The organism is Candidatus Arsenophonus phytopathogenicus (assembly GCF_056113345.1).
The window spans coordinates 461373-576715 of record NZ_JBUIOB010000017.1; the positions used below are offsets into that span (position 1 = coordinate 461373).

General features: G+C 40.1%; 95 protein-coding genes, 2 tRNA genes, 3 rRNA genes and 24 pseudogenes (1 of these 124 only partly in view). 38 read left to right on the forward strand and 86 right to left on the reverse strand.

Annotated elements, in window-relative coordinates; genetic code table 11:
• The first annotated feature begins 104 nt into the window (after positions 1-104).
• From frdA to AC01GB_RS05775, 7 genes and pseudogenes are all read left to right on the forward strand, one after another.
• Positions 105-1851: pseudogene (gene frdA, locus AC01GB_RS05745) on the forward strand (fumarate reductase (quinol) flavoprotein subunit).
• Positions 1844-2575: pseudogene (locus AC01GB_RS05750) on the forward strand (succinate dehydrogenase/fumarate reductase iron-sulfur subunit). The pseudogenes frdA and AC01GB_RS05750 overlap by 8 nt, the downstream one beginning before the upstream one ends.
• A gap of 11 nt (positions 2576-2586) precedes the next feature.
• Positions 2587-2978: pseudogene (gene frdC, locus AC01GB_RS05755) on the forward strand (fumarate reductase subunit FrdC).
• A 13-nt stretch (positions 2979-2991) separates the two neighbouring features.
• Positions 2992-3338 (forward strand): annotated as a pseudogene (gene frdD, locus AC01GB_RS05760) (fumarate reductase subunit FrdD).
• A gap of 509 nt (positions 3339-3847) precedes the next feature.
• Entirely contained in the window at positions 3848-4306 is a 459-nt protein-coding gene (locus AC01GB_RS05765) for an SgcJ/EcaC family oxidoreductase (protein ID WP_474450985.1), read from the forward strand.
• Between the two features lie 507 nt (positions 4307-4813).
• Complete coding sequence (locus AC01GB_RS05770; RefSeq protein ID WP_474450986.1) at positions 4814-5485, forward strand: DUF1007 family protein; 672 nt, start codon at positions 4814-4816, stop codon at positions 5483-5485.
• Positions 5476-6456 carry a nickel/cobalt transporter gene (locus AC01GB_RS05775; protein ID WP_474450987.1) on the forward strand — a complete coding sequence of 327 codons (981 nt, stop codon included), beginning with the start codon at positions 5476-5478 and terminating at the stop codon, positions 6454-6456. Before AC01GB_RS05770 ends, AC01GB_RS05775 begins: the two co-directional genes overlap by 10 nt.
• Here the strand turns inward: AC01GB_RS05775 and AC01GB_RS05780 are convergent.
• Positions 6453-7243, reverse strand: a pseudogene (locus AC01GB_RS05780) (sulfite exporter TauE/SafE family protein). The gene AC01GB_RS05775 and the pseudogene AC01GB_RS05780 overlap by 4 nt on opposite strands.
• A 177-nt stretch (positions 7244-7420) precedes the next feature.
• Positions 7421-8744 (reverse strand): annotated as a pseudogene (gene dcuC / locus AC01GB_RS05785) (anaerobic C4-dicarboxylate transporter DcuC).
• A 536-nt stretch (positions 8745-9280) separates the two neighbouring features.
• Here dcuC and AC01GB_RS05790 point away from each other — a divergent pair.
• Positions 9281-10503 (forward strand): annotated as a pseudogene (locus AC01GB_RS05790) (malate:quinone oxidoreductase).
• Positions 10504-10688: 185 nt separating this feature from the next.
• On the opposite strand, the gene AC01GB_RS05795 reads toward AC01GB_RS05790, so the two are convergent.
• The 6 genes and pseudogenes from AC01GB_RS05795 to AC01GB_RS05820 form a co-directional block, all read right to left on the reverse strand.
• Positions 10689-11033: a fimbrial biogenesis chaperone gene (locus AC01GB_RS05795; RefSeq protein WP_474450989.1), complete on the reverse strand. Its 345-nt coding sequence runs from the start codon at positions 11031-11033 to the stop codon at positions 10689-10691.
• Positions 11034-11040: 7 nt separating this feature from the next.
• Positions 11041-11355 (reverse strand): annotated as a pseudogene (locus AC01GB_RS05800) (fimbria/pilus periplasmic chaperone).
• 64 nt (positions 11356-11419) lie between these two features.
• Positions 11420-12561: pseudogene (locus AC01GB_RS05805) on the reverse strand (fimbrial protein).
• A gap of 24 nt (positions 12562-12585) precedes the next feature.
• Positions 12586-12759, reverse strand: coding sequence for a hypothetical protein (locus AC01GB_RS05810; protein WP_474450990.1), 174 nt, complete (start codon positions 12757-12759; stop codon positions 12586-12588).
• 17 nt (positions 12760-12776) lie between these two features.
• Positions 12777-13214, reverse strand: a complete 438-nt coding sequence (locus AC01GB_RS05815; RefSeq protein ID WP_474452332.1) for a FimD/PapC C-terminal domain-containing protein — start codon at positions 13212-13214, stop codon at positions 12777-12779.
• A 15-nt stretch (positions 13215-13229) separates the two neighbouring features.
• A pseudogene (locus tag AC01GB_RS05820) lies at positions 13230-13689 on the reverse strand (gluconokinase, GntK/IdnK-type); the annotation flags it as partial.
• A 378-nt stretch (positions 13690-14067) separates the two neighbouring features.
• Here AC01GB_RS05820 and zur point away from each other — a divergent pair.
• Positions 14068-14538, forward strand: coding sequence for a zinc uptake transcriptional repressor Zur (zur, locus tag AC01GB_RS05825; RefSeq protein ID WP_474450992.1), 471 nt, complete (start codon positions 14068-14070; stop codon positions 14536-14538).
• A gap of 194 nt (positions 14539-14732) precedes the next feature.
• Here the strand turns inward: zur and lexA are convergent, their stop codons facing one another.
• Entirely contained in the window at positions 14733-15347 is a 615-nt protein-coding gene (gene lexA, locus AC01GB_RS05830; RefSeq protein WP_474450993.1) for a transcriptional repressor LexA, read from the reverse strand.
• 100 nt (positions 15348-15447) lie between these two features.
• Positions 15448-15822, reverse strand: coding sequence for a diacylglycerol kinase (locus tag AC01GB_RS05835; RefSeq protein ID WP_474450995.1), 375 nt, complete (start codon positions 15820-15822; stop codon positions 15448-15450).
• 123 nt (positions 15823-15945) lie between these two features.
• Between AC01GB_RS05835 and plsB the strand changes: the two are divergent.
• Positions 15946-18400, forward strand: a pseudogene (gene plsB / locus AC01GB_RS05840) (glycerol-3-phosphate 1-O-acyltransferase PlsB).
• 96 nt (positions 18401-18496) lie between these two features.
• On the opposite strand, the pseudogene ubiA reads toward plsB, so the two are convergent.
• The 3 genes and pseudogenes from ubiA to pgi form a co-directional block, all read right to left on the reverse strand.
• Positions 18497-19352: pseudogene (gene ubiA, locus AC01GB_RS05845) on the reverse strand (4-hydroxybenzoate octaprenyltransferase).
• Positions 19353-19386: 34 nt separating this feature from the next.
• Entirely contained in the window at positions 19387-19917 is a 531-nt protein-coding gene (gene ubiC / locus AC01GB_RS05850; RefSeq protein ID WP_474450997.1) for a chorismate lyase, read from the reverse strand.
• 212 nt (positions 19918-20129) lie between these two features.
• Entirely contained in the window at positions 20130-21779 is a 1650-nt protein-coding gene (pgi, locus tag AC01GB_RS05855) for a glucose-6-phosphate isomerase (protein ID WP_474450998.1), read from the reverse strand.
• Between the two features lie 267 nt (positions 21780-22046).
• On the opposite strand from pgi, the gene lysC reads away from it, so the two are divergent.
• Positions 22047-23426, forward strand: a complete 1380-nt coding sequence (lysC, locus tag AC01GB_RS05860; protein WP_474452333.1) for a lysine-sensitive aspartokinase 3 — start codon at positions 22047-22049, stop codon at positions 23424-23426.
• Between the two features lie 74 nt (positions 23427-23500).
• Here the strand turns inward: lysC and AC01GB_RS05865 are convergent, their stop codons facing one another.
• The 5 genes from AC01GB_RS05865 to AC01GB_RS05885 form a co-directional block, all read right to left on the reverse strand.
• Positions 23501-24583 (reverse strand): SEL1-like repeat protein, encoded by a 1083-nt coding sequence (locus tag AC01GB_RS05865; protein WP_474450999.1) that lies wholly within the window; start codon positions 24581-24583, stop codon positions 23501-23503.
• A 5-nt stretch (positions 24584-24588) separates the two neighbouring features.
• Entirely contained in the window at positions 24589-24753 is a 165-nt protein-coding gene (locus tag AC01GB_RS05870; RefSeq protein ID WP_474451000.1) for a hypothetical protein, read from the reverse strand.
• A gap of 807 nt (positions 24754-25560) precedes the next feature.
• Positions 25561-25824 (reverse strand): hypothetical protein, encoded by a 264-nt coding sequence (locus AC01GB_RS05875; protein ID WP_474451001.1) that lies wholly within the window; start codon positions 25822-25824, stop codon positions 25561-25563.
• A complete protein-coding gene (locus AC01GB_RS05880; protein WP_474451002.1) occupies positions 25811-25936 on the reverse strand; it encodes a hypothetical protein in 126 nt (41 codons plus the stop codon). The genes AC01GB_RS05875 and AC01GB_RS05880 overlap by 14 nt, the downstream gene beginning before the upstream one ends.
• A 1-nt stretch (position 25937) precedes the next feature.
• Positions 25938-26204, reverse strand: coding sequence for a hypothetical protein (locus AC01GB_RS05885; RefSeq protein WP_474451004.1), 267 nt, complete (start codon positions 26202-26204; stop codon positions 25938-25940).
• Positions 26205-26848: 644 nt separating this feature from the next.
• On the opposite strand from AC01GB_RS05885, the gene AC01GB_RS05890 reads away from it, so the two are divergent.
• Positions 26849-27202 (forward strand): IclR family transcriptional regulator domain-containing protein, encoded by a 354-nt coding sequence (locus AC01GB_RS05890; protein ID WP_474451005.1) that lies wholly within the window; start codon positions 26849-26851, stop codon positions 27200-27202.
• A gap of 69 nt (positions 27203-27271) precedes the next feature.
• On the opposite strand, the gene aceK is transcribed toward AC01GB_RS05890, so the two are convergent.
• From aceK to murI, 9 genes and pseudogenes are all read right to left on the reverse strand, one after another.
• Positions 27272-28996: a bifunctional isocitrate dehydrogenase kinase/phosphatase gene (gene aceK / locus AC01GB_RS05895; protein WP_474451006.1), complete on the reverse strand. Its 1725-nt coding sequence runs from the start codon at positions 28994-28996 to the stop codon at positions 27272-27274.
• A gap of 76 nt (positions 28997-29072) precedes the next feature.
• Positions 29073-30377 (reverse strand): annotated as a pseudogene (gene aceA / locus AC01GB_RS05900) (isocitrate lyase).
• A gap of 54 nt (positions 30378-30431) precedes the next feature.
• A pseudogene (gene aceB, locus AC01GB_RS05905) lies at positions 30432-32030 on the reverse strand (malate synthase A).
• 169 nt (positions 32031-32199) lie between these two features.
• Positions 32200-32315: ribosomal RNA gene (gene rrf, locus AC01GB_RS05910) — 5S ribosomal RNA — on the reverse strand.
• Between the two features lie 110 nt (positions 32316-32425).
• Positions 32426-35329, reverse strand: a 23S ribosomal RNA gene (locus tag AC01GB_RS05915).
• 337 nt (positions 35330-35666) lie between these two features.
• A tRNA-Ala gene (locus tag AC01GB_RS05920) sits at positions 35667-35742 on the reverse strand.
• Positions 35743-35809: 67 nt separating this feature from the next.
• Positions 35810-35886, reverse strand: a tRNA-Ile gene (locus AC01GB_RS05925).
• A gap of 66 nt (positions 35887-35952) precedes the next feature.
• Positions 35953-37496, reverse strand: a 16S ribosomal RNA gene (locus AC01GB_RS05930).
• Together the 16S, 23S and 5S rRNA genes with 2 tRNA genes alongside form the textbook arrangement of a ribosomal RNA operon.
• 440 nt (positions 37497-37936) lie before the next feature.
• A complete protein-coding gene (gene murI, locus AC01GB_RS05935; RefSeq protein ID WP_474451007.1) occupies positions 37937-38776 on the reverse strand; it encodes a glutamate racemase in 840 nt (279 codons plus the stop codon).
• 340 nt (positions 38777-39116) lie between these two features.
• On the opposite strand from murI, the gene trmA reads away from it, so the two are divergent.
• Positions 39117-40220: a tRNA (uridine(54)-C5)-methyltransferase TrmA gene (gene trmA, locus AC01GB_RS05940; RefSeq protein ID WP_474451008.1), complete on the forward strand. Its 1104-nt coding sequence runs from the start codon at positions 39117-39119 to the stop codon at positions 40218-40220.
• 226 nt (positions 40221-40446) lie between these two features.
• On the opposite strand, the gene fabR is transcribed toward trmA, so the two are convergent.
• Positions 40447-41088, reverse strand: a complete 642-nt coding sequence (gene fabR, locus AC01GB_RS05945) for an HTH-type transcriptional repressor FabR (RefSeq protein ID WP_474451010.1) — start codon at positions 41086-41088, stop codon at positions 40447-40449.
• A 211-nt stretch (positions 41089-41299) separates the two neighbouring features.
• On the opposite strand from fabR, the gene sthA reads away from it, so the two are divergent.
• On the forward strand, positions 41300-42697 hold the full coding sequence (sthA, locus tag AC01GB_RS05950; protein WP_474451011.1) for a Si-specific NAD(P)(+) transhydrogenase: 1398 nt from the start codon (positions 41300-41302) through the stop codon (positions 42695-42697).
• Positions 42698-42732: 35 nt separating this feature from the next.
• Here the strand turns inward: sthA and oxyR are convergent, their stop codons facing one another.
• Positions 42733-43635 (reverse strand): DNA-binding transcriptional regulator OxyR, encoded by a 903-nt coding sequence (gene oxyR, locus AC01GB_RS05955; protein ID WP_474451012.1) that lies wholly within the window; start codon positions 43633-43635, stop codon positions 42733-42735.
• Positions 43636-44259: 624 nt separating this feature from the next.
• Between oxyR and argE the strand changes: the two are divergent.
• The 4 genes and pseudogenes from argE to glnG all read left to right on the forward strand — a co-directional run bounded on the left by argE (position 44260) and on the right by glnG (position 49677).
• Positions 44260-45385 (forward strand): annotated as a pseudogene (argE, locus tag AC01GB_RS05960) (acetylornithine deacetylase).
• A gap of 291 nt (positions 45386-45676) precedes the next feature.
• Positions 45677-47086 (forward strand): glutamate--ammonia ligase, encoded by a 1410-nt coding sequence (glnA, locus tag AC01GB_RS05965; protein WP_474451013.1) that lies wholly within the window; start codon positions 45677-45679, stop codon positions 47084-47086.
• A gap of 149 nt (positions 47087-47235) precedes the next feature.
• Positions 47236-48265: pseudogene (gene glnL / locus AC01GB_RS05970) on the forward strand (nitrogen regulation protein NR(II)).
• Positions 48266-48274: 9 nt separating this feature from the next.
• Positions 48275-49677: pseudogene (glnG, locus tag AC01GB_RS05975) on the forward strand (nitrogen regulation protein NR(I)).
• 45 nt (positions 49678-49722) lie between these two features.
• On the opposite strand, the gene hemN reads toward glnG, so the two are convergent.
• The 14 genes and pseudogenes from hemN to greB all read right to left on the reverse strand — a co-directional run bounded on the left by hemN (position 49723) and on the right by greB (position 63234).
• Positions 49723-51096, reverse strand: a complete 1374-nt coding sequence (gene hemN / locus AC01GB_RS05980; protein WP_474451014.1) for an oxygen-independent coproporphyrinogen III oxidase — start codon at positions 51094-51096, stop codon at positions 49723-49725.
• Positions 51097-51366: 270 nt separating this feature from the next.
• Positions 51367-51870, reverse strand: a complete 504-nt coding sequence (gene yihI / locus AC01GB_RS05985; protein ID WP_474451016.1) for a Der GTPase-activating protein YihI — start codon at positions 51868-51870, stop codon at positions 51367-51369.
• A gap of 163 nt (positions 51871-52033) precedes the next feature.
• Positions 52034-53362, reverse strand: a complete 1329-nt coding sequence (locus AC01GB_RS05990) for an NCS2 family permease (RefSeq protein WP_474451017.1) — start codon at positions 53360-53362, stop codon at positions 52034-52036.
• Positions 53363-53626: 264 nt separating this feature from the next.
• Positions 53627-54346, reverse strand: a complete 720-nt coding sequence (locus AC01GB_RS05995) for an amino acid ABC transporter permease (protein ID WP_474451019.1) — start codon at positions 54344-54346, stop codon at positions 53627-53629.
• A gap of 1 nt (position 54347) precedes the next feature.
• Positions 54348-55082, reverse strand: coding sequence for an amino acid ABC transporter permease (locus AC01GB_RS06000; RefSeq protein ID WP_474451021.1), 735 nt, complete (start codon positions 55080-55082; stop codon positions 54348-54350).
• A gap of 62 nt (positions 55083-55144) precedes the next feature.
• Positions 55145-55969 (reverse strand): transporter substrate-binding domain-containing protein, encoded by an 825-nt coding sequence (locus AC01GB_RS06005; RefSeq protein WP_474451023.1) that lies wholly within the window; start codon positions 55967-55969, stop codon positions 55145-55147.
• 165 nt (positions 55970-56134) lie between these two features.
• Positions 56135-56851: pseudogene (phoU, locus tag AC01GB_RS06010) on the reverse strand (phosphate signaling complex protein PhoU).
• 14 nt (positions 56852-56865) lie between these two features.
• Positions 56866-57642, reverse strand: a complete 777-nt coding sequence (pstB, locus tag AC01GB_RS06015) for a phosphate ABC transporter ATP-binding protein PstB (protein ID WP_474451024.1) — start codon at positions 57640-57642, stop codon at positions 56866-56868.
• A gap of 65 nt (positions 57643-57707) precedes the next feature.
• Positions 57708-58220 (reverse strand): annotated as a pseudogene (locus AC01GB_RS06020) (ABC transporter permease subunit); the annotation flags it as partial.
• Position 58221: 1 nt separating this feature from the next.
• Positions 58222-59177: pseudogene (gene pstC / locus AC01GB_RS06025) on the reverse strand (phosphate ABC transporter permease PstC).
• A gap of 96 nt (positions 59178-59273) precedes the next feature.
• Positions 59274-60312: pseudogene (gene pstS / locus AC01GB_RS06030) on the reverse strand (phosphate ABC transporter substrate-binding protein PstS).
• Between the two features lie 265 nt (positions 60313-60577).
• Positions 60578-61903, reverse strand: coding sequence for a two-component system sensor histidine kinase EnvZ (envZ, locus tag AC01GB_RS06035; RefSeq protein ID WP_474451025.1), 1326 nt, complete (start codon positions 61901-61903; stop codon positions 60578-60580).
• Positions 61900-62619, reverse strand: coding sequence for an osmolarity response regulator transcription factor OmpR (gene ompR, locus AC01GB_RS06040; RefSeq protein ID WP_474451027.1), 720 nt, complete (start codon positions 62617-62619; stop codon positions 61900-61902). Before ompR ends, envZ begins: the two co-directional genes overlap by 4 nt.
• A gap of 129 nt (positions 62620-62748) precedes the next feature.
• The gene (greB, locus tag AC01GB_RS06045) at positions 62749-63234 is read right to left on the reverse strand and encodes a transcription elongation factor GreB (RefSeq protein ID WP_032115823.1); all 486 of its coding nucleotides are present in this window, start codon (positions 63232-63234) and stop codon (positions 62749-62751) included.
• A 185-nt stretch (positions 63235-63419) separates the two neighbouring features.
• Here greB and AC01GB_RS06050 point away from each other — a divergent pair, with 185 nt between their 5' ends.
• The 4 genes from AC01GB_RS06050 (at position 63420) to AC01GB_RS06065 (ending at position 68948) form a co-directional block, all read left to right on the forward strand.
• Entirely contained in the window at positions 63420-65699 is a 2280-nt protein-coding gene (locus AC01GB_RS06050) for a Tex family protein (protein ID WP_474451028.1), read from the forward strand.
• 389 nt (positions 65700-66088) lie between these two features.
• Positions 66089-66325: a ferrous iron transporter A gene (feoA, locus tag AC01GB_RS06055; RefSeq protein ID WP_032115822.1), complete on the forward strand. Its 237-nt coding sequence runs from the start codon at positions 66089-66091 to the stop codon at positions 66323-66325.
• A gap of 57 nt (positions 66326-66382) precedes the next feature.
• The gene (gene feoB, locus AC01GB_RS06060; RefSeq protein WP_474451029.1) at positions 66383-68698 is read left to right on the forward strand and encodes a Fe(2+) transporter permease subunit FeoB; all 2316 of its coding nucleotides are present in this window, start codon (positions 66383-66385) and stop codon (positions 68696-68698) included.
• Positions 68699-68708: 10 nt separating this feature from the next.
• Positions 68709-68948, forward strand: coding sequence for a FeoC-like transcriptional regulator (locus AC01GB_RS06065; RefSeq protein WP_129109083.1), 240 nt, complete (start codon positions 68709-68711; stop codon positions 68946-68948).
• Between the two features lie 88 nt (positions 68949-69036).
• Here the strand turns inward: AC01GB_RS06065 and bioH are convergent, their stop codons facing one another.
• Positions 69037-69813: a pimeloyl-ACP methyl ester esterase BioH gene (gene bioH / locus AC01GB_RS06070; RefSeq protein WP_474451030.1), complete on the reverse strand. Its 777-nt coding sequence runs from the start codon at positions 69811-69813 to the stop codon at positions 69037-69039.
• A 39-nt stretch (positions 69814-69852) separates the two neighbouring features.
• Between bioH and AC01GB_RS06075 the strand changes: the two genes are divergently transcribed.
• From AC01GB_RS06075 to glpD, 6 genes are all read left to right on the forward strand, one after another.
• A complete protein-coding gene (locus tag AC01GB_RS06075) occupies positions 69853-70236 on the forward strand; it encodes a hypothetical protein (RefSeq protein WP_474451031.1) in 384 nt (127 codons plus the stop codon).
• 359 nt (positions 70237-70595) lie between these two features.
• Positions 70596-71174, forward strand: a complete 579-nt coding sequence (nfuA, locus tag AC01GB_RS06080) for a Fe-S biogenesis protein NfuA (RefSeq protein ID WP_474451032.1) — start codon at positions 70596-70598, stop codon at positions 71172-71174.
• Positions 71175-71268: 94 nt separating this feature from the next.
• Positions 71269-71595 (forward strand): thiosulfate sulfurtransferase GlpE, encoded by a 327-nt coding sequence (gene glpE / locus AC01GB_RS06085; protein WP_474451033.1) that lies wholly within the window; start codon positions 71269-71271, stop codon positions 71593-71595.
• A gap of 15 nt (positions 71596-71610) precedes the next feature.
• Positions 71611-72465, forward strand: coding sequence for a rhomboid family intramembrane serine protease GlpG (glpG, locus tag AC01GB_RS06090; protein WP_474451034.1), 855 nt, complete (start codon positions 71611-71613; stop codon positions 72463-72465).
• 17 nt (positions 72466-72482) lie between these two features.
• On the forward strand, positions 72483-73241 hold the full coding sequence (locus AC01GB_RS06095; protein ID WP_474451035.1) for a DeoR/GlpR family transcriptional regulator: 759 nt from the start codon (positions 72483-72485) through the stop codon (positions 73239-73241).
• A 260-nt stretch (positions 73242-73501) separates the two neighbouring features.
• Positions 73502-74998, forward strand: coding sequence for a glycerol-3-phosphate dehydrogenase (gene glpD, locus AC01GB_RS06100; RefSeq protein ID WP_474451037.1), 1497 nt, complete (start codon positions 73502-73504; stop codon positions 74996-74998).
• 70 nt (positions 74999-75068) lie between these two features.
• On the opposite strand, the gene pfkA is transcribed toward glpD, so the two are convergent.
• Positions 75069-76046 carry a 6-phosphofructokinase gene (pfkA, locus tag AC01GB_RS06105; protein ID WP_474451039.1) on the reverse strand — a complete coding sequence of 326 codons (978 nt, stop codon included), beginning with the start codon at positions 76044-76046 and terminating at the stop codon, positions 75069-75071.
• 643 nt (positions 76047-76689) lie between these two features.
• Between pfkA and AC01GB_RS06110 the strand changes: the two genes are divergently transcribed.
• Complete coding sequence (locus tag AC01GB_RS06110; RefSeq protein ID WP_474451040.1) at positions 76690-77352, forward strand: acyl-homoserine-lactone synthase; 663 nt, start codon at positions 76690-76692, stop codon at positions 77350-77352.
• On the opposite strand, the gene AC01GB_RS06115 is transcribed toward AC01GB_RS06110, so the two are convergent.
• The 4 genes from AC01GB_RS06115 to AC01GB_RS06130 form a co-directional block, all read right to left on the reverse strand.
• Positions 77323-78060 (reverse strand): helix-turn-helix transcriptional regulator, encoded by a 738-nt coding sequence (locus AC01GB_RS06115; protein ID WP_474451042.1) that lies wholly within the window; start codon positions 78058-78060, stop codon positions 77323-77325. The genes AC01GB_RS06110 and AC01GB_RS06115 overlap by 30 nt on opposite strands.
• Before the next feature lie 820 nt (positions 78061-78880).
• Positions 78881-79273 carry a type II toxin-antitoxin system death-on-curing family toxin gene (locus AC01GB_RS06120; RefSeq protein WP_474451043.1) on the reverse strand — a complete coding sequence of 131 codons (393 nt, stop codon included), beginning with the start codon at positions 79271-79273 and terminating at the stop codon, positions 78881-78883.
• Complete coding sequence (locus tag AC01GB_RS06125; RefSeq protein ID WP_310511028.1) at positions 79270-79491, reverse strand: type II toxin-antitoxin system Phd/YefM family antitoxin; 222 nt, start codon at positions 79489-79491, stop codon at positions 79270-79272. The genes AC01GB_RS06120 and AC01GB_RS06125 overlap by 4 nt, the downstream gene beginning before the upstream one ends.
• A 426-nt stretch (positions 79492-79917) precedes the next feature.
• Positions 79918-80781 (reverse strand): YicC/YloC family endoribonuclease, encoded by an 864-nt coding sequence (locus AC01GB_RS06130; protein ID WP_474451044.1) that lies wholly within the window; start codon positions 80779-80781, stop codon positions 79918-79920.
• 118 nt (positions 80782-80899) lie between these two features.
• Between AC01GB_RS06130 and rph the strand changes: the two genes are divergently transcribed.
• On the forward strand, positions 80900-81616 hold the full coding sequence (gene rph / locus AC01GB_RS06135) for a ribonuclease PH (RefSeq protein WP_310512047.1): 717 nt from the start codon (positions 80900-80902) through the stop codon (positions 81614-81616).
• A 73-nt stretch (positions 81617-81689) separates the two neighbouring features.
• The gene (gene pyrE, locus AC01GB_RS06140; protein WP_474451045.1) at positions 81690-82346 is read left to right on the forward strand and encodes an orotate phosphoribosyltransferase; all 657 of its coding nucleotides are present in this window, start codon (positions 81690-81692) and stop codon (positions 82344-82346) included.
• An 85-nt stretch (positions 82347-82431) separates the two neighbouring features.
• On the opposite strand, the gene slmA is transcribed toward pyrE, so the two are convergent.
• The 3 genes from slmA to coaBC all read right to left on the reverse strand — a co-directional run bounded on the left by slmA (position 82432) and on the right by coaBC (position 84796).
• Positions 82432-83031 carry a nucleoid occlusion factor SlmA gene (gene slmA / locus AC01GB_RS06145; RefSeq protein WP_474451046.1) on the reverse strand — a complete coding sequence of 200 codons (600 nt, stop codon included), beginning with the start codon at positions 83029-83031 and terminating at the stop codon, positions 82432-82434.
• A 114-nt stretch (positions 83032-83145) separates the two neighbouring features.
• A complete protein-coding gene (gene dut, locus AC01GB_RS06150; RefSeq protein WP_032115804.1) occupies positions 83146-83604 on the reverse strand; it encodes a dUTP diphosphatase in 459 nt (152 codons plus the stop codon).
• Positions 83582-84796 carry a bifunctional phosphopantothenoylcysteine decarboxylase/phosphopantothenate--cysteine ligase CoaBC gene (gene coaBC / locus AC01GB_RS06155; RefSeq protein WP_474452334.1) on the reverse strand — a complete coding sequence of 405 codons (1215 nt, stop codon included), beginning with the start codon at positions 84794-84796 and terminating at the stop codon, positions 83582-83584. Before coaBC ends, dut begins: the two co-directional genes overlap by 23 nt.
• A gap of 193 nt (positions 84797-84989) precedes the next feature.
• Here coaBC and radC point away from each other — a divergent pair.
• From radC to rpmG, 3 genes and pseudogenes are all read left to right on the forward strand, one after another.
• A pseudogene (radC, locus tag AC01GB_RS06160) lies at positions 84990-85659 on the forward strand (RadC family protein).
• A 246-nt stretch (positions 85660-85905) separates the two neighbouring features.
• Positions 85906-86142 (forward strand): 50S ribosomal protein L28, encoded by a 237-nt coding sequence (gene rpmB / locus AC01GB_RS06165; RefSeq protein WP_032115801.1) that lies wholly within the window; start codon positions 85906-85908, stop codon positions 86140-86142.
• An 11-nt stretch (positions 86143-86153) separates the two neighbouring features.
• Positions 86154-86321, forward strand: a complete 168-nt coding sequence (rpmG, locus tag AC01GB_RS06170) for a 50S ribosomal protein L33 (protein WP_026821921.1) — start codon at positions 86154-86156, stop codon at positions 86319-86321.
• Between the two features lie 190 nt (positions 86322-86511).
• Here the strand turns inward: rpmG and AC01GB_RS06175 are convergent, their stop codons facing one another.
• Positions 86512-87264 carry a hypothetical protein gene (locus AC01GB_RS06175; RefSeq protein WP_474451048.1) on the reverse strand — a complete coding sequence of 251 codons (753 nt, stop codon included), beginning with the start codon at positions 87262-87264 and terminating at the stop codon, positions 86512-86514.
• 337 nt (positions 87265-87601) lie between these two features.
• Between AC01GB_RS06175 and AC01GB_RS06180 the strand changes: the two genes are divergently transcribed.
• Both AC01GB_RS06180 and AC01GB_RS06185 read left to right on the forward strand, forming a co-directional pair.
• Positions 87602-87802, forward strand: a complete 201-nt coding sequence (locus AC01GB_RS06180) for a hypothetical protein (RefSeq protein WP_474451050.1) — start codon at positions 87602-87604, stop codon at positions 87800-87802.
• Between the two features lie 165 nt (positions 87803-87967).
• Entirely contained in the window at positions 87968-88216 is a 249-nt protein-coding gene (locus AC01GB_RS06185) for a hypothetical protein (RefSeq protein WP_474451052.1), read from the forward strand.
• 181 nt (positions 88217-88397) lie between these two features.
• Here the strand turns inward: AC01GB_RS06185 and AC01GB_RS06190 are convergent, their stop codons facing one another.
• From AC01GB_RS06190 to AC01GB_RS06325, 28 genes are all read right to left on the reverse strand, one after another.
• The gene (locus AC01GB_RS06190; protein WP_474451053.1) at positions 88398-88613 is read right to left on the reverse strand and encodes an ogr/Delta-like zinc finger family protein; all 216 of its coding nucleotides are present in this window, start codon (positions 88611-88613) and stop codon (positions 88398-88400) included.
• 38 nt (positions 88614-88651) lie between these two features.
• Entirely contained in the window at positions 88652-89728 is a 1077-nt protein-coding gene (locus tag AC01GB_RS06195) for a phage late control D family protein (RefSeq protein WP_474451054.1), read from the reverse strand.
• Positions 89728-90159, reverse strand: a complete 432-nt coding sequence (locus AC01GB_RS06200) for a phage tail protein (RefSeq protein ID WP_474451056.1) — start codon at positions 90157-90159, stop codon at positions 89728-89730. The genes AC01GB_RS06195 and AC01GB_RS06200 overlap by 1 nt, the downstream gene beginning before the upstream one ends.
• A 1-nt stretch (position 90160) precedes the next feature.
• Entirely contained in the window at positions 90161-92746 is a 2586-nt protein-coding gene (locus AC01GB_RS06205; protein WP_474451058.1) for a phage tail tape measure protein, read from the reverse strand.
• A complete protein-coding gene (locus AC01GB_RS06210) occupies positions 92739-92900 on the reverse strand; it encodes a GpE family phage tail protein (RefSeq protein WP_474452335.1) in 162 nt (53 codons plus the stop codon). Before AC01GB_RS06210 ends, AC01GB_RS06205 begins: the two co-directional genes overlap by 8 nt.
• Positions 92870-93172 (reverse strand): phage tail assembly protein, encoded by a 303-nt coding sequence (locus AC01GB_RS06215; RefSeq protein WP_474451059.1) that lies wholly within the window; start codon positions 93170-93172, stop codon positions 92870-92872. The genes AC01GB_RS06210 and AC01GB_RS06215 overlap by 31 nt, the downstream gene beginning before the upstream one ends.
• Before the next feature lie 3 nt (positions 93173-93175).
• A complete protein-coding gene (locus AC01GB_RS06220; protein ID WP_474451061.1) occupies positions 93176-93691 on the reverse strand; it encodes a phage major tail tube protein in 516 nt (171 codons plus the stop codon).
• Between the two features lie 2 nt (positions 93692-93693).
• A complete protein-coding gene (locus AC01GB_RS06225; protein ID WP_474451063.1) occupies positions 93694-94866 on the reverse strand; it encodes a phage tail sheath protein in 1173 nt (390 codons plus the stop codon).
• An 89-nt stretch (positions 94867-94955) separates the two neighbouring features.
• On the reverse strand, positions 94956-95576 hold the full coding sequence (locus AC01GB_RS06230; RefSeq protein WP_474451065.1) for a tail fiber assembly protein: 621 nt from the start codon (positions 95574-95576) through the stop codon (positions 94956-94958).
• A complete protein-coding gene (locus tag AC01GB_RS06235) occupies positions 95576-96949 on the reverse strand; it encodes a phage tail-collar fiber domain-containing protein (RefSeq protein WP_474451066.1) in 1374 nt (457 codons plus the stop codon). Before AC01GB_RS06235 ends, AC01GB_RS06230 begins: the two co-directional genes overlap by 1 nt.
• Entirely contained in the window at positions 96946-97557 is a 612-nt protein-coding gene (locus tag AC01GB_RS06240; protein ID WP_474451067.1) for a phage tail protein I, read from the reverse strand. Before AC01GB_RS06240 ends, AC01GB_RS06235 begins: the two co-directional genes overlap by 4 nt.
• The gene (locus AC01GB_RS06245; protein ID WP_474451068.1) at positions 97550-98461 is read right to left on the reverse strand and encodes a baseplate assembly protein; all 912 of its coding nucleotides are present in this window, start codon (positions 98459-98461) and stop codon (positions 97550-97552) included. Before AC01GB_RS06245 ends, AC01GB_RS06240 begins: the two co-directional genes overlap by 8 nt.
• A complete protein-coding gene (locus AC01GB_RS06250) occupies positions 98458-98802 on the reverse strand; it encodes a GPW/gp25 family protein (protein ID WP_474451069.1) in 345 nt (114 codons plus the stop codon). Before AC01GB_RS06250 ends, AC01GB_RS06245 begins: the two co-directional genes overlap by 4 nt.
• Positions 98799-99422 (reverse strand): phage baseplate assembly protein V, encoded by a 624-nt coding sequence (locus AC01GB_RS06255; protein ID WP_474451071.1) that lies wholly within the window; start codon positions 99420-99422, stop codon positions 98799-98801. The genes AC01GB_RS06250 and AC01GB_RS06255 overlap by 4 nt, the downstream gene beginning before the upstream one ends.
• Positions 99423-99520: 98 nt before the next feature.
• Complete coding sequence (locus AC01GB_RS06260) at positions 99521-100135, reverse strand: phage virion morphogenesis protein (protein ID WP_474451072.1); 615 nt, start codon at positions 100133-100135, stop codon at positions 99521-99523.
• Positions 100135-100563 (reverse strand): phage tail protein, encoded by a 429-nt coding sequence (locus AC01GB_RS06265; RefSeq protein ID WP_474451073.1) that lies wholly within the window; start codon positions 100561-100563, stop codon positions 100135-100137. Before AC01GB_RS06265 ends, AC01GB_RS06260 begins: the two co-directional genes overlap by 1 nt.
• On the reverse strand, positions 100538-101053 hold the full coding sequence (locus AC01GB_RS06270; RefSeq protein ID WP_474451074.1) for a DNA-methyltransferase: 516 nt from the start codon (positions 101051-101053) through the stop codon (positions 100538-100540). The genes AC01GB_RS06265 and AC01GB_RS06270 overlap by 26 nt, the downstream gene beginning before the upstream one ends.
• Positions 101046-101543, reverse strand: a complete 498-nt coding sequence (locus AC01GB_RS06275) for a hypothetical protein (protein ID WP_474451076.1) — start codon at positions 101541-101543, stop codon at positions 101046-101048. The genes AC01GB_RS06270 and AC01GB_RS06275 overlap by 8 nt, the downstream gene beginning before the upstream one ends.
• A complete protein-coding gene (locus AC01GB_RS06280; protein ID WP_474451077.1) occupies positions 101528-101977 on the reverse strand; it encodes a lysis protein in 450 nt (149 codons plus the stop codon). The genes AC01GB_RS06275 and AC01GB_RS06280 overlap by 16 nt, the downstream gene beginning before the upstream one ends.
• Positions 101959-102399: a lysozyme gene (locus AC01GB_RS06285; RefSeq protein ID WP_474451078.1), complete on the reverse strand. Its 441-nt coding sequence runs from the start codon at positions 102397-102399 to the stop codon at positions 101959-101961. Before AC01GB_RS06285 ends, AC01GB_RS06280 begins: the two co-directional genes overlap by 19 nt.
• Entirely contained in the window at positions 102365-102742 is a 378-nt protein-coding gene (locus AC01GB_RS06290; protein WP_474450330.1) for a phage holin, lambda family, read from the reverse strand. The genes AC01GB_RS06285 and AC01GB_RS06290 overlap by 35 nt, the downstream gene beginning before the upstream one ends.
• The gene (locus AC01GB_RS06295; protein WP_474450299.1) at positions 102742-103494 is read right to left on the reverse strand and encodes an endonuclease; all 753 of its coding nucleotides are present in this window, start codon (positions 103492-103494) and stop codon (positions 102742-102744) included. The genes AC01GB_RS06290 and AC01GB_RS06295 overlap by 1 nt, the downstream gene beginning before the upstream one ends.
• On the reverse strand, positions 103491-104333 hold the full coding sequence (gene ypfJ, locus AC01GB_RS06300; RefSeq protein ID WP_474451080.1) for a KPN_02809 family neutral zinc metallopeptidase: 843 nt from the start codon (positions 104331-104333) through the stop codon (positions 103491-103493). Before ypfJ ends, AC01GB_RS06295 begins: the two co-directional genes overlap by 4 nt.
• Before the next feature lie 112 nt (positions 104334-104445).
• The gene (locus AC01GB_RS06305) at positions 104446-104652 is read right to left on the reverse strand and encodes a tail protein X (RefSeq protein WP_474451081.1); all 207 of its coding nucleotides are present in this window, start codon (positions 104650-104652) and stop codon (positions 104446-104448) included.
• Entirely contained in the window at positions 104649-105119 is a 471-nt protein-coding gene (locus AC01GB_RS06310; RefSeq protein WP_474451083.1) for a head completion/stabilization protein, read from the reverse strand. Before AC01GB_RS06310 ends, AC01GB_RS06305 begins: the two co-directional genes overlap by 4 nt.
• An 81-nt stretch (positions 105120-105200) precedes the next feature.
• The gene (gene gpM / locus AC01GB_RS06315) at positions 105201-105854 is read right to left on the reverse strand and encodes a phage terminase small subunit (protein ID WP_474451084.1); all 654 of its coding nucleotides are present in this window, start codon (positions 105852-105854) and stop codon (positions 105201-105203) included.
• Positions 105854-106966 carry a phage major capsid protein, P2 family gene (locus AC01GB_RS06320; RefSeq protein WP_474451085.1) on the reverse strand — a complete coding sequence of 371 codons (1113 nt, stop codon included), beginning with the start codon at positions 106964-106966 and terminating at the stop codon, positions 105854-105856. The genes gpM and AC01GB_RS06320 overlap by 1 nt, the downstream gene beginning before the upstream one ends.
• A gap of 10 nt (positions 106967-106976) precedes the next feature.
• Positions 106977-107801, reverse strand: a complete 825-nt coding sequence (locus tag AC01GB_RS06325) for a GPO family capsid scaffolding protein (RefSeq protein WP_474451086.1) — start codon at positions 107799-107801, stop codon at positions 106977-106979.
• A 150-nt stretch (positions 107802-107951) separates the two neighbouring features.
• Between AC01GB_RS06325 and AC01GB_RS06330 the strand changes: the two genes are divergently transcribed.
• The gene (locus tag AC01GB_RS06330; protein WP_474451087.1) at positions 107952-109688 is read left to right on the forward strand and encodes a terminase large subunit domain-containing protein; all 1737 of its coding nucleotides are present in this window, start codon (positions 107952-107954) and stop codon (positions 109686-109688) included.
• Position 109689: 1 nt separating this feature from the next.
• Complete coding sequence (locus tag AC01GB_RS06335; RefSeq protein WP_474451088.1) at positions 109690-110718, forward strand: phage portal protein; 1029 nt, start codon at positions 109690-109692, stop codon at positions 110716-110718.
• On the opposite strand, the gene AC01GB_RS06340 is transcribed toward AC01GB_RS06335, so the two are convergent.
• The 5 genes and pseudogenes from AC01GB_RS06340 to AC01GB_RS06360 all read right to left on the reverse strand — a co-directional run.
• Positions 110715-111641, reverse strand: a complete 927-nt coding sequence (locus tag AC01GB_RS06340) for an Rpn family recombination-promoting nuclease/putative transposase (protein WP_474451089.1) — start codon at positions 111639-111641, stop codon at positions 110715-110717. The two genes, AC01GB_RS06335 and AC01GB_RS06340, sit on opposite strands and share 4 nt — an antisense overlap.
• Before the next feature lie 810 nt (positions 111642-112451).
• Entirely contained in the window at positions 112452-112700 is a 249-nt protein-coding gene (locus AC01GB_RS06345) for a hypothetical protein (protein ID WP_474451090.1), read from the reverse strand.
• Between the two features lie 53 nt (positions 112701-112753).
• Entirely contained in the window at positions 112754-113203 is a 450-nt protein-coding gene (locus AC01GB_RS06350) for an NfeD family protein (protein ID WP_474451092.1), read from the reverse strand.
• A gap of 2 nt (positions 113204-113205) precedes the next feature.
• A pseudogene (locus AC01GB_RS06355) lies at positions 113206-114121 on the reverse strand (SPFH domain-containing protein).
• A gap of 287 nt (positions 114122-114408) precedes the next feature.
• Positions 114409-115343, reverse strand: a pseudogene (locus tag AC01GB_RS06360) (toprim domain-containing protein); it runs 1716 nt beyond the window's last position.

Here is a 115343-nt window from a genome sequence, read left to right on the forward strand (position 1 = left end):
ATAAATTGCTAAATAATAATTTATTGTTAATTATTAATCATAATTAAATAACAATGACATAATAAAATGAAGTTTATTTTCAATTAGTAATGGAGAAGCATAGTTTGCAAACCTTTAATGCTGATTTAGTCATAATAGGAGCTGGTGGAGCTGGTTTGAGGGCAGCAATTGCTGCTGCTGAAGCTAACCCCAATCTAAAAATTGCTTTGGTTTCAAAAGTCTATCCCATGCGCAGTCATACTGTCGCTGCAGAAGGTGGCGCAGCTGCAATTGCTCAATCCCATGATGCCTATGATTATCACTTTAATGATACGGTTTCAGGGGGAGATTGGTTATGTGAACAAGATGTGGTTGAATATTTTGTGAAACATTGTCCAACCGAAATGACACAACTGGAATTATGGGGACAGTGAATGTCCGTCGCTTTGGAGGAATGAAAATCGAGCGAACTTGGTTTGCTGCTGATAAAACAGGCTTCCATATGTTGCATACTCTATTTCAAACCTCTCTCAAATACCCACAAATCCAGCGATTTGATGAACATTTTGTGTTAGACATTCTGGTTGATGAAGGAAGAGTACATGGCCTAGTCGCTATCCATATGATGGAGGACACTCATATTCAAATTAACGCAAAAGCCGTTATTATGGCCACCGGTGGAGCCGGCCGTGTTTACCGTTATAATACTAACGGCGGAATTGTTACCGGTGACGGTATGGGTATTGCATTACGTGATATGGAATTTGTGCAATACCATCCGACTGACTTGCCAGGTTCTGGAATACTTATGACTGAAGGTTGTATAGGTGAAGGCGGGATCCTCATCAACAAAGATGGCTATCGTTATCTACAAGATTATGGCTTAGGGCCTGAAACCCCTCTCGGTAAACCAGAAAATAAATATATGGAATTAGGCCCACGAGACAAAGTTTCTCAAGCTTTTTGGCATGAGTGGCGTGCAGGTCGCACAATAAAATCATCACGCGGTGATGTTGTGCATCTTGACTTACGCCATTTAGGCGCAGAGAAACTACATGAACGCCTACCCTCTATTTGTGAATTAGCCAAAGCTTATGTCGGCGTCGATCCCGTTACTGATCCTATCCCTGTTCGCCCAACCGCACATTATACAATGGGGGGAATTGAAACGGATCAGAAATGTGAAACATCAATTAAAGGTCTGTTTGCTGTGGGCGAATGTTCGTCAGTTGGCTTACATGGCGCAAACCGCCCGAGTTCTAACTCTTTAGCAAAATTAGTCGTTTTTGGGCGATTAGCTGGCATCGAAGCGGCTAAATATGCCACTGAAGTCTCTCCAGCCAATAATAACGCCATTGAATTAAAAGCGCGTGAAGTTGAAACCAATTTAACCAAACTGATCAACCAAAAAGGTAAAGAGAATTGGGCTAATATCCGTGATGAAATGGGGATAGCAATGGAGGAAGGTTGTAGCATCTATCGTACACCTTGAATTAATGCAAAAAACCATGGATAAACTAGCTGAACTTAAGGAACGCTTTAAACATATTGAAATTACAGACCATAGCAGCGTCTTTAATGCTCAACTATACTATCGAATTAGGCTTTAGTATAGATGTAGCGGAATGTATGGCTCATTCTACTTTCTATTGCAAAGAATCGCGTGGTGCTCACCAGCGTCTGGATGAGGGTTGTACTGTTCGTGATGATGTTAATTTTCTAAAACATTCTCTTGCCTATTATAACTCACAAGGCGCCCCAAATATTGCTTATCGCGATGTAAAAATTACCAAATTAGCGCCAGCTAAGCGAGTTTATGGTGGTGAAGCAACAGCACAAAAGCAAGCAAAGAAGGAGCAGGTGAATGGCTAAGATGAAAAAACTGAAAATGGAGATCATGCGCTACAATCCTGAAACTGACGATGTTCCCTATTCTGTTACTTATGAAGTTCCTTATGATGAACAGACCTCTTTACTAGATGCTCTAGGTTATGTTAAAGACCACTTAACACCTGAGCTTTCATACCGTTGGTCTTGTCGTATGGCAATATTTGGCTCTTGCGGTATGATGGTTAACCAGGTGCCTAAATTAGCCTGCAAGATTTTTTACGGGACTATACCGATGGCTTAAAAGTAGAAGCATTGGGCAATTTTCCTATCGAAAGAGATTTAGTGGTAGATATGACCCATTTTATTGAGAATCTTGAAGCTATTAAACCCTATATTATTGGTAATAATCGTAAAGTTAGTGATAGTCCCAATAAACAAACACCTAGTCAAATGGCTAAATATCATCAATTCTCTGGCTGTATTAATTGTGGCCTGTGTTATGCAGCTTGCCCTCATTTGGCCTTAATCCAGAATTTATTGGCCCTGCTGCAATCACACTGGCAGAACGTTATAACCTTGATAGCCGCGATAAAGGCAAAAAGAACGCATGCCATTATTAAATAGCGATAATGGCGTATGGAGCTGTACATTTGTCGGTTACTGCTCTGAAGTATGTCCTAAACATGTCGATCCTGCCGCTGCTATTCAGCAAGGAAAAGCCGCAAGCGCAGAAGATTTTATTATTGCTATGTTGAAACCAAGGTAAGGAAGAGAAAAATGACAACAAAACGTAAGCCTTATGTACGCGAAATGTCATCAAAGTGGTGGCAACAGATTGTATTTTATCGTTTTTATGTTATTCGGGAAGCAACCGCATCCCTCAAATTTGGTTTAGTTTAGCCGTACTTTATGGCCTATTTTCGTTAACAGCAGGGCCTGAAAGCTAGTTTAATTATGTTACCTTTCTGCATAATCCAATCGTTTTATTAATTAATATTTTCACTTTAATAGCAACTTTATTCCATACAAAAACCTGGTTCGAACTGGCGCCTAAAGCTGTTAATATCGTGATAAAAAATAAAAAAATAGCCCAAGAAAGCATTATAAAATTACTTTGGGGTATTACTTTTCTAGCAACAATCATTATCTTAGCTATAGCGCTAATATAATTTAAGGAGAACAATGATGAATCAACCTCCTAAACGTTCTGATGAACCTATTTTTTAGGATTATTTGGTGCTGTTGGTATGTGGAATCCAATTATCTCTCCGGTTATTATTCTTTTGCTAGCAATTTTAATTCCTCTAGGTTTAGCACCAGAAATGTTAAGTTATGAACGCATTCTAACATTTTGCCAAAGCTTTATTGGCCGTATTTTTTTGCTATTAATGATCATTTTACCTATCTGGTGTGGACTGCATCGACTTCATCATGGCATGCATTATCTAAAAATAGCGATTCCAGCCGGTAAATGGATTTTTCATGGTGCGGCTGCCATTATTAGTGTGATTGCTATTATCAAACTCTAATCAAAAGTTAATCTAATAAAAAAGCCAGATAGTTTCAAACCATCTGGCTTTATTGTTTGTGATAAGCATTGGCTAGGTTAATTGATAGACGGCGTAGCAAACGCTCGTTCCAGTTCATCTATATTATTAAACCGTCAGATACGGATTAATAACCGCGAATTCCACCGAGTTAAACTAATAAAGATTGATAACTCAATCGTTGGGTAACTAACAATAAAAACCGCTATTAGTTAAAGTAACCATTGTACTAATCCTATTGATTAACCTAATCTTTAATTGTGCCTTAATCAACATCGGCAAAAAAAATTCCAGTTAACTATATGAAATTAATTTATAAAATGAAATTTTTAAACACCAACATGAAAAAAGTTTCAGTAGAAATTTTAATTTTTTTACCGGTTCTGACTATTACTCAAATAGGTTACTAAACATAGGAAAAATTATTTCCATATGAAATAATAATCATTCTAAAACATCATAAAAAAATAATACTTAATAGCGAGAGATTTATGAGAAAACTGAGTTTTTTAATTATTCCACTAACTTTACTTTCTAGTTATACATTCGCTCTAGAGACAGCTCCCAAATGTGTAAAGGTAGATCAACAACAAATTGCTGGTTTATTTGAGCGCTGGAATGATTCATTAAAAAGTGGCGATGCGAAAAAGGTTTCGGCAAACTATCTCGCTGATGCAGTACTATTACCAACTATATCAAGTCAAGTTCGTTTAACGGATGCTGAACATACCGACTATTTCAAACACTTTCTAGCCAAAAAGCCTGTAGGAAAAATTGATAGTCGAACTATTCGTATTGGTTGTAATAAGGCAATCGATATCGGTACTTATACTTTTACTTTTAAAGATAAATCCACTGTTTCAGCTCGTTATACATTTACCTACGTCTGGGATGGAAAAGAATGGAAAATATCAACTCATCATTCATCTGAAGTACCGGCAAACAATTAAAATTTTTTAAATTAGCTACCTGTTTAAAATAAGCTTCAGCTATACAAAGGTGACTAATTAGGTAGTCTCCAATTTGAATTAAAAATAGCCCTAAACAGGTAAATATAATTTTTCTCTATCACTTCACTTTGTAGATACTAATTTTAGTTTTATAAATACATCCATGTATTGTTAGGCTTCTTCCTTGTTCTTTTATTTTTAACCTATTAATTCAAATGACTTCCAATCGTTTAAAACAATCGATACAAACATTTATGATTTTTAAAAACTATTAATAGATAATAATTGATCGAATAAACCGATTAATTAATCTATTTACAACAAAAATGGAGGGTTTACATAACAATAAATTTATTATCGATGAAATATGAGCCAAGATTGCAAAAAATCTGAGCAAATATAAGTAATAAACCTTTTAACCAATTAAATAGCAAAGTAACATTTAATTATCAAAGAAAATTGATAGCATAGATATGCTATTTTCGGTTAATCAAAATATCCTATTTGATGGCTCAAATGCACCATTACAAATCAATAGCTATAGTGAAAATTTTGCTACAAAATCTATTAATGGCGTTAACATTATGCTATTCAATAACCGTTTTTGCTCATCCCCACAGTTTTATTGATATGCAAAATGAATTACAAATAAAAGATGGTAATCTCATTGCCATGAAAATGACTTGGGTTATGGATGCCATGACATCAGCAGATTTACTCTATGATGCACAACAAGCAAAAGAAAGTGATGAAGTGTGGAAACAATTAAGTGCTGAAGTAATGGCTAATGTTATTAAACAACACTATTTTACCTCCCTATATTATAAAAATAAATTAATAAAATTTTCCTTTTACCCAAAAGACTATCACCTATCGCGCAAAGGGAACCAAGCCGTGCTCTCTTTTACTCTAAAATTAGCTAAGCCAGAAACTCTAACTGGTAAGACATTAACCATAATGACTTATGACCCAAGTTATTATGTTGATATGAACTATAGCAACAAAGCAAAAATTTCATCAACTAATACCTCAACCCAATGCCAAATTCAGCTTATAATACCTAAGCCCAGCGCATCGATAATCGATTATGCCCTTTCTCTTGATAAAGCAGAAACACCGCAAGAAGACCTTAGTCTCGGCCAACAATTTGCGCAAAAGGTAAACATAACATGTCAATAATGCCCAGCAAGCCAGTAATCAATTTACTTAATAAAAAGTACTATCTAGTAATCGGATTATTTAGTTCTTTTTTGGCATATTGGCATTTTGGTTTACAACTAGCGGTAACTTGGCAACGAGAACTTAATCAACATCTTTCTTCTCTCCTGATGCAAGTGGCCAGCTCACCAACTGAAGCAGGATTATTACTCGTTGGCTTTAGCTTTTTTTATGGTTTATTACATGCTTTGGGACCAGGGCATGGCAAAATCATTATTACCACCTATATTGCCACCCACTCTTCAAGACTAAAAAAAAGCCTTACCCTAACGCTATTAGCATCATTATTACAGGGATCTATTGCTATTGTTTTAACATCCATTGTTCTTGGCTTGTTCCAGCTATCTAGCCGACACTTACATCTAAGTCGCTTCTGGTTAGAAAAAATAAGCTATGGCTTAGTCTTTTTTCTTGGCCTGTTACTATGTCTAAAAGCAATCTCCCGACTAAGAAAAATATTTAAACAATCTCGTCAAGCCCCCTTTCTATTTACTAAAATCCATGCGCCTAACCAACATCAACATGCTCATGACTGCAATTGTGGCCACAAACACGTATTGTCTGATGATGAATTACAAGGCAACTGGCGAACTCAACTTGCAGTTATAGCCGCGATGGGAGCACGTCCCTGCTCTGGCGCATTAATTGTTCTACTTTTTTCTTATGTAGTCGGTGTTTATTCTTGGGGGATTATCGCCGCGCTAATGATGGCCTTAGGAACTGCAATAACTATTAGCGGAATTGCTTTACTAGTCCATAGCGCTCGCCATTTAGCTATTCGGTATTCGAAATGGCAAGGGTTTAATGTCAATCCATACTGGAGTTTAGGAATAATGTTAATCGGTGGAATAGTGTTAGTTATTGCCGGATTACTTATGTTTCAGAGTGTTGAAATTCCACAAACGATGGGTTCTTATATTTTTGGTCGCTAAAAATAATGCCATAAGTTTATACTCATCATAGTGGCACTAGATAAAATAAATAACAGGGTTAGATACTGCAAAACACGATCAGATAAACGCAACATTAAATATTTGGCTAACGGAATAGTCATTAATGATCCTATGCATAGGGTAAGCGCAAGAATAATGTGAGTATGTCCATTGCGCATATAAACAATTGCTGATGAACCTGACAAAATACTTGTTATAAAAATCGCGGTGCCAATCGCTTGTTTGATAGATAATTTTAGATAGCGTAGCAATAGTGGTAATACAACACCACCACCTACTCCGGTAGCACCAAGCACTACGCCAGCACTGATAGCCGGCAATAATAATGACCTAATATCAATAGTATTATTTCTTTCAAACTGGTTGATCGAAAATGAAAAAAAATATCCGATAAACAAACAGAAAAAGGGAATAAATAATAGCGACTACAATAAGTATATTAATGCCTAACTCAACTTGCTGTTGATAACTTTGTAATTGGCTAAAATAACTTACCAGATAACTTGTCAATGCTGTGGCTGGTATCATAATAGCAAAACACAACCATGGCACTTTTAATCGGAACATTGCCTAAACGAAAATGTATATAAGAAGATGAGATTTTCATCAACATAGAGAGAAAATTGGCGGTTGCAACAGCAGACAAGGCATCCATACCAAAAAAATAGGTTAAAACCGGTAATACAACAACTCCCCCACCAACGCCCGTTAAACTAATAATTAACCCCAAAATTGCGCCAACTATCAATTCTGCTACCAAAAACATGATTAATTACCTTGCAGAGAGAATTTACATTAGTGATCAAACGGGCCATCAGGAAAGTGATAGTTAATAATAAATATCAATCCTAAACATGAGGTTAAAATATGGCCAACATACGTGTTCATCAAAGCCGGAACATGATTACAGCCATCGTTCCGGATTTGATGTAAAAGGGAAAATTTATATAGGATGAACTGGAACTAAAATTTCAGTCGCAATAATAACAACCAATAGTCCAACTAAAACTGGAATAGACGTACGTTTAACTACCTCAAAAGGCGAAATTTTTGCCATCCCAGACACCGCAACCACCACGCCGGATACAGGTGACATTGTTCGACCAAGATTAGAGGCCTGTAACATAGGGATCACCAAGTAAGTTGGATTAATTCCCATTTGGCTGGCTAAACGTGGGATCAATTCAACAAAAGAGTAAAATGGCGCATTACCGGAACCGGTTGTCATCGCCGCCAACATAGTAATCACCACCAGTACAATCATCATCATTATAGCGCCAGAACCAAAAGATTGTGACAAATTAATCAAAGAGGAAATAAAACCGATAGTACTCAATCCTTGCGCAAATACCCCGGTAGCCACCAGCAGTACAACAACTGATACAAATGCATCAGTCATACCACGATAACAAACATCTAAACCATCAAACACCGTTTTTACTTTAAAACAGCGCACAAATTCAATCAGACTCGTTAAAATAATACAGCCTACAATAATTGTAATAATATGTAATTGAGGTGCCCATATACCATCAAAAATTAAAACTCCAATAATCGGTGTAAAAGGTAAAATAGCATAATAGTCAGGCGCTTTGGTCTTAATTTCATTAACATCAAGCTTTTCTGTTTTTACCTGCTCACGTCTGTAAAGATAGCGCTGCCAAAAAAAGTGGCTAATCGCCATAGCAATAATCGAAATCGGTAAGGTGGTTTTAAAAGCAAAATCGATTAGTGGCATGCCTGATGCTTTCGCTGCTAACACAACATCACCTGATGTAGGAGCCAAAATTATTGCCGCAGGTGAGGCACAGATTGCAGCAGCAGCGCCGCGACTGATGACGACATTCACCATAATCGGAAATAGGGTCGCCATCAATAAGACCACTAGTCCCGCTGCTGAAGACACAGCCAGTGACATTAAGCAAGCAACAATATAGGCTGCAACCATTAATGCATAGGGTGAATTAATCAATTTGTAATGGCTTAGACGCTATTTTGACCACAACATCATTAGCCCCGATATGAGTCATATAAGCAGCAAAACCACATAAGATCATAATCATCATCCCTAAATCACCACCACGGTTCATCAATAGATATTTGATATATTCTAAAATATCGGTGGTTTTCCAACCTGTCACTGGCACATCATTCGGTAATATATTTTTCCCCATAATTGCGCTGATAATAAGCAGCAATATTCCGCCTATCATTAAAACACCGGTGGGCGAATAGCCTTTAATAATATAACGACCTATTCCAATCATAACCACCAATCAAGAGTTCCATCATTTTACTCCTCTACATCTACACCAAGGCCGTCAAAAAATAATAAAAAAAAATTTATTAATTATCATGGATATTCTTTATATTAATAATAAAGTAACTATAAAAAACAATTTACCAATTAAAGTTTGATTAATAACAGTATTAACCCTTTTTTTACCTATTTTTAGAACACAAAAAGTATTTTTTATACCTAATTATAAGTATTTTTTATAAAAAAATAAAACCATTACTAATATTTAACAATTCGAAAAATAATAACTCATAATAAACAACATATTATGTTACTAGGCATCAAATTATTGCGGAGTGAGCAACAGAATACCATAATTAATTCTTATGCTTGATCTGATTTATCGATAATTAAGGTGCATTTTCATATGAAGAGATCATTAAAATATACAGCTGGGGTTATTGGTCTATTAGTAATTATTTATTTAGGCCAACAGCTTCAAACACGATCAAAACTTCAACCAATGAACCTACTGTTAATATTGTGCTTATCGGCGCTGGTATTATGAGTGCGACACTAGCAACATATTTAGCAGAATTGCAACCAGATTGGCAAATCCGCATGTATAAGCGACTAGATAGGATCGCGGGTGACACATCTGATGGCTGGAATAATGCAGGTACCGGTCATTCAGGCTTTATGGAAATGAACTATACACCTGAAAAAAATGGGCAAATTGATATCACTCAAACAATAGAAATTGCCAATCAATTTGAAATTTCCAAACAATTCTGGGCTTACCAACTAAAACACCGGGTTCTCCACCAATCCCAAACTTTTATAAATCCCGTTCCACACATTGCCTTTGTTTGGGGTAAAGATGACATTAATCTCTTAGCAAAACGCTATGCAGCGATGATCAAAAATCCTATGTTTTATGGCATGAAATATTCTACCTCTGCGGAGGAAATTAAATCGTGGGCACCACTTATTATAGAAGGGCGAGATGCAAAACAACCCGTTGCAGCAACACGAATGGATATTGGCGCTGATGTAAACTATGGTGAAATAACCCGTCAGTTAGTTGCCAATCTGCTCAAACATCCAAACTTCAAATTACAGACCAAAGCTGAAGTGAACGCAATTAGTCGTAATGATGATGGCACTTGGAGTGTCGGTTTTAAAAACCTCACAACCGGCGAAGAGAGTCATATAAAAACTCGCTTATCTTTATTGGTGCAGGTGGTGCAACGATTAAATTACTACAATACACAGGGTTAGAAGAAGCAAAACAGTATGCCGGATTTCCTGTGGGTGGTGAATTTCTTGTTACCGATAACCCTGAGGTAGTCAACAGACATACCGCAAAAGTTTATGGAAAACCAGCACTTGGCGCTCCCCCTATGTCAGTTCCCCATATCGATACGCTCTATTTGGGCGGTAAAAAATATGTGCTATTCGGACCTTTTGCGACTTATTCTAATAAATTTCTCAAATATGGTAGTCAACTAGATCTTTTTGCTGCTACCAATGACAGTAATATAATTCCCATCATTGCCATTGGCATCAAACACTTAGATTTAGTGAGATATTTAGTCAGTCAATTAATGTTAAATGATGAAGAACGTTATCAATCTTTGTTAGAATATTACCCAAACGCCAAAAAAGCAGATTGGCAATTAGTAATCGCTGGGCAACGCGTACAAATCATAAAGAATGCCAAATTACATGAAATCATTCCATCCTATGGTCAGCATTTAGAACAAAATCCAACATTACTTAACTAGATCCGCCGATACACCAGTGAAATATTGGGCCTTAATTATATTGTTACGCAACAGGAGCAAACTAATCAACCGATAAAACCCAAACAACAGCCGGCAAACAGCAGATGCTCTTTTGTTAAATAAAAAACTAATAGGCAAAAAAAATTCGGATTTATAGTTTTTAACTATTAATCTAGGCGAGCAAACTAAGGTGTTTGCAGAGTGGTTACTTCTCGCACAGAAAAACCGGCATCATTCAGATATGAAAAGATTATCTGTCCATTGGGCTGAAAAAATGGTTGTTCAAATCGATATATATGCTCTGAAAATGGAGGCGTCATCATATCCATCTGTTGTTTAATCGGAAAACGCTGATACTGACTGTCAAAAACGATTTGAGAAAAGGAAATATGAAAAGGTGATGAATTTTTGCAGATCAAGACCCATTCTTGATCTTTTTGTTGCAGGGTAAAAGTTATTTTATCTGCCAGCTTGGCGGGAAAATCAGCCAATTTTTTCGGGCGATAAAATAATTTTAATTGTGTATTCATTGCCAAGCTAACCTTTAGCATTACCCTGATTTAACGCTTGATGATGTAAATTAGGCGGTATTTCATACAAATTTAACCAAAAAATTGACTCTCTATCATCCGGCAGATGATCACCATTATAAGCAATTCTAATAGCCTGGATTTATTGCGCTGGCAGATGAAAAATTGAAGCAAGCACCACAAAAGGAGTTTCTGCTTGTGGATCTGATTCACCATGATCCACCCAACTCTGCACAATAACCGGGTATTTATTAGTATTCGCTAACAAAACAGAACGTTCTTTATAACCCTGATGGTAAATAATTCGGGTCATATTGGCCATGATCCAGCTTTACCTGGTATCAGCCAGAATAGTGATAAGCATGCTACAACAACTGTTAGTCGCTTCATTGTACTTTTACCAGTACATACGCGGTAGCATGTATTTTTCCTGGTTTAATAACTTGACCTGGTAATTGCTGTAGTAACGCGGTGTATGAGTGTAAGTGATGTGTATAACCAGAAACTGAAGGACCCAGATTTTTAGCATCTCTAAGCACAGGATACCAGCCAACATTTTCTCCACTGGGCCCGATACCAGTAATACCAGGTTGAGCAACAAATACCATCGGTTGTTGAGTAACACTATTACGCAAAGTAATACCAACCCCGGTTGCTAATGTAGCATCAAGTCCATAATTATCTGAAACGAGTGCAATTACACCACCTTGAGCATTAATCAAATGTAACCCTTGCGCAGCGCGATAAGCACCTGGCGAAACTTGAATTCCAATTGCTGTTTGCCCACTTGTCGTACCTGAGTTCACATTATCACTACATTCGATTTGGACAGAAATATCAGCTTCTCTGGTACCACCAGCCAATAATTCTTGGCTAGAAATAGTAAGGAAAAGCACTAATGGTGTCGCATTTTTTGCTACACAAGTGGCATTATTACTCAACATAACAGACTGTCGCAAACCGTAGCCAAAACCATTATCTACCCCCAAAAGCGAAAATTATGGACAGAATCTTCGCCTTCGTTGTCATGTACAATTCCCCGGCCAACAAATTGAATATAAGCATTCGGTTGGGTACATTGGTAATTTGTCCCTGTTGCACTCGCATAACCTAACCCTCTTGTACCTAACCCACTACAATAATTCGAAACCGCATTGCTGGGTGGAATTGTACTGACTCGATAAAGCTCCACTTGCATTGGCGGGATATCTTGTAATCGAATATGTATTTGACCTTTCCCTGGTTGCGTTCCTTCAACCAATAAAAAAGTAGTAAGTGGAACCCTTTTCCAATTACGTTGTACAACAACACCTGCCATGGTTTGTTTTATACCAACGTACGCAAGCCAGGATGCATATACATCAGGCAATCCATCAATAAGACCGGTTTCATGAAATCCACCGACTCTATCATCACCATTTGTTGCCACCAAAAAATAAAGCTGAGGCAGATCGGCCTCGTCACAGATCCATAATACTGAGGAGGCATTAGCTCCACCAAAAGTATAAGCGGTTGGAGGAACAACAATAGAAGCGAGTAACGAACCAACCGACTAAAAATAAGTATCAGTAAGATTGACCCGACCAAAAAGCATCTGAGCGGAACGATTATCCTCAGTTTGATAAACACCCGTTATTTTACAATTTGCGTTCACTGATAACGATATAGTAAAAAGGGGGGCGGTTAATAAACCTGTTCTTAACCAATAAGAAATATATTTCATCATCTTACTCCAGGTGCGGGTTAACGTTGAACACACATAGCTGTTAATTTTGTAATAGGCTGTTTATCTGATGCATGACCCATACGCGAGTAATCTAGATAACAACGTTCGGAAACCGCCTCACCCCATTTTAATAGTAAGATACCGGAATCTTGTTCCGTTCTGACATACATTTGATTATTTTGACCAACCATGCCAATCACATTATTTTCTTGGTCAAAAACTTCAGTACCAATAGGGAGAGCAGCATGACCGGCTAACTGTGCTTTAATCAATAAGGCATAACCTGCACGGGTTTTAAACATGACTTTAACCGCAGCACCGGCGTACGGCGCAACTTGTTTTTCGTTCTCGTTTAATTCAAAATCTTCCGCCATTCCCTGTGGATCAATAATAATTTTATTGTAACGATATGTTGTTATAGATGGGGCCAATGCGTAACCATTATCGTCAATCACTGCTTCTTGAGCATTCAATACAGAGGCACCAGACGCCCCCTTACTAGGTACTTCCAAAGTATCAAACTGCGAGACCAACATATTTGGTTTGAAAAAATGATTTTTACGTTTTTTTAATCGGTCTTCTATTAATTTAAAGTCTCCTTCAAGGTAAAGAAATGACAAATGTTGGTTTCCGTCTCTTAAAATATCTCGATATTTTTTTCAACGCGGAACAAACAATCAAAGAAACCTTATTTGTTCTCTGCATAGCAAAAATAGCATCACTCAATGCCTTAAGCCAAGGCAGTCAATCAGAATCATTCAACGCATGTCCATCCCACATCTTTCTAATATTGGCACTTGGATGCAAAAAATCACCATCTAAAAACGCAGCTCCTATTTTTTGAGCAATCCCACTCGCAACTGCTGATTTACCACTACCTGATACCCCCATAAGTATAAAAACATGGTGTATTTTTTTGCTATCACACATTATTAACTCCTTTAAAAATCAAGCAATATATAAAATGTTACTGATAATTTTCAGTTATAAAAAATAATATAATAGAATTGTGATAAGAATCTCAGTGAAAGAGGGAAGCGTGAGCGCAAGTAAAATTTGTTATCCATTTTATAACCCTTAATTTAAATAACTTATATTAATTCACTAGATAATCAAAATTAATAATCTTAATTTCTACTCAATATTTATTCCATTTTCCAATTAAGTATCAGTTTATCGCAACAGGAAATAAAAAAGCATTATTACAAAATAGTAAAAGATATTATTTATTTTAGAACTATGGTAGATATCAAAAAGTATAAATACGATAATGTCATTATTATAATGATCTTCACCTTAGGATAATTCATGACAAAGCAAGATCAGGAAAAAATACTGTCCCAGGCAAAAAAAATATGCCAAGCGCGTAATGTACGTTTAACACCCCAAAGAGAAGAGGTATTACGCCTTATAGCAGCCCAACCTTGTACTATTAGTGCTTATGATTTGCTTGATTTATTTAGAATTTCTGAACCTCAAGCTAAACCACCGACTATTTATCGTGGCCTGGAATTTCTCTTAGAACAAGGTTTTATACACAAGATAGAATCAACAAATAGCTATGTTATTTGTCATCATTTTGAGGATCCTAAACATACCTCAGTTATGCTAATTTGTGATAATTGCGGTAGTGTTGCCGAAAGTAATGGCCAAGCGGTAGAAACTGCTATTTTAAAATTAGCCAAACAGACTGGTTTCCAGTTGTCCCATACCGTTGTTGAAAACCATGGGTTATGTTTACCCTGCAACAAAATTGAGAAAAAACAGTGTCAAAGCTAAGCATTATTAGGCTGAAATAGTGATATAAAAGCCGGCGGCTCATACAACCGGCCTTTATTAAAAAAGCAATAAAAATTTAAAAATAGTTTACTTAATACCCATCAATCAAAAAATCAAACAAACTAGGAAATAATATTATATTCAATAAATTAAGCTGAATTTACTTAAAAAATTAATTAGAGCTAAAAGTTTAACTAAAATGAGTTACTACTACGAATAATACCAACAGCTAGTCCTTCAATAGTTAGGGTTTGTGTCCGCAAATCCACAATAATTGGCTCAAATTCAGGATTTTCAGCAATTAATTCAACTTTACTACCCACTTGCTTGAAGCGTTTAACCGTCACTTCATCATCAATACGCGCTACAACGATTTGTCCATTATGTACCTGCTGGGTTTTATGTACAGCAAGTAAATCCCCATCGATAATTCCAATATTTTTCATGGACATGCCATTAACACGCAATAAAAAATCAGCACTAGGTCTAAAAATAATAGCATCAATCCGATAATGATTCTCGATATGTTCTTGAGCAAGTAAGGGTTCTCCTGCCGCCACCCGACCAATAAGTGGTAATCCTTCATCCTCATGTTCTTCTTGCAGTAGCCGGATACCGCGAGACGCGCCAGAAACAATTTCTATCACCCCTTTACGCGCCAAAGCCTTTAAGTGTTCTTCTGCTGCATTTGGTGAACGAAAACCTAAACTTGATGCAATTTCAGCGCGTGTCGGCGGCATACCCGTTTGCGAAATGTGTTCACGCACTAAATCATAGACCTGCTGCTGCCTCAACGTTAATTCTTTCATTTCGCCCCCTATTTATTCGCATCCACACATTGTCACTGTAAGTATATACAGGTATATTAAGATTTAAAACCAATAAATGTGTAAAACCCTATTTTTATAACTAGCTCACGAAATAATGATTACCAATTACAACTGACCAAATAAAAATTGCTAAACAAATTGAAATAAAAACCGCCGCCGAGCCGATATCTTTCGCTTTAGCAGAAAGCTCATGCAATTCTGTACCAATTCGATCAACCACTGCTTCAATCGCACTATTTAATAATTCAACAATAGCGATCAATACCATTGAGCTAATAAGTAATAACCGTTCAATCCATTGCACATCAAGTAAAAAAGCCACAATAATGGCAATAACCACCATAATTGCTTCTTGTCTAAAAGCGGCTTCACTCTTCCAGGCTGCTCTTAACCCCTTCAGCGAATAACCAGTTGCTTTAATAATTCGGATTAAGCCGGTTGTTTGATTTGCCATAAAATTTACTCTCTAGGTTTAAATAAATGTGGGATTTAATATAATTATTATCTTTTAAACAGATATTAATTACTATTTCTGATATGCTTTGGTAGGATTCAAATAAGAGGCTATCGCTCATCTATGTCATTTTGGCGTAAAATTTACTATAATCTATTAGATTTACCAATGAAATTGTTGGTAAAAAGTAAGCTCATACCAGCAGATCCAATTAAAGAATTGCGTCTTGATACGACACATCCTTTTCTATATGTATTACCTTATCATTCTAAAACAGATTTATTGACCTTACGGCAACAATGTTGTTCTATTGGCTTACCTGATCCACTCGAGCCGATTGAAATAGACGAAATTAAATTACCTGCCTATGTCTTTATCGATGATGGCCCGCGTGTATTTCGTTATTATTCGCCAGATCCACGTAAAGATTCAGTAAAAACATTTACTGCTTATCTTGATCTTCATTGCCATAATCCCGAGCTAAACATTCAGATGCTACCCGCATCAGTAATGTTCGGTCGAGCGCCTGGTCGAGAAGGCCACTCGCCAGCACCTCCGTTACGTTTACTGAATGGTATCCAAAAATTCTTTGCCGTTATCTGGCTAGGACGTGACAGTTTTGTTCGTTTTTCTCCCACTGTCTCTTTACGCCAAATGGCTGGCGAATATGGTACTGATAAAATTATCGCCAATAAACTTGCCCGAGTAGCTCGAATTCACTATTCACGGCAACGATTAGCTGCGGTTGGCCCCAAACTCCCTGTACGCCAAGATCTATTCAATAAACTGTTAACTTCAAAAGCGATAGAAAAAGCAGTTGAAGATGAAGCTAAAGCAAAAAAAATCTCCCTTGAGAAGGCAAAACATAATGCGATTGCCATGATGGAAGAAATTGCCGCTAATTTTTCCTATGAAGCGATCCGCATTACTGACCGCGTACTTAGTTGGACATGGAATCGACTCTATCAAGGAATTAATGTGCAACACGCCGAGCGTGTACGCCAATTAGCACAAGATGGCCATGAAATTGTCTATATTCCTTCTCATCGTAGTCACATGGATTATCTATTATTATCTTACGTGCTTTATCATCAAGGTTTAGTTCCGCCTCATATCGCCGCAGGTATCAACCTTAATTTTTGGCCGGCAGGGCCAATTTTTCGTCATTTAGGTGCTTTTTTCATTCGTCGCTCTTTCAAAGGCAATAAACTTTACTCGACCATATTTCGTGAATATCTCAGCGAATTATTTGCGCGTGGCTACTCAATTGAATATTTTGTTGAAGGTGGCCGCTCTCGAACAGGCCGACTACTGGAACCAAAGACTGGTACGCTGTCGATGACCCTGCAAGCAATGCTACGAGGTGATTCACGTCCAATTACCATTGTTCCAATCTACATAGGTTATGAACATGTATTAGAAGTTGCGACCTACGCTAAGGAACTAAAAGGGGCAGCAAAAGAGAAAGAAGGGTTTTTCTCAATGTTAAGAGGTCTACGCAAATTGCGTAAACTAGGCCAAGGCTATGTTAACTTTGGTCAACCGATTGCACTAACTCAATATTTAAACAAACATGTTCCCGAGTGGCGTCAATCTATCGATGCTATTGAGCTCCAGCGTCCAACTTGGTTAAATTCAACCGTGACTCGGTTAGCTCATAAAATCATGGTTAGAATTAACAATGCTGCTGCGGCTAATGCAGTCAATTTATGTTCAACTGCTTTGTTAGCTTCGCGCCAACGTGCATTAACCCGTGAACAATTAATTGAACAAATCGAATGTTACCTCCAACTATTAAGAAATGTGCCTTATAGCGATGATAGCACGACACCCAGCAAAACTGCTGAGCAACTATTAGAAGACGCCTTGCAATTGGATAAGTTTGAAGTCGACGAGCATGACAGCATGGGCGATATTGTAGTATTACCTCGAGAAAATGCTGTATTGATGACTTATTATCGAAATAATATTATGCATTTGTTGGTTTTGCCTTCTTTGGTAGCCAATATCGTATTACATAATGAAAGTGTTCAACGCCAGGAAATTGGTGATCAAATTGCACTCATTTATCCATTCTTAAAAGCAGAACTGTTCATGCGATATAGCATAGAAGAATTACCTGAATCTATCGATATTCTGCTGAATGAATTGGCGCGTCAACAACTAATATTATTAACAGTAGAGGGTGTTGTAACTATCAATCCCAGCTCGTATTCGCCCTCTTCAGCTTTTAGCTGCTGGTATTAAAGAAACTCTACAGCGCTATGCGATTACACTTTCGCTACTGAGTACGATACCTAAAATTAGCCGAGGAATATTAGAAAAAGAGAGCCGTATTCTTGCTCAACGACTATCTGTACTACATGGTATCAACGCGCCTGAATTCTTTGATAAGGCGGTTTTCTCCACACTGGTAAATACATTAAAGCAGGAAGGTTATATTAATAGAGAAGAAGATGCGATTATCATCGCCAATGCACAACGGCTTTATCGTATTATCGCTAAATTAATATCTCCTGAAGTGTGCTTAACTATTGAAAGTGTCAAACACGTTACTGAAGAGCCATTACCTAAATAAATCATCTTTATATTAGTATAGTAACGTAAAACGGATTTAGACTGAAATCGACCAACACTATAAAGGATAATCATTCGAGATTATCCTTTTTTATAATTAAAAATAATTTAGTAAGATGCCAATAAATAAAACCAACCCCACATAATTGTTATTCATAAATGCTTTAAAACATAATATTGGTTGTCGATTGGCAATTAGTTTTTGTTGATAGGTAAATAAGCCTAATACCAATATCAAACTAACAAAATAAAACCCACCCAAATCTAGCAGTTGCCCTATATAAAATAACACCAGCACCATAGCTAATTGTAAAATGCCAATAATTAATTTATCAAAATGAGCAAAAATAATTGCGGTTGATTTTAGACCAATTTTTATATCATCATTGCAATCAACCATCGCATACTGGGTATCATAAACAATAGACCAAATAATATTAACCAGAAATAATAACCAACATTCTAAGGGTAAGAACTCACTAACTGCTGCATATGCCATTGGAATTGACCAACCAAACGCAGCACCCAATATAATCTGCGGAAAATGGCTAAATCGTTTGATAAATGGATAAATCCAAGCCAATAACAACCCAATCACCGATAACCAAATTGCCATTTTATTCAAGGTCAACACTAATATAAAAGCGATGACGATCAATGAAAAAAATAGTGTCTTAGCTTCTTTTTCTGTTACATCACCATTTGGCAGGGGACGTTCCTTGGTTCTTGCAACATAACCATCAAATTTTCGAATCCGCAAAATCATTGATAACACAACCAGCTGCACGCATCAAAAAAACACCCGCAGTAAAAACTAATAAAATAAAAAGATCTGGTAACCCCTGGCTTGCTAACCATAATGCCCAATAAGTAGGCCATAGTAATAATAAAATACCTATCGGTTTATCAATTCGCATTAAACGAAAATAGGCGCGCCATTTATTCAATTTCAACGTTGTTTGCCCTGCAAATCTATTTATCTCCCTATTATTTTGTATAGATAGGTGAATCTGGCAAAAAAAGTTCTGTTAATAATAAAGGTTTAGCCGATAATCTTAACAATGAACGCCTTACCCAACAATTATTCTGTATGCCTAGATTAATATAATCACGAGTCAAATTATTTCCACTAAACAGGTATTTTCCCAATGGCACACTGCCTAAATTTGTTAGCTCACTTTCAGGGCCAGTTAATGTCTCTTCCGGAATAACCGTCCGCCCATATAACCATGGACAACCATCACCCAAAAGCACCACTTCACGTAACCAATAACGTTGATTATTAGGCAAAAGTTTAGCTTCTTCGTCCTGACTATCTAACAGAATAAAACCTTCTTGATAAAGTTTTACGGTGACTTGCTGGCAATAACGCGCAAGACGCTGAGTCATTGAACCTAATTCGGTTAACCAATTATATATTGGATTCGGTACGGTAACTTCTTGCGGCGAAAACCAATGAATAGGTTGATTGCAGAAAAGTGACTGATTGATATGGCTTATCTTTACAGTTACGCCCATAGAATACTTCTCTCACTCTATCTTGAAATTTAAAATACAAGATAACATGCTAATAATGAATGGAATGATAGGATCTGCTAATTTATATAAAAAGTTAACTCTGATTGCAAAATTATTATTAATTTTGCAATCTTTATATTAGCAAGAAGTGATCTATCTGGCAGGTTATTTATTGTAATCAAAACCTGCTGTTACAAGCTTTGGTAATAAAATTATTGTCGCCAGCTTTTAAAACAATTAATCAAGCCATTGGTAGAAGTGTCATGGCTGTTAATTTGATCTTCAGTTGCCAGCTCGGGCAGAATGCGACCAGCTAATTGCTTACCAAGTTCGACCCCCCATTGGTCAAAACTAAAAATATTCAATATAGCACCTTGCACAAAAATCTTGTGTTCATACATCGCAATCAAAGCGCCTAGCGTATATGGCGTAATTTGATTAACAAGGATAGAGTTAGTTGGGCGATTACCTTGGAAAACTTTATAAAGTGCCACATTGGCCATTTTAGCCGGATCTTGACCTGCCGCTTTAAATTTTTCGTCCACTTCAAGCCAATTTTTGCCAAATGCTAACGCTTCTGTTTGGGCAAAAAAATTAGACATTAATTTATTATGGTGATCACTTAACGGATTATGACTTATCACTGGTGCAATGAAATCACAAGGGATAAGTTTGGTACCCTGATGGATTAATTGATAAAATGCATGTTGACCATTAGTACCTGGTTCACCCCAAATAATGGGCCCAGTTTGATAATTCACTTTTTCGCCATTACGATCAATATACTTACCATTTGATTCCATGTTGCCTTGTTGAAAATAAGCCGCAAATCGATGTAAATATTGATCATAAGGTAAAATGGCTTCACTCTCAGTAGCAAAAAAATTATTATACCAAATCCCGATTAACGCCAATATCACCGGAATATTATGCTCAAAAGGTGTCTGTGCAAAATGTTGATCCATTGCATGAGCACCATTTAGTAATTGTTCAAAATTATTAAATCCGATGGATAAAACAATCGACAGGCCAATAGCCGACCACAATGAGTAACGACCGCCAACCCAATCCCAGAATTCGAACATATTTTGTGTATCGATGCCAAATTTGGCCACTTGTTGCTCATTGGTTGATAAAGCGACAAAATGTTTGGCGATTTGTGTTTCATCCGCGGCAGTAGCTAAAAACCATTTTCTGGCTGTGTGAGCATTAGTCATTGTCTCCTGGGTGGTAAAAGTTTTAGAGGCAATCAAAAATAACGTTGTTTCAGGTTTAATTTTTTGCAATGTTTCAGCAATATGGCTGCCATCTATATTGGAAACAAAATGCATATTTAAATGGTCTTTGTAAGGCGTGAGTGCTTCGGTTACCATATATGGCCCAAGATCAGAGCCTCCAATACCAATATTAACAACATCTGTGATTGCCTGGCCGGTATAACCTTTCCAATCACCATTAATGACTCGTTCACTGAAACAACGCATTTTGTCTAGCACAGCATTAACTTGTGGCATAATATCAACACCATCAAGCTTTATCGGGCTATTGCTACGATTACGTAAAGCAATATGCAAAACAGCTCTATCTTCTGTTCTATTAATTTTCTCTCCAGAAAACATGCTGTTAATTGCAGCGTTTAGCTTTGTCTCATTTGCTAAATCTAGTAATTTAAGCAAGGTATTTTCAGTTATTCGATTTTTAGAAAAATCAACCAAGATCTGTTCATTAAAAGTGAGTGAAAAATTAGCAAAACGATCAGCATCATTAGCAAAAAGATCACGCAGATGGATATCTTTTACTGATTGATAATGTTGTTCTAATTCGTGCCATGCTGCTGTTAGACTTGGATTAATGTTTTCCATTGAAATACTCTCTATCTTTCTTCAACTCAGATTTACAACTACCAATGATTGGATAGTAACACATTCTCCCCACTAATTTAACTTCTTTTAATGCCTTCCGCTGGTCAATTTAATCGTATCTGTTCAATTGTTCGAATATTGATAAAATTGATAATTTTTTGGTAATTATAAAAATTATTGATTTCGCTAAAAATAAATTGACCTTCAGACAATAACTCGATAATGGTAGATTAATTGTTCGTCTTTCAAATACATGGAGATAGTATTATAAACGCAGTTTCTACCGCCTCCGCAAATAAAAAATTTCATATTACCAAATTTGGTGGCACCAGTGTCGCTAATTTTGATACCATGTATAAAAGCGCGAATATCGTTATTGCTAATAAAAATGTGCGAATTGTTGTGCCCTCAGCTTCATCAAGCATTACCAATCTGCTGATCAAACTTACTGAGACGTGTAATGACAATAGACGTAAGGCGCTATTAAAACAAATTCGTCAGCGCCAATACATGATAATCAATTGTCTAGACAACCCTTTTAGCATTCAACCAATAATTGATCACTTACTGGCAAGACTTACTTCTTTATCCGCAGTCACGACCCAACAACCCCTTACCGCACCACAGATTGATGAAATTGTCAGTTATGGTGAACTGATGCCGAGCTACTTATTTGTCGAAATCCTACGACAACGAGGGGTGATCGCAACCTGGTTTGATGTTCGTAATATTATGCAAACCAATGATAAATTTGGTAAAGCCGAACCCAATCAGCAACAATTAAAGCGACTAGCTAATAAATATCTACTACCTAAACTGCAAGAAAAACTGAATGTAACTCAAGATTTTATTGGTCAGGATGAAGCCGGCCGGACAACAACATTGGGGCGAGGAGGTAGCGATTACACCGCTGCGCTGATTGCTGAAGCGTTATACTTTGACCAGGTTGATATCTGGGCAGATGTTGCCGGTATCTATACGACCGATCCTCGTATTGTTGCTAGTGCCAAATCGATTAGCGCTATCACTTTTAATGAAGCCACAGAAATGGCTGTATTCGGCGCTAAAATCTTACATCCAGCAACATTGTTACCCGCTATTCGAGCAGGCATACCCGTATTTGTTGGCTCAAGCCAAATACCAGAAAAGAGTGGCACCTATATCTGCGCCAGCACCAAGAAATTACCTCAATCTCGAGCGCTGACACTACGGCGAAAACAGACGCTTCTCACTTTGCATAGTCTAAATATGCTTCACGCCCGCGGATTTCTTGCTGAGATATTCACGCTATTATCACAACATCATATTTCTTTTGATCTCATTACTACATCCGAAGTTAGCATCGCTTTAACCTTGGATACAACCGGCTCTACCACTACCAAAGGAAACCTATTAACTGACACTTTAATGACAGAATTAGCCAAATTATGTCGTGTAGATGTTGAGGAGGAGTTAGCACTAGTTGCCATTATTGGTAATAACTTATCGCAAATAGATGGTCTGGGAAGTCACATTTTTAGCGCGCTAGCAACTCATAATATCCGTATGATATGTTACGGAGCCCGTAGTCATAATATTTGTCTACTGGTCTCTGATAAAGAAGCAGAGACGATTATCCAAATACTGCATAAAAATCTTTTTGAATAACCGAAATATCATCACCGCTCAAAATGACTAATGGTAAATGACGCGGTGAGATTTATTTTTACCAATGGAAAATTTTAGTCATATTTTTTTGATAATTTCAAATCTGTCGGTTTCACAACCAAGCTGGTTTGTAATCGTGTAATATTTTCTTTCGCAAGACTATTATTAAGTTTTGCCACAGTTGCAAACCACATAATGGCCCGAAAAATATTTTTCTTTATGCCCTCGCCTGTGGCATATAATACCGCTAAATTATTTTGTGCATCGGTTTCTTGTTTATAAGCCGCAGACAAAAACAGTTCACTAGCTTTTTGTGGATTTTTTTCAGTACCTATGCCATATAAATAAAAAAGTCCCAACTGGTTTTTTGCTTGTTGTATTTTTTGCGCTGCTTTCTGCATTAAGCTAAATGCTTTTTTAGGTTGCTTATTAATACCTTGACCAACCAAATAGAGTTTCACCAGTCGATATTGCGCTTCAGCTTCACCTCTATTTGCCATGATCCGATACAACTCCGCAGCCTTAGTAAGATCTTTTTTTATACCGATGCCTTTTTCATAATAATAAGCAACTTTTATACATGCATCAGCATAGCCAGCATCCGCTAATACCTCATACCACTGCCTGGCTATAATAGCATTCTGCTCAACTCCATAGCCATGTTGATAAAATTCGGCAAGACGATACTGTGCATCAACATGTCCTTGCTCTGCCGCTCGTTTGTACCAATAAAACGCCTGATAGTTATTTTTCTCTAGATATTTACCATCATCATAAATAAATCCCATATTATATTGAGCAATAGCATCACCGTTATATGCTGTGCGCCGATACAATTCAATGGCATAAGCCGGATTTTTCTTAACCCCATAACCTTTCTCATAAATCTGCGCTAAATTATTCAATGCGCCTAAATCACCCAAATCAGCACTTTTCTCATACCACTCTCTTGCTTTCTGATAGTCTTGATTAACACCAAACCCATTCTGGTATAAATATCCCAAAACAAACTGAGCATAAGCGTCCTGCTGCAAAGCGGCTTTTTCATACCAATTTTTCGCTTGTTTATAGTCTTTATCAACCCCTAACCCAACGCTATACATGTAACCCAAACCAGATTGAGCGTAAGGATCACCTTTGTTTGCGCCACGCTGCAACCAGGTTACCGCAGCTTTGTAATCTTTTTAATCACGCCCATATAATAAAAGGCATCGCTATTGCCTTTTACAATCGCTTTTTCAAACCAAAAATTGGCTTTCCCAATGTCTTCTTGTATATCTTTTGAGCCATAAAGATAAGTTATCGCAACATGTATTATGGCATTCATCTCACCTTGAGATACTTTTTTTTAATTGTTGGCTAAACGAATCGTTTTTTTCTTGTTCAACGGATTGCGTATTATTTGCTATATTCATGTCAATTTGTGGCAAGACATCGCTCTTTGCCATTGGAAAATTCAATAATATCAACCAAGTTATAAATAATTTTTTTCATTTAGTCCACTATCCAAATATTAACTTGAACCCAAAACACGAGGAAGAAAACTATATTATAAAACAGAGAATGTTAATAATATTTTTACATTTTTAAAACAATATCATACCCAATACAATTGTATTAAATAAATTTTATTCATCTTCACATCCCTTATTTACTTATATTCACTACCATAGCTAAATTTACTAAATTATTTTACTGATAAAATCAACTAACTCAATAAAAAATTTTTCTTTCCGCTTATTAAAATTGTTTAATTTTTTAATAATTAAGACATTATGCAATCAAATTAGAAATCAATAAGCTGATGGCAATTCATTATCGTTAAAAAATGGCAATAATCATCAAAATATTTTATTTTTATTATACGCTAATATTTGAAATTTTTTCAGTTAAAACACCTAGCCATCTTAGTGACTGTGATTGTATGTTTAAATATTTTTATAATGAAATTTTAATTTTTTTATTAAAAATTAGTTAAATCTTACATGTTATAAAAGTTATTTTTTAAATAGTATTTTTATTAAATTTAATAAAAACAGGAAACCAAATACAGTTATCAAAATATTGAAACTAATTTATTACAACAAAAATATAAAAAACCTCTTTTTAAAGAGGGTGAAAAATAAATTTATGGTCATACATTTTTATTTATAATATGATTGCAATAGTCAGCAAATGCCTTTGGGCTCTCTTTTAAAAGTTCAAATAATTTTTTCTCAATACTATTCTTTTCGTCATCAAATTGTTTCTTTAAACTCTTAGCTATTATTTCCCCTTTAGTATCAATTGATAACGCCAGGGTAATTGGCATCAAATGTGTAGAAACTTCTATAAAATAATCAAAACATTTCATTTTTGCCATAATAAAAGATTGTAGGAACTGCTTATTTTCTGCCAATTTCTCTCACCTCTAAAGAAAAGTTAGCAATATCTAAACGATTTTGATTCTTGTCATCTACACCTTGTAGACTAAACCCGTACGGACCATTATCATCTATAACCAATGCCAAGTCATTCTGCATAAAAGTATTGATCTCTTATTGATATACTACTTTCTCCAGCCAAATATTCAGAAGAATTTGTTAAAGGCACTTTCATTGCATAAAATAACTCATTCATCGGATCACCAAACCAGATAGATACCTTATCCAATATACCGTTAACTAATATATCGATTTTACTAAAACCGAAATGGGAATGCGCACTTGATATATCCGAATAAGGAACCATTTGTATTTTAAAATCATTCCGGTGTGGTTCGACCTGCCAAGCTAGCAAGCCGAATAAATGCTGACAGCTTAGCATAAACTGATTCAGTATTATCAATAGATTGATGATGGAACAAAGTTTGTAAATGTTGTTCTATTTCACCTTTATCGGATGGATCACTCCATTTTTGGCTATAGATAATTTATCAAATTTATTTGCTGTTGTAGGTTGTTCTGCCTTATTTGTCGAATTAACTGTAAAATTAAAAAAACTTTCAATACCATTAATGATACTTATATTCCACATTTAGATTTTCTTAGAAATTTATTTCAATAAATTAAAAGCACATCATATCTTTCTTATTGAGAATAATAACTTATTAAAATACGAATAATACCAGAAAACGATTATCCAATAATCTATTTTACTTTTATTAATTTATAAAATTAAAATGGCTTTAATAATATGATTATATTGTAGAAATAAATACTTCACTTAATAACCAATTAATATCATTAATAAATCCATTTAAAAATCATTAACAGATTAGTATTCAATAATAATTATGCTTGACTAAAAAATAGAAGATTCTAATAGCGATGATACCGTAAAATATTTTTTAACTAACAAAAAAATCAACTCCTCCGATGAGAATTTATTGCTATTTCGTTCATAATAAATAGAAATTTATTCCAATTTTGAGAGCTGATAAGATGAAAAAAACGGCAATAAATAATAAGAAAAACAAAATTAAAGCCGCTAACAATAGCATACTGCACAAGCAAAGTTTACCCGCCTACACACCTCATACACTGACGTCACCTTCAGCCCTAGAAGGAAATTTTAGCGATATCCAGACAAAAGGATTTTCATATGATAATCAGGAAAATGCATTAGGATTACGTTGTATTGGTGCCTGCATTTATGATGAATACCAAGAAGTTTTCGCTGCAATTTCCATCTCAAGCCCTAGTTCTCGTATTACAAATAATCGCATTAACGAATTAGGTAGCACTATTTTACAAGCAGCAAAACAGATCAGTCGTGAATATGGTGCTATTCATTAAAAATTTATTAAATAGCTAGAAATTAATTAGACATGCTATTTATATTATATATGACAACACTTGCTTATATTAAAATGAGCGTTGACAAAACCTTTGCTTTACCGGATAAGCAAAAACATCGGCTATATAGCCCTGACATATTTTTTCTTGTAATGATTGCCAATATTCTGCACTAAACAGATCAGCATGGTACATTTCAAAATATTTCCTAATAGCTGGATCATTACAAAGAAAATGGCGGAACTCTTCTGGAAATACATCATGTTCAGCCACACTATACCAAGGCTCATCAGCCATTTCTTGCTCAGGATAAAGTGGCTCTGGTATTTTTCGAAAATTCATTTCAGTCACATAAAAAATTTCATCATAATCGTAAAAAACTACCCGTTTATGACGAGTGACCCCAAAATTTTTAAATAACATATCACCTGGAAAAATATTTGCTGCCGCTAATTGTTTAATAGCATTACCATAATCTTCAATGATCCATCTTAATTCTTCACTTTTAACTTGATCAGTGTAAATATTTAGTGGGATCATCTTTCTTTCCATGTAGAGATGACGGATCAAAATCTTATCACCTAAATCTTGCAGTTTTGATGGTATTTCACGCCATAATTCTGCCATCAATTCTTCACTAATATGTTTTTTGGCGATGACAAAATTCTCAAACTCCTGCGTATCTGCCATTCTACCAACGCGATCATGTTCCTTAACTATTCGATAACATGCTTGCACCCGCTCTTGCGTAACTTGCTTTGGTGGCAAAAAGCGATCTTTAATCACTTTAAAAACTCGTTCAAAAGAAGGCGAAGTAAAAACTAGCATTACCATGCCTTTGATACCCGGAGCAATAATAAACTGTTCTTGTGAAAAGTTTATAAAAGCCAGGTATTCTCGATAATACTCGGTTTTTCCATGTTTCTGACAGCCAATTGACATATATAATTCGGCAATTGACTTTCCCGGTAAAATATCTCTTAACCAAAAAACCAACGCCGCAGGAAATGGAACGTAGACCATAAAATAGGAACGAGCAAAACCAAATATAATACTGGCATTGTTATAATTAGTTAGGCAAGTATCAACATAAATACCACCTTGCTCATTATTATGGATTGGCAATAAAAATGGATAAACAATTTTCCCAATCATTATTTTACCTACTACCCAAGCTGCTTTATTACGATAAAATAATTCATTTGCTATCTCAAATTTGACGTCAGCTAATTGTTTAGCAGAAAATGTCTTTTTAAGATAACTAACGATATAACTTACATCTCTCGGTAAATCTTCCCAAGCTAGACGGAACGGAATATCCATTAAAATATTTTCTATGGTTTTTTTAAGCCCCATATGAATAGAAAAACAACGAGATAACGGACGCGGGGTATCACAAAAACGATTTACTGGCTGTGAAGTAAAAATAAATAAATTATTAGGAGTAAGATCACAATGTTGAAATAATCGACAATAGACTGAATTAAAAAAACTTTCCGCTATTTCAAAACGCGGGTAATCTTCTAACAGTTTAATATAACGCTGCTTAATTTCTGCTAATAATTGGTTAGTAAACCCAGCTATTAAATTCATCTGCCCAAGTTGTTTAACAACCAGATCGACATGATGATCGTAAAGATTAATTCGCTTTTTCATCGCTTCTTGTACACCGAGCCAATCAGCATCTTCAAAACGTTGCTGAGCACTTGATGTTACTTCCAAAAAACGACCATACTGCGCATCAAAGCCTTGTAAAATTGTCTCGGCAATTAACTCTACTGAATTTAAGGTCATAAATCACGCCCTCATTTCGACAAATTAAGCTTTATTAACATCAAATCCATCAAGCTAAGTAACATAAGCAATATATTTAAAACTGCTGCTCTTCAGTTGAACCGGTTAGTGTCGTGACAGAAGAAGTTCCACCTTGAATAATGGTTGTTACTTTATCAAAATAAACCGTGCCTACTTCCTGCTGATGAGAAGAAAACGAGTAACCCTGCTTAGCAACAGCAAACTCCTTTTCCTGAATTTTCTCAACATAATGCCTCATTCCTTCACCTTTAGCATATGCATAAGCTAAATCAAACATGTTAAACCACATACTATGAATACCAGCTAAGGTTATAAATTGAAATTTATATCCCATTTCAGATAATTTTTTTTGAAAACAGGCTATGGTTTTATCGTCCAGGTTTTTCTTCCAATTGAAAGATGGAGAACAGTTATAAGCCAACAACTTATTCGGATATTTAGCATGTATAGCCTCGGCAAATATTTTAGCCACATCTAAATCGGGGGTTGATGTCTCGCACCAAATCAAGTCAGCATAAGGAGCATAAGCTAAACCTCGACTAATTGCTTGTTCAATACCCGCCTGGGTACGAAACCTTCTTGCGTGCTTTCGTTGATCATAAATTTTTCATCGTAAGGATCGCTGTTTGACGTCAGCAAATCTACCGCTTCAGCATCGGTACGTGCAATCAAAACCGTAGGAACACCACAAACATCAGCTGCCAAACCTGCGACAATTAACTTTTCAATAGCTTCTTGCGTCGGCACCAATACCTTACCACCCATTACCACATTTTTTGGCGGCAGCGAGCTGATCTTCAAAATGCACAGCCGCAGCGCCAGCTTCAATTAATGTTTTCATAAGTTCAAAAGCATTCAATATGCCACCAAAACCGGCCTCCGCATCAGCAATAATTGGCAGAAAGAAATCAATATATTTAGCATCGTCTGGATTTATATTATTTGCCCATTGAATTTGATCGGCTCGACGAAAGCTATTATTAATCCGTTTGACAACTTCAGGAACAGAATCAACAGGATAAAGCGATTGATCTGGATACATACTCGCAGCAGTATTAGCATCAGCTGCCACTTGCCAACCCGATAAATAAACTGCCTCTATACCAGCCTTTGCTCGCTGCAACGCCTGACCACCCGTCAATGCACCTAGCGCATTGACATAATCTTTCTTTGATTTGCCATTAATTAATTGCCAAAACTTTTCAGCACCATTGCGCGCTAATAAATAATCGGAATTTAGTGAACCACGCAATTTGACAACATCTTCAGCACTGTAAGTGCGAATAATTCCTTTCCAACGAGGGGAAGAGCGCCATTCTTCTTCAAGTTGCGTAATTTGTTGTGATCTAGTCGGTGCCATTTTTGTCTCCCTCATACGAGTTAATTAGATATTAAATAGCTAAAATATTTTTTTTCAGTCAAGTTGTTGATAACCCGCCAAGGTCAAAAATTCGATCAACTCATCCTGAGTGGTAATAGAGATCATCAATTCCACAGCTTCGCGAAAACGGCCATGTTGAAAACGAACATCACCTAGTTCCTGCTGAATAGTCTGCAACTCTTCATCCAACATTTCTAAGAACAATTCTTTGGTTACTTTTTGTCCATTAGATAATCTTTTTTGATGACGGATCCACTGCCAAATAGAAGTACTCGAAATTTCTGCTGTTGCCGCATCTTCCATTAATCCATAGATCGGTACGCAACCATTACCAGAAATCCAAGATTCAATATATTGAACCGCAATGCGAATATTCGCTCTCATCCCCTCTTCTGCACGCTCACCATTACAAGGCTGTAATAATTGCTCAGCGGTAATAGCTTCATCATTATCACGCATGACATCTAGTTGATTTTTTCTTCCCCCTAATGTCTCATTAAAAACAGCGGTTGCAATATCTGCTAAAGCAGGGTGAGCAATCCAAGTGCCATCATGGCCATTTTTAACCTCTAATTCTTTATCTGCTTTAACCTTTGCCCATACTGCTTCATTCTGTGTTTGATCTTTAGTCGGAATAAAAGCCGACATTCCGCCCATCGCAAAAGCGCCACGACGATGACAAGTCCTAATTAGTAAAAGGGAATAAGCATTTAAGAAAGGTTGTGTCATTGTTACTACCTGTCGATCCGGTAGCACGCGATCATCATATTCTTTTAGCATTTTAATATAACTAAAAATATAATCCCAACGACCACAATTAAGCCCAACAATATGATGACGCAGATAATAAAGAATTTCGTCCATCTGAAAGACAGCTGGTAGTGTCTCAATAAGTACAGTTGCTTTAATTGTACCAATGGATAATCCGTATCGCTCTTCGGTATAGCTAAATACTTCACTCCACCATTGAGCCTATTTATAAGATTCTAATTTGGGAATATAAAAATAAGAGCCACTCCCTTTTTCCAATAGCTTTTTATAGTTATGAAAGAAATAAAGAGCAAAATCCAATAATGCCCCTGGAATTGCTTTTCCTCGATATAAAATATGTTTTTCAGGTAAATGTAAGCCTCGCACACGGGCCATCAAAACAGCCGGATCAGACTTTAATTGATAAACTTTGCCTTGCTTATTAATAAATGAAATAGTGCCATTAACCGCATCACGTAAATTAATTTGTCCTTCAATCAATTTTTCCCAAGCCGGTGAAAGTGAGTCTTCAAAATCAGCCATAAAGACTTTTACATTAGCATTCAAAGCATTAATAATCATTTTACGTTCTACTGGACCGGTTATTTCAACTCGACGATCAAGTAAATCTGCAGGAATACCTTGTATTTTCCAATCATCCTTCCTAATTGAAATAGTTTCTGGCATAAAATCAGGTAAAATAGCTTGATCAATCTACAACTGTCGCTCAACTCTAGCATTAAGTAAAACATCACAAGGTCCAGCAAACTGCTCAACTAAGGCTGTTAAAAAATCAATTGCGGCTGGTGTCAAAAGTTGCTTTTCTGGTGCGCCAAACCGTTGCAAAAAAGTTAATTCATTGATCACTGTCTGCTGATCCATGGAGCATCTCCTTTAATATAAGGTACACTTGCTAAAGACTATCTCAAAATCAGCAAAAATCAAAAAATTTATAAATAAAATTTTACAATAAATAAACTAAACCGTTTTACGATATAACTAGCCAAACGACAAAAAGCCACCCAAGGGTGGCTTTCTTAACATAATCAAAGTCTGGCAGCTCCCTACTCTCACATGGGGAGACCCCACACTACCATCGGCGCTACGGCATTTCACTTCTGAGTTCGGCATGGGGTCAGGTGGGACCACCGCGCTATTGCCGCCAGACAAATTCTTTTTTATTTATCCCATCTTATTTCGCGCCTTCAGCAAAATCCGACCAGATTCAATCTCAAAACAAGCTAAAATTCTCTCTCTCAAAACACCTTCGGTGTTGTCAGGTTAAGCCTCCCGGGTCATTAGTACTGATTAGCTCAACGTATCGCTACGCTTACACACCCAGCCTATCTACGTCCTCGTCTCGAACACCCCTTATAGGACATTACTGTCAGGGAAGACTCATCTTGAGGCAAGTTTCCCGCTTAGATGCTTTCAGCGGTTATCTCTTCCGCACTTAGCTACCAGGCGATGCCATTGGCATGACAACCTGTACACCAGTGGTGCGTCCACTCCGGTCCTCTCGTACTAGGAGCAGCCCCCCTCAACCTTCCTTCGCCCACGACAGATAGGGACCGAACTGTCTCACGACGTTCTAAACCCAGCTCGCGTACCACTTTAAATGGCGAACAGCCATACCCTTGGGACCTACTTCAGCCCCAGGATGTGATGAGCCGACATCGAGGTGCCAAACACCGCCGTCGATATGAACTCTTGGGCGGTATCAGCCTGTTATCCCCGGAGTACCTTTTATCCGTTGAGCGATGGCCCTTCCATTCAGAACCACCGGATCACTAAGACCTACTTTCGTACCTGCTCGCACCGTCACGCTCGCAGTCAAGCTGGCTTATGCCTTTGCACTAACCTCACGATGTCCGACCGTGATTAGCCAACCTTCGTGCTCCTCCGTTACGCTTTGGGAGGAGACCGCCCCAGTCAAACTACCCACCAGACACTGTCCTCAGCCCGGATTACGGGCCCAAGTTAGAACATCAAACATTAAAGGGTGGTATTTCAACGTTGGCTCCATGCAGACTGGCGTCCACACTTCAAAGCCTCCCACCTATCCTACACATCAAGGCTCAATGTTCAGTGTCAAGCTATAGTAAAGGTTCACGGGGTCTTTCCGTCTTGCCGCGGGTACACTGCATCTTCACAGCGAGTTCAATTTCACTGAGTCTCGGGTGGAGACAGCCTGGCCATCATTACGCCATTCGTGCAGGTCGGAACTTACCCGACAAGGAATTTCGCTACCTTAGGACCGTTATAGTTACGGCCGCCGTTTACTGGGGCTTCGATCAAGAGCTTCGCCTTACGGCTTACCCCATCAATTAACCTTCCAGCACCGGGCAGGCGTCACACCGTATACGTCCACTTTCGTGTTTGCACAGTGCTGTGTTTTTAATAAACAGTTGCAGCCAGCTAGTATCTTCGACTGGCTTCAGCTCCGGATGCAAGACCCTTCACCTAATGCCAGCGTGCCTTCTCCCGAAGTTACGGCACTATTTTGCCTAGTTCCTTCACCCGAGTTCTCTCAAGCGCCTGAGTATTCTCTACCTAACCACCTGTGTCGGTTTGGGGTACGATTAATGATTACCTATCGCTTAGAGGCTTTTCCTGGAAGCTGGGCATCAACTACTTCACCACCTTAGTGGCTCGTCATCACGTCTCAGTGTTATAGCAGTGCGGATTTGCCTGCACTACCCTCCTACTCGCTTAAACCGGGACAACCGTCGCCCGGATAGCCTAGCCTTCTCCGTCCCCCCTTCGCAGTAACCCTTAGTACGGGAATATTAACCCGTTTCCCATCGACTACGCTTTTCAGCCTCGCCTTAGGGGTCGACTTACCCTGCCCCGATTAACGTTGGACAGGAAACCTTGGTCTTTCGGCGAGCGGGTTTCTCACCCGCTTTATCGTTACTTATGTCAGCATTCGCACTTCTGATACCTCCAACAGACCTCTCAGTCCACCTTCTACGGCTTACAGAACGCTCCCCTACCCAACAACACCTAAATGTCGCTGCCGCAGCTTCGGTGCATGGTTTAGCCCCGTTACATCTTCCGCGCAGGCCGACTCGACCAGTGAGCTATTACGCTTTCTTTAAATGATGGCTGCTTCTAAGCCAACATCCTGGCTGTCTAAGCCTTCCCACTTCGTTTCCCACTTAACCATGACTTGGGGACCTTAGCTGGCGGTCTGGGTTGTTTCCCTCTTCACGACGGACGTTAGCACCCGCCGTGTGTCTCCCGTGATAACATTCTTCGGTATTCGTAGTTTGCGTCGGGTTGGTAAGTCGGGATGACCCCCTAGCCGAAACAGTGCTCTACCCCCGAAGATGAATTCACGAGGCGCTACCTAAATAGCTTTCGGGGAGAACCAGCTATCTCCCGGTTTGATTGGCCTTTCACCCCCAGCCACAAGTCATCCGCTAATTTTTCAACATTAGTCGGTTCGGTCCTCCAGTTAGTGTTACCCAACCTTCAACCTGCCCATGGCTAGATCACCGGGTTTCGGGTCTATACCCTGCAACTTAACGCCCAGTTAAGACTCGGTTTCCCTACGGCTCCCCTATGCGGTTAACCTTGCTACAGAATATAAGTCGCTGACCCATTATACAAAAGGTACGCAGTCACACCCTTTCGGGTGCTCCCACTGCTTGTACGTACACGGTTTCAGGTTCTATTTCACTCCCCTCGCCGGGGTTCTTTTCGCCTTTCCCTCACGGTACTAGTTCACTATCGGTCAGTCAGGAGTATTTAGCCTTGGAGGATGGTCCCCCCATATTCAGACAGGATAACACGTGTCCCGCCCTACTCTTCGAGCTCACAACACTTACCGTTTCAGATACGGGGCTATCACCCTTTATTGCCGGCCTTTCCAGACCCTTCTCCTGCAGTAAATATTGATGTTGACTCTGGGCTGCTCCCCGTTCGCTCGCCGCTACTGGGGGAATCTCGGTTGATTTCTTTTCCTCGGGGTACTGAGATGTTTCAGTTCCCCCGGTTCGCCTCGTTTGACTATAAATTCATCAAATGATAGTGCATTAATGCACTGGGTTTCCCCATTCGGACATCGCCGGCTAGTACGCTTCATATCAGCTTACCGACGCTTTTCGCAGATTAGCACGTCCTTCATCGCCTCTGACTGCCTAGGCATCCACCGTGTACGCTTCATTCGCTTAACCTCACAACCCGAAGGTGTCTCTTATCAAATAATACGGAAGCGCCATGGCTGCGCCGTGCGAAATTTTTTGTTGTGCGGTACTCGTCATGCTCACGTACTTATGTACACTGCGCTGACTGCGCACCTACGCCGCAAATTTCACCCTGCTCGCTCATGCCATTCGTCTGCCTATTTGAATAACACTTCAAATTGGAGTTTGAGAGTTCCCCACACTATTTTTTCAATAATGTGTGTTTCAATTTTCAGCTTGTTCCAGATTGTTAAAGAGCATTATTATTCGTAGCATACTGTTGCCAGCCTGCTCTGAATAACTTTTTTTCTATTTTTATCTTGCAATATGGTGGAGCTAAGCGGGATCGAACCGCTGACCTCCTGCGTGCAAAGCAGGCGCTCTCCCAGCTGAGCTACAGCCCCATTAAGATTGTCGTATCATTACACCTTACTGCTAACCTTGCCTTTCAGCCACTTCCATCAGCAATGTTGGTAGGCCTGAGTGGACTTGAACCACCGACCTCACCCTTATCAGGGGTGCGCTCTAACCACCTGAGCTACAGGCCTAATGATACTTTCTGCTCAATCTTCATCAGACAATCTGTGTGAACACTCACATTCCATCTATCTAGGTAAGGAGGTGATCCAACCGCAGGTTCCCCTACGGTTACCTTGTTACGACTTCACCCCAGTCATGAATCACAAAGTGGTAAGCGCCATCCAAAAGGTTAAGCTACCTACTTCTTTTGCAACCCACTCCCATGGTGTGACGGGCGGTGTGTACAAGGCCCGGGAACGTATTCACCGCGACATGCTGATCCGCGATTACTAGCGATTCCGACTTCATGGAGTCGAGTTGCAGACTCCAATCCGGACTTCGACGTACTTTCTGAGTTCCGCTCCCCATCGCTGGCTCGCCTCTCTCTGTATACGCCATTGTAGCACGTGTGTAGCCCTACTCGTAAGGGCCATGATGACTTGACGTCATCCCCACCTTCCTCCGGTTTATCACCGGCAGTCTCCTTTGAGTTCCCGACTCTACTCGCTGGCAACAAAGGATAAGGGTTGCGCTCGTTGCGGGACTTAACCCAACATTTCACAACACGAGCTGACGACAGCCATGCAGCACCTGTCTCAGCGCTCCCGAAGGCACTCCTCTATCTCTAAAGGATTCGCTGGATGTCAAGAGTAGGTAAGGTTCTTCGCGTTGCATCGAATTAAACCACATGCTCCACCGCTTGTGCGGGCCCCCGTCAATTCATTTGAGTTTTAACCTTGCGGCCGTACTCCCCAGGCGGTCGATTTAACGCGTTAGCTCCGGAGGCCACAGTTCATGACCACAACCTCCAAATCGACATCGTTTACAGCGTGGACTACCAGGGTATCTAATCCTGTTTGCTCCCCACGCTTTCGCACATGAGCGTCAGTCTTTGTCCAGGGGGCCGCCTTCGCCACCGGTATTCCTCCACATCTCTACGCATTTCACCGCTACACATGGAATTCTGCCCCCCTCTACAAGACTCTAGCTAACCAGTCTTGAATGCCATTCCCAGGTTAAGCCCGGGGATTTCACATCCAACTTAATTAACCGCCTGCGTGCCCTTTACGCCCAGTAATTCCGATTAACGCTCGCACCCTCCGTATTACCGCGGCTGCTGGCACGGAGTTAGCCGGTGCTTCTTCTGTCGCTAACGTCAATTGCTAAGGTTATTAACCTTAACACCTTCCTCACGACTGAAAGTACTTTACAACCCGAAGGCCTTCTTCATACACGCGGCATGGCTGCATCAGGCTTGCGCCCATTGTGCAATATTCCCCACTGCTGCCTCCCGTAGGAGTCTGGGCCGTGTCTCAGTCCCAGTGTGGCTGATCATCCTCTCAGACCAGCTAGAGATCGTCGCCTAGGTGAGCCCTTACCCCACCTACTAGCTAATCTCATATGGGTTCATCCGAAGGTGTGAGGCCAGAACGGTCCCCCACTTTGCTCCTTAGAGATTATGCGGTATTAGCCACCGTTTCCAGTGGTTATCCCCCCCCTTTGGCCAGATCCCCATACCTTACTCACCCGTCCGCCGCTCGCCGGCAAGGAAGCAAGCTTCCTCCCGCTGCCGCTCGACTTGCATGTGTTAGGCCTGCCACCAGCGTTCAATCTGAGCCATGATCAAACTCTTCAATTAAAAGCTTGATGCTCAAAGAATGTTTTACTGACCGTAACGCGCTTTTGTTCAACTCGCTTTGCCGATATTTGACCACCTTCGCCGCTGCCGACCAAAATAACGTTACTGCATATTAGTTCATATATGAATTAACTGTTTTGTCACTCTTCAAGACTTTAAAACCAAATATTTTTTGATGATGTCTTGCAAGTGCCCACACAGATTGTCTGATTAATTGTTAAAGAGCGTGCGACCTGGGCCGCGAGGTGGCGTGTATTACGCTTTTCACCTGTAAAGTCAAGTAGTTATTTCTACTCTTCTTTACCCTGCGTCAAGAAAATTCAATTCAATTGATTCGTTCTATACTGACTCAGTGGGGGCGCATTATAAGCAGTTTTACGCAGCTGGCAACCGTTATTTAAAAAAATTTGTCTAATTGGTTTATATTTCAACAAATCGGCTTAAATAGAAATTTTTTCTAACCGATTAAAACCTTCATTTATCAGTACAGGAATAAGCTTTTCAGCTTCAACATCCATTTTAGTGCAATAGGCGATATTTTTACTTTTTGTCAAAATCAAATTTTGATGGTTATTGATTAACCAAACCGCTCGTCTGGCAATTGCAGCGCCTGAATCAATGAGTCTGGTTCCGTCAAGCAGCACTTCTTTTAGTTCCGCCGATAATAACGGAAAGTGTGTACAACCGAGCACAATGGTGTCAGGGGGTTCTTTCATTTTTAACCACTGCTTTACAATGCGCACTAACGCTTCTTTTGAGATTACCTGATCATGAAGTTTTTTTTCTGCTAATTCGACTAATTCTGATGAAGCGATCATCTCAACTTTACAATCAACGGCAAATCGATCGATCAGTTCTCTAGTATAGTTTCCACTAACCGTTACCTTAGTTGCTAATAATCCAATAACGCCATTACGTGTTAATTTAGTTGCTGGTTTTATTGCGGGAACAACCCCAATAATTGGAAATTGAAAATGCGTTCTTAAAACAGGCAAACTGACCGTACTTGCCGTATTACAAGCAATAATTGCTATTGCTAGCTCATGTTTTTGTTGAATTTGATCGATGAAGCGAATAATACGTTCAATAATAAATTCTGCACTTTTCTCTCCATAAGGAAAAGCATCATTATCAAAAGCATAAATATAGTGTAAATCTGGCAATAGCTGTCTGACTTCACGATAAACAGATAACCCACCAACACCAGAATCAAAAATTAGAATAGTTGGCCGAGCCGTTTTCGACTGAGCAGAGGTTACTTTTTTTATTTCATTTTTCATTCATTTCATCACAATAATGAACAATATGCTGATAAGAAAATTGTTAGCAAAAATAGTCATGAGTAATTATACAGTAATAATAGATTGAATGAATCCTGTGCTGTTGTAATAATTGTCCGCTTGTTTTAAGACAATATTATAACCTATTTTTATTTTTGCATTACCGTCCAATATCGAAGAACTAAAACTTTACGACTCTTACTATCAATATTCAAAAAAATAGGCTTTAAAAAAACCTTTGTAATTACTATCTATAAATCGTGCACCAAAGCTAGACTTCACTTTCTCTTTCCCTACAATCTCACGATAGAAAATTTTTTATCAAGATGAATCTGAATACATGCTAAATAATTTGTCAATTACCCAATACAACTTGCAGCTAGCTGAAAAAATCAAATATTTAAACAGTATTATGCTGCCTTTTAATGCACCTGAGCCAGAAATTTTTCGTTCTGATCTTTCCCATTATAGAATGCGCGCTGAATTTCGCCTCTGGCATGAAGGACCAGATTTATTTCATATAATGTTTGATCAAACGACTAAACAACGTATAAGAATTGATCAATTACCTAGCGCTAGTAAATTAATTAATCAAATGATGCTTGCTTTAATTCCATTAATTAAAACTAAACCGCTTTTACGGTATAAACTCTTCCAAGTAGATTATTTATCAACATTAAGTAATAAGATTATTGTTTCATTAATTTACCATAAAAAATTGGAGCAAGAATGGATTGAACAAGCTAAACAATTACGTAGCGCTCTAATTAATCAAGGTTTTGATATACAGCTTATTGGACGCGCAGCAAAAACAAAAATTATATTAGAACAGGATCATATTGATGAGGTATTACCTATTGCAGGTAAGTCAATTATCTATCGCCAAATTGAAAATAGTTTTACCCAGCCCAATGCCGGAATAAATATCAAAATGTTAGAATGGGCGATTAATATTACTAAAAACACAAAAGGTGATTTACTGGAGCTTTATTGTGGAAACGGTAATTTTTCTATCGCACTAGCACAAAATTTTAATCGTGTGCTGGCAACCGAGATTGCAAAACCATCAGTAGCAGCAGCTCAATATAATATTGAAGCTAATAAAATTAATAATGTAAAAATTATTCGAATGTCAGCAGAAGATTTTACCCAAGCAATACGAGGTGAGCGTCAGTTTAAACGCCTTGAAGATGTTGATTTAACAAGTTATAAATGTGAGACTATTTTAATCGATCCGCCTCGCTGTGGTTTAGATGAAAAAACGCTTGAATTAGTACAAAAATATCCACGTATTCTTTATATATCCTGTAATCCTAATACACTTTGTCACAATTTAAATACACTCAATAAAACTCATAAAATTGATCGATTAGTGTTATTTGATCAATTTCCTTATACCCACCATATTGAATGCGGTGTTTTACTTGAGAAAAAACATATTTGAATGAGATAAAAACGCCATTAAAAAATATGGCGTTTTATTTTATAAGTCATAACAGCAAAAAATCTATCTAATGATAGCTAATATTATTTTTATTCTAAGAATATATTAAATAATATTGATATAAACAATATTTCTCTAACATTCATAATATTAAAAGTCATTTAAAAAACTAATATAGAAAACACCAATAAATAATTGCAATTTTTGGTTTACTGCAAAAAATTATTTATAATTTAATATTATGTTTTTCCTGTTCACGACGATACCAATAATAGGCTCCGCGAGCGATCATTCTAAGCTGTAAAACTAATCGTTCTTCCAAAAGCTGCCTTTTTTCCTGATCAATATCTAATGCTTCTGCCCCCGCACTAAATACTATAGTAACCATGGCTTCGGCTTCAATTTCAGTAAAATACCGAGGCATATTACTTTCCTGTTGCAAGTAGTCGGCCAATTCAGCAATAAAATGCTGAATTTCTCTGGCAACTGCCGCACGAAATTCAGCCGATGTACCTGAACGTTCACGCAGCAATAATCGAAAGGCATTCGGATTATTACCAATAAATTCCATAAAAGTAGCAACAGATGTTCGAATAATACTGCCACCTTTTGCAATACGCTGTCGTGCTTGACGCATTAATTGACGGAGCATAAGACCGCTTTCATCAACCATAGTCAATCCTAATTCATCAACATCACGAAAATGTCGATAAAAAGAAGTCGGTGCAATACCCGCTTCTCGGGTAACCTCACGTAAGCTGAGACTAGTAAAGCTACGCTCAGCACTCAATTGACTAAAAGCCGCTTCTATCAGAGAACGACGCGTTTTTTCTTTCTGCTTTGCTCTGACTCCTGTAATATTACTCACAGTAATTAATATACCTCTTCGATAATAATGTAACTAGGCTACTATACCAAATTTTAACAGATTTGCAGTGTCCTTAAGTTTAACTAGTATATAAGGAATTTCTGTTATTTATTAAAATGTAAAGCCTGAATCTTATATTTAAGCTTAATTAAAGAAGATAATGTTAATCTGAGTTGTCTATTCGTATTTACATAATAATAGGTTATACCGAATGCCACAGATTCAATTTGATACTATCGTTATTGGTTCCGGCCCCGGGGGAGAAGGTGCAGCAATGGGGTTGGTAAAACAAGGGAAAAAAATCGCAGTCATTGAACGTTATAATAAAATTGGTGGTGGTTGTACCCACTGGGGAACCATTCCTTCTAAAGCGCTTCGGCACGCGGTCAGCCGAATTATCGAATTTAATCAAAATCCATTATACAGCGATAAATCCCGGCTTTTACGCTCTTCTTTCTCCGACATTCTTAAACAAGCCGAGACCGTAATTAATCAACAAACACATATGCGGCAAGGATTTTACGAACGAAATGGTTGCAAAATGTTTGCCGGTGAAGCCTCTTTCATTGACCAACATACTTTAAAAGTTCTTTATAATGATGGTACCTACGATACTCTATATGCTGAAAAAATCATTATCGCAACCGGCTCTCGTCCATACTGTCCTCCCGATGTCGATTTTCAGCATTCACGCATTTACAATAGCGATTCAATTTTAACTCTCAATCATGAACCCCACCATGTTATTATTTATGGTGCAGGGGTAATTGGCTGTGAATATGCTTCAATTTTTAGAGGATTAGGGGTAAAAGTTGATCTTATTAATACCCGTGATCACCTTCTGTCGTTTTTAGACCAAGAAATGTCAGACGCTTTATCATATCATTTTTGGAATAGTGGTGTTGTCATTCGCCATAATGAAGAATATGAAAAAATCGAAGGAACAGATGATGGCGTAATTATTCATCTGAAGTCAGGTAAAAAGGTTAAAGCCGATTGTCTATTATATGCTAATGGCCGTACAGGAAATACCGATAATCTAAATTTAGAAAATATCGCTATTCCTATTGATAATCGAGGTCTGATTAAAGTTGATGCTACCTATCGTATTCATAATAAAAATATCTATGCTGTCGGCGATGTTATTGGCTATCCCAGTTTAGCTTCAGCGGCTTATGACCAAGGTCGTCTCGCTGCCCGCGCGATAACAACGGGCCACAGCGATACCCATTTAATTGAGGATATTCCTACCGGGATCTACACCATTCCAGAAATCAGTTCTGTCGGTAAAACAGAACAACAATTGACTGCCATGAAAATTCCTTATGAAGTCGGGCGTGCTCAATTTAAACATTTAGCCAGAGCACAAATTGCAGGTATGAATGTAGGCAGTTTAAAGATCCTATTTCATCGCGAAACATTAAAAATTCTAGGTATTCACTGCTTCGGTGAGCGTGCAGCAGAAATTATTCATATTGGCCAGGCAATTATGGAGCAAAAAGGTGAAGGTAATACTATTGAATATTTTGTTAATACTACCTTCAATTATCCAACTATGGCAGAAGCATTTCGGGTTGCCGCACTAAATGGATTAAACCGTCTCTTTTAACCCAATAAAGCTCAATATTAGTAGTAAGTAAACAATTAATTTTTACTATAGTATCGATACATTTGTTTACGAATGGCCTCAGCAAACTGCTCATGACAACTTCTAAGCGGTGAGCCAGGACGGTAAATTAAAACAACCGAACGTGAAGGAACAGGGTTAATACAATCAAGATAATAAACACCATCACGTTTTATCTCTTTCGGTACAGATAAATCTGGCAATAGTGTTATACCACTTCCAGCTGCCACCATGTTACGTAATGTCTCCAAACTGGTGGCGCGAAAGTGGGTATCATCTTTTGCCCCGACCTGAAAACAATATCCCATCGCTTGATCACGTAAACAGTGTCCATCTTCCAACATAAGTAATTTCTGTCCAACCAGCTCACGCATTTCAATTTCCTTACGATTGAACCATGGATGCCCTTCATAAATAGCTAATCGCATAGGTTCCTCATACAGAGGAATTTCAATAAAAGCTTCGGTCTCTTTCACTTGCGCTAATATTGCACAATCTAGTTTGCCATTATTTAATTGCGCTAACAGATGGTGTGTTTGTCCTTCATGTAAATACATCTCCAATTTAGGAAATAAACGGTGTAATTCTGGAATGATGTGAGGTAAAAGATAAGGTCCGATAGTAGGAATTAATCCTATGTGTAACGGGCCTGACATGCTTTCACCTTGTAAGGAAGCCATTTCCTGCAATATTTTAACTTCTCGCAATACTGTTCTGGCTTGTTCAACTAATAATAACCCCTGCTGAGTAAACAAAACCTTTCGGCTTGTCCGCTCTAATAACATAACACCTAAATCGTCTTCCAATTTACGAATTTGACCGCTGAGGGTCGGTTGACTAACATGGCAGGCATCTGCAGCACGTCGAAAATGTTTATGCTCAGCTAATGCAACAAGGTACTCCAAATCACGAATATTCATGCCTACTCCTTCCCTAAATAGAAATTTGATAGAATCAACCTATCTATTCATCATAATGGATCCAGTTTTCCTATCAACGAAAAAATTCGGCAAAAAAATTTATCTTCATAATTCATAGACAAAAACGAATAAATTAAACGCTTTCGCGGTGAGTTGTTTAGCGCCAATAACTGATTCTACTAAGCAGCTAATATTTCACAACTAAGTTGCGACCATAAATCAATGCTTCAACATCCTATTCATTGAAATTCAGCTTCACTAAGCATCGATTGAACACATCACCAATAAAGACTTCACTAAACTTTTATGAACAAATTAATGGTCATTGCTGAATTTAAATAGATATATTGAAATAATTATTTTATCAATAATATTATTATGTTAAAGAAAATATTTTTTTAATTCTTAAATAAAATCTTTATATCGAAATATATTAATCGACGATCCTATACGCCATTAATTTTCCTTTATCCTGTACATATCGTTGTTATCAATTAAAAGAAAAAATTAGTATCATCAACCCTCTCATTAATAAATCTTGTACACTGAACTAACATTAATTGTTGTATTTTTATTCAATTAAATGCATGAGTACTGAAATTTTAGTCATTAAGGCTTACAACAGTGAAAAGCAAACTGCCCACACTTATTGAGTTATACCGTCAATTAGTTCCCATACCATCAATTAGTTCTGTCGATGTAAGACGCGATCTAAGTAATGAAACATTAATTAATCTACTGGCAGAATGGCTTACGACACTAGGTGGTAAAATAACCATTCAACCTGTACCAGATAGCCGCCATAAATTCAATTTACTGGCTACTTTTGGCCAAGGAGAGGCTGGATTGCTACTTTGTGGGCAATACCGATACGGTTCCTTTTGATGACGGGCGCTGGACAAAAGATCCCTTCCAATTAACGGAATATAAAGACAAGTTATATGGTTTAGGCACCGCGGATATGAAAGGTTTTTTCGCTTTTATTATTGATACTTTACGCAATGTCGATATTGATCAGTTACAGCATCTCATCTATATTCTGGTAACCTCTGATGAAGAAACCGCCATGGCCGGATCACGTTATTTTGCTGCAACTGCAGAAATTCAGCCTGAATTAGCAATTATTGGTGAACCAACTTCATTGCGACCGATTCGCGCTCATAAGGGTCATATTGCCAATGCCATTCGTATTACCGGTCAATCTGGCCATTCAAGTGATCCGAAACAGGGTATCAATGCGATTGAGTTAATGCATGAAACCATTAGTCAGTTAATTTTGCTTAGAAATAGACTAAAAACCGATTACCACAACAAGGCATTTGATATTCCCTACCCAACAATGAATTTTGGACATATTCATGGGGGTGATGCAGTAAATCGAATTTGTGGGTGTTGTGAATTACATATCGATATTCGTCCACTACCCGGTCTGTCACTAAAAAATTTGGATGAATTGTTACATGCCGCACTTAAACCGATTAAACATCGTTGGCCTGATCGCTTAACTATCGAGGAACTTCATCCGCCTATTCCCGGTTTTGAATGCCCAATAAATCATAACATGGTGAAAATAATTGAAAATTTATTAGATAAAAAAGCTCAAACCGTTAATTACTGCACCGAAGCGCCCTTTATTCAAACGCGATGTCCAACATTAATATTAGGGCCAGGTTCGATAGAGCAGGCTCACCAACCTAATGAATTTATTGAACTTAAATATATAAAACCGACAATTGAATTACTTTCATAAATGATATCCCATTTTTGTTTGAAAAAAATAAACCACTAAATAGGGAATAAAATAAGACCAGCTCTATCTTTTTTTCGACTACTGCACCATAATTGTGCTTTAATAGCATCCAATTTACACAATAATAGTGCAATTTATTATTCAATTTATGATTATTTTTACTAATAAATCATTAAAAAAGCATCTATTATCAGTTATAAAATTTGGCATGATTTTCGCGTAATGAATAATTAACTATAGTAAAACTTTTTGGCGCTATGTTCAAAATAGGATCCAATCAGGAGAATCTTTATGTCTGTTGAGCATGTTTTATCCATGATCAAAGAGCACCATGTTAAATATATTGATCTACGCTTTACCGATACCAGAGGTAAAGAACAACATATCACTATCCCTGCTCACCAAATTAACCAAGATTTCTTTGAAGAAGGTAAAATGTTTGACGGTTCGTCAATTGCCGGTTGGAAAGGAATTAATGAGTCAGATATGATGCTTATGCCTGATCCTGAGACGGCAGTATTAGATCCTTTTTTTAGTGATTCAACCCTAATTATTCGCTGTGATATCCTAGAGCCCCACACTCATCAGGGCTACGAACGAGATCCACGTTCAATTTCTAAACGCGCCGAAAATTTCTTACGTACTAGCGGTATTGCAGATACGATATTATTTGGACCTGAACCTGAATTCTTTGTGTTTGACAATATTCGCTTTGGTAACAATATTTCTGGTGCTTATTATCATATCGATGATGTTGAAGCAGCCTGGAATTCTGGCGCACATTATGAAGATGGTAATAAAGGCCATCGGCCAAGCGTTAAAGGTGGTTATTTTCCTGTCCCTCCCGTTGACTCTTCACAAAATATGCGCTCCGCTATGTGTTCCACCATGGAGAAAATGGGATTAATTGTTGAAGCACACCACCATGAAGTCGCCACCGCAGGCCAAAACGAGGTTGCTACCCGTTTTAATACCATGACTAAAAAGGCCGATGAAACACAAATATACAAATACGTGGTGCACAATATTGCCCATTCTTTTGGTAAAACAGCAACATTTATGCCAAAACCACTAGTGGGTGATAATGGCTCTGGTATGCACTGTCATATGTCACTGGAAAAAAATGGCAGCAACTTGTTTGCCGGTGATAAATATAGCGGGCTATCTGAAATGGCACTTTATTATATTGGCGGTATTATTAAACATGCGCGAGCTTTAAATGCCTTTACTAATCCAACCACCAACTCTTATAAGCGTCTGGTGCCAGGTTTTGAAGCACCTGTAATGTTGGCTTACTCCGCACGTAATCGTTCAGCTTCTATTCGCATTCCAATCGTTGCTAATCCTAGAGCATCGCGTATTGAAGTTCGTTTCCCAGACCCGGCTGCCAATCCGTACTTAGCCTTTGCGGCACAATTGATGGCAGGTCTCGATGGAATTATTAATAAAATTCATCCGGGTAAAGCAATGGACAAAAATTTATATGATTTACCCGCAGAAGAAGCACAAGAGATCCCAACCGTTGCCAGTTCACTGGAAGAAGCACTACAGGCATTGGATGCTGATCGGGAATTTTTGAAACGGAGTGCAGTATTTACTGATAAAACGATCGATGCTTATATCAACTTATTAAAAGATGATGTTCAACGTATTCGGATGGCACCTCACCCATTAGAGTTCGAAATATACTACAGCGTTTGATAAGCCATTCTCCGCTGAGTATTTTTGTTGTGTTGTAATATTTACCTCATCTTTTGATGAGGTTTTTTCTGCATAAAAATTAAACAAAAACTCTTGGTTTATACTCAAATATGTTAATATGCACTAAAAAGGTGCAGGAGTAAGACCAAGTGAAAATTGATAATTTACCAATTGGCGATCATATTTTAGATTGTTTATTGCATAATATTCTATTACTCGATAATGAACTCATCATCCATTACGCTAATCATGCTAGCCGCCAATTTTTTTAGCTAGCCCAAGAAAATTACTAGGTACACCGCTACCAGTACTGTTTGATTATTGTTCGCTTAATATGGATTTAATGCAAAAAAAAATCTAAGCTTTACCGATAATGACGTTACTCTGGTTATTAATAATCACTCTTATATCGTGACTATCAGTGCGCAGCCCATTTCACCATGCTTTATTTTGCTAGAATTTTCGCCAGTCAATCAACATCGCCGTTTAGATCAAGAACAATCATTACAAAGCGCATCGCGTGAGTTAATCCCTACTTTAGCTCATGAGATAAAAAATCCATTAGGTGGTTTACGTGGAGCAGCTCAGCTGTTAGCCAAAAACCTTTCTAATTCTAATCAGTTGGAATATACCCAAGTTATTATTGAGCAAGCCGATCGCTTGCGTAATTTAGTTGATCGTCTACTTGGCCCCCAACATCCTGGCGCAAAAACAAAACAGAATATTCATCAAGTTGTTGAGCGTACTTACCATTTAATATCACTGACACTACCGGAAAATATTAAACTAATAAAAGATTATGATCCCAGTTTACCTGAGTTTCCACACTATCCGGAACAAATTGAACAGGTATTACTCAATTTAAGCCAAAACGCGATACAAGCAATGGAAGAAAACGGCGGAACCTTGACTATACGGACTCGCACCGCATTTCAAGTGACATTACATGGAAAAACGTATCGACTTGCTGCCCGGATCGATATTGAAGATAATGGTCCAGGCATCCCGTCACAGATACAAGATACGCTGTTCTATCCAAGGGTCAGTCATCGTAAAGGTGGCAATGGTTTAGGACTCTCAATTGCACAAAATATTATTGACCAGCATGCTGGCAGGATCGAATTTTCCAATTGGCCTGGCCATACACAATTTTCGATTTATCTTCCTATTAAGAATTAGGTAACTGATATGCAAAAAGGTACGGTGTGGATCGTTGATGATGATAATGCCATTTGTTGGGTTTTAGAACGAGCGTTAAATAATGCCAGCATGGAATGTCGCAGTTTCGAAGATATTCAAAGTGTACTGGCTGCATTAGAGAAAACCTGTCCGGATGTTTTAATCTCTGATATCCATATGCCAGAAAACGATGGATTATCATTACTGACACGACTTAAACAAAGTCATCCTAAATTACCGATTATTATTATGACTGCCCATTCAGATCTCAATACCGCAGTTAATGCCTATCAACAAGGTGCTTTTGATTATTTGCCAAAACCTTTCGATATTGACGAAACGATATCGTTGGTTGAACGCGCACTTAATTATTATCGCAATCAACAACCGAGTAGTGGATCAAATTCTTTTCCGACCGCTCCTGTCACCAAGATTATTGGTGAAGCACCAGCCATGCAAGAAGTTTATCGAATTATCGGTCGCTTATCCCGCTCCTCAATTAGTGTACTTATTAATGGTGAGTCAGGCACTGGTAAAGAGTTAATTGCGGATGCACTTCATCGCCATAGTCCTAAAGCAGCAGAGCCTTTTATTGCGTTAAATATGGCGGCTATCCCTAAAGATCTGATTGAATCTGAGTTATTTGGTCATGAAAAAGGCGCTTTTACTGGCGCCAGTCAGGTCAGGCAAGGACGCTTCTAGCAAGCACATGGTGGTTCACTTTTCCTCGATGAAATTGGTGACATGCCACTTGATATTCAAACTCGCCTTTTACGCGTATTGGCTGAAGGCCAGTTTTATCGGGTTGGTGGTTATACACCGATTAAAGTTGATGTCCGTATTATTGCCGCAACCCACCAATGCCTTGAGCAACTAGTACAAGAAGGAAAATTTAGAGAAGATCTCTTTCATCGCCTCAATGTGATCCGCATTCCGCTTCCACCATTGCGTGAACGGACTGCAGATATTCCACATTTGGCCAGCCATTTTTTACGCCAAACAGCACAAGAACTTGGCGTCGAGAGCAAAATTTTGGCACCACAGACAGAAACTATCTTAATGTCTTTACCTTGGACGGGTAATGTACGCCAGTTAGAAAATGTCTGTCGTTGGCTTACAGTGATGTCTTCCAGCCAAGCGATTTGAAACAAAATCAACAATTTCTCTATTCGCCTAAAAAGAAACCTGCGGCAAATAACGAAATATGGCTTGATCCACTTGCCAATTGGACAAAAGCCGCACTCGAAAATAATAAACAGAATTTACTACAGGAAGTTTTACCGCAGATTGAACATACAATGCTTGAATGCGCTTTAATCCATACCAAAGGCCATAAACAAGAAGCCGCTCGCTTACTCGGCTGGGGGAGAAATACTATTACTCGTAAATTGAAAGAATTTGGTATCGAGTAGTAAAAAAGAGCTGAAGTGTACAGCTAGACTATCCTCTGTAATCAACTAAATCACACGTGAAAATTGACGTTGACGCATTTGGTTGCGCAAATAAATATCAAAACACATACATATATTACGAATTAATAATCGGCCTTTAGGAGTAATTTGTAGCTGTCTTTGACCAACAATCACCAAACCATCTGCTATCATCGGTTGTAATAACTGTAAATCTGCAGAAAAATAATTTTTAAAATCAATCTGATAGCAATCTTCAATTTGACCATAATCTAAATGAAAATTGCAGATCAAAGTTTTGATGACATCACGTCGAATACAGTCATCCTGTGTCAAAGATAAACCTTTCCACAATGCATGTTGATGATTTTCAATGGCCTGATAGTAAGCGCTTAAATCTTTTTGATTTTGTGCATAATGATCGCCTAACATGCTAATTGCTGACACACCAAGTCCGAGTAGATCACAGTTTTGCTGAGTGGTATAGCCCTGAAAATTACGATGTAAAACCCCATTACGTTGTGCAATAGCCAGTTCGTCGTTAGGTTTAGCAAAATGATCCATACCAATAAATTGATAACCATTTTGTGTTAAGCTGAAAATCGTTTGCTGCAAAATAGCCAGTTTTTGTTCCGCTGTCGGTAAATCTTCCGGTTTTATTTTGCGTTGTGCAGCAAAGAGAGCCGGTAAATGGGCATAATTAAACACACTTAAACGATCAGGCGAAAGGGCTAATACTCGCTCTAAAGTAAAAACAAACGTTTCCGCTGTCTGTTTCGGTAAACCATAAATCAAATCGATACTGGTAGAACTAAACCCCGTGTCTCTGGCTCGTTGAATCAAAGCGAAAATAAAATCTTCATCCTGCTGGCGGTTAACTAAATGCTGTACCTGTTTATTAAAATCCTGTACGCCCATACTCAAGCGGTTAAAACCCTCGTAGCGCAAGTGATCAATAACATCCAATTCTATTTCTCGCGGATCAATTTCAATTGATATTTCGGCATCGGTGGCAAAATAAAAATGTGATTTCAACATTGCCAATAGTTGGCTGATCTGGGATTTACTCAAATAGGTTGGTGTCCCACCGCCCCAGTGCATTTGGGTAACAGTACGATTAGTAAATAATTTCGCTTGTTCTATGATCTCTTTTGCTAAAACCAGCAGATAGTTATCTACTTTATGTTTATGACGAGTCACCAACTTATTACAGGCACAGAAATAACACAGCTTATGACAAAACGGAATGTGTACATAAAGAGACAGAGGTCTGTCAGGATAGCGACTGGCAGCAATAGCGAAATCACTATCACTGTAGTGTTGATTAAATTCTAACGCAGTAGGATAAGATGTATATCTGGGCCCAGCATAGTTATATTTTTGAATAAGGGAGAGATCCCAAATAATACCCTGCTCTGACATATTTTTATCCTTCAATAATAACTATCTGCTATCTTATAGCCAGACTCACATTACTGTATTTGTTGCCACTATCTTAACTGATGAGGGATTATCTTAAGATGATGTAAATGGAATAATAATCCAATTAACCAAACTATTTAAGATCAGTAATATTGATAATCAAAGATAATTATTGATAAGTTATTTATGATTAATCAGTAATAAATATTACTATTTTATTAGGCAGTAACACCCATTTTTACTATTAAATAGTTATGAAACAAACAATGCTTACTTCCCTTTCAAAAGCCGCATAATATCATCTGGTTTATCATCATCTTCTTCGTCATCAAGCTCAATACCAACTATTTTCAGCAAAGTATCAATACGATCCAATTTACTATCAACATAAGTCATTTCATCTTTGGCCAATTTTTTACCTTCTTCAAGATCAGTTAATAACGCGGCCAGACGTTCATCATTTTCCAATAATACCAACTCTTCTGCGGGTGATAATATTGATTTTTCTACCTTGTTTATTTTTTTCTTGTTGGTATTTAAGGATTTTTCTTCTTTAGCATCAATGAGTTGAGGGATCGGTTTCTTACTACCAATGCGCGGATCTTTCTCCATTGATGGATAATTGTTATTTTGTGCATTAGATCTTTCTTGATAACGATTACCTGCTATATGGCCACGCTTTTTTTTCTGTTTTTTTCGTTCACGACTGGCTAAATTTAGCGATTCACGATTTTTTTTCATCTTGTTAGCTGCTTTTTTCTTATGCTCCGACATAACGGGTTTTCTCTCATTGCTGATTTTCAATTCTATATTTAACACAAGAATATGATATGTGGAAGACTTATACTAGATACGGTAAAATTAGAATAAATAAAAACTTGGATATAATAATTATCGAAGTAATGTAAATAAATTATTCAGTTATTTATTAATGCTATTACACATCAACCAAAATAATTTTTGCAATAAATAACAGCGAAACAATAACGACTGCCAAACCAATTTCACGCCACCGTCCTGTTCCTATTTTCATGACACAGTAAGCAATAAAACCTAACGCGATACCTTCAGTGATGGAAAAACTAAAAGGCATCATAACCGCTGTGATAAAAGCGGGTACTGACTCGGTTAAATCATTCCACGCAACACGTGTTAGACTCGACGTCATTAAGACACCAACATAGATCAGTGCGCCAGCTGTTGCATAGGCGGGTACCATACTAGCTAGCGGTGAAATAAAAATTGTTAATAAAAATAGCGCGCCAACCACAATTGCGGTTAATCCAGTACGTCCACCTATCGCAACCCCAGAACTACTTTCAATATAGGCAGTTACTGCAGATGTTCCCATTGCGCTGCCTGCGACCGAACTTAAACTATCAACATAAAGCGCCTGTTTCATCTGCGGAAATTTACCTGTCTTATCAGCCAAACCCGCTTTATCGGTAACACCAATTAAGGTTCCTGAAGAATCAAAAAGGTTAATCAGCATGAAAGAGAAAATAATGCCAGACAAAGCAACATCTAGTGAGCCAATCATATCAACATGTCCAATAACCGTCATGATGCTAGGTGGTAGCGCAAAAACACCATTATATTGGACATCACCGATAATCATCCCAATCAGCGTGGTGATCACAATAGAAACAAGCACCGCAGCATGAATATTGCGCGCCGCTAACACGACAATGATAAAAAATCCCAAGATCCCCAATAACACATTCGATTGGGAAAAATTACCAATCGCCACCAAGGTATCTGGATTAGCAACAATAATGCCAGCATTTTTCAATCCCATCATGGCAATAAATAAACCAATACCACTGGTAATACCAACCCGTAAGCTTAAAGGGATATGCGCAATGATCCAGTAGCGAATATGAAAAAGCGTTAAAAGAAATAAACCAACTGCTCCCCAGAAAATTGCTCCCATCGCCACTTGCCAGGAATAGCCCATAGCACCAACAACGACAAAAGCAAAAAAGGCATTTAATCCCATCGCAGGCGCAACAGCAACCGGTAAATTGGCGACTATCCCCATCATAATACTACCTAACGCTGCAACCAGGCAGGTAGTGACAAAAACAGCTTTAATATCCATTCCCGACATTGATATAATTTGCGGGTTAACAAAAACGATATAAACCATTGTCAAAAACGTCGTCAATCCGGCAATGATTTCTGTTCGAACTGTTGTGCCATGTTCATGTAATTTAAACATGCGCTGAAGCAGACTCTGTTGTATGATCGGATCTGTTTTGTTCATATATTTAGCCTAATAAAAAAGTTTTTTCGCTCTATCCTACAATAAAATTAATCCAAGTAGTTAATTATAAAACAGAAAAAGGAAAACAATATCTGACATAATGATGCGAATGAATATTCAACACAGTCATTACGTTGAAATAAGGCTTCGTGGAATCAAAAAGAGAGTGATATAAATACCAACGGATCAACCACCCATGTTACCAATCTTTTACTTACCTCTAGAAGGCACAAGAAAGGATAACGGACATTAGAAACAAACCAACTAATTTGCTTGCTTGCCTGATAATAGAGCCTGTGACGACCGATTTTTTTCTAAACGACGTAAGATTTGATTTGCTATCATATCAAGTGAAAAACACATAATGAAATAGATTAAAGCAACAAATAGAAAAATTTCCATTGGATAAATCATTTCTCGATTATTTATTTGAGTGGCTAAAAATGATAATTCTGCCACTCCCACAATATAAGCCAATGAAGTATCTTTAATTAATGCAATCCACTGATTAATAAAAGAGGGGATCATCATCCGTAACGCTTGCGGCAATATAATATTCCACAATACCGCCCAACGGGTAAAACCTAGCGACATCCCCGCTTGCCATTGCCCTTGACCTATAGCCAAAATACCTGCTTTTACTCCATGCGCTAAATAAGCTGATGTGATCAAAGCTAAAGCACAAATTACGGTCGTCAATTCAGGAATATCCGTACCTAGTAAAACAGGTAATAAAAAGTAACTCCAAAAAATTAACATGATGACAGGTATAGCCCGAAAAAAGCCTAACACAGCTGCCAGTAAATTTGCCCACCAACCATTTAACATCGCCAGTGCAATTCCACCAGCAATACCGAGAAAAATAGAGATACTTCCTGCTAATAAACTTATTAACAGAGTCAGTGCTGCACCTTCTAAAGGGCCATCAGGAAATGTACCAAATAACAGATAGCGCCAATTTTCAGCAATCACTGTAAAATCCATGTTAATATCCCTTTATTAATAGACGCTGCTGGCGCCATTGTCCCCAAGCTTCCATCAAGGCAATAATGGCAATATAAAGAATTGTCGCCACACCAAACGCCGTAAAGGTTTGTAAACTTTGACTTTCAATCTGACGAGCAACATAAGAAAGTTCAGCAACACCAATTGCCATGGTTAGGGAAGAATTTTTTACAATATTCATATACTGCCCCAATAAAGGCGACATCGCGATTTTTAGCGCTTGGGGTAAAACCACATAACGCATGGCTTGCCAGCCAGATAAACCTAATGCTAATGCAGCAAATTTTTGTCCTTGCTTTACACCATAAATACCGGCTCTTAATTCTTCAGCAATAAAAGGCGTAGAGTAGAGAGTTAAGCCAATCAAACCTGCCAAAAATTCAAATGATGGCCATGTGAGCTTAATATCGAGAATAGTCAGCTGATGTGGTGTATTTAGCCATTGCATAACTGATTCTGGTAATATCGTTCCAGCAGCAAAGTACCAAAAAAAAAGCTGTATTAATAATGGCGTATTACGAAATAGTGAAATATAACTAATTGCTAACCAACGCAAAAATACGGTATGGCTATCTCTAGCAGCAACAACAAACCCTAGCAGGGTTGAGGCGACTATGGCACAAAATGAGATCCAAATAGTAATGAGTAAGCCCTGCCAAATCCAATCAAGATATTCAGGGGCTAATAGCTGGGTAGAGAAAAAATGTTCAAACATTTATGCAACCTATCTATGATGAAAGCACTCATTTAGGTATTTTTATTAAAAATAATATTTTTTTATTTTTCTAATGGTGCAAATTTAAAATCACCCCGAAGTAGTGCCGCTTTAGTTTCTGGACCAAACCAACGATTATAAATTATTTCTGCCTGACCATTTTTTTCTAATTTCAATAAAGTATTATTTACCGCTTTAATCAAATTCGTTTCACCTTTAGCTGCTGCTAATGCCTGATATTCACGTGTAAGACTAAAAGGTGAGATCTCATAATCTGCTTTAATTTTTGCCGATAAGTTCCCCAATAAACCAATCAGTTTGGCATCATCTTGCGTAATAGCTTGTACATTGCCATTTCGTAATGCAGCAAAAGCAAGCGGGGTGTCATCGTAAGATATTACTTTAGTATTAGGATAGCGTTCACGTAGAGCAACTTCCTGCACGGTTCCTTTATCTGCACCGATACGCAAAGGAATAATATCATCAGGCGTTTTTAATACCCCAATACGTGAGATAAATTTCTGCCCAGTAGCAAAATCAGGAATTGAAAACTCAACTTGTTTAGCACGTTCGTTGGTGATGGTAAAATTAGCCCCAATCAGATCCACTTTATCTGCTGTCAATAGCGGTATTCGATTCGCTGGATTAGTTGTACGCAATACTAATTTAACACCAAAATCTTTAGCAATCGCTTCTGCAATATCAATATCATAACCCACCAATTTTTTAGTTTTAGCATCAATAAAACCAAAGGGAGGATTACTATCAAAAACAGCAATACGGATCATACCGGCTTTTTTGATACTTTCCAATTTATCTGCTTTTGCCAACCCGGTAACCAAGGCTAATGTGACAAATAATACAGTTGCAACAAGATTGAATTTCATTTCACTATTACCTTTTACTGTCAATTTTTTTGTATATTTATGTTTATTCGAGTCAAATTATCAATTCACAGTTAGAACATGAAATAATATAAAAATCTATGATTATTCCAAAAAGGAATAACCATGAGCTAAAAAATAAACATTCAATAATCGCTGAAAAGCGTGTTAATGACCACCCTTAGTTAGCATTTTTTCTACAAAATTCGCACCTAAATGACGGAAATCTTGCCCTTTTAAATAATATAAAAATAAATTGACAAATGTTTTGGCAACGATCACCTATTCGCTCAATAGAGCGCGCGCAAAACAACGCTGTTAATACACTAGGAATAGTGCGAGGATCTTCCATCATATAAGTCATCAGTTGGCGAACAATACCTTCATACTCTTCATCAACCTTTTTATCTTCCAGATAAACGCCAATTTCCGCATCCAGATCTATACGGGCAAACGCATCCAACACATTATGTAACATTTGAATAGTATGCCCGCCTAAAGCTTCCAGACTAACAAGTAACGATTGATCTTACTCAGAAAACTTTTCCAACGCAACCTCACAAATCTTATCAGCCACATCGCCAATACGTTCAAGCTCAGCAATGGTTTTTGAAATCGCCATAATTAAACGTAAATCACTGGCAGTCGGTTGCCGCTTAGCAATAATGCATACACAAGCCTCATCAATCGCCACTTCCATCATATTGACTTTTTGATCATCCTCTATCACTTTTTTTGCCAAATTCTGATCTCGGTTATGTAAAGCTTCAATGGCATTTTTAAGTTGTTCTTCTACCAACCCATTTTTATTAATTCAGTGCGAATATGCTCCAACTCAGCATTAAACTGGCCAGAAATATGTTTGTTGTAATTTAGATTATCCATGGTAATACCCTATATTAACCGTAGCGGCCAGTAATATAATCCTCAGTCTGTTTCACTGTAGGTGTGGCAAACAAAGTATCTGTATCATTAAATGCAATCAGATCACCTAAATACATAAATGCTGTGTAGTCGGAGCAACGTGCGGCTTGCTGCATATTATGTGTGACCATTACCACGGTATATTCCGATTTCAGTTCACTTATCAACTCTTCAATACGTCCTGTTGAGATAGGGTCAAGTGCTGAACAAGGCTCATCTAATAGTAATATTTCTGGCCGGATCGCGATACCACGAGCAATGCACAACCGTTGCTGCTGACCGCCTGATAAACTATAGCCACTATGCGAAAATTTATCCTTCGTTTCATCCCAAAGGGCAGCTTTAGTTAACGCCCATTGAACACGTTCATCCATTTCAGCACGAGAAAGTTTTTCAAATAAACGCACCCCAAAAGCAATATTGTCATAGATTGACATCGGAAATGGTGTTGGTTTTTGAAAAACCATACCTACTCTGGCGCGCAATAACACAATATCTTGTTCATCAGTCAAAATATTAGTGCCATCCAACAAAATTTTACCTTCAGCATACTGCTCAGTATAAAGCTCAAACATCTTATTAAATGTACGTAACAGGGTAGATTTACCACAGCCTGAAGGACCAATAAAAGCCGTTACCTTATTCTCTGCAATATTTAATGAAATGTTTTTTAGCGCATGGAATTTGCCATAGTAGAAATTCAAGTCACGAACTTGAATTTTACCTTCTGCCATGTCATTAACTTTAATCATCAATTTGTCTCTTAAGTTTGTCATCTGTTACTAAAGAACTAATATTTTTTCTTGGCAAATAATACACGCGCTAAGATATTGATTAACAAAACACATAAAGTAATCAATAAAACACCTGCCCAACCAGAAAAATGCTGCATTCTGGCAACGATAATCATATAAACGAATAATCCAACCACAATTGATGGCGCAGACAGAAAAATATCATTAATAAAACGAATTATTTCTGCCAGCCAAGAACGACGTCCATATTCGGCCAAATAAATACCCGCCATAATGCCAAGGGGTGTGCCTAACACCGTAGCCCATAAAACCAGCAAACCACTACCTACAATCGCATTGGCTAATCCACCACCGGTAGAATTTGGTGGTGGCGTCATTTCAGTAAATAAACTCCAGGACATGCCTTCAACCCCTTTGGTTAACGTTGTAAATAAGATCCAAATTAACCAAAACAGACCAAATGCCATCGTGATCATCGAGAGCAACAGTGCAATCCGATTTTTTTGTCTCCGCCATGCCTGACGACATTGACGTTGTTTAATATTAATAGTTTTTGTTGTATCTGCCGTCACCATGTTAGCGCCCTTCATTTTTGGCTAAACGCATAATCATCAATTTAGAAAACGCGAGCACGATAAAAGTAATAACAAATAAAATTAAGCCTAACTCCATTAATGCAGCGGTATGTAATCCACTTTCCGCTTCAGCAAACTCATTTTCCAACGCAGAGGTAATACTATTTCCTAGCATGAAAAGTAAAAAACTATCTAGCTGATAAGTATTGCCAATAATGAAAGTGACTGCCATTGTTTCCCCTAAAGCTCGCCCTAACCCTAACATCACACCGCCGATCACACCATTACGCGTATAGGGCAATACGATATGCCAGATAACTTCCCAAGTCGTGCAGCCAATACCATAAGCAGATTCTTTCATCATAACTGGGGTCTGCTCAAAAACATCCCGCATCACTGAAGCAATATAAGGAATAATCATAATTGCCAGGATCACGCCAGCAGCTAAGATGCCGATACCTAAAGCCGGGCCTGAAAATAATTCACCAATAATTGGTATACCTGCCAAAACGTTACCAATCGGCTCTTGAAAATAAGTGGCAAATAGTGGCGCAAAAACAAACAATCCCCACATGCCATAAACAATACTCGGTATGGCCGCCAATAATTCAATCGCGATACTTAATGGTCGTTTTAACCAATTTGGTGATAATTCTGTTAAGAATAAAGCAATGCCAAAACTGACAGGCACTGCAATGATCAATGCAATTAACGACGCTACTACCGTGCCATAAATGGTCACTAGCGCACCAAATTCCTGGGCAGGAACATCCCAATCCTTTGACCAAAGAAAAGAAAAGCCAAACTTTTTGATACTTGGCCACGATTCAATAATCAAAGAAATAATAATTCCACTTAACATTAACAGTGTAATTAGTGCAGCTAGTTTAACGAGAGCACCAAAAATAATATCACCTTTTTTCCCGGTGCTTTATATGTCGTTAACTTCTCAGCCATTGTTTTTTCTCATTTTAATCCCCTTATATAACAAGGGGATAATCGTTCATTTATAATAGTGAGCGATTTTTGCTATCAGCTGATACCACGCTCAATTCAATATACAGGATTACCATTAGCGTCTTTTATATTACTTTTCCATGCCGCCCTAATATGAGCCACAACTTCGTTCGGCAAGGTAGCATAATCCAAAGCCTTAGCCTGTTCAGCGCCTTTATCGTATGCCCAGTCAAAGAAGGCTAATATTGCTTTCGCCTTCTCAATATTTTTTTGTTCTTTATGTAATAAAATAAAAGTAGCAGAAGTAATTGGCCAGACATTTTTACCTACCTGATTAGTCAGATCTTGTGCAAAGGTTTTAGTCCAATTAGCTTTTTTAGCAGCGGCACTGAAACTACTGGCTGTTGGTGACACTCCTTCTCCATCGGCAGAAATTAATTTGGTATAAGCTAATTTGTTCTGTTTAGCGTAAGCATATTCTACATAGCCAATAGCACCAGGCAGACGCTGAACAAAGGCAGCAACACCTTCATTACCTTTTCCAGCAATGCCAGTTGGCCATCTAACCGTAGAACCCGTGCCAATCTTATTTTTCCAATCAGCATTCACCTTAGCCAGATAACTGGTAAAAACAAAAGTCGTTCCTGAACCATCAGCACGGCGAACAACGGTAATATTTTGTGCTGGCAATGCTAAACCTGGATTTAATTCAATAATTTTTGGGTCATTCCATTTTTTTAATGTTACCTAAATAAATGTTAGCCAATGTTTTGCCATCTAATATCAATTGTCCAGATTGAATACCTGAAATATTGATTGTTAGAACAACACCATCAATCACAGTTGGAAATTGAATGAGTCCTTCTCGATTGAGTTTTTCATCACTTAAAGGCGCATCTGAAGCACCGAAATCGACTGTTTTAGCTATAATCTGTTTTACCCCACCGGATGAACCAATCCCCTGGTAGTTAATCTGATCGCCGGTCTGTTTTTGGTAACTATCTGCCCATTTTGCATAAACTGGCGCGGGAAATGTGGCACCAGCGCCAGTAAGGCTTGTTGCCGTAAAAGCTGATATGACCGTCAAAGAAAACATGGCTATGATATTAACGATGATAGAACGCATCAATTTCATAATCTCTCCTATTTGAGATGAAAGAGAAACAAATTGCTCTGTTAATTGTAGCGAGTTAAAAAATACGAGGAAAAAATAGGTTAGTTAGATGACAGAAAGATGTATTATTTATGACAGTTTTATGACTGTTAAATAAATAATCAATTTATTTAAAAATATAGCCTTATATATCGATATAATAAATTTTCAAAATCAAAGAATTATATGATTTCATAAAATATAATAAAATTTTCGTTAAATTACGGCTAAATAAAAATATAGATTTTTATTTTTCCATTAATGGTAAAGTTGCCCGTATAGATAACCCTCCCCGTTCACTTTTATCTATAATAATTTCACCATCATGAGCATCAATAATTCGGCGAATAATTGCTAATCCTAGTCCTGTACCACCATTACTTCTTGCCCTTTCACCTTGCACAAAAGGTTGAAAAAGATGTTGAATACTTTCTTTTTTAATTCCTGCGCCATCATCCTCAACCTGAAACCAGCCATGATCTTTTATCACACCACTACTGACTTTTACCCAACCATTTCCATAGCGGAGGGCGTTAACCAGCATATTGGTTACTGCTCGTTTTATGGCAATTACATTAGCATTAATAATGATAGGTGATGAACTAATCTGCGTTTCAATATTAGACAGGAAACTACTCTCAGCATTAACAGCTTCAAGTAGGACTTTGTTCAAGTCACAAAACTCCATGTTCATTTCCCTGCCTGTACATATATAGTCCATGAACTGCCCAATGATAGCATTACACTCTTCAATATCTTTGTTAATTGATTCTGCTAGATATTGATCCTTTTCATTCATCATTTCTGTTGCTAAACGGATCCGGGTTAACGGAGTTCTCAAATCATGACTCACGCCTGCCATTAATATCGTTCTATCATTTTCAAGCATTTTTATTCCTGAAGACATACGATTAAAAGCGCGGATGACATAACGTATTTCTAATGAACCTTCTTCCTTGATTGCTGGAACCATGACACCTTTTCCCATTTGCTTGGCATAGCTTTCTAATACAAATAATGGTCTACTCTGATAACGAATATAAAGCCATGTAACAGCAAAAATGGTTAAAAAAATAGCCAATGTATAACGAAATACAACGGCGAACTGATTCTGTCCTATTTCAGTTAAAGGCAGTCGTATCCAAACATTTGGGGCAAGATAAGAGTTTAACCATAAAAAAGGATGCTCTTTGGCAATTTCAAGACGAACATTCGCCTTGCCACCCATATATTCCGCCATCTGCTGGCTTAATTCCTCATAATGTCTTGCCCAACGTAAGCCTTTTACCATAGCACGCGACTCGGTATAAAAATTAATACCCAGTTCTTTATAGATTTTCTTCTTAAATGATGGAGGCATTAAAATTGCATTTCCATCTTGCAATTCAATTTTCTCTGTTAATAACGTATGCACTTCATAGGCTAAGACTTTATTAAGCTGCTGAAGACTCGGCATTACAACAAAATTAAGCACAACTAAATAGCTGGTGACTAAACTAGCAAACAGTAAAGTAACAATAACAAATAATGAACGAGAAAACGTGTTACGTCTGGAAAAACGCAATCGTTTCATGCTTTACTACCATCTGGTACAAATACATAACCCAACCCCCAAACCGTTTGAATATAACGTGGATGAGTAGGATCATCCTCAATCATTCTACGTAGACGTGAAATCTGCACGTCTATCGAACGCTCCATCGCACTATATTCACGCCCTCGAGCAAGACTCATCAATTTATCACGAGATAGAGGCTCACGTGGATATGAGACCAGCACTTTTAAAACCGCAAACTCACCGCTGGTTAATGGCATAGCCTCATCATCTTGAAACATTTCCCTTGTTCCTAGATTTAATTTGAATTTACCAAACCGAATTACCGCTTCGTCCTGTGCCGGCGCACCCGGCAGCTCATTTGCCTGACGTCGTAATACGACGCGAATACGAGCCAATAACTCTCTAGGATTAAATGGTTTAGGTATATAATCATCCGCCCCAATTTCTAATCCAACAATCCGATCTACTTCTTCACCTTTTGCTGTTACCATAATAATTGGGATAGGATTATTTTGACTCCTTAAACGACGGCAAATAGATAAGCCATCTTCACCGGGTAACATTAAATCCAGTACAATCAAATGAATAGATTCACGCGTCAAAATACAATCCATTTGCTCCGCATTGGCGGTACTACGAACTTGAAAACCCTGTTCAGTTAAATAACGCTCCAGTAAAGAGCGCAAACGCATATCATCATCCACAACAAGAATTTTATAATTTTCTTGCATTTTTTTACTCCACAAATATTTTTAAGATCCCTATATAGTGTCTTAATAACAAATAAGACAATAATAATATAACTAATTCCTATTAGGCTTTTTTAGATTAATATTTACATTTTATTGATTTTATATCATTTACAACTCAATTCCTTGATAATTAATTTCCAATATCCAATAAGTAATAATACCATTTGGCGTATTCACCGTAACTTCATCATCAATTTGTTTACCTAATAATTCCCTTGCCACTGGTGAATTAATAGAAATCCATTTTTTAGCCGGATTAAATTCATCTGGTCCAACTAAACGAAAAACTTTAATACCACCATTTTCATCTTGTAGTTTTACCCAAGCCCCAAAATAAACTCTACCTTCCTGCCGAGGATCGGGATCAACTATTTTTAATACTTCAAGACGTTTAGATAAAAATCGAATACGTCGATCAATTTCTCGTAATCGCTTTTTACCATAAATATACTCCGCATTCTCTGAACGATCACCAAGCGCCGCTGCCTCTGATACAGCTTGAGTGACTTTCGGCCGCTCCTCACGCCAAAGAAACTTCAACTCTTGTTTGAGGTTGTCCCACCCTTCACGAGTAATATAATTATTTTTCACAATAAAAACCCAGTATGATTAACCTTAATTTAAACTAATTACTATATATAATTCAAAAAAAGTTTTCGTTCACTACATCAAGTTCTAATATCCAAATATAATGTTAACTGGAAATTATTGTTTTCAACACGTATAAATGCGCACATAAGTCGTTAATTGCGTCCTATTTAAGTATTGAAGAAACTAAAATGATGAATAAATCCTTAAGCAAAATTATTGCACATGAATTAGATACAACGCCAGCGCAAATACTTTCAGCCATTACATTACTCGATGAAGGAAATACTGTTCCTTTTATTGCCCGTTATCGTAAAGAAGTCACAGGAGGACTCGATGATAACCAGCTACGCAAACTTGAAACACGTTTAAGTTACTTACGTGAATTAAACGAGCGCCGCCAAACTATCCTAAAATCGATTAATGAACAAGGAAAGCTTACGGCTGAACTTGCTCAGGCGATTAATAACACTTTTAATAAAACTGAGCTCGAAGATCTCTACTTACCCTATAAACCAAAACGTAGGACACGAGGCCAAATAGCGATTGAAGCTGGTTTAGAACCACTCGCAAAGCGGTTATGGAATGAGCCTCAACATATACCAGAGCAGATAGCTGAAACCTTTATTGATCCACAAAAAAATATTAATGACACTAAAGCTGCGCTCGATGGTGCTCGTTATATTTTAATGGAACGCTTCGCTGAAGATGCAAATTTACTTAGCAAAATTCGTGATTATTTGTGGAAAAATGCCCATTTAACGGCAAAAGTTATTGAAGGTAAAGAAACCATAGGTGCAAAATTTAGCGACTATTTTGATCACCATGAGCTTATTTCGCATATCCCATCCCACCGTGCACTTGCTATGTTTCGTGGCCGTAACGAGGGTATTTTACAATTATCACTTAATGCCGATCCACAATTTGAATCACCACCAAAAAAAAGTTATTGTGAAAAAATTATTACCCAACACTTTGGCTTACATTTAAATAATGCACCAGCAGATAAATGGCGAAAAGCCGTTATCAGTTGGACATGGCGAGTTAAAATTCTGTTACATCTTGAAACAGAATTGATGAGCACCTTACGTGAAAAAGCAGAAGAAGAAGCGATTCATGTTTTCGCCCGTAATCTACGTGACCTTTTGATGGCAGCGCCTGCTGGTATGCATACCACCATGGGATTAGATCCTGGTTTACGCACTGGGGTCAAAGTTGCTATTGTTGATGCGACAGGCAAACTCATTACCACAGATACGATTTATCCTCACACCGGACAAGCAACTAAATCTGCAACGACTATTGCATCCTTATGTGAGAAATATAAAGTTGCCTTGGTCGCTATTGGTAATGGTACTGCCTCACGTGAAACTGAACGCTTTTTTGCCACAGTTAAAAAACAGTACCCGCAAATTACCGCCCAGAAAGTAATCGTTAGTGAATCTGGCGCTTCAGTTTACTCGGCATCTGAGTTAGCGGCACAAGAATTTCCAGCACTCGATGTCTCTTTACGTGGCGCAGTCTCTATTGCCCGCCGTTTACAAGATCCACTAGCCGAATTAGTAAAAATTGATCCCAAATCAATTGGTGTTGGTCAATACCAACATGATGTTAACCAAACTTTAATAGTTAAAAAATTGACAGCGGTAGTTGAAGATTGTGTAAACTCAGTCGGTGTTGATCTAAATACCGCCTCTGTTGCTCTTCTTTCACATATTGCAGGACTAAGTAAAGCGATTGCGCAAAATGTCGTTAATTGGCGTAACGAACACGGGCGCTTTAATGACCGCAAACAACTATTGGAAGTTACACGTCTTGGTACAAAAGCTTTTGAGCAGTGTGCGGGCTTTTTACGCATTATGGCAGGGAATAATCCTCTCGATGCCTCAACAGTTCATCCTGAAGCTTATCCGATTGTAGAAAAGATTTTATTAACCACTAAGCAACCCTTAAAAACGATTATGGGTAACACTAGCGTGCTTAATAATCTCAAACCAGAATTGTTTACTACAGACAAATTTGGTATTCCGACGGTAAATGATATTCTAAAACAATTAGAAAAGCCTGGACGAGATCCGCGGCCAGAATTTAAAACAGCCACTTTTATCGATGGCATTGAAACCATGAAAGATCTTAAAGTAGGTATGATATTAGAAGGTTCGGTGACCAATGTGACCAATTTTGGTGCGTTTGTCGATATTGGCGTTCATCAGGATGGTTTGGTACACATTTCCTCTCTGTCCGATAAATTTATTAAAGATCCTCATTCTCTAGTCAAAACAGGGGATATTATCACCGTTAAAGTCATCGATATTGATTTAAACCGTAAACGAATTGCATTAAGCATGCGTCTGGATGAGAAAACAGCAGATACGCCACAACAACATCGTAATAAGCCACAGACAGGCAAAAATGCCTCCTCAACCAGTGCAACTAAAACATCCCAACGCAACAATTCGCTAATAGTGTAATGGGTGATGGGTGATGGGTGATGGGTGATGGGTGATGGGTGATGCACTGGCGGCGGCACTCAATAAAAAGCGTTAATTGTTAATATATATTATATAGTTAATAGTCTAATCTAACATCAGACTATTATCATATTCAATTTTAGAAAATGGTTTTTTTAATAAAAACTAATGAATTAACACTAATTTTGATGCCAATACTTCACTCTCTAGAGAACTATTGATCAATATCAATTGCTGTCATTTAAAAAAAGCGCTAAATTAATTCGAGTAGCATATAATGATGATTATCATTATTAATATGAGAATGATAATATTTTTCATTAATTTTACTATTCGTCTGGTACCCATTTGCGGTATCTTTGTTTTTTTGCTCTAGAGTGGAAGTGTCTATGTCAATTCTTCCTAATCATCGATACAAAATTGTCGGATTTTCAGCAGAAATAAATCCAGCTTACCGCCAAAAGTTACTTTCTTTAGGTATGTTACCTGGATCTTTTTTTAACGTTATTCGTATAGCGCCGCTTGGTGATCCTATTCAAATCGAAACTCGCCGTATGAATTTGATCTTAAGAAAAAAAGATCTTGCGTTATTAAATTTGGACGATGCCGGCAACCAAGCGGTATAAAAATATTTTTATGATAACTAAATAGCCTATTGCTTATTACTCATCTGAACCAAAACTATGAAACCATTAACTATTGGCCTTATTGGCAACCCTAACGCCGGTAAAACGACACTCTTTAATCAATTAACAGGCGCTCGCCAACGTGTTGGCAACTGGTCTGGTGTCACTGTTGAGCGAAAGGCTGGTCGCTTTGCAACCTCGGAATATGATATTGAATTAGTTGACCTGCCTGGCACCTATTCACTAACCACTATTTCAGAACAGACCTCACTCGATGAGCAAATTGCCTGTCATTTCATCCTAAGTGGCGAAGCGGATATGTTGATAAATGTTATCGATGCCGCTAACCTCGAGCGTAATCTTTATCTAACATTACAACTTATTGAATTAGGTGTGCCTTGTATCGTCGCGCTTAATATGTTGGATATTGCCGAAAACCAAAATATTCATATTAATATTGATGAACTTCAAACACGCCTGGGCTGCCCTGTTATCCCTCTAGTTTCGACTCGCGCAAAAGGTATTAGCAAATTAAAACAAGCGATTGATAAACATAGTAATAATCTTATTTCAATCCTCATCCGCTATCCCGATTTTTTGCTCACCGAAGTGGAAAATTTAACTCAAATTATCGACCATAATAAATTCAATCATCAACAGCGCCGTTGGCTAGCACTACAAATCTTAGAAGGTGATATATATAGCCTGGAGCGTGCCGCTATTTCCACTGATAAATTAGATAAAATTAGAACCCATTTACAATCTCAACAACAAGAAGAGCCTGAGCTCATCATCGCTGATGCACGCTATCAAACTATTGCCACCCTTTGCGAAGCAGTTATTAATACTGAAACGGCAAAACCGAATGCCTTAACGCAATTTATTGATAACATAGTACTTAATCGCTGGTTTGGGGTGCCGATATTTCTTTTTATCATGTATTTGATGTTCATACTTGCTATCAATATTGGTGGTGCATTACAACCGTTCTTTGACGGTGGCTCAGAAGCCATTTTCATCCATGGAATTCAATGGATTGGCCATACTTTTAACTTTCCACAATGGTTGACGGTTTTCATTGCCCAAGGGTTAGGTGGTGGTATCAACACTGTTTTGCCATTAATTCCCCAAATTGGGTTAATGTATTTATTCCTTTCTGTATTGGAAGACTCAGGTTATATGGCACGCGCAGTATTTGTCATGGATAGACTGATGCAAGCACTAGGTCTGCCTGGTAAATCTTTTGTTCCTTTGATTGTCGGTTTTGGCTGTAATGTGCCTGCTATTATGGGTGCACGAACACTAGATACTCCTCGTGAACGATTAATCACCGTTTTAATGGCGCCTTTTATGTCTTGTGGCGCCAGGCTGGCTATTTTTGCTGTCTTTGCGGCCGCTTTTTTTGGCAAAAATGACGCAAGTATTGTTTTTTCTCTTTATTTATTAGGTATTGTCATTGCCATCCTAACCGGGTTGTTATTGAAATATACTGTTGCACGGGGCGCATCTTCCCCTTTTATCATGGAATTACCGGTTTACCATGTACCACACTTAAAAACATTACTATTACAGACCTGGCAAAGATTGAAAGGCTTTGTCTTAAGAGCGGGAAAAGTGATTATTATTGCCAGTATGATTATCGGGGCACTTAATAGTTTTTCTTTGTCCGGTAAAATCGTTGATAATATTAACCAATCAGCATTAGCGTCAGTAAGTAAAACCGTTACCCCGTTACTGAAACCTATCGGTATCAATGATGATAATTGGCAAGCAACCGTTGGACTTATTACGGGCGCGTTAGCTAAAGAAGTAGTTGTCGGCACATTGAATACACTGTACACCGCCGAAAATATTACTCAAACACCTTTTAATGCCGAGCAATTTAATCTGTTAGATGAATTAGAAGATGCAGTTAATGAAACTTGGGATAGTCTAAAAGAAACATTCAGTTTAAGTGTCTTATCCAATCCTATTGAAGCCAGTAAAGGTGATGGTGATATGGATAGCAGTACAATGGACGCTATGGCAGCACGATTCGGCTCGTCTTTATCAGCCTATAGCTATCTAATCTTTGTTCTACTTTATGTGCCTTGCATTTCTGTATTAGGAGCCATTGCCCGTGAAACGAATCAAAACTGGATGACATTTTCTATTCTATGGGGCTTGAATGTTGCTTATTCGGTTTCTGCCTTGTTCTACCAAATAGCCACTTTCTCACAACATCCACAATATAGCGCGTGGGTTATTGGGATGCTCGTCGTGTTTAACTTACTGTTAATCGCATTGTTGCGCCATTCACGTAAACGCATAACACTAAAACTCCATCATAATGTCCATAAATGTAACCACAGCCAAAGTAGTTCATGCCACTAGAGGTAATGAGATGATCAGTTTATTGCAAGTCAGAGATATGGTTGCGCTGTATGGCAGAACGGATGCTTACCAAATTAGTCAGAAATTCTCTGCTTCATTACCTATGATTGAGGCTATGTTAGATAAATTAGCGGCCATGGGAAAATTAGAACAAATTGATCAATCATCCTGTTTAACGGGCCATAGTTGTAAGCAATGTCCCGAAATAAAAAAGTGTAACCTAAAAATTTATCAAGTTACTTCTCTCTAATTTATGCAAGTAAGCGATAATTTATTAAAATTATCGCTTACTCGATTAGCATAAAGAATATTTTTGCTTTTATTCTGACTCCCCATGTTCATTTCTCCAATTGACCCAAAAAATCGACTAACAATTGAATAAACTGATTAGGATGAGAAATAAAAGGGGCATGGGCGGCATGTTTTATTACCACCGAAGGCGAATTTGGTAACCATTTATCCAGCATTGGTACTATTTTTTTGGGTACTAAGCTATCAAGGCCACCATAAATACGCAAAAAAGGTTTATTTAAGGTTAATAAAGATTGCCGTAAATCAGTTGTTCGCAAAATTTCCAAACCTGCGTTTAACACGGCAACAGAGGGTAACGGCTGCTCTAGTATCACCGATTTTAATAATCGTATATCGCCATTAGCTGTTTTAGTGCCCAATGTTTGCAATACAAGAAAACGTTCTACTGTACGATGAAAATCAACCTGTAATTGTTGTTCAAACCCCTTAAGTACCGTAGGTTTAATGCCTGGCCAATTTTCTTGTTGTTCAAAACAGGGCGATGAAGCCACTGTTATTAAACCTGCTATTTCAGCTTGATGGTTAAGTGAGATCATACTAGCAATCAGTCCGCCTAACGACCAACCTAACCAAATAGCCTGCTTGGGCGCTTTCTGCCAAATTACCTCTGCCATTTGTTGTAGCGACATCGGTGGAAAAAGATTACTACGACCATAGCCAGGTAAGTCAACTATATGGAGACAAAAATGAGAACCACATTCCACTTCAATAGTGCGCCAAACTTCTGCATTCAATCCCCATCCGTGCAATAGCACAATATCTTGTTTTCCTTTACCCAACTGCTGCCAAAACAGTGTCGTCATAGTTATTCTCGCTTTACAGGTATAAAAAAGGACATCATTATGTTAACAATGGCTGGGTATTGTTGGCTATGCCACCAAACACTAAAATATCGCTTTCATGGCATTTTTCACTACTGTTTAAAACATTTGCCTTATCTAAAACAAGTTTGTCATCGCTGTGCTTTACCCGTTGAACAATTCACCCTTGCTTACGGTCGCTGCTTACAAACTCCACCCTATTGGCACAATCTTGTCGCCATTACTCCCTATATACCACCATTAAGCAAGCTAATACAGCAGTACAAATATGAAAAAATAACGCAAATCGCCTTTATCCTTGCACGCTTATTTCTACTCTATTGGCAACAAGGATATCGCCAACAACGCTGGCGCAAACCAGATATCATAATAGCGATCCCTCTTCATCATGGTAAACATTGGTAACGTGGATTTAATCAAGCCAGTTTAATAGCAACTCAATTAGCTTATTGGTTAGGATGCCAATTTCAAACTAATTCAATTATTCACACTCGTGCTACACTACCGCAAACTAAACTTTCTGCTAAAAAACGTACCCAAAATCTTAGTAAAGCTTTTAGGGTAAAAAAAATCGTTTCAAGATTGCCATATTGCCGTATTTGACGATGCCATTACAACAGGAACAACAATGAATGAAGTTGCTAAGTTGCTGATTAGTGCTGGAGCAAACTCAGTTCAAGCCTGGGCAATATGCAGAACCTTGTAGAAAGTAAGGAAAAGAGCGTATGATAAACATACTAAAATGATAAACTTGAGCATCGATTATGATTAATATTACTGAAGCAGCACAAGCTCATTTTGCCAAACTATTGGCAAATCAAGAACCTGGTACACAAATTCGCGTATTTGTCATTAATCCTGGCACACCTTCTGCAGAATGTGGGGTCTCTTATTGTCCTCCTGATGCTATCGAAGCGACGGATATTGAACTTAAATTTGATAAACTTTCAGCTTATATTGATGAAATTAGCGCACCTTTTCTGCAAGAGGCCGAAATCGATTTCGTAACGGATCAATTAGGCTCTCAACTTACCCTAAAAGCGCCTAATGCTAAAATGCGAAAAGTGGCTGACGATGCTCCACTGATTGAACGAGTTGAATATGTTATTCAATCACAAATTAACCCACAATTAGCAGGCCATGGAGGACGGGTTTCATTGATGGAAATCACTGACGATGGATATGCAATTCTACAATTCGGTGGAGGATGTAATGGCTGTTCAATGGTCGATATTACCTTAAAAGAAGGTATTGAAAAACAATTGCTAAATATGTTCCCAGACGAATTAAAAGGAGTAAAAGATTTAACTGGACACCAGCGTGGTGATCACTCTTATTATTAAAATAATTACTCATTTTTGCCAATGATGGATACTCTTTAAAAGTACAGAGAGTATCTTGTTTTTCCGAATGTAAAATAATATTGTGCAGATTACTATGGATAATTTTCAATTCATTACAGTTGAACAAGCCTATAAACTTTGGCAAACAGGTGACATCATCATGGTCGACATTCGTGATCCACAAAGTTTTCATTCAGCGCATATTAAAGGCGCTTACCATCTCACGAATGAGACCTTAAATAACTTTATTAAGCAAACAGACTTTGACTCGCCGGTAATGATAATGTGTTACCATGGCCATAGTAGCCAAGGCGCAGCACAATATTTAGTTAATATGGGCTTCGAAACTGTTTATAGCATAAACGGTAGTTTTGAAGCATGGTTGAGAGAATACCCACACACCATCAACTCACTCTCGTAAGCGATATAACTGGTTATGATTCATTTAATTTCTATAGCAAATCCTAGATTAGCACAAGCATTTATTGATTATATGGCGATGCAAAACATTGTTATCAAAATGCGCGCAGAACCACAGGGAAAATTTTTTGATCTCTGGCTACATGATGAAAATAAGTTCGATCAAGTGCAGCAAGAACTGAAGCTGTTTATGCAAGATCCTCTTAATTCACGTTATCAGGCAGCAAGTTGGCAAACGGGACATATTGATAAAAAATTTGGCTACCGTAATTATCTCACTGTTGATTATTTAAAAAAACAATCTGGGCCACTAACCATCATCGTTTTCTTTTTAGCTATTTTTATTTATATTTGGATGCTAATTTCCGGTAATGACGCCGTAATGGCTTATCTTGCCTGGCCATCAAGTACTCAGTACACTGAAATATGGCGAATATTCACCCCCGCCCTACTTCACTTTTCGTTGATGCACATTTTATTTAATTTAATGTGGTGGTGGTATTTAGGTAGTCAGGTAGAACGTCAATTGGGTACAGGTAAACTATTTGTCATTGCTATTGTATCAGCTCTTTTTAGTAATTGGGGGCAATCGCTCTTTAGCGGCTCTGCTTTTGGTGGTCTTTCCGGCGTAGTTTTTTCGCTGATTGGCTACGTTTGGTTAACCGGTGAACGTCACCCAGAAAAAGGGATTTCTATTCCAAGAGGGTTAATGATATTTGCTGTTTTATGGTTATTTCTTGGTTACTTTGATATTTTTGGCATGAAAATAGCTAACACGGCACACACTGCCGGGTTAATTATCGGTTTATTAATGGGATTATGGGATAATAGACATAAACCAAATAATACCAAACATGACCAATACATATAGTGATACTTGAGGTTTTTGTGAAGCAAGCTCAACGCCATGATACTATTATCGAACTTGCCCGTATTCAAGGCTATGTAAGCACTGAAAAGTTAGTTGAATATTTCAATGTCAGCCCACAAACTATCCGTCGTGATCTCAATGAACTGGCGGAAAAAAATAAAATTCAGCGCCATCACGGAGGTGCCGCGCTTCCTTCAAGTTCTGTTAATACTGCTTACCACGATCGCAAGATGATGTGGTCGAGCGAAAAAGAACGGATTGCTCAACATGTTGCCCGCCAAATCCCTAATGGAGCTACACTATTTATTGATATCGGCACTACACCAGAAGCTGTCGCCTATGCTTTGCTGGATCATAAAAATTTAAGGATCGTCACTAATAATCTTAATGTTGCAACCCTACTTATGGCAAAAGAGGATTTTCGTCTGATCTTAGCAGGAGGAGAAGTTCGCAGCCGTGATGGAGGAATTGTTGGTGAGGCAACCTTAGATTTTATAACTCAATTCCGTCTAGACTATGGTATTTTAGGCATTAGTGGTATCGATGGAGATGGTTCATTACTCGAATTCGACTACCATGAAGTACGAACAAAAAAAGCGATTATTGAAAATTCTCGTTGCGTTATGCTGGTTACTGATCACTCAAAATTTGGTCGTAATGCAATGGTTAACCTAGGTAGTATGGAGATGATTGATTATCTTTTTACTGACAAAGCCCCTCCTGCAAACATCCACAAAATGATTGAGCATCATAATGTAACACTTGAAATATGCTAATGCTCACTTGTTGCAGGAGATTTTTCTTATTTCCTCCTCTATTCTGTGGCTATACTTCTTAATAAGCTAATATTCTCTCCAGATTGATACTCATTTTCTTAATTAGTTTGCTATTTTTGCTCTATTTTTCCAATAAATGATAAATAGCTTCAATTTAATGGTTTTTCTTCACTTAATAATAGTTGGCTTTAGAATCTAATTTGATTAAAATAGTGAGCGAAAACGAATATATTTGAGCAATCTCGAACATTGGGGGACGCATGAAAACAAAAGATTTAATTGTGCTAGGTGGTGGTATCAATGGTGCAGGTATTGCCGCTGATGCTGCTGGTCGAGGATTATCAGTATTACTATTAGAAGCTCAAGATCTTGCTAGCGCAACTTCTTCTGCTAGTTCCAAACTAATCCATGGTGGATTACGCTATTTAGAACATTATGAATTTCGTTTAGTTAGTGAAGCGCTTGCCGAACGTGAAGTTTTGCTTAAACTTGCTCCTCATATCGCTTTCCCTATGCGTTTTCGCCTACCTCATCAACCTCATCTTCGTCCTGCTTGGATGATACGTGCTGGCCTTTTCCTTTATGATCACCTCGGTAAACGTACCAGTCTACCCGGAAGTAAAGGACTAAAATTTGGTAAAAACTCTGTCTTAAAATCAGAATTGACAAAAGGTTTTGAATATTCAGATTGTTGGGTAGATGATGCACGCTTAGTTGTCCTCAATGGACAAGAAATTCTCAGACATAAAGGTGAAGTTCGAACTCGCACTAAAACGACGAGAGCCTGGCGTGAGAATGGGCTGTGGGTCGTAGAAGCAGAAGACTTACGTACGGGCAAAAAAGAAACTTGGCAAGCAAAAGGATTAGTAAACGCAACAGGACCTTGGGTTAAATCTTTCTTTGATGAAGGGTTACAATTAAAATCTCCCTACGGTATCCGGCTAATTAAAGGTAGCCATATTGTTGTACCCCGTGTACACGATGGCTCACAAGCTTATATTTTACAAAATGAAGATCATCGTATTGTCTTTGTTATACCTTGGATGGACGAGTTTTCTATTATCGGTACTACCGATGTCGAATATCAAGGTGATCCAAAAGATGTTCACATAGATAATAATGAAATCAATTATTTATTAAAAGTTTACAACGATCATTTCAAAAAACAGCTAACACAGCAAGATATTGTCTGGACTTACTCTGGGGTACGTCCATTATGTGATGATGAATCTGATTCACCTCAAGCTATTACACGTGATTACACCCTCGACATCCATGATGAACAAGGAAAAGCACCTTTACTATCTGTTTTCGGCGGTAAATTAACCACCTATCGTAAACTTGCAGAACATGCGATAGATAAATTAGCTCATTACTATCCTAATGCCGGTAAAGCGTGGACTAAAGAAGCAACGCTACCTGGTGGTGATATCGAAGGCTGTGATCGTGACGGTTATGCCCAACTATTACGTAAACGCTACCCATGGTTACCAGAAGGCATTGCATTGCGATATGCCCGCACTTACGGTAGTAATAGCAATTTGATCTTAAAACAAGCACAATCGTTATCAGATCTAGGTGAAGCTTTTGGCCACAATTTATACGAAGCTGAATTACGTTATTTAGTCGAAAATGAATGGGTTACAGAGTTAGATGATGTCATCTGGCGCAGAACCAAATTAGGTATGTGGCTCAATGATGACGAGAAACAACGAATAACTCAATGGTTGACTAAAAATACAACCATCACGCAATAAAACCATATAAGCCTCATAAATTTATGAGGCTTATATCGAAACTTTATCAGCTACAACCCGCTCAAGCCAGTTAATAAAGCTTCTTCGCCGTATCTAACCAATTCTGCTTAAACTTACGTTGCATATTTTCAACTGCATCAATAATATCATGATGAACCAGTTTATCATTTTGAATACCAACACAGCGCCCACCATACCCATGTAAAAGTAACTGAATAGAGTAAGCACCCATACGGGATGCCAGAACTCGATCACTCGCAACTGGGCTACCACCTCGCTGAATATGGCCTAAAACCGTTGCTCGTGTCTCATGCACCGTTGCTTTTTCAATATATTTTGCCAATTCATTAACATCATAAATATGTTCAGTAATGGCAACAATTGCATGACGTTTACCTCTTGCTAAGCCAGATTTAATTTCTGTCAGTAACTCTTCCTTATCAAAAGGTATTTCGGGCAATACCACGAACTCACAGCCGCCAGCAATAGCAGCGGATAAAGTCAAATCACCACAATGACGTCCCATTATCTCAACAATCGAAATACGTTTATGGGAAGTTGAGGTATCACGTAAACGATCAATTGCCTCAACAATAGTATCCAAAGCGGTAAAATAACCAATCGTATAATCAGTACCGGCAACATCATTATCAATAGTTCCGGGTACACCTATACAAGGGAAGCCCGCTTCAGTGATCTTCTTTGCGCCACGATAAGAGCCATCTCCACCGATGACAACCAAGGCATCAATATTATGTTTTTTCATATTATCAATAGCTTGGGTTCTTACCTTCTCACTATCACGAAATTCAGGAAAACGGGAAGAGCCTAAGAAAGTACCGCCGCGATTAATAATATCAGAAACACTAAAACGGTTGAGTTTTTTTATTCGATTTTCATAAAGTCCCATATAGCCGTCATAGATACCATAAACTTCTAAATCTTCAGAAAGTCCCATGCGCACAACACTACGAATAGCGGCATTCATTCCTGGCGCATCACCACCACTGGTTAAAACGCCAACTTTTTTTATTCCTTTTTTGTTCATGGTGACCTCTGATTTAATATATTGCCATAAGTATAAAAACCATAATTTAATGCATTTTGCTTATGGCTATAACTGGCTGAATTGATTCGGCTTAATACATTATACGATAAAACTTTTACCAAATGCTTAAATTATTAACTTTCTTTGATAAAGGTAAAATTTAGTATAAATATTGCAAATGCTATCATTAGAATAATTAAATAAAAAAATGGCTAATCATTATGTTAATAAATTATATATTTAGCGGATAATTCAGTTATCTTAATAGATAGTTTAATTTTTTTTATACTATAAATATATAGATTACTTTTCTTAAACCAGCGCTATCAATAAAACGCTTTTTATCTCTTTTTAATATAGCTAACTTTATCTATAAAAATTTTTAACTTTTAATTAAAAACTGTCCGATTAATTTACACCTCCGATTTGCACTTCATCTAAAATATTAATTATAATTCAGTTAGTTACATATAAAAACGCATATATAAACTTAACACCACTAGTGTACAAAAAATTATAGAGAAGACAAAATATAACAGGCATTATTACCCACAGTGGAAATCGAAAAATAGTATCGCTAGATAGAAATATTTTAGTAATTTTAAATATAGGATCTGCGAGTAAATGAAATAATGGAGAAAAAATGTTAGAAATATTCGATGTGAACTACAACCTTTTGACTGAAAAAAAATCAAAAGAATTATTTACGCTAAGAAAAGAAACATTTAAAGATTGCCTTAACTGGGCAGTTAATTGTATTAATGGCATGGAGTTTGATGAATATGATAATGACAAAGCTAACTATCTATTTGGCGTAAGAAGTAACACCATCATCTGTAGTGTTAGATTTATTGAAATGCAATTTCCTAATATGATCACAGGCACATTTGCCCCTTTTTTCAAGCATCTCAATCTCCCTAAAGGAAACTATATTGAATCAAGCCGCTTTTTTGTGGCTAAAAACCGAACAAGCCAGGGAAATTATAATAAAGATTCCGTCTGTTCTATACTATTTTTAGCAATGCTTAATTACGCAAAAAAATACCAGTATGATGGCATTCTCACCATCGTTAGTCGTGCTATGTTGAAGATTTTAGAGCGTTCTGGTTGGGATATCTCAATTATCGAACAAGGGAGATTTGAAAAACACGAAAAAGTATATTTGATGCTTTTACCTACAGACTCTGGAAGCCAAAACCAACTCATCCTAAAAATAAGAAACCATTATGACAGCCTTATTAATAATAAATTGAAGCAATGGCCATTAATATATCCATCATTTGGAGACAGATTTAATGAGTTGTAATTCGACACCAAGTCTTATTGCATGCTTAGCATTTATGACACCTAATTTTTTCACAACATTGCCGATATGAAATTTTACTGTACCCAACTTTATACCTAGTATGGTTGCAATTTCTTGGTATGTTTTTCCCATACTAGCCCAGTATAAAATTTCATTTTCACGCGGTGAAAAAAAATCTTTCCCATCTGCTGGTATACAGTAGGTTTGTTGAGTCATCTCTCGGTATAGGGAGGTGATTTTTTCATGAATAGTAAGCAAAAGCATTTGCAAGTCACCCTTACTCTTTTCTAGCTTTTCTTCTATATCGATGTCTCCATCTTCATTCATCAAAATCGATAACATAGCAAGATAGTTATTACAATCATGAAGCACAAAAGTATAACCATTCATAACACTATAATTTTTTGAGATATTAAAAATCTTTCTTAAACCATTTAAATCCTTAACAGAAAATTTTTCATTCCAAGAAAAAGGGGTAATTCGACTAAAAGCTGCTAAGACAACTGGATCTATTTGTTGATATTGCCTTTGTTTATATATATCAATCCATTCCCTCGGATAATTTGAGATGATTAACATGCGCATTGGGTCTCTATTATTGAGAATAATATATGCATATTTGAAATCTCCAAAAACAGCCAATTTTCTATCTAGATAATTTTTTACTGAGTTATCTATTTCATCATTACCATAAAATAACTCCGACATCTAATATCACCTCAAAAGTAAAATAATAAACTTCCGTGTTAAGACAAAAGTATAGTACAAAACTAGACTTAAGTCTAACTACAATCGAAGCATAAAAAAGGGTAAAGTCACTATTAGATTTATATAAAAATAATAAAAAAGCCCGAGCTCATGTAAGGTCAGGCTGCCAAGTTGGTCAACACCAGGGAAATTTATTTCTCAATATCATAAAGCCATATAGTCAGCAGAAGCAAGATGTCTCTGCTGGCTTTATAGCTTTTTTTCATTATAATTTGCCATTAATACCTCACTTTTTCTTCGCAAGACTTTAATTTTTACTTATATATCAATATATTAACCTTAACAAAGAAATAAACTTTTGCTTACAAATTTATTTATAATTAAATCAATATATCGACTAATTAGCCATATTTCATTCTAAAAATCAGTTTAATCTATATCTCAATTGCTCTATAAATTTCATTTAGTTATATATCGAACATCCTACATATTAAAATTATCTAAGAATTTTACGATATAAAAACATTATGAATGGCTTATTCTTTATGAAAATAAATGTACTAAATAAGCAACATTTTTTCGATAGATGCTTATCATGATTGAATTTTTCAATATTCTGTCACTAATTAACAATATCTTTTTAAAAAAACACCATAGCAATACAAGTGCGTTATTTAGCCACGCTAACAATTTTAAAAAACACCTTAACTTAATAAACTAGTATGATTTTGAGTACTGAATAGTGGCTTACTACTAATATTATTTGATTATATTTTTACTAAACTAATTTTTGATTAATTACATGAAAAACAATGACTATTCAATCAATTGGATCGATACGATTTACTAACTCACGTAACTGCTGCGCTAACTGATCAACAGTTTTTTCTCCGGTAGCAGCTTCTACCGTTAAATTTTCCAAAGTATTGTCGTTATCTCGGATATTGATACCGTTGCGGTAGAGGAAAGTCATGGTCACAAAAAACGCGGTACGCTTATTGCCATCATTAAAAATGTGACCTCTGGCGATAGCAACCCAGTAAGTGGCGGCCAACTCAAAAATATCCGTAACACCGTCATAGTGTGCACGATTTTGCACCCGGTAAATAAGAGCTTCCGCTCTGCCAGGATCCAATATACCAGCAACGCCGGGAAGCCATTGCAATATACGGTCATGAAAAGCAATAACTTCCTGTGCGCTGACCCATATCATCGGTTTGTCAATGCCTCTACAGTATGCCCATGGCGCTGCATAATAACATCAAACTCCGCATCCAGCTTAGCATTCTGGTATGCCTCGAATTCCGCCTTGCTGATAACTACTGCTGAACTTCCATCCCTGCGGGTGATTTCAACGGGTTCACCATGAGTGGCAGCATCCAGCACTTCTGAGATATTGGCGCGGGCTTGAGTGGAAGTGTATGTACGCATGATATGTCTCCTAAAGTGTACATTTAAATTGTACGTCGAAAATCTGTATTGTGCAACTATATGAAAAGAAATGAGTGATGGGGCCATTAGACATTCAAATTGACATATATAATACTTGTTTATTTTTTTATTAGCTTGGAAAATAAAATATAGCTCACTACCGTCTGAGCATCTTACAAAGAGTTCTCCACTTCATATCCATGTTCTTTTTTATATGTCGTTAAGTTTTCCCATATTTTATCGATTTTATTGAGCGTATCCTTAAATTAGTGTACTTAAAACCAACTAAGTACCCTTTTAAGTACACCAATAATGTACGACTTTGGTGATATAATATGAAACTTGTTGAATTAAAAAAGCCAGTATTCGCACTGGCTTATTAGTATTAGTTGCAAGTTATGATATTTAGTGAATTTACTTGAGAATCTACTCGATGTTTTGAATCTGCTCACGCATTTGTTCTATTAATACTTTTAATTCAACAGCAGAATTAGTCACTTGGCTATTAATAGACTTTGAGGCCAAGGTATTTGCTTCACGATTAAACTCCTGCATCATAAAATCTAACCGACGGCCGACAGCTTCTTGTTTTTTAAGAATATTACATGTTTCTTTGACATGAGCATCCAGCCTATCAAGCTCTTCTGCAACATCAATACGTTGCGCTAATATGATAAGCTCTTGTTCTAATCGATTATTATCTATCTGAATTTCTGCCTCCTCTAATTTTGTTTGTAAGCGCTCACGCTGCCATTTTAAAATTTCAGGCATTTGACGACGAACCGCTTGAATTTCCTGACAAACAGCATCTAGCCGTTGCTCAATCATTATTTTTAGCATCTTCCCTTCGCTTTCCCGATTGAGAATAAAATCATCTAAAGCAAGTTCTAATTCTTTAAGTAAATGCGTACAAATAACATCCAAATTCTGCTCTTGAGCCGACATAACACCAGGCCAGCGAAGAATTTCTAACGGATTAATTTCTCCTTCACCACTACTCTTTTTTACCCAGTTAGCAGTTCTAATTAATTGGCTAACTAACGCTTCATTCAGCACTAATTCACTCTGTTGCTGTGAACTAAGTTCAAAATGTAAACTACACTCTACTTTCCCTCGGGTTAATCTGGCACGTAGACGCTCACGAATAACAGGTTCCAAACTTCTAAATTGTTCCGGCAAGCGAATATAAGTTTCAAGATAACGTTGGTTAACGGAACGCAGCTCCCAAGCCGCATTTCCCCATTCACTTTTTATATCTCGTCGTGCGAAAGCGGTCATACTATGGATCATATTTCGTTCCTATAAATAAAAATTAAATTATAACCTTGAGTGAAACCATAGGATAGGCATTCAATGTCGAAGAACGTATAATGCGCCACCAACATTGTTTAACTACGGAGATAACACCATGCGTCCAGAGAATAGAGAAGCTAATCAGGTGCGCCCTATAAAAATCACCCGCCAATATACTAAGCATGCCGAAGGCTCTGTTCTGATTGAATTTGGTGATACCAAAGTATTATGTAACGCCACAATCGAAGAAGGCGTTCCCCGCTTTTTAAAAGGCCAATCACAAGGTTGGATAACAGCGGAATACGGTATGCTACCACGGGCAACAAATTCTCGTAATATACGCGAAGCAGCAAAAGGCAAACAAACGGGTCGCACCATGGAGATACAACGCCTTATTGCCCGTTCTCTGCGTGCCGCCGTTGATTTAAAGCAATTAGGTGAATATACCATTACACTAGATTGTGATGTTATTCAGGCTGATGGAGGGACTCGTACCGCTGCAATTTCTGGAGCCTGTGTCGCTTTAACTGACGCATTAAATAAAATGGTCGCAGAAGGAAAATTGAAAAAAAGCCCACTTAAATCGATGGTTGCTGCGGTTTCTGTCGGCATAGTGGATGGCAAACCTATTTGCGATCTAGAATATATTGAAGACTCTGCCGCAGAAACAGATATGAATGTTGTCATGATGGATAATGGTAAAATGATCGAAATTCAAGGTACTGCCGAAGGTGAGCCATTTAGTCATGAAGAGCTGCTATCACTGCTTTCTTTAGCAAAAAATGGTTTGCAAATTATTTTTACCGCCCAAAAAGAAGCATTAGAACAATAAATTTTAATCATCTGTTTAACGGTCTTTTTATAACGATTAATTGAAGTGAGAATAAATTAAAGAGGAAAATTTAATGAAAGGTTATCAGCGCGAATTTATTAAACTCGCTATGAAAAAAAAAGCATTGGAATTTGGTCAATTTACGTTGAAATCTGGTCGTAAGAGCCCCTATTTTTTCAATGCTGGCCTCTTTAATACAGGAAAAGATTTAGCTGCACTCGGTCATTTTTATGCCCAAGCGTTTATGGATCAGGATCATAATCCTACTTGTGACATTATTTTTGGTCCGGCCTATAAAGGTATCCCGATCGTAACAACCATGGTAGTTGCACTATCTGAGCATTATCACTTCGATAAACCTTACTGTTTTAATCGTAAAGAAGTTAAAAAACATGGGGAAGGTGGGGAATTAGTCGGTAGCCCATTAAAAGGAAACGTTGTGATCGTTGACGACGTTATTACAGCAGGAACTGCAATCAAAGAATCTGCAGAAATAATTAAGCGACATAAAGCTAAACTTAGTGCTGTTATATTAAGTTTAGATCGTCAGGAGAAAAATGAAAAGAATCTATCCGCCGTCCAAGAAATCGAAAAAAAATTCAAATGCAAGGTATTTTCTATTATCACTTTGAATGATTTAATTAATTATCTAAGTGAAAATCCGAATATGTCACCCCATTTAGCTACGATGAAAGCTTATCGTGAGAATTACGGTATCACTCCCTCTTAACAAATAAAAAAATTAGCAATTTTATTAACCCACTAACATAAAAAAACTCCGCCCAAATATCAGGCGGAGTGAGTAGTACAATTAATTATTGCAACTGCGCCAAGATCATAGGCCAGCGTGCATCAAATTCTTTAGTTGGGCAATACCGAAATTCTGAACGTACAAAACGTGATAGCATGCCCTCACAAAACACTAATAATTGAGATGCTAATAAACTCTCATCATAACTAAAACTTTGCTTATCACGTATTTTTCTTTCCTTTAAAACCTGTCTAAATTGCGCTTCGATACGTTCAAATAATTGGCTAATCCTATCTTGTAAATGAACTTGCTCAAACATCAACGCATGTGCCGTCATTATTCGTGTCAATCCAGGATTTTTCTCCGCAAAACCGAGTATCAACATTAAAATCAACCGAATACGCCTAATGGTATCTTTTTCATCTTGCAGAATCAGATTAATCCGTGAAATTAAAGAATTTTCAATAAATTCAATAAGACTATCAAACATTTTTCCCTTACTAGGGAAATGCCGATAAAGTGCTGCTTCAGATACACCAACATGACTTGCCAACTTAGCTGTGGTAATGCGTTGACTACCATCACTCGTTTCCAACATTTGCGCAAGCACCTGCAAGATTTCCTCACGTCTGTTTTTCTTCTTTGTTATCTCTTTTCCTGCCATGGCGAAACAAGACCCCTGATAAAACAACAAAACAGACCACGCAATCCTTGCCTTTCATCATTTATAAAGCATAAAATTTAACAAATTTATAATATTTTATAAATAACAAGATTATCATTGACGACCTGAATGACCAAAACCACCACTACCTCGTTTTGTCGTTTCAAAATCTTGTACCAGATCAAATTCAACTTGAACAATTGGTACAAAAACCATTTGTGCTATACGCTCACCAGGTTCAATAGTAAAACTTGTATCACCACGATTCCAGACTGAAACCTTCAATTCACCTTGATAATCAGAATCGATTAAACCGACTAAATTTCCTAATACAACACCATGTTTATGTCCTAAACCTGAACGAGGAAGAATAACTGCAGCTAATTGTTGATCTGCAATATGCACTGCTAATCCTGTAGGTAATAGCTCAGTTTGACCTGGTTCTAATTGAATAGCCTGATCTAAGCAAGCTCGTAAATCTAACCCAGCAGATCCTTCTGTCGCGTAAGTTGGCAACGGAAATTTATTCCCTACACGAGGATCAAGAATTTTAATGTCTATTTTTTTCTTCATAAAGTTGAAGTATCTCATCGAGTAAACGGTGACCAAGCTCTAATTTATGGCTATGTGCTAAATGTATCTCTTTATCTTCCCAAAATAAACTCAAGGCATTGCTTTCTGAATTAAACCCATGATCAACTAATGAAACATCATTTGCACAAATAAGATCCAGATTTTTTTGGATACGCTTATTACGGGCATATTCTTCCACATTTTGTGTCTCTGCTGCAAATCCAACGACATAAGGACGATTTTTAGTCAATTTACCAACACTTGCCACAATATCAGGATTTTTTACCAATGTCAGAGTAATTTCATCTGCCTGATTTTTAATTTTTTCTTTTGTAAACTCTTTTGGTCGATAATCAGCAACTGCGGCACATCCAATAAAAATATCTTGTTTATCAATTATATTATGTACTTGACTATACATTTCCAACGCGCTGACAACATTAATACGTTTAACGCCTGCTGGTATTGGTAAATTAACTAGACCGGTAATAAGTGTTACATTAGCCCCTCGTTTTGCAGCAGCTTGTGCTATCGCGAAACCCATTTTCCCTGAACTATGATTAGTCACAAAACGAACGGGATCAATTTCTTCTTGTGTTGGCCCCGCAGTAATTGCTAAATGCAGGTTTACCATATCTAGCTTATGCTGAAAACTATTCTTAGCTAATTCAACAATAGCTAACGGCTCTAACATTCGACCAGGGCCAACATCACCACAAGCTTGACTACCTTCATCTGGACCCCAAACTAAAACATGTCGTTCTTTAAGTATTGCAATATTTTGCTGAGTAATATTAGCGCGATACATTTGCTGATTCATTGCCGGTACGACAGCTATTGTTGCCTCTGAAGCTAAACAGACCGTTGTCAATAAATCATTCGCCATACCAACGGATATACGAGCCAGCAAATCTGCAGTTGCAGGCGCTAAAATAATTAAATCTGCCCATTTAGCTAATTCAATATGACCCATTGCAGCCTCTGCGGCAGGATCCAATAAATCATCAGCAACTGGATAGCCCGAAACAGCCTGTAGCGTCAACGGTGTAATGAAAGATTTGGCAGCATTCGTCATTACCACACGTACAATTGCACCATGGTCACGCAAACGACGAACTAATTCTGGTGTTTTATAAGCAGCAATACCACCACTAATGCCAAGTACGATATGTTTACCTGTAAGTTCTGCCATCATATATATCCAAATTCAAATGATGAGTCTACTGATATTACCATAAGCTGAAGTTTAGGTGAGAATAGCATCAATTTTTATCTATAAAAAAACTTTTTTGCAAAACGCTACGCAACTACGCTAGAAAATTTTGGCCCATATTTTGGCATGCTGTAACCTGTCAAAGCTACAGGGAAATAGACAGGAAAAACATATGGACGAAATAAATTATGCACTTCAACCTAGAGAAAAGCTTTTAGCTTATGGAGCATCTTCATTAAGTGACCAAGAGCTTTTGGCCATTTTTCTTCGCACAGGATTGCCTGGATTTCCGATTTTAATATTGGCTGAAAAATTATTAAAAGAATTTGGCTCATTGCACAAACTATTAACTGCTGATTCTCAACAATTTTTAGCGCACAAGGGATTAGGAGTTTGTAAGTATTCACAATTACAAGCGATTGGTGAAGTCGCTAAACGATTCTTTACACAACAACTTATTAATCAAAGTATTATGAGAAGTCCTAAGCACTTGAAAAAATATCTACTCGATTTTTATCTTGGACAGGATAGAGAAATTTTTCATTGTATTATTCTTAAACAACCAAAATCAAATTATCTGCTATGAAGAAATTTTTAAAGGCACCATAAATCGCGTAGAAGTACATCCAAGAGAAATTTTAAGGCAGGCGGTTAAAGTAAATGCAGTATCCATTATTCTTGCACATAATCATCCTTCGGGTAACCCAGAGCCCAGTTTAGCGGATAAAATTGTCACCGAAAAAATTGCTAATGCTTGCCGTTTGATAGATATAAAATTGCTTGACCATTTTGTCGTCACTCATAAAAAAGGCCTTTCATTTGTCGAACTTGGCCTACTCTAGTGCCACATTTTGACTAATAAATAGCAACTTTATTAGTTCTGGGCTTGAGTGAAAGCGCTAGAGGGCGTATAATACGCCACCTTTTAGGATCTCGGGTTTGACAAGAAGAGCCTATTTCAGTGAGTTTTACTAAAGTTAAGTTATTTTTTTATATTAAGAAAATTTGCTGAGATAGGCTTCCAAGTCTGACGAGGCAGTCATTCCCGATATAAAGCTCGAGCTGATTAGATTTTTGGAGAAATAGACATGTCACGAGTCTGTCAAGTTACTGGTAAGCGCCCAATGAGTGGTAACAAACGCTCACACGCAATGAATGCAACTAAACGCCGCTTTCTGCCAAACCTGCACTCTCACCGTTTCTGGGTTGAATCTGAGAAACGTTTCGTAAAACTTCGTGTGTCAGCAAAAGGCATGCGTATAATCGATAAACAAGGGATCGACGCAGTTCTTGCTGAGCTTCGCACCCGTGGTGAGAAATACTAAGGAGCTAAAGAATGGCTAAAGGTATTCGCGATAAAATTAAACTGGTTTCTTCTGAAGGTACAGGTCACTTCTATACTACAACGAAGAACAAACGTACTATGCCTGAAAAATTGGAAATGAAAAAATTCGATCCAGTTGTTCGTAAGCATGTGATTTATAAAGAAGCTAAAATTAAATAACTTCTTAATAAAAAACCCAGCTTGCGCTGGGTCATTGTATCTAACTATCTTTATGAAATAAAAGGATTTATTTCTATCGATGTCCACATGTCGACCACATCTAAAAATACCGCTTCAATTAAAGCGGTATTTTATATCAATAATCATTGCACTTACTTGCACTTAGCAACTAGGTTAATGTTTCTTTTTTTTAAATCAAACTTGGTTCAGCAGTGAATACATTAAAAATATTATCACTATATTTTTTTAAGCTGAATTCTATTCCATTGAAAACTGTCGAAACTCTTGTTTCTTTTTCGAAACTTTCATTCATTTTTTCTGATAATTTTGTCACTATTTTGAGTGTTTCATCTGTTTCAATTATATTTTCACCTAAAACTGCTGAATAAGCGGATAATACAATTGCCGAAGCATCTACAGCCGATATGTCTATATTGGTTTCGTCACCACTAGTCATTATGATGATACGTAATAGGTTCTTACTAACCTTATCTACCGCGCCTAGTATTGCTAAATTATCATTAAACCTATAACTGAAAGTATCACTGACCTCATCACTTGTAACTTGTACTTTTAGCTTGAATGAGCTTCCGGCAGCTTTAAGATTAGCATTCATTCGTTTAGCAAAAACTTCAGGGGTTATTTCTAATGTTTTTTTAGTTTCATCGGTGGTAAATTCTACTGAGTCTTTTGTAAGTTTTTCGTTTGATTCAAGAGAACTCTTGTTTTTTCGGCTGTTAACTTCTGCTGTTTTTGAGATATCTTTATTTGGAGTTGGAATAATTGAAATAAAAAAAATTAACGCAATTACTGAGCCAATACTGACGCCAATAATCCTGCTTAACCAAGCTTTATGACTTTTTTTAATAAAATGTCTTGATATTAATTTAGCAACGATTACCAGAATGATTATTGTTGAAATTAAAATTAAAATTTCTTTCATTGTGACTCCACTGATTGTTTATAGGGTTAACTGTTGGTTCATAGATATGCCCGCCTAAGCTAACAGATAACTTTCGATGAAAACAGGGATAGTGTTTGTATTTTAACTATAATATTCTGATTTATATGAATATAATTTTATTAGTGTCCACCAAATGACCACATCGACCACTATCGACACAATTAAATCAAAGGGAGGTTTTGCTCCCTTTATTGTTTACTATTTTAAAAATACGATTAATTTTATTTTAAAGAAAATTTTCTACTGAATATCACACGCATAAATTTATCTTAGTTTTTTGTATAATAAAGCCTGAAACTTTATCTAGTTGAACACCATGTTATTACTCATAATCCATGCTAAAACTCCTTTTGAACGAATAAAATTAGCTTACGTGTTGCTTACCGAAGCCGGAAAAATCCTTTTTAGACGAGGTATCTACTCTGTCAGGGAATACCAGGCAGTAGGAGATCTCAATGCGTTAAATCAGATTGCAGAAGCGATGACAAAAAATCAAAAAAGGGGTATTAACAAATGAAGTTAGTCAGCAAAGACAAAGAACCCAGAAATCATACTTAATAGTGCTTTAAATTTTGTTGAACATTGCGCTTGTGATCGCCTTTGATACTATGATGTGAATTTTTTTAGAGTAAAAAGTTTTAGTTAAAATTTTATTACCATGCTAATAAATTATGCCGAAGGCATGGGAGACGCGAAAAGGACTTACAGATGCGTACATGAGCTATTACGCGCCGATACGCGAGCTGTGCGAGCCTCAGTACTAGCATATTACTGTGACCCGCGCCGCGCCCTGCTTGACCTTTTTGTACGCAGAAGAATACGTCATGCTGTTGAGATTAAATCGCCTAGTGATATCCCGAAAAAAAGCCAGATGGGTGATCGGATGAAATCAGAACTAGCGATCGGGCAACCGGAATCGATGATCGGGTGAAATCGGAATCAGTGATCGGATGTGACCGGAACCAGCACCCCTGCTTGATGACACATACTGCACATTGTTGTGATGTTCTTATGATGAAGAAAGGCATTAAAATCATCCACTGTGATCGTTTTTAATTTCTCGATTAAAATACACTTTTTTCATCCTCATTTGAAAAAATCATAGTAGCCTTTTAAACCGCGAGTGACATTTGTTGCTTAGTGCAATGTGGGGTAACGGGGTCAATCTTACCCGGTGTCGAAATAAACCGGGTTAAGCTCTCGTGGCTGACGAAGGTGGCTCCACAATTAATGTTGTGACACTGGTTGTAACGCTCACGAGTGTTTTCTGAGATCTGATGGGAACTTCGTGTATGGGCCGCATGACCACAAAGGGGGCAATTCATCATAATGACATTCTCCTTTTTTCAGCTATTTTACCAGCAAGTTAGGTACTTTTCATCGCTAAATCGGTGATTTTCACTTCCATGTCAAGCGCGGTAGTAAAGCCTTTGTCATTGAGATTATGGGTCACTTTTACCACCATCCAGTCGGCGTTATCGATTTGCGGTTTAAAGCCCCTGACGTTAATCGGGGTTTCCGGGTAAATATCGGCCCGTCCTTTGGCTAACTGAATCGAAAAGCGGGCGATGCCGCGCTGAATGTTTGCCCAGGTCGCTTTTGCTGCCCGTGCTGCATTGGCACGATTGGCGTAGGTGTGTGAAAGCACGAGTACATTGCCATCCTCACCGATAAAATAATCTCCCTGCTTGTTTTTTGTTGACGCAGAAGGCTTTTTGCGCGCAATCTTAACGGTGTGTTTTTTTTCAGGCTGCTGGGTATCTAGCCAACTGGCAATCACCCCCGTGTAAGCACTGCGGTCTGCCAGTGAAAACGAATAATTATCCCCGTCTTTTCGGGTTAAGGTGAGCGTTGGTATCTTTTTACCTGAGGCGGTTTGACTTTTCCCCTGCTGGAGAAATAACAGCTGGTCATTTTTCACCGTCGCCAGCGCGCCTTCCTGCTGACCTAGCCGGGTTAAAAATGCGCCGTCCGATTCGTTTGTCTGGTCAATATGCGCAATTCGGATAGGCTTAAGCGCCGCATCAATACAGGGGGTTAACTGATTGCGCCCGGCAAGCGTGGTCACAATTTCTTCCAAGGTTTTGTTGTGATAAGAGGCTTCTCGTCGCGTATTGAGAGTCGCGCGAAAATCAGCACTTCGCGCGCGTAATGTCAGACGGTCAGGCGCGCCACTGTATTCGATTTCATCGACAATAAATTTCCCCTTCGGGATGAGGCTTTCGTTTTTCCAGCCCAGCGCCAGGGTCAGGGTTTCTCCGCGCCGCGGTAAGGCCAGTTTGCCGTCACTATCATCCAGTTCAATGTCTAGCTGGTCGGCTTCAAATCCCCGATTATCGGTCAATGTCAGTGACATCAATCGGCCTTCAATCTGCGGATTAATATTTTTACTGCCTGCCGTTAGCGCAAACGCAGGGATATTTTCCGTGTTGAAAAAGGGCATTAGAAAAATCCCTTAACCTGTTCACTTAAATCACCAAACATCGCGGAAAGGGAATCATCGACCCGTTTTAACTTAAGGGTGAATTCAATCTTACGCGGTGCGCCATCAGCAAAAAAAAGACTTTTGCTTTGACTGATTTCTTCAATCACGAACATGCCGTAAATATTGCCTTCACCATCCAGAAAGGGCCAGGCTTTACCGCTTTCCGCCATCCCTTCGAGGGCAATCAGGGATAATCTGCCGCCGGTCAGTTCCGGATAAAGTGACCCAGACAGGGTGATATCGTCATTATCCAGTCCAATAAACTGAAAGGCAGGTCGGATACCTAGCCGGCTGTTGAACCCATAGCGCCAGCGCCGATTGATTTGCAGTGTCTGATAGGGTGCGGTTTTAAGCTGAAACACAAACAGTCCTAATGCGGCCATCGGCATATTAATATTCCTCCGGGTTGTCGCTAAACCGTCCCCGTTGTTGCGCCTGTTGCTGGCGTTGAAGCTTAACGAGTTGTCGGCTCACTTCCTGCGCGATATCGTGCGCCGACTGGGCGGGGGCGGCATTAATCGTAATGTGAATCGTTGACGAAGCGCTGGTGTCCGGTGTCCGGATAACCGCCGTGTCGGTTTTATCGGCCACAAAAGGGTGGATGGGTTGGTCGGCATACGCATTGCTCAATGTCAGCGCGGCAGCGGCAAAGGCCGCCGTATGGCGACGACTTAATACATGGGCGGGACCGGTGACAATTTCAGGGCCGTTCTCGCCAACAATGCCTGCCGCTCCGCGGTGAATAACGCCACCCTTATCAAACAGTCCGGCCCCTTTTATGCCGGCATTTAATACCGTCAAGGATTGGTTCGCGCGTAAGGTTTTGGTTTCCTCAGAGACCATCCAGTCCGGCAATAAATCGGTCACGGTGTTTTTAATATCGGCAAACAGGGCTTTTAACTGTTGCCATTTTTCCAGCACGCCATTTTTCAGGTTATCAATCAATTCACTGCCAAAATTTTTAATACGGGTTTTGATTTTTTGATAGCCGTCGGCAAAAAACTGAGTGGTTTTTTCCCACAGATTTTTGAAAAAGGGGGCGATGTTATCCCAATAGCGATAAATCAGCAGCGCAGCGACGGCAATCGCGGTGATACCTAACACAATCGGGTTGGTGAATGCCACTGCGGTCAAGCGTATTAAGCCAGCCCTTAGCAGGCTTAAACCCAGTCTGACGGCGGCCAATGGCCCGGTGAGTGCCGCCAGGGTTAATGCCATGATGCCCCCAAGGGTGATCAGTGCCGCAAACCCCGCGAGGGCCACGCCAAAATAGCGTGTCAGGGTGGGGTGAGATTTGAAAAAATCCGTTAATTTGCTCAATTGCTGGTTGAGCATCTCAAGTCCCTGGATATAGAGCGGCAACAGGTTATCACCCATATCACGGTATAAATCGGCTTTTTTGGCTTCCAGTTCAATTTGTTTGCCCTGGGCGGTTTTTTTACCTTCGGCAATCAGCTGCTCAAGGCCATAAGCGGCATTACCGGCCTTGATTTGTTTCTCAATGTTGGCATGTTCCCGATACATCGTCACAAATAAATCCGAGCCGGTACGACTGGAAAACAGTTGGGCGATTTGGGTTTCCATTTGCGATTCGGTTAATTGCGGGGATTTCTTTCGAATTCGCGGCACAATTTCGTCCATCAGATAGCGGAAAGGATCGCGCTTGTAGAGTTCTACATTTACTAGCGCATCGTTATTCAGCTTGGTGACGTGACCGGTTTTGCCGTATTTGACTGATCCTTTTTTCAAGAGGCCCAGCCCCATCAGATTTTCCATGGCACCTTGGGTTGTTTTGCCTTTCACCAGATTCTGATATGCACTGTTTAACGAGGTGCCGGTTCGGTCACCGCCTAACTGCTGGATAAGATGTGACATACCAAAATAGAACGCATCGGTGTTCATCTGTTTGACAGCAGTGCCACCTGTTTTCATCATCGCCAGGTAATCTTCCGGCAAGACCATCCCCCCACTGGCTGTCATCGATTTTGCCGTCATATCAACCGAGCGTTTAAATTGAGCTGGTGTGTTAATTTCATTACGTAACTCGGCAATTTTGAGCACAGCGGGTGACTGGTCACGTAGCGTCTGGGCAGCGGATCCACTGACACCATGTGACGACATAAATTTAGTGGCGAATTGCAGCTTAAGTAATGTCGGCGAGACCAGTTCGGTTTCATGATAATCGCGTAATACGGAGTAAGCCTCTTTAATCACTTTCAGGTTTTCGGTGGTGCTGTTACCAAAAATATGCATGCCTTTAGCAAATTTTTCAGCATCCGCCAGCATCGTCTCCCCACCCCCGAGCGCTTTAAAGGAAACCGCTTCTTTTTGATAAATCGCCGCTTCATTGAGGGTCGGCTTGACCGCCATGGCCGTGGTGGCACCGGTGGCGACCATGCCCGCTCCGTGAGACAGCAGACTGCTTCGGCGGTTCATGCGCTGTTGATAACGGTTTCGGGCGGTGGTGAGGTGTTTTTCGCGAGCTGAAATTTTAGCAAGCTGGCCTTCCTGACTTTTTAACGCCTGGGTGTATTTCTGGGTTTCTTGCCGGATATGGACGGTGGCTTGGTCTGCGTGATTGACGGATATCCCGATTTTATCAAACGACGACCGGATTTTTTGATGTTGGGTGAGAAAGCCCTGATACTGACGCTCAAGTTTTGCCACGCTGGCCCACTGTTTTTCCAGTGCGGCGGTTTGTTTTTGAGTAGGATTCTGGAGACCCGCCATCTCAAGGCCCATCATTTTGCCTTTCAGGCGCGCTTTTTCCAGCGCCTGACCGAGCGTATTGATTTTGCCACTGAGCGTCTGTAATTGGGTCAGTTTTTGGCTCGCCTGATTGAGTTGCGTCAAGTGCTCACGCGTGCTTTTAAGCTGTTTCGCCAGTCGGGTATTGGCGCTTTTGGCTTTCTCAAAAGGGCCACTTAGCCTATCGATGGCGCTTAAGACCACTTGTAAACGTAATTCTTTACTCATGCGACCCACTTCGTAAATAGGCCTGATGCCGCCACATCAGCAAATCAGACAATGATAATTGGGCAGTTTCAGAGGGTGGCCAGTGAAAAATGACCGCAATATCGGCTTCCAGGGCTTCGACGGTTAAGGTGTCGGGAAGTCGGCCGTCACCGATTTCGGCAACAAAAAAAGCCCAAGCTCATTGGCGAGATTGAAAAAATCGCCCGGGCTCATTTGTCGCATTTCCTGCTCGTTTAAGCTTGGGGTCATAATGCGGGGTAAGACTTTCATCACCGCATCGACATCCATCTGCATCAGCGGACTTAACTGGATACCACGCAGATCGCCGACTTGCGGTTTTCGCAGTGTCACCTGATTAATCGGTGTTTCACCGCGCGCGATGGGTTCTTCCAGGTTTAGGGTTCGGGTATTCAGTGTTTTTTTCATGGGTTAAAGTCCTAATGCGGCGCGTTGTTTTTCAAGGCGATCAACGCCGGCCACTTTTTCAATTAAATTAATCACATCAATTTCAATCAGTTCCTGACCGTCCCACAGCAGCTTAAAATAGGTGGCTTTAAAGCTCAGTTTGGTTTGCGTGTTATCGCCGGACTTGGCACTGCCGGGGTCAATTTCAGAAAATCGGCCGCGGGTGACGATTTCTACGGCGGTCACTTCCCCCGTATCGTCGCGTTGATAGGCGCCACAAAAACGCAGCGGCACACCATCAAGGGTGGTTATCCCCCATTGCTGATAAAGCTGCGCATCAAGACCCCCTAACGTGAATTCCATATCTAGCGCACCGCCGTCAAGTCCTAAGTCAATCTGCGCTTCGCCATTCATGCCACCGCCGCGGTAGCCTTCCAGTTTGCGGGTCAGTTTGGGCAGTGTTACCTCTTCAACCACCCCTAACCAGCTTTGCCCATCATCAAACAGGTTCATGTTTTTTAATTTGCGTGGTAATGCCATGATCAACCCTTAATCTTGTTGCTAAAATCCAGTAAATACTGGTCAGTGATACGCTGGCGTAATAACAGGTTTTCTAACGGCGGAACCGGCGTATAGTCATAATCCAGTGTCAGCTTGCCGTCTTTGAGCGTTTCTTTGGTATTCACCTTGTCGTCATACCAGCACTGCCCACCCAGTAAATACCCTTCGGCAATCAAGCGTCGCAGCTTGGCGTTAATACCTTCAATGATATCGCGCGTCAGCGACGGACTAAACGTTTTGTCTATCGCCCAGAAATGCGCCTCGGCAAAGGTATCGGCGAGAATATGTGCGGTGCGGGTGGCACTTTCAAATTGAAAAAGCGGGTCATTCGAGCAGGTACGCGACCCCCAGAACCGGAAGCCATCCTGACGAATAAGGGGGGTAATGGCATGTTGGTTTAATAATCCGGCATCGGTATCCGGGTCTTGCAAATCCCACGACAGGTCAGCGGAAATCCCCGTCACACCATTAATGCCCACATTAGAAAGCGTTTTATGCCAGCCCGTGTCATTATCGATTTTTGCCCGCAACCCTAATGCAAACGCCGTGGCATAAGCGGTCTGTTCACGACTTGTGATAGTATTCCAGGCTAAAAAATCCGGCCAAATCAGCATCAGCTCACGTTGGCTAAAGTTTTTACGATACGCTATCGCGTCGGTCACGGTATGACACCCTGCGGCGCTGATATAGGCCATCGCGCGTAATTTTTGGGCGACGGTTGCAAGCGCCGTTGCGACCGCCTGGTTATCCAGCCCCGGCACACCAAGAATCCGCGGCTTTACGCCAAGCTGGTTGTTAGCGGATAACAGCGCCTGTAAGCCGGTTTTTTTGCCCTCAGGCGTGGTAGTGCCAATGATATTGGTGGTGGTCTCCTCGGGGGTTTTCCCTTCGGCGACCCGGACGACCACCGTGACGGGATTGATTTGGGCTAAAATCGCGGTTAACACGGGCCCGAGCGTCCCTTTTTTTCCGGCTTTGCCTATCGCAGCGGCGAGGTCAGTTAAACGCACCGCGGTATTGAGTGGAAAGGTGGTACTGTCGGCATCGTCTGCGATACACACAAATCCGACAATGGCGGTGCTAGCGCTCCTGATTTGGCGCGGGCCTTCATTAATTTCAATCACACGCACGCCATGATGATAGTCTTGCGGCATAATCGGGTTCCTGGTTTGGTTATCGGGTTAAGTGTCCTTCATCAGGGAGATAAAATCCTGTTATTGGCACTGTATCAGCGCTCAGACAATTACTCTGGCTTTTTCGGCCAGTCAATCTCGGGCGCGGTGGCGGTGTCAATATCATTGAGTTTTACGCTGTACATTTCCCAGGCCCGTAGCGCGGTTTTTTCACTATTGGTCGCCATCCCTAAACGTACTTTACGGTCAAGCAAGGTGATTTTTGATTCCGCTTCGTCGATTAACTGGTGTTTTGTTTGATTTGCGGTGTTGATTTGGTCTGCTTTCATCGCCTGATTATCCGTTACCCATTTTTTGCCATCCCATTTATCAAACTGCGTTTTAGGCGCTAACAAGGTAAAGCCGGTTTTTATCTCGCCGAGATAATCAACGGTATAGGAAGCACGATTATTGGTATCGTGTACCGTCTTGCCGCGGTGGTCTGGGACGTATCGCCACTGTGTGCCGTCATCACTGCGGACAACAGCAATGTCGTCATTATTGGGTATCTCTGGCGCATCAATATAGGAATATTGACCGACACTAACGCCTTTATATAATAATTCCATTGTCGCGCCTAAATATTCATACGGCGGTTCATGCCTCGACATATAGGTTTTTATCCAGCCTCGGTTTTTAGCGAAACCGTTTTCATCGATTTCCGCTTTGGGTATTTCTGTACTGTATTTCATTATACTGCCCTCAATATATACAAAAATGCGACATTTCGTGGTCGGTTTTCGTTTGCGGTGGGGACAACACGAGAAGGATCAAAAGAAGCGACACCACCCCAATCATCATTATCCCCGCCAGAGGATTTTGCGTTGAAATACGTGTCTACTCTAAAGGCACCGTCCTCGGCAACAGGAGACCAATTCCACCCGCGGCGCACATAGCCAAAACGTCCGGTGATATTGCGTATAGCGTCCCCCTGGTTGCTTAATGCCGATCTACCTGGGTCAACGTGTCCGTCTAAATCCAATCCGCGAATAAATTCACCGTACAAATAGGGTAATTTTCCAGAAGGATATGCTAACGCTAATTGGGGATAGTCGGCTTTATCGAAGTAATTGCCGTTGCAGACCAAATAACCTTCCGGTGGGTTTGCTTGAGGCCACGGAATGGGCGCGCCAACCGGATAATTGTTAACCGCGTCCACATCAGAGGTTAATGCCAGTGTGCCCTTTCTGTTGTATGGAATATCAAGTTCGCCATGCTCTCCATAGGCAAAATACGCACTATCAGGAGAAGTTTGAAGCGCGCACACAACACCATCTTTTCTTTCTATCATCAGGCCGGAATAATCGCGGCCACTTTTGATAACGATATTGCCGGTTCTGAGTACTTCCTGTGAATCTTTCTTGGCATAGTTGTCGTCACAGGCTTTTTGGCTCAGCACTTTGTCGGTCGAATCCCCCGTTGTGCCGACCAGTTGTGTCTTATCGATTTTATTGTTTAATCCCTTGTTAAAGGCCAGCTGGGTGACATAATCGCCAATCGGTTGTTTGGTATCTAATGCCTTCGTGACGCCTAACTGGCTGATGACATCGCTTGGGGAATCACCTGTTGTCTGTTTAACCGCCTGTTTGTCGATTTTTTTATTTGTTTCACTATCGACATATTGTCGCGTCGCCAGTACTACCGAGGGGTCAATTTTAAGCGTCACCGCCGCCGTATGACTGACAATAAATACGGCTCTTATCGTCTGGGTTCGACCTGAACCTTCGGCTAATTGGGGTTTGTAGGTTTCTGGTAAGTTACCCACCGCAATGAGCACATCCTCTTTATCAAAGAGTCCCACCTCCCGTATCCACCAACCGCCTTCATTTTCGGGAATAATCTGCTCGGCAATCACTTGGTTGGGATTATTTTTATCGACCCACAGCTGATTAATCGCTGCTCGGCGACGTTCATTAATCAGTTGAGTCTGTTGGGTGTCTGGGGTGGGTAATGTGCCGCCCCCATCGCCGACGGCCATTTGCGTAATGGCGATTTTTGTACCCAGTGCTGTCGCTTCGGCAACACGGTGTTCGCCCTGGCGGGTTAACAGGCAAAAGTATTTCATGATGGAGTTATCCTTACGGTATCAATCAGGTGTAATGCCACCGCGTGTTGTACGGTGCCGCTGGTGCTAATCAACGCGGGCGTGTAAGCATAAACGGTTAATTCATCGCCCAGATAGACACTCGCACCGGTATAAAAAGTGCCGCGCGTTTCCAGTTGAATCGACAGCCCCAATAAGTGCCGACTGGCCGGCTTTGCATCCGCAATCAATGCTTCAATCTCATGATACATCGATTCCGTAATGCCACTTTCCAGTACGCCGATATCTAATCGAAAGGTGCCGGGCGTATCGCCCGTTTTCCACCATTCAATGACGCGTATCAGGTAGCCGAGTGGCTCAACAACGCGGCGCAGTGCGCCGATGGTGCCTTTATGCTGATGAATAAAGAGAGCGGCTTTAATGGCCTCGCGTTTGGTTTTCTCCGACCAATCTTTATCCCACCTATCAACGCTGACACTCCAGGCCAGATAAGGCAGCAAATGGACGGGGCACGTGTCGGGATTCATCAGCGTGCGAAGCGGAATGGGTAAGGTCTTGATATCTGACAACGCCAGGGAGGCCGCTTTTTCCAGCGGTGTAGAGCCGGTCGGTAATAACGTCTTATGCATCGGTTCTGCTCTCCATCTTAAGATGGATATCGGTGCAGAAGCTGGCTTGCGTTTTGGCTATCTTGATATCCTGTTTGGGTGTGTGAATGACGACCCGGGTTACGCCAATGACGTGTAAGGCGGCATACAGCGCACTTAAGGCCACATCGCGGCCCAATCGGTGTTGTTCGCGTGTATAGGCGGTCAACTTTTCGCGTGCCGTTTGTAAAATCGGTTCATATTCCGGTGCAGGTAACAGATAAAGCGTGGCATCGACCTGATAGGATAGAATGTCGGCCGATTGCACCGTAACCCGGTCGGCGACGGGGCGCACATTTTCATCATTAAGGGCTGTTTCCACCGTGTTAATCAGCGTTTGACTGGCCGTACCATCCCCCTCGCGTGACAGGATAGTAACGGTCACTTCTGCCGGTTTCGGGCTAATGACCGAGGCATCGGCGACCCGCCCATCGGCGCTGCGAGCGTAAAATTCGTAGCTGCCGGTAGGGCCGGCTACACTCAGCCCTTCAAAGGCGGCAGGGATACGCAGACGTAAATCGTTATCGGATTCAAAAACGGGTAGCATCGGCGGGATAGCTGTCGCGTCGCCTTCTGATAAGCGCAGGCGTTTAACATTGTTATTTGCCGCCAGATGGTCAAGGTCAGCCCCCTTTGCAAAGGCCACCATATTGGCTAAGGCCGCTTCATTAATGCGGCTTCGCAACAGCAAATCATAATAGGCATTCTCTTCCAGTAACTTGGTCAACGGTTCAGAGGGAAGCGCCAGCGTTTGCGCGACGGCATCCCGGATTTCAGCCGGACACGACGCAATCAGGGCATTTTTACGCCTGGCAAGCAGGGTGTCAAAATCCAGTATCTCAACCACATCGGGTTTCGGTAACTGGCTTAAATCGATCGTTGTCATCTCGGGCTCACTGGAAAATGAAAGGAAAACGCGGAGCCACTTTCGATAATTTGCGCCATAATGGCAATTTGCGTGGTCTGGTCGTGTTGGTCGATGTTAATTTTTTCGAGTCTGATCCGGGGTTCAAAGCGTAAAAGCGCGCTAAAACAGGCCGCCATCAATTGCAGTGTTAATGCCGGGGTTTGGGGTTTATCCAACAGACTAAACAACAGTGACCCATAGTCACGGCGCATGACTCGACTGCCCAATGGGGTCAGTAAAATATCTTGCACCGATTGGGCAATATGGGCGTTTTCGCTAATAAATCTCCCGGTTTTCCGGTTCATGCCCAGGGCATTCATTGGGGTTCCTCCGTCATGGCGCTGCCACGTTCAACACCGCCGTGGCGATGTCTGTCAACACGAATGCCGTTAGACATCAAAGCACCGCCAGAGTGGGTTACATCCCCTGCCATCTGTGCCCCTTGAGTGACCGTGAGTGACGTGGTGGTCAGATTATGCGTACAAATGACCTTAGGGGTATCCAGCTCAATAGTATCCGCCGCATTGACGGTGACCTGTTTTGCGCGCACAGACAGGCTATTTTTTGCTTCAATGTAGCCTTGCTTAATGCCCGTGGCTTTCAGTAGGCCGGTGGCGGGTTCATATTCAATCACGGCACCATCGGCATAGCTACGATGGTCAGCGGTCAATGAGGGAATGGGCACAGGATGGGGATCGGAAAAAATGCCCGTCAGTACAAAGGCGGTGGTGAGTTCGCCACCTAATGCCAAAATCAACACCTGCTCACCCTTGCTTGGGGCACTCAGTGTCCGGGTTTGTCCCGCCCGTAAGGTGAGCCATTTGAGCCAGTCGGTGACAAGATCGCCGGTTTTCACCCGGCAACCTTTTTGGCTATCTACCTCAACCACCACCCCGACCCGAATAAGATTTTGTAAGCGGCGCAACAGATTTGCGGTCATTATTCTTTCCCGTCACCGATAAATCAACGTCATACCGATATTGTTACCCATATCAAGGTGGGTTGCCCACGATTGGCTTTGTTTGAATGCCCAGACAATTAACGGGTCAGAAAATCGAGTAGCTGATTTTCAATATCAATCATCTCTTGCGCCGTCAGCCCCAATAACGGGCGGGCAGGATAATGTACCGCTTTGCCGTGATAGCGCTCCGTCAGCCCAAAATGATGAACCCGCGCTATTCGCTCGGCAGATGGCAAAAAGGCTAAGGTGACGCCCTGGCTATCGGTTTTTAGGCGTAAGAATCGGGCAGTGGCCAGTTTTTTAAACATACGTTGTTGATGGGTTAACCGCCGGGCGGTGATCCGTGTTTTTTTGCTTTCCAGAAAGGTTTGAATGTCCGCCAGTTGCACGCTGCGTTTCTGGCGGCGTTTAGTGTCAATGCCAGTGATTTTTTGGCTTCGTTGCTGCACATTCGTTAAGTGAACCGTTTCGCCATCGATTAACAGCTTCATCTCCCGACGAAGGGCAATAAAGCCTTTTTTCCGCGGGGTAAACGGGCTACCATCGGGGCTTTGTTGGGCGCGAATGCGGGCAAATTGAGATTGGCGCAATCGTTGGCCAATGGATCGTGCCAGTTTTTTACGCTCCGCGGTCGTCAGATGCGATAACAGCGCAGTCAGCGCTGCGTCGAAACGGCGTAAGGTGTCGTCCATTAATTCCCTCCAGGCCACTTATCGAACGGATCATCGGGTTCAGGGATGGCTTCCACCACCTGTTTACCGCCGGCGGTTTTTACCAGCACCCGCTCGGTGAGGTCTATTTCAATACTGATATGCGCGGTCTGGTTATCAATGAAGTCCATTTCAAAACGAAAATCGTGTTGCCGTCGGTCGGAATTAGCGAAGAGTTCAGGTTGATATTGCCGTATCCAATCCACTAAAACGGCCATCAGAATATCCTGATTTCCACCAAAGCGCTCAATGATGATATTAACCGTATAACGATATTCATAGGAGATGGAGGGGGCGAGCGTGGCGATAATGCGCCCATTTTCGACCAATACCGTCATCAGTTCAGGATTGTGCTTCAAAAACGGCACATGCTGGGATAAATGCTCACGCAGCTGGCTTAATTTCTTCATCCGTCGTCCTTATCGATTGTGCCTGCCGGATGCGTTTTTCGGCAATGTCAAAATAGGCTTTATTGGCTTCGATACCGACAAAGTGACGTCCGGTCTTCACGCATGCCACACCCGTCGAGCCGCTGCCCATGGTAAAATCGAGCACCGTATCACCGGGATGGCTGAAGGTATCAATTAAATCGGTGAGTAACGCCACCGGCTTTTGGGTTGGATGCATACTCGGCACGTCTTTCGGGTAGTAAAAGACATTGGATTTGAATTTTTCACCTTCAGACAAATTAAAGGTGCGTTTAAACGGCTGCCACGCCTGCAATTGTTCATACGATTTCCACTCGGGGAAAGCACGAAGGGAAAAGCATTCCGTCAGTTGCTGCCAGGCCGCTTCGGTGCAAAGCGAAAATTGCAAATTTTGGTGTTTTAAAAAATGCGCAAATTGCCGACCGTGTTCGGCAATAATCGCTTTCGGTGGTTTGCCGATAAATTCAAGCAATTTGGCGACATAATCCCGTCTCAGGATCACGTTTATTGCTGTCAAACTGTTTGTAAAAGACACAAATATCTTCAAAAAAATTCACCGGCATCCGGCGACAGGAAAGCGGGTGGCCAAAATGATTTTTAACCCAAATCAGCCGATAAGAAAAGGGCAGGTTGGTATGTGTGGACTGAATTAACTGGCTCGTCAAAGGCTCTTTTGAAAAGAGTAAAATCATGCTTTTGGGTCTGACTACCCGATTGAGTTCAGCCCAGATTTTTGTCTGATCCAGTCGTTCATCCCAGCACAGTTTTTCGGCGTACCAACCGGTTTCGTCGTTGCACTTCATAATGCCGTAGGGCGGGTCTGTTAACACCAAATCCACACTATCGGGCGGCAGCGTAGTTAATAATTGATGGCAATCACCCTGAAAAAGTCGGGCTGTCCGGTGTTTTTTATTTTCTGCGTTCATGCTGGTTTTTTCAGTTTGTTTTATCGATCCGGGCATTGTGTGGTGATGTAACCCTGAAGCCCTAAGGTTTGGGCGGTGACCGTAGCAATTTGTTCTCGTAAGGTGTAATAAGCCTGTTCAGCGTCTGCTGTAAGTCGGGGGGCGGTGCCATCATCCACGCCGGCGGCACCGGACTCTTTGGGGCAGGTGGCATTGACCCGCAACCGCTTAAAACCCCGAGCAACATCAAGCCTGAGGGCCTCAATCGTCTGTCTCGCATGGGTTAATTCCTGATAATGTTTTTTGTCCATCTCGGCCAGCTGGTCAAGCTGAATACGTTGGGTCTGTATATGATGTTCGGTTTTTTCCGCCTGTTGCCGGGCATGCTCCGCTTTCATCTGCCAGAGGGTGGACTCTGCGCGATAATGCATCAGGCCAACAGACAGCACCGTTATCACAACCAGCAACGCCATCACTGTTCCCCGCACCATGACAAAAACCTCTCCCGTTCCGCCGCTCGCCGTCTGACCAGTCCAGTCAGTTTTTTTCCGTCCGCATAGACCCAGCGGTTAAATTCATCGGCCGCGCCCGCAACATCGCCCGCATTGAGTTTTGTTAACAGGGTCGAGGTCGCGAATGCTTCCTCACCGATGTTAAAGACCAGTGATACCAGCGCATCAAACTGGAGTTGGGTCAGCGTGACCCGCACGCACCGGTTAATCACGTCCTCTGTCTGCTCGAGGTCATCGGTTAAAAAGCGTTCCGCCTGTGACGGTGAAATCGTCATCCGTTCCGTCACCCCATGCGTATGCCCATAGCCAATCGTCCAGCGTCCGGCCGGACAGCGATAAGCCCGAAGGCGACACCCCTCAAACTGTTTAATCCGACTTACCCCTGCGTCGCTGGTTGTCATTTTTTTTCCTTGTGTCCGGTTTTTTGACCGACAACCTCAACCCCCGAAAAGGCAGTGAGTCCGTTAATGCCTCCCCCAGAAAATCAGTGCCAAGGTAACCGATGAAGACACTGGCCAGATAGACCAGACCCGCACTTAACCCGAAAAGCGCCAGCAGGTCACGCGCAAACCACGCAATAATCGCGCATATCGTGGCATCAATCAGGGTCTTGCGCCATTTCTTCTCCTGATATCGCCCGCGCAGCCACGCCATCAGAAACGCCAGCGTTGCGCCCACGCCCTGCTCTTTAATCGACGCAAGGAAAGCGCAAACGCTCTCCCATGCCCCAGTGAACTTTTCCATTATCGTTTTTTCCATGCCTTTTCACCCGTCACAAACGGATTGTGCACACCGGTAATCGCCGCAATACGCCGGTCACGTTCGCGTTCACGCGCATCGGGGGGATATTGCCTGTCCCACTGCATTAAAATTGCTTGCTGCTCAGGGGGTATCACAAAACCATACCGGTCTGACATATAAAACCAGACCCGGGCGACGAGTCCCTTGACGTCATCGCGCGGTTCAAAAACCCGCTGTTTAAAATCCGGACGGCTCTGACACTGCCCGTAAACAAAAGGGACCTGCCCGGCTTCGCCATAGGGCATATTACCCCGGTCGTTATTCACTTCACCTGACTCCGGTGCCAGATTGTGCAAATCGCCTTCCGCTTTTCGAAATTCCGGGTCTTCTTGACGGCAGCCTTTTCGGCCGCCTTTTTCTTTACAGCCAAACGCCTGACCGAATACCGACGCCGGCACGATATGCTCCCACTCAATCCGCTGTGCACGATGACGGTGAACTTCCCGTCTGACCGCCTGACCACAACTTTCAAGGTCAATTCGACCCCCGTTTTTTCCTGTCCACTGCCAGTCACAGCCACAATAGAGGGTGCCACCTGCACCCTGATTGAGGTCGTGGTAAACGGCCTGACGGGAAACCCATTTCGCTTCACTGAAACTCTTCGGGGTATTAACCGGCTTAGTCGCCTGAGCGGGTGTGCTTAACACACTCAACAAGCACAGGATACCGATTACCCAATGTTGTCTGATAATCATCGTATCTCCTTGAAGGTATTACATTGTTTTGGGTCACCGCTATCAAAACCCCGCTTAAACCAGTCATGACGCTGTGCCGATGTCCCGTGCGTGAACGTCTCGGGAACCACCCGTCCATGACCTTCCCTCTGTAGCCGGTCATCCCCAATCGCTTTGGCCGCATTGAGCGCGTCATCCAAATCGCCCATCTCCAGCCAGCCTGCCTGCTGCACAAAATGCCCCCATACCCCCGCGTAGCAGTCCGCCTGCAATTCCAGCTTTACCGATAACTTATTGGCCGATTTTCTTGACATATTCGCCTGTGCCAGGTCTACTTTTTTCAAGACATCCCGCAGGTGTTGGATATGATGCCCCACTTCATGGGCTATCACATAACCAAAGGCAAATTTACCGTCTGCCCCCAGTCTGTTTTTCATCTCGTCATAAAATGACAGGTCGATATAGATAGTGCGGTCAGCAGGGCAATAAAAGGGCCCTATCAGGGTATAGCCCGTGCCGCAGCCTGTCTCTGTCTCTCCCCGATATATCACCAGTTTCGGCAATCGGTAATGACCGCCTCCCTCAGCAAAAATCTTCCGCCAGGCATCTTCAGTTGATGCCAGAATGACAGAGGTGAACTTAGCGGCCTCGTTCTCATCCACAAAACGATTGACCGATGACGGCGCGCTCACCTGAACCGATGTCGCAAAAGCCCAACGATAGCCACCCAGTAACAACACCAGGATAACAGCCAGCCAGGCCCATCCACGCCAGTGTGAAAACACAAAACCTTCTGCTAACAGCGGTTTATATTTCGGTTTTCTTTTCTTTTTCTTTGCCTTTTTCTTCCGGCGCTTCAAGGCTTCTTCCCGACGGGTATCCGCTTCCTGTGCTTCGGAAGTATTCCGTCGAATCTTCTACCTGCTCACTTTCCCGTCTCTCTTTCCAGTGCATGAATACCTCGTTTTCGTTTTAATCCCACAATGTGACCAACAAACGGGTTGAGGGTAACGCATTGATTTCGGGTAACTGAATTTTAATGCCCATCGGCAGTCTGTCGGCTTTATCACAAAGTCCCGGATTAGCCACCAGAACCCGTTCAACCGTGCCGATACAGCTGCCGTAGTAGCGAAAACAAATTTCATCCAGACTCTCGTTTTGTTGACTCAGTATCTTCATATCAGCGCCACCACGTTATGACCCTGCCCTTTGATCCGTGCTATCGCCCAGAGGGCATCGCGCCGGTAATCATCAATCGTCGGCGACAGGCTGTCGGCTTTTTTGTGGCCGGATGCCTGTGTGTCGATATCCCGAAACCGTTCCGACAAGTTAGCCTTGGTCAGGCCAAATACCGCACGCTCATACAGCAGGCAAAGCGCACTGTCGTTATTAATCTGCATGGCCGGAATATCGGCTAGCTGGTTAAATCCTTCGCGTTTTTTCTGGGTTTGCCAGTCCCGCAGTTCGCACGCCACTTCAATCATCGCGTGGGTGAGTGCATCCTTAAGACGCGAAGCGATGATGGTGCCCTCATTCTCACGCATCACCGCGCGGTAATTTTGGGGTGACACGGCAGGCCAGAAAGGGTCATCGGCCAGCAGATCTTTTTCTTCTTTAGGTGGTTTTTCCGGCGAAATAAAATCCATATCCTCATCTCAATAGGTCGGGCGGTGGACAGTGAACATAACGCCTTTTTTCACTGTGCCGCCCGGGTGCGTGGGCACAACTCATGTATTTGGTAACCCGGTGTTGAGCGCTTTTTCCAGCTTTTTGATCTCACCTTTCACCCCAACGCCTTGAAAAAGCCTCAGGGCGCGTTTTAAGGTGTCGAGGGCGGTTTCTAGCAACTCATTATCGCGCTGACAAAACCCCACCCATTTTAACAATTCGGCTCTGACCACATCCGGCATATCTTTCTCATCCGTTAAGGTGACGATTTGCGCTAAAAGCGACAATTCAAGCGGCTGATTCTGTTGGTATGCGGCTTTGGCCGCCGCCGCCATTTCCTCCGCGATCACGCAACCCGTCGTGCGGCTATGGCCAGCCGGCATTAAAAGCCCATGCGCTAACGCATATTCAGCGATAGCCAGCGCGCCTTCAATCTCACCGGCATCGATACGCCAGAGCATCATCATCATCAGCGTGTCATCCTGATGGCCGTTGCCGTTTTCCAATACCCCGCTCACCCAGGGGGCATAACGGGGTAACACCGCTTTTTTATATTCGGCTTTCCGTTCGGTTGACTGAATCCGCTTTAACTGACGTTTGTCCTGCTGAAACATCCGTTGAACCTGCTGTGTAGCCGCATCCCATAACGGATGGGCGTTATCCGGTTTTTCACCCGCTAAACGCAGTTGATGACATTGCCAGGGGGTGAGCATTAGCCACCGCCCTGATTAGCCTGACCGCTGCCACTTGAATGGAGTGTATTACCCCCTTGCGGTTCCGATTGGGGTTTCTCTTCGGGTAAAATTTCAATATTTTCGACCAGTGCTACCCCGCGATAATCTTCCACCACATAGGCTTCATTGACCGACTCGTAATTTTCAATCCGGTCACGCTCGGGCGTATCCTTGATTTGTCGACGACGGGTGTCTTGCTGATAGTAAATTGAGAGATTATCCAGACGGGTAATGAGCAAGGATTTGTCGGGGAAGAACGGGGCGCGAATGGCGGGTAATCCACCCAGGCGTTTTTGACTGATAATCACATCGGCGGCCAGCATTTCGCTGTTAGGCTGCGCTTTGTTAACAATCGGAAAATATTTATCGGCGAGCAAGGAACGACCGCAAATAATCACTAAATCGGTATCATCCTGATACACTTCATCAATCACCCGTTCAACCGTATCCATTACCAGTGCATCCAGATTTTTGTAATCGCCTTTTTCGCCAATGCGGAGGGTGCTTGAGGTGACTTTACCTTGACTGTCGGTGATGTTGGCCATTACATGGGTTTTGGCATCATTACGAATTTTCTGTAACCAGCCGATATTCACATCCTGTAATTTGGCATTTTGAGTACGGTCTGAGGTTTTTTCTCGCTTGAGGCCATTAAAACCAATCATAATGCGGTCAAGGGCCTGACGGCGGACAATCGCATCGCGGATACGACGCTGGAAATCGTTAAATTTGGCCCACATATCGAGCTTGGCATAGCTAATCGCGGTATCGAAATTGGTTTGATAGCAATAGTAGTCAATCGCGTCCAGTGCCGTCGGGTCAATCGGTTCCCGACTTTTGCTACTGGTATCGGTGGTGCCCGCCACCGTAGAGCCCATCCCGAGTCCTATTGCCTGACCTTGCTGTTCAAGTACCGGCACCAGATTTATTTTTTGCAAAAAACCCGTACTTTGCTGGATTTGACTCTCCAGTACCTGCGCTTTGGACGGTTCAATATTCACTTTCCCGGCAAAATCCTGCGGCGAGACGTGATAGATTTCCCCCAGGCGGCTTAAATACTGATTGAATTTACATTTGGTTTCTTTTCTCATTGTCTTCTCGTTAGCAGTTGGTCTGGGTATCGGTATCCCGTGTTCGCCCCAGTGAAACAGGGCGCGTCGGTATTTCTTCTTGCGCGAGGCTGTCCGTCAATGCCGTCAGTTCCGTTTTCAGTTGCTGGTGCTTTTCCGCATTGGCATTTTTTAGCGCGGTTAACGCAACCCCTAATTCGGCGATTTGCGCTTCGCTTTTTGCCTGCTGCGTCGCACAATACTCAATTGCCTGCTGGATATCACTAAAGGTCTGGGATTGGGAATCGCGCTCACAGCTAAACAGGCCTTTGACTTTTTCAAGCAAATTCAGCGATGGGTTAGGGACAGCGGTCGTTTCGTCGATAAATTCGAGCAGGGTTTCTTCGGCAGCAGTAAACACGCTATTTGGCGACAGTTTACGGTCAGACAGCGCACAAAGCCCCTGGCCTTGACGTAACTGCAACATACTGGTGCCCAGGCTGGCCGGATTATCGGTCACGGCAAGTCCCACCAGATAGGCCTCACCGGTATCGGAAAAATCCGTATCAATTTCCACCGAGGTATAGACTTTTTGCCGCTGTTTGTTTAAGGCTATCAACTCGTCGGTCGGTGAAATGACACCATAAAGTCCCAGTTTACCGGCTAACAGGCCCTCGTTGATTTCTTCCGTATAGACCGAAAGCACATCGCCAAAGCAGGGCATCCAGGGGGATTTCAAATGTTCAAGGTTAATTCGTGCCCCAAAAGTGTCCGGGTCGTAGTTTTTTTCAATATCGGTCAGCCATTCTCGCGGGACTTGACGGCCATCGGTGGTGGCACCTTCCACACAGATACGAATCGGGTTGGTTTTTTTCATTACACAGGCTCCGGCCAGGGTAGGGTTTATTGACATTATGGCCATAGCATTAAAAAGATAAGGGTGGGAAACAAGGCAGCGTGATTGTTTGAACGGTCAAACAAATTTTCACCCAGGCAATCCTTGGGAAATCTTCGTTATGCTAGCCGCATGAAAAATGAAAATCCCTTTTTACGACAGCGCGCCCGACAACTGGCTTTAGAAGGTTATAGCCCGAGTCAGATTGCCCACATGTTGGGGCAAAATGTCGCTACCGTGCATAGCTGGAAACGGCGAGACCAGTGGAATGCCCAAAATGCCACGCAGGCCGTCAAACTGCGCCTGGAGGCGCGGCTTTGTCAGTTAATTGGGAAAGAATACAAAGAGGGTAAAGACTTTAAGGAAATTGACCTGCTTTATCGGCAACTGGAACGCCAGTGTCGGATTGAACAATACCAACAAGGCGGTACGGAAAGCGGGCGTGATAAAAAAAATAACCGTCCCCCGGCTGAAAAGAATGCGTTTAGCGATGACCAAATAGCGGCGCTTTTACACCATTTTCACCAGCATCTTTTTGATTACCAGCAGCACTGGTATCAGGCAGGATTAACCTATCCGATACGCAATATTTTAAAATCGCGCCAGATAGGTGCCACCTGGTTTTTTGCCCGCGAGGCGTTGATGGACGCGTTAACCACCGGCCGCAATCAGGTCTTTTTATCCGCCAGTAAATCCCAGGCGCATGTTTTTAAGGATTACATCATCAAGATGGCGCAGGAAGTGGATGTTGCTTTAAAAGGTGACCCTATCGTGTTAGCCAATGGTGCCACGCTTTATTTTCTTGGCACCAATGCGCGGACTGCTCAAAGTTATCACGGCAATCTTTATCTGGATGAATACTTCTGGATCCCGAAATTTCAGGAATTACGTAAAGTGGCATCTGGCATGGCGATGCAGAAAAAATGGCGGCAGACCTACTTTTCAACGCCGTCGAGCCTGACGCATAGCGCTTACCCGTTCTGGTCTGGCAAACTGTTTAACCGGGGAAGGTCGAAAAAAGACCAGATTGATATTGCCATCAGCCACCAGGCGTTGGCTAAGGGGCGCTATTGTGAAGATGGTCATTGGCGCCAAATCGTCACGTTAGATGATGCTATTAATGGCGGCTGTAACCTGTTTGACCGTGAAGGGTTAAAAAAGCGCTACAGTCCCGATGAATATCAAAACCTGTTGATGTGTGAATTTGTTGACGATATTGACTCACTGTTTTCGTTTTCACTGATGCAGGCCTGTCAGGTGGATAGCTGGGAGGTGTGGGCAGATGTCAGACCCTTGATGTCACGGCCTTATGGGTCACAAAGCGTCTGGATAGGCTACGATCCCGCCAAAGGCTCCCAGCACGGTGACAGCGCAGGCTGTGTCGTCATCGCGCCACCCCCCACACCCGGTGGAAAATTTCGCATTCTGGAGTACTTCCAATGGCGTGGTCTGGACTTTCGCGCGCAGGCCGCTGCTATTCAACAACTCACCACCCGTTATCAGGTCGACTATATCGGACTGGATGCAACGGGTATCGGCCACGGCGTTTTGCAATATGTGCGAGATTTTTTCCCGCAGGTCAACGAATTTATCTATAACCCGGCGCTGAAAAATGCGTTGGTGTTAAAAGCCTATGATGTTATCAGCCATCATCGGCTGGAATATGATGCGGGGGCGCAGGATATTACCCGTGCCTTTATGGCGATTAGGCGCGCCACGACCGCCAGTGGGAACCGTCCCACCTATGAAGCGGATCGCAGTGAAGATGCTAGCCACGCCGATTTGGCCTGGGCCACCATGCATGCGCTGTACCATGAACCGTTAACCGGTGATGGCCAGCAACACAAATCCATTATTGAGCTATTTTAATATGCGAAAAACGAAAAAACGTACGCTCACTGCCCCCCAAAAACCGTCGGTAGAGGCCTTTACCTTTGGTGACCCGGTGCCCGTCCTTGACCGCCGCGAAATTTTTGATTATCTGGAATGCTCACTTATCGATAATTACTACGAGCCACCGATGAGTTTTGAAGGCTTGTCACGCATTTTTCGAGCTGCAGCCCATCATAGCAGTGCCATTTATGTCAAACGCAATATTTTAAGCAGTACCTTTGTGCCACACAAACTGTTAAGTCGTCAGGATTTTGACCGTTTTGCGCTGGATTTTCTGATTTTTGGCAATGCGTATCTGGAACGGCGAAAAAATGGCTTAAATAAAACAATTTCGCTTAACTCCATTCCGGCCAAACTCACAAGGCGCGGTGAGGATTTAGCCACTTATTACCTTTTGCACGCGGGTTTTGACAGCGTGCCGTTTACTTTTCAGACGGGGCAGGTTTTTCATTTGCTTGAGCCGGATATCAATCAGGAAATCTACGGCTTGCCGGAATATCTGGCCGCCATGACTGCCATTTTACTCAATGAATCGGCAACACTCTTTCGTCGTAAGTATTATCTGAACGGCTCCCATGCCGGCTATATCCTCTATATCAGTGATGCGGCGCAAAATTTACAGGATATCGATAACATCCGCGAACAGTTAAAAAGCAGTAAAGGGTTAGGGAATTTTCGCAATCTGTTTTTATATGCCCCGAACGGCAAAAAGGATGGCATACAAACCATTCCGTTATCGGAAGCCGCGGCGAAAGATGAATTTTTAAATATCAAAAATGTCAGTCGGGACGATATGTTAGCCGCTCACCGCGTGCCCCCACAATTAATGGGCATTATGCCGCAAAATGTGGGGGGGTTTGGCGACGTACAAAAAGCGGCCAATGTGTTTATCTGCAACGAATTACATCCGTTGCAACACAAAATGCAGCAACTTAATGAGTGGCTCGGCGAAGAAGTGATTCAATTTACGCCGTACGCATTGAATCGGATAAAAAATAAAATCTAATCCTTGCACAAGGTGTTTAACTGTGCCTCAGAAAGTCCCGTTGATTGCTGAATAATTTTTTTATCCACTCCATTTTTCAGCAGTTGACGGGCGATTTCGTGTTTTTCTTCAAGTGCTTTCTGTAGACCTTGTTGTAGACCTTGTTGTAGACCTTGTTGTAGACCTTCTTGCCGTATACCCTGTGCGATGTTCATCAATGCCCCCTCGTGTTTCTCTGACTGTTTCGCTATCTTGGTGATAAGTTGCATCGGTTTTTCTGCATTCCCTTCCTGAAGGAGATAATTAAACAGCGTGATGACTTGATTATCGGTATAATAATTATACGACAACAGCGTGACAATTTCATTCAAAAGCGCGGTCATATCGCGGCGGCGAATGTGCTTTTGGATAAGTTCTAATAACGCCATTCGCTTATGCTGCATGATCTCACCGTCATCAAGCGTGGTCACATCAACCAGCTTAAACGGTTTGGTATAGATTTTTTCCGCAATATCCCGCCCACTAAAACAATCGAGCCAGTCAGTACTGTAGGGATGCGGACTTTTCTCACCACAATAAAACAGGATAGGAAACACCAGTGGTAACTCCTTGTGTCCGGCTTCCAGATGTTTCTGCATCGCGGCCATGCTATAGCGCATCAGTCGCCATGCCATGAGTTTATCGGGTGTCGATTGGTGCTCTATCAAAAGATAGAGATAACCTTGTCCCTCCTGGGTATTGACCGAATAGAGAATATCGCTCTGGTAGGTTTTCATCTTACTATCAACAAATGAGCCGGATTCTGCCTTGAGGCTATCCAAGTCACACAGCGCTTTAATTTCATCCGGTAGCCAAAGATCGAAAAAGTCTTTGGCGGTCTCTTTTTCGCTTAAAAATTGCCTGAATATAGCGTCGTGAGGGGTTGGCGTGAATTTTTTGGTCACCTTGAGATCTCCGTTTTTTTTGATTGTATCAAAAAAAATGAAAAATCGCAGTGGTAGCCCCGCCGCGCCTGCCCGCGAAACCTGTCGTTTTTTGTGCAGTTGCACAATGCCACTCAGCGTAGGCCAGTACTGGCCTTTTCGGTGATTTTAGGTGGGCAAAAACTTGTGCAAATTTGTGCATTTTTGTGCATTTTTGTGCAAATCCATGCACTTATTTTTTAATAAGAATAAAGATCACTAAAACAAGAAGAAAAAGCCTTTTTGATACTTAACATTTTAACGAAATATTAACTTATTTTTCGCTAAAAAAAGGGGGTATGCGTCGGAAAACGGTTACAACAGTTACAATGCGCAAAAAAAGCACTTAACACTTTAATTAAAAACCTATTTTTTTGTAACCTTTAAACGGTTACAGGGGGTTACAAAACAGAATAAAAAAGTTACATTGTTATAAATCAATAAGTTAGGTTTCTAGTTTTAAACGTTTTGTAACCGTTACATGTAACCCTGCTGTAACCGTTTTGTAACCGTTTTAAATTTTAAAAATATATAATATTATCAATTAATTATAATAGTTTTTTATTTTTGTAACCATTGTAACCGTTTTCCGACACATACCCAAAAATTTTGAAAACAGATAATAACGATTAAATAATGCACAGTTATGTTAAATAAATATTAACGTTTATCTATGATGAATATCTTGCTATTTTGGCTGTGAGTTAATCGCTCGTGGCGATGTCTGGAAAATATCGCTAAACGATTTTTTAAGTCGCTTAGCGAATTCAAAGAGATATTGGTGATAGGTAACTAAGGAAGCAATTTTTTAAGTTTATTTTCTAAAGATTTTACTTTATTGTATTCTGTTGTCATCAAGTTAAACTTATCTTCAATATTCATTTTGAAAGATAACCCTAGACTTATTATTGATAAGATAAAAATTATCATGATGATAAGTATTAACCCTGATAATAGGTTCTTGCGTTTTATATTCTTTTTTATTTCCTCAATATCTTTTTGAATATCAACTAATGAAATGTCTTTTTTATCTTCGGTCATGAATTTACCTTATCGATAGTTAATTTTATTTATAGTCAAACAGAAAGGGTAAGCTACTTTGAGACGGGTTTAACGTTCAGTGTATTACCATTAATGGAAATGACTTCCACTTCAGTACCTGCACTCAGCTCAATACTACAATAAATACGCCAACTGCCATCTGCAACGCTCACACGACTATAACCATTATGAGTCGGTTCGATTAGCGTTGCTCGTAAGCCTATCATTTGTTGATCCCGTTGATTTAACATCCCTTGCTGGGGTTTACTCATTTTATTTAACCAATACCACCAAACAAATGCAGTAACGACCGTTAAAACTGAGAAAAGCATGCCTTGAAATACCCAACTGAAGGGGATAAGCCACACTAAAACACCAACGATAACCGCTGCAATACCGCTCCATAACAGATAACCGCCTGCACCTAACATTTCAGCGATCAACAGCATGCCACCCAGTGATAGCCAAAACCCGTATGGATTGGCTGCAATCTGTTTAAGCATCGTTATTTCCCTTTGGTACTTTTAGTCTCACTGATAAGTTCGGCAATCCCACCAATAGCACCCATTAAATTGCTCGCTTCCAGTGGCATCATAATCACTTTATTGTTAGTTGCTGAACCAATTTGCTGCAATGCATCCGTATATTTTTGAGCGACAAAATAGTTAATCGCTTGAATATCACCGGTTGCAATCGCATCGGATACCATTTTAGTCGCCTGGGCTTCCGCCTCTGCGGCTCGTTCGCGCGCTTCAGCTTGTTAAAAATGCAGATTGGCGCTCCCCTTCAGCTTTTAATATCTGGGATTGTTTTTCACCTTCTGCGCGTAAAATAGCGGCTTGACGTACTCCCTCTGCTTCCAGAATATCGGCACGCTTAGTTCGTTCCGCTTTCATTTGGGCATTCATAGCAGAAATAAGCTCAGCCGGGGGACGAACATCACGGATCTCTATACGAGTGATTTTAACACCCCAAGGATTGGTCGCTTCATCAACAATATGCAGTAATCGACTGTTGATACTATCTCGTTGTGATAACATTTCATCCAATTCCATCGAGCCTAATACGGTACGGAAGTTAGTCATCGTTAAATTGACAATGGCTAATTGCATATTACTCACTTCATAAGCGGCTTTCACTGGGTCGATGACCTGCATAAAACAGACAGCATCAATAGTAACATTAGCATTATCACGAGAAATAACTTCCTGGGAGGGAATATCGAGTACCTGCTCCATCATATTAATTCTTCGGCCAACACGATCCATAAACGGTACAACGATGTTTAAACCTGGCATCAATGTTTTCGTATAGCGCCCAAAACGTTCGACTGTCCACTGATAGCCTTGGGGCACAATTTTAACAGAAGAAACTACAACGATCAGCGCGACAATAATAAGGATTGGGATAACTGTTAACATATTTAGGTCCTGTCAGGAGAGAGATAGGTTTCTATATTACTTGACAGAAAGTTAAATGTAACCATCCTTGATAGCTAACCAATCAAAATAGAACATCAATAGTGATAAAATCGGTAATATCAATTTCTGATTCAGGGATAGCAAAATGTACAGGATCAATATGAATAATCTACTGAAAAATCGTTAAGATTATAAACAACAAACAGCGTAAAATAATTTATGTATAAAACTCCGCTCTGCGTTAATCCTGATAAAAATAAAGACAAGATAGGCATATTGTTTACTTTTTAATAATTTGTTTCAAATACCCAACACTTAACGACGTCAGGTTTTTTTAGCGTACTTAAGGTCGGCAATGCCTGATTATATTGGCTATTAACGTGACTTCTCACCGTTTTGATCCCAACAAAACGACGTACTTTACCCATTTTAAGCAGGGATTTGATTTCTGACAGATTGGGCATATTTTGGCGGTATTCGCTAGCTACTTGTGCCAGATGATTGAAGTTGACCGCATAAATATTTTTTTCATTACTATGATTTACTCCGTTCGGGGCATTTTGATTGAGGTAATCAAACATATCCCAAAACTCAGTGACTAGGGTATTATCGGCTTCTAATGCCTGAACACGTTCTTTTGCCAGTTCGACGATAAAGGTTTCTGTTTCTGCTACTCGGCTTTCCTTGATGGGCAGAAAACAGGATAACGTGCGTAATAGAACGATGAGTTGAGCGTGATTTTTAGCAATGCGTTCATGGCCAATCGCTTCATCATCAAAGAGTTGTCGTTGAACTTCATCGAGAGAAGTTTCGTAAGCCGTTACAATCGCATTTTCACTTAACAGCGCTTTGGGCAAAAAGACCGATAATTGTTCAATAGGGTAGCGTTCCAGGCGAATGGCAGCCTGACGGGTCTGTTCGCTTTGGCCTGACTTATCGGTATGGAGATGAATAATCCGCTCTAATACGGCTCTTGAGGCTTCGACACTGCTATTCTGGGCGATAATAATGCTGCCCTTAAAGAGCGGTTCATAGGTTTCGTTCTGATTGGTTTTTATACCTGTTGAGCGTGTGGCACGGCCATTGTAAAGGGATTTCATTTCTTCCCAGTCAAAAGCCCGTTTTACGTTATCCTGCATTCGGTCACTTTCTATCAAACAAACAGGAAGATTACTCACCTGGGCAAAATTACGCGCACGGCCTACCAAGGTCGATTTTGAAG

Bases quoted from the DNA above. Each gene is read 5' to 3' on its own strand.
- AC01GB_RS06260 (WP_474451072.1), bottom strand. From the start codon at position 100,135: ATGGACGACACCTTACGCCGTTTCGACGCAGCGCTGACTGCGCTGTTA.
- AC01GB_RS05995 (WP_474451019.1), bottom strand. From the start codon at position 54,346: ATGGATTTTACAGTGATTGCTGAAAATTGGCGCTATCTGTTATTTGGT.
- AC01GB_RS06235 (WP_474451066.1), bottom strand. From the start codon at position 96,949: ATGAAATACTTTTGCCTGTTAACCCGCCAGGGCGAACACCGTGTTGCC.
- AC01GB_RS06330 (WP_474451087.1), top strand. From the start codon at position 107,952: ATGAAAAATGAAAATCCCTTTTTACGACAGCGCGCCCGACAACTGGCT.
- glnA (WP_474451013.1), top strand. From the start codon at position 45,677: ATGTCTGTTGAGCATGTTTTATCCATGATCAAAGAGCACCATGTTAAA.
- AC01GB_RS06265 (WP_474451073.1), bottom strand. From the start codon at position 100,563: ATGAAGAAATTAAGCCAGCTGCGTGAGCATTTATCCCAGCATGTGCCG.
- AC01GB_RS05990 (WP_474451017.1), bottom strand. From the start codon at position 53,362: ATGAACAAAACAGATCCGATCATACAACAGAGTCTGCTTCAGCGCATG.
- AC01GB_RS06005 (WP_474451023.1), bottom strand. From the start codon at position 55,969: ATGAAATTCAATCTTGTTGCAACTGTATTATTTGTCACATTAGCCTTG.
- hemN (WP_474451014.1), bottom strand. From the start codon at position 51,096: ATGTCAGAGCAGGGTATTATTTGGGATCTCTCCCTTATTCAAAAATAT.
- pyrE (WP_474451045.1), top strand. From the start codon at position 81,690: ATGAAAGGTTATCAGCGCGAATTTATTAAACTCGCTATGAAAAAAAAA.
- zur (WP_474450992.1), top strand. From the start codon at position 14,068: ATGACAAAGCAAGATCAGGAAAAAATACTGTCCCAGGCAAAAAAAATA.
- AC01GB_RS06305 (WP_474451081.1), bottom strand. From the start codon at position 104,652: ATGAAGATACTGAGTCAACAAAACGAGAGTCTGGATGAAATTTGTTTT.
- AC01GB_RS06325 (WP_474451086.1), bottom strand. From the start codon at position 107,801: ATGAAAAAAACCAACCCGATTCGTATCTGTGTGGAAGGTGCCACCACC.
- AC01GB_RS06065 (WP_129109083.1), top strand. From the start codon at position 68,709: ATGATCAGTTTATTGCAAGTCAGAGATATGGTTGCGCTGTATGGCAGA.
- AC01GB_RS06290 (WP_474450330.1), bottom strand. From the start codon at position 102,742: ATGGAAAAGTTCACTGGGGCATGGGAGAGCGTTTGCGCTTTCCTTGCG.
- AC01GB_RS06190 (WP_474451053.1), bottom strand. From the start codon at position 88,613: ATGATGAATTGCCCCCTTTGTGGTCATGCGGCCCATACACGAAGTTCC.
- ubiC (WP_474450997.1), bottom strand. From the start codon at position 19,917: ATGGGCGTAACTGTAAAGATAAGCCATATCAATCAGTCACTTTTCTGC.
- AC01GB_RS06195 (WP_474451054.1), bottom strand. From the start codon at position 89,728: ATGCCCTTTTTCAACACGGAAAATATCCCTGCGTTTGCGCTAACGGCA.
- lexA (WP_474450993.1), bottom strand. From the start codon at position 15,347: ATGAAAGAATTAACGTTGAGGCAGCAGCAGGTCTATGATTTAGTGCGT.
- aceK (WP_474451006.1), bottom strand. From the start codon at position 28,996: ATGACCTTAAATTCAGTAGAGTTAATTGCCGAGACAATTTTACAAGGC.
- trmA (WP_474451008.1), top strand. From the start codon at position 39,117: ATGCTAAATAATTTGTCAATTACCCAATACAACTTGCAGCTAGCTGAA.
- AC01GB_RS06335 (WP_474451088.1), top strand. From the start codon at position 109,690: ATGCGAAAAACGAAAAAACGTACGCTCACTGCCCCCCAAAAACCGTCG.
- AC01GB_RS05765 (WP_474450985.1), top strand. From the start codon at position 3,848: ATGAGAAAACTGAGTTTTTTAATTATTCCACTAACTTTACTTTCTAGT.
- AC01GB_RS05890 (WP_474451005.1), top strand. From the start codon at position 26,849: ATGAAAAAAACGGCAATAAATAATAAGAAAAACAAAATTAAAGCCGCT.
- AC01GB_RS06345 (WP_474451090.1), bottom strand. From the start codon at position 112,700: ATGACCGAAGATAAAAAAGACATTTCATTAGTTGATATTCAAAAAGAT.
- AC01GB_RS06250 (WP_474451069.1), bottom strand. From the start codon at position 98,802: ATGAATGCCCTGGGCATGAACCGGAAAACCGGGAGATTTATTAGCGAA.
- rpmG (WP_026821921.1), top strand. From the start codon at position 86,154: ATGGCTAAAGGTATTCGCGATAAAATTAAACTGGTTTCTTCTGAAGGT.
- AC01GB_RS06285 (WP_474451078.1), bottom strand. From the start codon at position 102,399: ATGACAACCAGCGACGCAGGGGTAAGTCGGATTAAACAGTTTGAGGGG.
- rpmB (WP_032115801.1), top strand. From the start codon at position 85,906: ATGTCACGAGTCTGTCAAGTTACTGGTAAGCGCCCAATGAGTGGTAAC.
- bioH (WP_474451030.1), bottom strand. From the start codon at position 69,813: ATGACGACACTGTTTTGGCAGCAGTTGGGTAAAGGAAAACAAGATATT.
- coaBC (WP_474452334.1), bottom strand. From the start codon at position 84,796: ATGGCAGAACTTACAGGTAAACATATCGTACTTGGCATTAGTGGTGGT.
- AC01GB_RS06205 (WP_474451058.1), bottom strand. From the start codon at position 92,746: ATGAGTAAAGAATTACGTTTACAAGTGGTCTTAAGCGCCATCGATAGG.
- pgi (WP_474450998.1), bottom strand. From the start codon at position 21,779: ATGGAAAACATTAATCCAAGTCTAACAGCAGCATGGCACGAATTAGAA.
- AC01GB_RS06255 (WP_474451071.1), bottom strand. From the start codon at position 99,422: ATGACCGCAAATCTGTTGCGCCGCTTACAAAATCTTATTCGGGTCGGG.
- AC01GB_RS06280 (WP_474451077.1), bottom strand. From the start codon at position 101,977: ATGGTGCGGGGAACAGTGATGGCGTTGCTGGTTGTGATAACGGTGCTG.
- AC01GB_RS06130 (WP_474451044.1), bottom strand. From the start codon at position 80,781: ATGATCCATAGTATGACCGCTTTCGCACGACGAGATATAAAAAGTGAA.
- AC01GB_RS06185 (WP_474451052.1), top strand. From the start codon at position 87,968: ATGGGAGACGCGAAAAGGACTTACAGATGCGTACATGAGCTATTACGC.
- AC01GB_RS05810 (WP_474450990.1), bottom strand. From the start codon at position 12,759: ATGATGAAATATATTTCTTATTGGTTAAGAACAGGTTTATTAACCGCC.
- AC01GB_RS06125 (WP_310511028.1), bottom strand. From the start codon at position 79,491: ATGCGTACATACACTTCCACTCAAGCCCGCGCCAATATCTCAGAAGTG.
- pstB (WP_474451024.1), bottom strand. From the start codon at position 57,642: ATGATTAAAGTTAATGACATGGCAGAAGGTAAAATTCAAGTTCGTGAC.
- AC01GB_RS05870 (WP_474451000.1), bottom strand. From the start codon at position 24,753: ATGAATGCCATAATACATGTTGCGATAACTTATCTTTATGGCTCAAAA.
- sthA (WP_474451011.1), top strand. From the start codon at position 41,300: ATGCCACAGATTCAATTTGATACTATCGTTATTGGTTCCGGCCCCGGG.
- AC01GB_RS06350 (WP_474451092.1), bottom strand. From the start codon at position 113,203: ATGCTTAAACAGATTGCAGCCAATCCATACGGGTTTTGGCTATCACTG.
- AC01GB_RS06115 (WP_474451042.1), bottom strand. From the start codon at position 78,060: ATGTCGGAGTTATTTTATGGTAATGATGAAATAGATAACTCAGTAAAA.
- glpG (WP_474451034.1), top strand. From the start codon at position 71,611: ATGATTCATTTAATTTCTATAGCAAATCCTAGATTAGCACAAGCATTT.
- AC01GB_RS06200 (WP_474451056.1), bottom strand. From the start codon at position 90,159: ATGCCGATGGCCGCATTAGGACTGTTTGTGTTTCAGCTTAAAACCGCA.
- AC01GB_RS06225 (WP_474451063.1), bottom strand. From the start codon at position 94,866: ATGCCGCAAGACTATCATCATGGCGTGCGTGTGATTGAAATTAATGAA.
- AC01GB_RS05835 (WP_474450995.1), bottom strand. From the start codon at position 15,822: ATGGCAAATCAAACAACCGGCTTAATCCGAATTATTAAAGCAACTGGT.
- murI (WP_474451007.1), bottom strand. From the start codon at position 38,776: ATGAAAAATGAAATAAAAAAAGTAACCTCTGCTCAGTCGAAAACGGCT.
- AC01GB_RS06110 (WP_474451040.1), top strand. From the start codon at position 76,690: ATGTTAGAAATATTCGATGTGAACTACAACCTTTTGACTGAAAAAAAA.
- feoA (WP_032115822.1), top strand. From the start codon at position 66,089: ATGTCAATTCTTCCTAATCATCGATACAAAATTGTCGGATTTTCAGCA.
- AC01GB_RS06120 (WP_474451043.1), bottom strand. From the start codon at position 79,273: ATGATATGGGTCAGCGCACAGGAAGTTATTGCTTTTCATGACCGTATA.
- AC01GB_RS06240 (WP_474451067.1), bottom strand. From the start codon at position 97,557: ATGCATAAGACGTTATTACCGACCGGCTCTACACCGCTGGAAAAAGCG.
- dut (WP_032115804.1), bottom strand. From the start codon at position 83,604: ATGAAGAAAAAAATAGACATTAAAATTCTTGATCCTCGTGTAGGGAAT.
- envZ (WP_474451025.1), bottom strand. From the start codon at position 61,903: ATGAAACGATTGCGTTTTTCCAGACGTAACACGTTTTCTCGTTCATTA.
- feoB (WP_474451029.1), top strand. From the start codon at position 66,383: ATGAAACCATTAACTATTGGCCTTATTGGCAACCCTAACGCCGGTAAA.
- yihI (WP_474451016.1), bottom strand. From the start codon at position 51,870: ATGTCGGAGCATAAGAAAAAAGCAGCTAACAAGATGAAAAAAAATCGT.
- AC01GB_RS06245 (WP_474451068.1), bottom strand. From the start codon at position 98,461: ATGACAACGATCGATTTAAGCCAGTTACCGAAACCCGATGTGGTTGAG.
- AC01GB_RS06310 (WP_474451083.1), bottom strand. From the start codon at position 105,119: ATGGATTTTATTTCGCCGGAAAAACCACCTAAAGAAGAAAAAGATCTG.
- AC01GB_RS06295 (WP_474450299.1), bottom strand. From the start codon at position 103,494: ATGATTATCAGACAACATTGGGTAATCGGTATCCTGTGCTTGTTGAGT.
- oxyR (WP_474451012.1), bottom strand. From the start codon at position 43,635: ATGAATATTCGTGATTTGGAGTACCTTGTTGCATTAGCTGAGCATAAA.
- pfkA (WP_474451039.1), bottom strand. From the start codon at position 76,046: ATGAACAAAAAAGGAATAAAAAAAGTTGGCGTTTTAACCAGTGGTGGT.
- gpM (WP_474451084.1), bottom strand. From the start codon at position 105,854: ATGCTCACCCCCTGGCAATGTCATCAACTGCGTTTAGCGGGTGAAAAA.
- ompR (WP_474451027.1), bottom strand. From the start codon at position 62,619: ATGCAAGAAAATTATAAAATTCTTGTTGTGGATGATGATATGCGTTTG.
- slmA (WP_474451046.1), bottom strand. From the start codon at position 83,031: ATGGCAGGAAAAGAGATAACAAAGAAGAAAAACAGACGTGAGGAAATC.
- AC01GB_RS06220 (WP_474451061.1), bottom strand. From the start codon at position 93,691: ATGGCATTACCACGCAAATTAAAAAACATGAACCTGTTTGATGATGGG.
- AC01GB_RS05795 (WP_474450989.1), bottom strand. From the start codon at position 11,033: ATGAATACACAATTAAAATTATTTTATCGCCCGAAAAAATTGGCTGAT.
- AC01GB_RS06175 (WP_474451048.1), bottom strand. From the start codon at position 87,264: ATGAAAGAAATTTTAATTTTAATTTCAACAATAATCATTCTGGTAATC.
- AC01GB_RS06000 (WP_474451021.1), bottom strand. From the start codon at position 55,082: ATGTTTGAACATTTTTTCTCTACCCAGCTATTAGCCCCTGAATATCTT.
- AC01GB_RS06215 (WP_474451059.1), bottom strand. From the start codon at position 93,172: ATGAAAAAAACACTGAATACCCGAACCCTAAACCTGGAAGAACCCATC.
- glpE (WP_474451033.1), top strand. From the start codon at position 71,269: ATGGATAATTTTCAATTCATTACAGTTGAACAAGCCTATAAACTTTGG.
- AC01GB_RS06275 (WP_474451076.1), bottom strand. From the start codon at position 101,543: ATGCCCGGATCGATAAAACAAACTGAAAAAACCAGCATGAACGCAGAA.
- AC01GB_RS06050 (WP_474451028.1), top strand. From the start codon at position 63,420: ATGATGAATAAATCCTTAAGCAAAATTATTGCACATGAATTAGATACA.
- AC01GB_RS06180 (WP_474451050.1), top strand. From the start codon at position 87,602: ATGTTATTACTCATAATCCATGCTAAAACTCCTTTTGAACGAATAAAA.
- rph (WP_310512047.1), top strand. From the start codon at position 80,900: ATGCGTCCAGAGAATAGAGAAGCTAATCAGGTGCGCCCTATAAAAATC.
- nfuA (WP_474451032.1), top strand. From the start codon at position 70,596: ATGATTAATATTACTGAAGCAGCACAAGCTCATTTTGCCAAACTATTG.
- glpD (WP_474451037.1), top strand. From the start codon at position 73,502: ATGAAAACAAAAGATTTAATTGTGCTAGGTGGTGGTATCAATGGTGCA.
- AC01GB_RS05770 (WP_474450986.1), top strand. From the start codon at position 4,814: ATGGCTCAAATGCACCATTACAAATCAATAGCTATAGTGAAAATTTTG.
- AC01GB_RS06075 (WP_474451031.1), top strand. From the start codon at position 69,853: ATGTTAACAATGGCTGGGTATTGTTGGCTATGCCACCAAACACTAAAA.
- AC01GB_RS06230 (WP_474451065.1), bottom strand. From the start codon at position 95,576: ATGAAATACAGTACAGAAATACCCAAAGCGGAAATCGATGAAAACGGT.
- AC01GB_RS05775 (WP_474450987.1), top strand. From the start codon at position 5,476: ATGTCAATAATGCCCAGCAAGCCAGTAATCAATTTACTTAATAAAAAG.
- AC01GB_RS06320 (WP_474451085.1), bottom strand. From the start codon at position 106,966: ATGAGAAAAGAAACCAAATGTAAATTCAATCAGTATTTAAGCCGCCTG.